The sequence below is a fragment of the Pedobacter sp. GW460-11-11-14-TSB4 genome (assembly GCF_059423705.1).
In genome coordinates this window covers 332,912-448,254 of record NZ_JBWKYI010000001.1, presented here as the reverse complement: position 1 = coordinate 448,254, position 115,343 = coordinate 332,912, and the positions used below count along the sequence as shown (strand labels likewise).

Below are 115,343 nucleotides of genomic sequence, written 5' to 3'. Positions count from 1 at the left end.
GTGGCGATATGGTAATTAAAGGAAATCAGCCCGAAGCTATTGAAATAGCCAATCCTAAAGCTGATGCCGAAAACGATGTAGCGCTAACGACGATTAAAGTATCAAACAAGGCTGTGGCTACCAGCGGTAATTACCGCAGAGGTTTTAATGTAAATGGAAAATGGTATTCGCATATTGTTGATCCACGTACCGGAAATCCTGTTTCTGAAATAATCAGCGCAACGGTTATCGCCTCAGATGCCAGCGAAGCCGGTGCTTTAGCGACTTCTTTTAATGTACTTTCTCTTGCCGAGATTAAAGCAATGACTGCGACCAGAAATGATATCGCATACCTGTTGATTACTAAAGAAGGTAAAGAAATTAAAAGCAAAGAGTGGGCTAACTACGAGTTTGCTTTAAATAAGCCTGCTGCTGTTTTAGAAAAAGTAAATAAAGCTGATAAACTTTGGAATACTAAATATGAGTTAGTGGTAAACTTAGAAATTGCCAATATAGAATCTACAGATGGTAAACGTGTTCGTCGTCCCTTTGTGGCTGTATGGATTGAAGATGCGGCTAAAACACCTGTACGTAATCTTGCCATTTGGTATAATAAACCACGTTGGCTGCCAGATTTAAAATCATGGAACCGTGCCAATGGCGAAGAGTTTAAAAAAGGAGCAGAGGGGAAACTGAGTTCAACGAGCTCGGCTACACGTGGCCCAGGTAAGTATAGCTTATCATGGGATGGAAAAGACGATAACGGTAAGTTGGTAAAAGCAGGTACTTACACCGTTTTTATTGAAGTGGCCCGTGAACATGGAACTTACCAGGTAATTGCGCAAGAAATGAAATTTACCGGCACTGCAAAAAAAATAGAATTAACGCCAAATACAGAACTAACATCAGCATCCCTTGACTACAGAAAAATCGGAACCGCAAAAAAATAAGATCACGGTTGCACCTAGCGGCCTGGGGAAAAAGCAGGTTAAAAAAGATAGCGGGAAGGGCAAGGGTAAAAAACGTTTAGCTGGTTTATCACGCTGGCTGCATATTTACTTATCGATGGTGAGTTTTACGATCCTGTTGTTCTTCGCTGTATCGGGCCTGACTTTGAACCATGCAGATTGGTTTACTTCAGGCAAGGAAGTGGTTAAAAAGGATTCCGGATCAGTAAACTTAAAATGGGTAAACCAACCTGATACCAATAAAATTAACAAGTTACAGATTGTTGAGTTTTTTAGGAATAAACATGCGGTGAAAGGCGCATTAAGTGATTTTAGGATGGATGACAGAGAACTGAGCCTTACCTTTAATGGCCCGGGTTACCTGGCTGATTCCTTTATCGACCGCGAAACCGGTAAATACGAATTAACTACAACCAGGTTTGGCGCTGTGGCCGTGATTAATGATTTGCACAAAGGCAGGGATTCGGGTAAAGCCTGGTCGTGGATTATCGATATTTCGGCAGTACTGATGACCCTGGTGTCTATCTCCGGAATTATCTTAATCTGTTTCATCAAAAAGAAACGACTAAGCGGTTTTATCATCGCAGCAGTAGGTACGATTATTTGCTATTTAATTTACAAGTTATTTGTACCATAGCTTAATCACAAAGACACTGAGGGCATTCAGATTATTTCTATATGTCCCTGGTGTCTTTGTATATGATATTTAATGCGCTATAACTGCCGAATCAGATGATGCATCCACTTCAGTGGTGATGAACCTTCTGCCGATTAACAAGCAGCATAAAGCGATAAATGCAGCTGCTGTCATTACCAATGGCATAGGCACAACCGAGTGTTCGCTAAATAAGCTTACCATTACCGAGGCCAGAGCGCCTAATCCCATTTGCAAGGCACCCATTAAAGCCGATGCACTACCCGCATTTTTGGTGAATGGCGCGAGCGACAAAGCAGCAGCATTTGGATTAATTAAACCTAAGCAAGCCAGAAATAAAGCAATAAAACCGATTGTTGAGTATAAATTTAACCAGTTATTTAAAGCAAATACCAAAAATATTAAACTGAAAATACATTGTGCAATAAGTGCATAGGTGACAATGTTTTTGCTGCTAAACCATTTCAATATCAGGCTGTTTACCTGGCTCGAACCAATAAACGATACCGATAACAGGGCAAATATCCATCCATAACCAGTTTTACTCACTTCATATATTTTCATAAATACCTGAGGCGACGAAGATACATAGGCGAATAATCCCGAAAAGGTTATTGAACTAATTAAAGCATAGGTATAAAATTGAGGCTCTTTTAAAACCGTGAAGAAATTGGTTAAAATTGGCTTTGGTTTTAAAGAGTAATTCGGATCTGGCTTATAACTCTCCGGCAGTTTGAAAATTGTAGCGAGAAGCATTAAAACGGCCATCAAGCCTAAAAATACAAACACGTATTTCCAGCCTAAGGCCGAAATTAAGTAACCACCTGCAGTTGGGGCAAGCATCGGTGAAACCGCGATTACCAGCATTAGGGAGGCAAATACTTTCGGGCTTTCTTCTACAGAAAACAGATCACGAACCATAGCAACCGAGGCTACAGCCGTAGCACAACTTCCAATGGCTTGTACAAAACGTAAAACAATTAACTGGTTCACATCAGTTACGGCCAAACAAAGAAAAGAGGAAAGGATATAAAGTGCCAAACCAAAATATAGCGGTTTTTTTCTCCCAAATTTATCCAATAGCGGACCATACAATAACTGGCCGGCAGAAATCCCGATAAAAAAACTCGATAATGATAGGGCTACAGTAGATTCATTACTGCTTAAATCCTTTGCAATATCAACAAAACCAGGCAGGTACATGTCGATAGAGAAGGGGCCAAGAGCAGCCAATGAACCTAAAATGAGGATGAGGTAGAAATGTTGTTTTTTAGCCATGAAGATAACCAGATTTTGATGGCGCAAAGATTGGGAGATTTAAGTTGTTAACCTATTTTTACGGTCGAACGATTGTAAAAATTATATTTTTATTGCCCATCATTTAAAGCTACCCGTAAAAACCTGCCTGCGTAATCTTTGTGTTATCTATGTTAAAAATATGATGATCGCTATGCTAAATCTGCTATTTATTTATAGATTTATAGTCTATGACTTTTAAGACCAAAGAAAGCCGTTTACTACTCATTCTGGGTAGCTTTTTTGTAGCCAACGCTATATTATCAGAGTTTATCGGAGTTAAATTATTCAGTGTTGAAGAAACGCTGGGCTTTAAAAAGTTCGATATCAATTTACTCGGTGTGCCGCATTTATCCTTTGTAATGTCGGCAGGAGTATTAACCTGGCCAATTATTTTCATCATGACGGATATCATCAATGAATATTTTGGTGTTAAACAAGTTCGGTTTTTATCCATTCTTACGGCCATATTAATTTCATTTGCCTTTATTGTCGTGTGGGGATCCATGCATTTAACTGCCGCCGATTTTTGGGTGCATCAAAACATAAATGGAGAAGACCTCAATATGAATAACGCATTTGCCGGCATATTCGGGCAAGGGATGTGGATCATTGTAGGATCGATTACGGCCTTCATCATCGGACAAATGGTGGATGTGTTGATATTCCATAAAATTAAAAGAATAACAGGGGAGCGGGCACTTTGGTTGCGTGCCACGGGCTCTACTTTAGTCTCTCAGTTTATTGACAGTTTTGTGGTTATATTTATTGCATTTTATATCAACCCGCAGTATCATTACAGCTGGCAACAGGTATTTGCTATTGGCCTGGTAGGCTATACATATAAATTTGTTGTGGCCATTTTAATGACGCCTATTTTATATATCGTACATGCGATTATAGATGGTTACTTAGGAAAAGACCTCGCTCATAAGCTGATTAAAATGGCTGGTAGGGGATAAATATTTAAAACAATAACCAATATACATCCGATTTATGAGAAACATTTTAATGCTACTGGCAGTAGTTGGACTATTGTCCTGTTCTACTAAAAATGAAAAGAAGAAAGATTCAGCTCTTGATATTCAGGGTACCTGGCAGCTATTATCGGCTACAACCATCGAAAACGGAACCAGCCAGACAACAGATTATTCGGGCAAGCTGAAAATGATCAAAATGTTTAACAACACTCATTTTGCATTTTTAAAACATAGCCTTAATCCTAAAGATACAAGCAGTTTTGATGCCGGTGGTGGAAGTTTTGTATTAGACAAAGACGATTATACCGAGCATTTGGAATATTACAAAAACAAAGATTGGGAAGGCAAGACTTTTAAATTTAAACTTGCCATTAATAAAGATACTTTGATTCAGAAAGGTGTTGAAAAGGTAGAGAAAGCTGGCGTCGACCGGGTAATTATCGAAAAATATATTAAGGTAAAGTAATGAAACGCAAAAGGTCGGACTCGCTCCGACCTTTGTACTTAACAACAAAACAAATAAAAAAATTAACCTTAAAAATAAATTATAGGCTTGCCAATTCCTGGGCAAAAACATTTTCACTCAATTGCTCTTGTTTGTAAATCTGTCTGCCGGTGTAGGCAACAAAAACAGATTCATCTAAAAGCAAGTCGCGGTTTTTAATTAAACTTTCCAGCTTAACCGTTCCAACCACATATTTATAACTGCTTGCAGCATAACGTTCGCTGATATTGTCAAATTCCAATAGGGTAATCAGATCCTCATCAGCATAACGCAGGTAGATTTCTAACAGAATATCCTCCGTATGTTTTACGCCGTTTTCTGAGTGGTATTTTTTATACTCGTAACGGTAATCGTAACGCAAGGCGGCAATATCAGATAGTACAGCAGCACCAGTAGGGTGGCCGCCCGCACCTTTACCATAGAAAAACTGTTTATCAGCAAAAGCCGCCTGAACAGCAACTGCATTGTATTCGTTTTCTACGTTGTAAAGGAAATCATCCTTAGCTACCAGTTTAGGTAGTACATAAGTCACAATGTCTTTTGTATTCACTTTACGTGCAGTAGGAACCAGCTTAATTTTAAAGTTTTTCTCACGCGCATATTTAATGTCGTGGTTAGAAAGGTTCTGTATACCAATGTTTAAAATGGCATCAGGATTTACAAACAAACCATAGGCATGTGCTGTAGCAATGGCCAGTTTATATTTTGGATCATAACCGCCCACATCTAAAATCGGATCGGTTTCTGCGAACCCTAAATCCTGTGCTTCCTTTAAAGCCGAATCGTAACTTTGGTTTTCGTTAAATATTTTCGATAAGATGTAATTAGATGAGCCATTGAAAATCCCACTCAAAGCATGGAATAATTCATTATCATAGTATTCTTCTAAATTTCGAATGATTGGAATACTACCACAAACAGCGCCTTCATACAGTAATGAAGTACCAAGCTCTTGTTGTAAATCTACCAGCTCTTTCAAATGCGTGGCGATCATTTTTTTATTGGCAGATACTACATTTTTACCATTTTTTAATGCGGTAGTTACGATTTCATAAGCCGCATCTGCATCATTAATTAATTCTACAATCGTATTGATCTCTGTATTATTCAGTATTTCGTTGCGATCAGTGGTAAACAGATCCTTATTAAGGGTACGCTTCTTTCTTGGGTCTTTTATCGCGATTTTAATGATCTCCAGGTTCAGGTTCTGGCTTTGGATGATATCCAATAAACCTTGCCCTACAACGCCGAAACCAAATAAACCGATTTTTAAATTCTTACTCATTATTTTAGACTTGATTATACAGATAGCGGGAATACACCGATTAACTGCATGTTATATTATTTTTTGTTTTTTATTGCGCAAATTTTAGCGGCTCTCGTTGTTTTCGCCCTAAACCCTAAACCCTAAACCCTAAACCTTCTACCTCCCTAAGCCGTATGCTGTAATTTGATAATTTTTTTATTCCTGCTTTCCTTAATAAAGTTTCCGATGACGTTAGTCAGGGCATCTGTTTCGATCAAAAATCCATCATGACCATAATCCGAATGCAAGGCACTAAACTCTGCTCCAGGGATATGATCGGCCAGGTATTTTTGCTCTGACAGTGGAAATAACACATCGTTTTCAATACCAATGACTAATGTATTTGCCGTAATTAGTTTTAATGCATCGGCGATACTTTTACGGTTGCGGCCCACATTATGACTATCCATTGCTTTGGTTAAATAATAATAACTATAAGCATTAAAGCGGTTGATCAGTTTTTCTCCCTGATAATTCTGGTAAGAAGACGACCTGAAATTATCTGTCTTATCGTTTACACTTTCTACCTGTGTACTGCCATAAGCACTGTATGTTCTATAACTTAAAAGTGCAATGCTACGGGCAGTTTTTAAACCCTTGCTGCCACCGTTAGGTTGGTTGGCATAAAAAGTTCTGTCGGTAGTAATGGCTAAACGCTGACTTTCGTTAAAAGCAATTCCCCACGGAGAATGTGCTGCATTGGTGGCAATCAAAATCAGGTTTTCGATTTTATTCGGTTCGGAAATACTCCACTCCACAGCTTGCTGACCACCTAACGAACCACCGATTAATAATTTAATATAATCAATACCTAAATGCGATGCCAATAACTGGTGTGCCGATACTAAATCGCGGATGGTAAACTGAGGAAATGAAAGGTAATACGGTAAGCCCGTTACCGGATTGGTACTTAATGGGTTCGAGCTACCATAATGCGAACCTAAAACATTGGCACAAACGATATAATGCTCTTCCGGATTGAACAATGAGTTTTGACCGAATAAACCTTCCCACCATTCAAAAACATCAGCATTGGCGGTAAGTGCATGGCAAACCCAAATCACATTATCTTTATTTGCATTTAATTTGCCATAAGTTTGATAAGCAATCTGCAGGTTACGGATTTTTTTTCCGCTCTCTAATTTGAACTGTTTATTATAGTGATATGTTGATGTTGTACTCATTGTTTTGTTGTATTCGGAATATTAACGGTTAGGCTTGTAAATGCGCTGTTGGAGCGGTAGCTTTAATGGTGGCAAACGCTTGTTCGAAATCGGCTTTAATATCATCAATATGCTCAATGCCGACTGAAACCCTTAAGGCATTTGGTTTAACACCCGCTGCCAATTGTTCTGTTTCGCTTAATTGCTGGTGTGTTGTGGCTGAAGGCTGAATGATCAGTGTTTTTGCATCACCTACATTGGCCAGATGCGATACCAGTTTTAAGTTATCAACTACCTGTGTTGCGTTTTCTTTGCTTCCAGTCAACTCGAACGATAATACTGCACCAAAACCATTGCTTAAATATTTTTTAGCCAGGTTGTTGTATTTGCTGCTGGCCAAACCAGGATATTGAACTTCTTTAACCAATGGATGGTTTTCTAACCAGGTGGCTAATTCTAATGCATTATCTACATGGCGCTGAACGCGGAGCGATAAAGTTTCTAATCCTTGTAATAAAAGAAAAGAATTGAAAGGGGATAAGGCCGGTCCAAGATCTCTTAATCCTTCTACACGGGCCCGGATAATAAACTGGATATTGCCAAATGGTCCGCCGATGCCAAAAACATCGCTAAAAACCAAGCCATGATAACCTTCCGAAGGCTCAGAGAATTGCGGGAATTTTCCATTGCCCCAGTTGTAATTTCCACCATCAACGATTACACCGCCAATACTGGTTCCGTGGCCACCAATCCATTTCGTTGCCGATTCGACCACGATATTGGCGCCATGCTCTAAGGGTTTAAACAAATAACCACCTGCGCCGAAAGTATTATCGACCACTAATGGCAGATCATATTTTTTTGCAATGGCCGCAATTTTTTCGAAATCAGGAACACTAAATGCCGGATTGCCAATGGTTTCTAAAAAGATTGCTTTGGTTTTATCGGTGATTTTGTTTTCAAATTCTTCAGGCACATCAGGATTAGCAAAATCGACATGTATACCCAAACGTTTAAAAGCAACTTTAAACTGATTATAAGTTCCACCGTAAATGTGAGATGAAGAAACGATACTGTCGCCAGCTTCTAATATGTTGTTTAAGGCTATAAATTGAGCGGCTTGTCCTGAGGCCACGGCCAAAGCAGCTACACCACCTTCTAAAGCTGCAATACGTTTTTCGAAAACATCGTTGGTTGGATTCATGATCCGGGTATAGATATTTCCAAACTCTTTTAAAGCAAATAAATTAGCCCCATGTTCGGCATTTTTAAAGCCATAAGAAGTGGTTTGATAAATAGGAACCGCTCTTGATCCAGTTGTAGGATCTATTTCCTGACCAGCGTGTAATTGTAAAGTTTCAAATTTATATGATGTTGACATAATTTCTATTTTTTTTTTGGTGTGATTAGATAGGTGGAAATTAGGGTAATCCTAAAACCTAACAGGGCGTATCCCGATTTCGCGGGACCTTCCAATTTGAAAGAAACAAAAAAGGAAGATTTTTAAATTACTGTATGCAACAGCACATACAAGTAATCGCACGCATCTCGCAACAAATAAAAGAAATAGAAGTCCGTTCTACCTTTTTAAGGTTAGCACTGGGTTCGCTTAGCGATTGAAGATTTAATGTTTTCATCAGTTCTAATTTATATCTCCAAATAACACCATGTTATCCGGTCAGGAATTGGCACCTTCTCTTTCTGAGGGTTGCCAGTGGGTCATCGAGCCAGTCTCTCGCCACTTCTTTATAAATCAACCTGTGAAGATTGACTTTTATTTAGCTTTCTGCCAAATAATATTCCAAATGTCTGAATTTAATTTTAATCCACAAAATAAAATTTCGAAATTACATTAACGCACTGAAAATGAATGGTGTATTTTTATGGTGTGATGACAATGCGAAACTTTTAATAAGAAATTAACGCTTAAAATTCTAAGTTTGTGTTACCTATCTAAATTTAATCATGATGAAAAATACAAAAGCCCTATGTTTAGGCCTGCTCTTTACTGTAATAGGTTTAAGCAGCGCAAACGCCCAATTCGGAGGTTTAAAAGACAAACTGTTAAAAGTAGGCACTGCTCAGGGTGCCAAAGCCTTAGGGGTAGATAAGTTTTTAAAACAGCCCGCTGCCATTACCACCAGCTTTGAAGATGTAAACAGAGAAGGCGAAAAGCTACCTGATTTTATTAATTCATTAAATTTAAAAGCCCAGCCATTATATTTATTGCCTAAAAACCCAGACGGTGGTTTTGTACTTTGCGAAGGTTTATACGAAATGAACAATAAAAGTTATTGTTTAAAAGCCGGAACTTTTGCACCATCAAAAGGCGATGGTTATATGTTTGCACCAGTTTTAGGTCCGAAGGAAGAAATTGTGGTTTCCATACTGAAAAGCGCAGAAAAACATCCTGATGTAGACCAACATGATATTCAGGCTTTACTCTGGACGATCATTGCCAGAACAAAATTTGCCGATTTTAATGGACAGGTTAAGGTAACTGCCATTAAATTATTAACACCAAAACAACTTACCCAATTAGAAGGTGGTGCATTAGGCATTTTACCTTTCGATGTAATGGAAAAAGCCAAAGATCAATTGCCAGCAGGTGTGAGGGCCGTTTTTGAAGCAGAAAATAATATCCGCCAGCTAGTTGCTTCTGGAAATTATACCTATGCAGACATGGAAAAATATGCCATTATAGCGGGGATGGCGCCACCAAGAAGCGATGTACCAAGTGGTATCTGGACCAAACACCCAGACGGTTATTATGTGCGTTATTTCCCTTCGGGTTATTCGATTACCAGGGTGCAGGTTTACGTACCAAAAGAATTACTGGCTGGCGGAACAAAATTGATATATGATGCTGCCGGTGATATTGCCTGCCCGGCCAATACAGGATCGCAACGTTTGGCACAGACTAATGAGCCATTGGAAGCAAATTATTCGTTGAAACTAAGCACAATTTGTAACCCTAAATAAGATATATAAATCCTATAAGGTCTTAAAGACCTTATAGGATTATATTTTAACCCAGCGCCTGTGCTAAATCAGCGATAATATCATCTGCATGTTCTAAACCTACAGAAATACGGAGTAGGTTTTTAGGCGTTTTACTATCAGGGCCTTCTACGGAATAACGGTGCTCGATTAAACTTTCAACACCTCCTAAACTGGTCGCCTGCGCAAATAACTGAACTTTGTTGACCACTTTATGGGCAGCCTCAACATCTCCTTTAACCAGGAACGACATCATCCCACCAAAATCTTTCATTTGTTTCTTTGCAATATCGTGCTGTGGGTGACTTTCTAATCCAGGATAAAAAACAGCTTCAACATTTGGATGTGCGTTTAAATAGTCAGCGATAATCTTTCCATTTTCACAGTGTCCTTTCATGCGGTAAGCCAGTGTTTTAATACTTCTGGTTAATAGAAAACAATCGAAAGGAGAAGGCACCGCACCACCCGTTTGCTGGATGTTTTTGATTTTCTCCCAAAGCTCATCTTTTTTGGCCGTTACCAAAATTCCGCCGAGTACATCGCTGTGTCCGCCCAGGTATTTGGTGCTGCTGTGCATCACAATATCCGCACCCAGTAAAATTGGGTTTTGTAAAATTGGAGAAGCAAAAGTGCTATCGCAGGCCAATGTAATGTTTTTCGCCTTCGCGATCTTAGCAATTTCTTCGATATCGGTAACTTTTAATAAAGGATTGGATGGCGTTTCAATCCAGATCAGTTTGGTGTTGGATCTGATGCTCGCTTGTATCAGATCTAAATCGGTCTGGTCAATAAAGTCAAATTCCAAACTATCGTTAAAAATAGTAAGCAATTGTTTTTTAATTCCCCAATACATATCATCTGGCGCAATAATGTGGCTGCCGGGTTTTAAGGCCTGGAATAAAACCAGACCACAGGTGTTCCCCGAAGAAAAAGCCGCTGCATCCTCACCATATTCTAATTTGGCCACAGTGTTTTCTAAAGCAGACCGGTTTGGATTGCTTACCCTGCTATACATGTGTCCGCCCGGATAGCCGCCTTCTGCATCGCGAAAAAAAGTTGTCGACAGATTAAGAGGAGGAGTGACATCGCCTGTAATGCTTTTTACAAGATTAGAAGCGTGAATAGCAAGGGTTTCGGGTTTCATGGTCATTATTTTGATCGAAGTAATATCGGGATGTAATTTAATAATTTGGCGCTAATTTAAGGTTCGTAATGGTTTTGGCAAGATTTATGTAACAAGTTTGACGAAATTTAAATTAAACAAAAATGAAAAGATTATTTATAGCTATCGCAATAGCATGTTCTACTTTAGTAATGTTACAAAGTTGTAATACTGCAAAAAGAGTAACAGCAGGTGTAACAGGTAGCAGAGGTACAGTGGTTCGCGAATGGGTGGTGAGTAATGTAGCTTTAGAAGGATTGCCTGATGGCGCTGTGCAAGGTTTGTTTGGAGAGAAATCTTACAAATGTTTTCAGGGAAGTACATGGAATTTAACCAATAGCGGAAATGGTTCTTATACTTTGCCAGCATCAAGCGCTTGTGGTTCGGTAATGCAAACTATTTTCTGGTCGGCAGCACCTAAAGATCAAACCTTCCAGTTTAAGAAAATATTTGAAGGTGATAAAGCTAAAAATGTAACAGAAGGTTACCGTTTAGTATTAACTGATCTTTCTAGCACACAAATGATCTTAAAATCGCCAATCGAATTTGGTGGCAAAACTGCAAACATCGTTTTAACGTTTGTACCTGCAGCAAGATAATTAAATTTACCTACGAAAAACATATAGTGAAAGCACTTCTGAAAAGAAGTGCTTTTTTTGTTTACCGTCTTTTAGGATTGCCACGGAAACACGGATTTACATGGAGTCTCTTGGACTGTTTTATAGTAGGTTTTTAACCACAGATTAACACAGATATAAATTAGAATCAGGTTTTGTCTTACATATCTGGCCGTCAAGCGGGGAAACATCAATTTATACTGGAGTTTGACAGTTATTTTTCTGTGCCTTCCGTGTTTCCGTGGCTGATATTATTAAGCTTAAATGAGTTTTTAACTGGATACCCAATCAAAATCTGTGTTTATCTGTCCTGATCTGTGGTTAATTACAGCGATTGCTATCTTAAAATCGCGGTTTGTTACAAGAAAATGATTTTCAAATCGCCTCATTATTGTATTTTTGTTCAAAATAAATCAGGAATGAATACAACTGAGCAAGTTGAAAAAATATTAGCTGATACCAATTTATCAACTGAATTACAAAACATAGCACACAAAGTTCTTCACGGAGAACGCATTACCTTTGACGAAGGCGTTTACCTCTACGAACATGCCGAACTGGGCTACCTGGGGGTTCTGGCGAATTTTATCAGGGAGCAAAAACACGGTGATAAAACCTATTTCAACCGGAATTTCCATTTAGAACCGACCAATCTTTGTGTTTACGATTGCAAATTTTGCTCGTATTCCCGTTTAATCAAGCAAAAAGAAGAAGGATGGGCTTTAACGATGGAGCAAATGCTCGATATCGTTAAAAAATATGATGGAGAACCGGTAACCGAAGTACATATTGTAGGTGGCGTACTTCCTCAATATGATGTGGCCTTTTATGCTGCCTTATTTACAGCAATTAAACAGCATCGCCCCGATTTACATGTGAAAGCATTAACTCCTGTGGAGTATCATTATATTTTTAAGAAAGCCAAAATTGATTACGCAACAGGTATGCGTTTGATGAAAGAGGCTGGATTAGAATCGATACCAGGTGGTGGAGCCGAAATTTTTCACCCTGAGATCAGGGAACAGATTGCTAAAGACAAATGTACAGGCCAGCAATGGTTGGATATACACGAGGAATGGCATAAACTGGGTATGCGCAGTAATGCCACCATGCTTTATGGCCATATCGAAAAATACTGGCATCGCGTCGATCATATGGAAAAACTACGTGAATTACAGGATCGCACAGGTGGTTTCCAGACTTTTATCCCTTTAAAATTCAGAAATCAGCATAACCAGATGAGCAACGTGCCAGAATCTTCAGTGATTGAAGATTTAAGGAATTATGCCATCGCCCGTATCTACATGGATAATTTCGATCATATTAAAGCCTATTGGGCCATGATCAGTCGCGAAACTGCGCAGTTATCCTTAAATTATGGTGTTGACGATATTGACGGTACTTTAGATGATACCACCAAAATATACTCGATGGCTGGTGCTGAAGAGCAAACACCTGCAATGAGCACCAAAGAACTGGTGAATTTGATTAAACAGGTGGGCAGAAAGGCAATAGAACGCGATACTTTATACAATGTGGTGACCGATTTCGAGCATGTAGTTTTCGAAGAAGAAAAGAAACCGCAGTATTATAAGCTGCCGGTAGTGAATTAGGATTGTTATGATGATAGGATTTAACAACTTTTCGCAAAATCCAAAAATCAATAAATAAAAACGTTAATCCTGCAATCTTATAACCCTAAAAATCCCATTTTAATGGTCAAAGAAATATACATCATACGCCACGGCGAAACGGAACTTAACAGACAAGGCATAGTACAGGGCAGAGGTATAAATTCTGACTTAAATGATTTGGGCCGGGCACAGGCTGAAGCCTTTTACCAAACGTATAAAGACATCCCTTTTGATAAGATTTATACTTCCGAATTAAAACGTACCTGGCAAACCGTTCAAAAATTTATAGATGCTAAATTACCCTGGGAAAAACTTTCAGGCTTAGACGAGCTTGCCTGGGGCATTTGGGAAGGACAACCCAATACGGAACTTGCACGCGATGCTTTCCGTGAGATGTTACAAAGCTGGCAGGACGGAGATTATACGGCTCATTTCGAAGGTGGCGAAAGCGTTCAGGATGTTTACGAACGTTTAAAACAACCGATGGAAGTTTTAATGACCAGACCTGAAGAAAAAACAGTTTTACTGTGTATGCACGGCAGGGCAATGCGCGTTTTCTTATGTTTGTTACTAGGTAAACCATTAAGCGAAATGACTGAATTTCCACATCAGAATACCGTGCTTTATAAAATGGGTTTTGAGGATGGAAAATTTACTGTTCTTGAATTTAACAGTGCCATTCATTTAGACGGTTTAATAATTGAATAACTTTCTCAGTTCGTCATCCTGAACTTGTTTCAGGATCTTTTAGGACAGATGCTGAAATAAATTCAGCATGACGGCAACAATTAAAAGTAAATAACACCTTGAATAAGATTAAAATATCGGCAGTTGCCTATACCAATACCAAAGCTTTTATATACGGATTAACACATTCGGACATTATAAATAAAATTGATTTAAGTTTAGATATCCCTTCAGATTGTGCAGCCAAAGTGATTAACGGTCAGGTTGATATCGGTTTGATGCCAGTAGCGGCTATCCCTTTAGTTCCCAATGCCAATATTGTGGCCGATTATTGTATCGGAAGTGATGGAGGGGTGAACTCTGTATTCATTTTTAGTGAAGTTCCGGCCCGTGAAATTAAAACGGTCAGATTAGATAGCCACTCGCGTACATCAAATAATTTGGCTAAAGTATTGCTTAAGTTCCACTGGAAAAAGGAAGTGGAATTTACGACAGATCCGACTGCAAAAACGGATGCTTTTGTTTTAATAGGTGACCGAACTTTTGGTAAAAAAGACGATTTCGCTTATGCCTACGACATGGGTGAGGAATGGAAAAATTTTACCGGATTGCCTTTTATGTATGCGGCCTGGGTAGCCAATAAAGAAATCTCGCAAGAGTTTAAAGCCGAATTTAACGCGGCTTTAAAATTTGGACTGAAGCATAGAAAAGACGTTTTAAAGGAACTACCTGAAGTGCAAAATTTCGATCTGGAAGATTATTTATATCACCGGCTTCAATTTGATGTTACCGACGACAGAAGGAAAGCTTTAAAATTGTTTTTGGGATATATTGAGGAATTAGAAAAAGTAAGTACATAATAAAATCGTCATCTCGACTGTAGCTTAGTCCCGAACTTTCGGGAGAGAGATCTATAACAGATTTCTCGACTTCGTTGCACTCCGCTCGAAATGACGATTAATTATATTGAGTTATCACAAATCAATTTATTAGAAAAGTTATTTTTTGAAGTTTAATTAAACTAGTGACTTTTCATTTTTCCAGCCACTTTTTCCAATGTACTTTTTAACTTCGTTAAAGCGCCTGTAATGGCTAAATCGTAAGTATTACCCATATTGGTAACTGCAATAGGATCTTTTCCGGTAATTCTGGCTTCTAACAAACATCTTTTATCATCTAAGCCATCTTTACTGCCATTTTCATCTGATAAATGGACCTCCAGACGTGTAATTAAATCGCTATATCTGCTCAAACCTTCATTTAACTGCGTTTGAATTTTTTCATCGTATTCCTGGTGGATAGTTAAACTTTTGTCGGTATTCAGTTGGATCGTCATAATTAAAATATTAGTTGTAAATTATATAAGATTAACACACAACTTCCGGAAACGTTTTGAATTAGGGTTAATTGTTGATAATATGGTTAACTGTTTAAACTGTAAAAAGGGTTAATTGTTGAAGCAAGAAAATTATTATGCAACCGGGTAACAGACCATTGTATCTAAACCTGATAGGAGCGGGCACGAGTGTAACGAAGTAAAGCGGATAGCAGGACTACAAGATCCGAAATGCACAGCACCCTTCATTTTCTAGACCTAGTTAACTGTTTAAACTGTAAAAAGGGTTAACTGTTGAAGCAAGAAAATTATTATGCAACTGGGTAACAGACCATTATACCTAAACCTGATGGGAGCGAACACGAGTGTAACGAAGTAAAGCGGATAGCAGGACTACACACCCCGAAATGCACAGCACCTTTCATTTCTAATCCTGGTTAGTTATTTAAATTGATGAACAACTATGCCTACCAATAACCGATTCGATGCATTACTCGTTTAAGCAAAACGACCAAGCTTGCTAACAATCTTTTAACTTTTCAACAAAACAGCTGTAAAATGCTTATTCGTGTTATCTTTATGGCTTTTGTAAATTAATTTCAGTTTTGGCTAAAGACACGAATAAAGAAACCCCGTTAATGCAGCAATACAACGCGATTAAAGCGAAGTATCCGGGCGCACTTTTACTATTTAGGGTTGGCGATTTTTATGAAACGTTTGGCGAAGATGCCATTAAAACGGCACAGATTTTAGGCATCGTATTAACCAGAAGAGGTACCGGCCCTAATGGCGGTGCTTTAGAACTGGCTGGCTTTCCACATCATTCTTTGGATAACTACTTATCTAAACTGGTGAGGGCAGGACAACGCGTGGCCATTTGCGATCAGCTCGAAGATCCTAAAACTACAAAAACTATTGTTAAACGTGGTGTAACAGAATTGGTTACGCCCGGAGTAGCTTACGGTGATAACATAGTCAATCAGAAATCGAACAATTTCCTTGCCTGTGTTTTCTTTGATAAAACACAACTGGGGGTTTCATTTTTAGATATATCAACAGGTGAATTTCTAATTGCACAAGGTAACAGCGATTATATTGATAAACTTTTGCAGGGTTTTAAGCCAACAGAGGTTATTTTTCAGAAATCGAAACGCCAGGCCTTTACCGAGAACTTCGGCGATCGTTTTTACACCTTTGGTTTAGACGAATGGCCTTTTACAAGCGATTTCGGAAACGAAACGCTGATGAAACACTTCGAGGTTTCTTCGTTAAAAGGTTTTGGTGTAGAACGTTTGCAGAGCGGAATTGTAGCTGCAGGTGTAATTTTACACTATCTGGGCGAAACCGAGCACCGTAATCTGCAGCATATCAGTTCAATAGGTCGTATTGAAGAAGACCGCTACATGTGGTTAGATCGCTTTACGATCCGTAACCTGGAGCTGGTAAATTCGCCGAACGACAACGCCGTAACCTTGTTCGATATTCTGGATCATACCTGTACGCCAATGGGTGCACGTTTGTTGCAGAAGTGGATTATTATGCCATTAAAAGAGTTGAAGCCTATTCAGGAACGTCTTGGTATGGTGGAGTATTTTGTAAAACATGAAGAGCTACAAGGGGAATTTTTAAGTAACATTAAACAGATTGGCGATTTAGAACGACTGATTTCTAAAGTTGGTCTGCAACGTGTTGGTCCGAGAGAATTAGTCGCATTAAAACGTGCACTTTACCATATTGAAGCCGTTAAAAAACTGGCTGCCGATTCTAAAAATCCTTTCCTGATTAAAATAGCGGATCAGTTGAATCCATGTTTGGCCATTAGGGAAAGAATTGAAAGGGAATTGCAGCCTGATCCACCGGCATTGCTGATTAAAGGAAATGTAATTGCCGACGGCATTGATGAAGATTTAGACCGTTTGCGTAAAATTGCCTTTGGTGGTAAGGATTACCTGGTGCAGATACAGAAACGTGAAGCAGAAGCAACCGGAATCCCATCTTTAAAAATTGCCTTCAACAATGTTTTTGGTTACTATTTAGAGGTTACACATACCCACAAAGATAAAGTGCCGGCAGGCTGGATCCGTAAACAAACGCTGGTAAATGCCGAGCGTTACATTACACCGGAGCTTAAAGAATACGAAGATCAAATTTTAGGTGCAGAGGAAAAGATACAAGCCATTGAAATCCGCCTGTATAATGAACTGATGTACGAAACAGCCAGTTACATTAAACCGATCCAGCTCGATTCGTTTTTAATTGCACAGCTTGATTGTTTATTGTGTTTTGCACAATTGGCGGCTAAGAATCATTATAACAAACCTAAGGTTACCGAAAATAAGGTGCTTGACATTAAAGGTGGCCGTCACCCGGTAATTGAAAAACAATTGCCTGTAGGGCAGGAGTACATCACTAATGATGTGTATCTGGATACCGATAGTCAGCAAATTATTATGATTACCGGACCCAACATGGCGGGTAAGTCGGCCATTTTAAGACAAACCGCGCTGATTGTATTGATGGCACAAATGGGCTCTTTCGTTCCGGCTAAAGATGCTGAAGTAGGTATTGTAGACAAGATATTTACCCGCGTAGGGGCATCTGATAATATTTCTTCAGGAGAAAGTACATTCATGGTCGAAATGAATGAGACTGCCAGTATTTTGAATAATATTTCGGATGATAGTTTGATTTTACTCGATGAAATTGGTCGCGGAACCAGTACCTATGATGGTATTTCAATCGCCTGGGCCATTGCCGAATTTTTACACCAGCACCCAACCGCGCGACCAAAAACATTGTTCGCCACGCACTACCATGAGCTAAACGAACTGGCCAATACCATGCCGCGCATCAAAAACTTTAATGTATCGGTAAAAGAAATGACCAATAAGGTAATCTTTTTACGGAAGCTGGTTCCAGGTGGCAGTGAACATAGTTTTGGTATACACGTAGCGAAAATGGCGGGGATGCCAACAAAATTAATTGGTCGTGCGAATGAGATCCTGAAAAAACTGGAAATAGACAGAACCGAGGGACAAAGCATTAAAGACAGTATTAAAAAAGTGCAGAACCAGGCTTATCAGTTACAGATGTTTGCCATCGATGATCCTGTTCTAGTGAAAATCCGTGATACGCTGAATAATTTGGATGTAAATGCGTTAACTCCTGTTGAAGCTTTGCTTAAATTGGACGAAATACAGCGATTGATTAAGAATTAGGAAAGGTTAGAGGTTTAGGGTGTAAGGCTGAAGTTAGGTGTAAGGTTTGAGGCTTAAGTATCTCAAGACCAAAAATATTGATGCCTTTGAAATAATATTAAAATCTAAGCCTTACACTGAAAAATAAGCTTAATATAAGAATAACAATTTAGTGACCATAAAATTGACACGATGGAAATAACCTTAAACCTTCCACCTTATGCCTTACGCCTCAAAAATATTTTTTACTTAATAACACTCATAGTTTTTCTTTCGTCTTGCGGTAGCCGGAAATACACCGTTAAAAGTGATACGAAAGCTTCAAAGGCGGCAGATGCGATGGCAAATTTACAAAGCAAACCACTTTATCGTTTCATTACCGACTGGACAGGTGTTAAATACCGTTTTGGTGGTTTAGATAAAGGCGGAATTGACTGTTCTGGTTTTGCTTTTTTATTGGAGAAAGAAATTTATGGGGTTACACTTCCGCGCATTTCACGCGAGCAGGCCAATGTGGTGAGACGTAAAAGTATCGATAATTTAAAGGAAGGAGATTTGGTGTTTTTCTCTTTTGGTGGCAATGATGTAGATCATGTAGGCGTATACCTCAACAATGGTTTTTTTGTGCATGCCAGCACGACCAGAGGTGTAATTGTTGATGATTTAACTTTACCTGCCTACCAAAGGGTATTGGTAAAATCGGGATCGGTGAATTAGTTAATTCCTATACTTGTCGTCATGCTGAACTTGTTTCAGCATCTTATTAGTGAAAATGAATTACGATGAGTATTATTCTTTAAAGACCCTGAAACAAGTTCAGGGTGACGGACATTAAAAATAAAACAATCTTCACCAAATTTCGTTATTCATCTATGCGTATATTTTTCATAATCTGCTTATCTTTAATTACTTATTCTGTTAGTGCGCAGGTTAAATTGCTCAAACTGGATGATCTGGATAAACGTATGGCCAATGGAAAAGATACAACCTATGTAATCAATTTCTGGGCAACCTGGTGCGGGCCATGTGTGGCAGAGTTGCCGAATTTCGAGAAATTGCGTTTAGCCAATTTAAAAAAGCCGGTTAAAGTGCTTTTGGTGAGTTTGGATTTTAAATCAAAATTGCAAAAGGAAGTGATTCCATTTGTGTTGAACAATAAAATTAATGCGGAGGTATTTCTTTTAAATGAACCGGATCAGCAACAGTATATTGAACGGGTTGACAAAAAATGGTCTGGTGCTATTCCGGCTACACTGTTTGTGAACAAAAAAAGCAGGCATTTTTACGAAAAGGAATTTACAGAGACTGAACTGAAAAATACTTTGTTAAACTTAAAATAGATCGTAATGAAAAGATTAATTTTAATGGCTTTTATGCTGATCTCAGGATTCGCATTTGCACAGACTGAAGGTTATAAAGTGGGTGATGTAGTTAAAGATTTCTCGCTTAAAAACGTAAACAACAAAATGGTTGCCCTGGCCGATTATAAGGATGCAAAGGGTTATATTGTTGTTTTTACCTGTAATACTTGCCCCGTGGCAAAAGCTTATCAAGACCGTATCTCGGCCTTAAATGCAACTTACGCCGCAAAGGGTTATCCGGTGGTGGCCATTAATCCAAACGATGCTGGAGCTGTTCCTGATGAAAGCTTCCAGAAAATGCAGGCATTGGCTTCAGAAAAGAAATTAAATTTCCCTTATCTGTTAGATCCCGATCACGTCGTAACCAAACAGTTTGGCGCAACCAGAACGCCACATGTTTTTGTGCTGAACAAAACCGACAAAGGAAATGTAGTGGAATACATTGGCGCTATCGATAATGATCCGGAAGAAGCAAACAGCACCAAAGTGGAGTATGTTAAAAATGCAGTAAACGAATTATCAATTGGTAAAAAACCTGCAATTGTATCAACTAAAGCTGTTGGCTGTGGTATAAAATGGAAAAAAGGTTAAACAAAAACATGACAGCGTCTGGGTGAAATCGCCTTTAGTATGCATACTCTTGTTTTAAATATAGCTTAACCACCATTGCCGGTGTTTTTCTTTATATTGTTTAAACCATCTGCATGGAAGATACAGAGAGGCTACCACACAAATCCATATCAAATAAACTATTGGTAAACTAAAGCCAAATGCTGCTGGTCTAAATAAAAACGGAACCTGTATGATTTCTTTGGTGTGATGCCCTGTGGCAAAAAACACCACGATTAACAGGGTATGCAACAGATAAAAATGCAGTACATAGTAAAAGAAAGGCACGGCTCCGTACACAGAAGTTATCCTGGTGAACCGGTTTCTTAGGTTTTCGGTGAAAGCCAAAAACAGCATCGCCGGACCTAAAGTCATGGCCGTATATTGTAAGGAAGGTGGATATTTGGTTACATTAAAAAAGGCGAGTAGATTCTTAAAAAAGTCGTGATATTCTTTTCGCGGCGCGGGATCGCCATAGATATTGATCAACCTTAGGGAGATAAATACAAATATAGTGAGCAAACCTATAATTAATAAATTGCGCTGTCTGCGCTCAGCAACGTAACCTTTTTTATACCAGGCACCAATTCCATAGCCTACAAACATTACACCCGTCCACGGAAGGATGGCATAAAATACCCCAACCAAATGATTGGCAGAAAGCGGTACCACAGTGCCTGTCGCGGTGAAAAATACTTTTAAGATCAAACCACCATTTTGGTCTGTTGGCGCAGGGAATAAATTAAAAAGATTATGTCCGAAAACCAATACCAGGCCGGTTATGAGCACGGTCTTATACGACATGCGACTGGCCAATGCCAGAAATACCATAATGCTTCCAATTGCCCAGATGACCTGAAGAATAATGAAATTGTAAGATGGATTAAAGGTCAATCCAAATGTGATCACCACAATTTCGATCAATATTAGCCATAAACCCCGTTTTAATAAAAAAGAACTTGCCTGCGCCGGTGTTTTGCGCTGTGCCGATAAATAAGCTGATAAGCCTGATAAGAAAACAAAGGTTGGTGCACAAAAATGCGTAATCCAACGGGTGAAAAATAACATGCCTGTGGTGATATCGGGATTTAGCGGATCACTGGTCATGGCACCGATATGAAAGAAATCTCTCGTATGATCCAGCGCCATAATAATCATTACTAACCCGCGTAGTATATCGATAGATAAAATGCGTTTAGATAAAGTTACGGTATCAGCATTCATAACAATAGGTTTGGTTATTTAAATATACTCATTCAAAATTATTTTTACTGACTTAATTATTACCTTTAGCTTCATCAGCATCCTATCCGAGTCTGTTTCTGTGTGTTGTAGAGGAAAATCGATTTAGGAATGGTTTAATTGACTATAATGATTTTGATGTTCGAAAAATTATAATAATATTTGTTAAGCGCTAACCGAATAATATCTTACCACAACTATTATCATCATCGATAATGGATAGATTTCGTTTAGTAGAAATTAAACCAAAATATCATAAACCATCATAATGAAAAGAAGAACATTTATACAAAACACAGGTTTGTTAGGCGCTGGAGTTGTCGCATCGAAATTTTCTTTTGCCGCTAATCTTGCACCAGAATTTCCTGTGGTACGTGTAGCTGCCGCAAAACGACACTTTCAAAGTAAAGCCGTAGATGCTGCCATTAAAACTTTCCAGGCAAACGTTAAAAATCCCGAATTGGCCTGGCTGTTCGAAAACTGTTTTCCCAATACTTTAGATACTACGGTTTACAATTCAGAAAAAGATGGCCGACCAGATACTTATGTCATTACCGGTGATATTGATGCCATGTGGTTACGCGATAGTTCGGCGCAGGTTTGGCCATATCTTCAGTTTGTAAATGAAGATGAACCGCTTAAAAAATTAATAGCCGGCGTAATTATCCATCAAACTAAATGTATTTTAAAAGATCCTTATGCAAATGCTTTTTATGGCGACCCCACCAAAGTAGGTGAGTGGAAAACAGATAAAACGGCCATGCAGCCCGGAGTGCACGAACGCAAATGGGAAATAGATTCTTTATGTTATCCTATCCGCCTGGCTTACCACTACTGGAAAAAAACAGGCGATAAAACACCTTTTGATGCCAGTTGGAAAAAAGGAATTGAAGCCACTTTAAAAACATTCAAAGAACAACAGCGAAAAGCGGATAAAGGACCCTATCATTTTCAGCGGGAAACGACTCAACCTACAGATTCACTACCCATGGCCGGTTACGGTTTTCCGGTAAATCCGGTGGGCTTAATCTGCTCAGCATTTCGTCCGAGTGATGATGCCACCATTTTCCCTTTCCTGGTTCCATCTAACTTTTTTGCGGTATCGAGCTTAAAACAGGCCGCAGAAATGATTAAAGCCTTACAGAATGATCAGGCTTTGGAAAGTAGTTTGTTAAACATGGCTGATGAAGTGAGCGCTGCGCTACAGAAACATGCTATCGTTAATCATCCGAAATATGGTAAAATTTACGCCTTTGAGGTAGATGGTTTTGGAAGTTCGTATCTGATGGACGATTCTAATGTACCAAGCTTGCTGGGTTTACCTTATTTAGGTGCGATGAAAATTGAAGATCCTATTTATCAAAATACACGGAAATTTGCCCTTTCTAAAGATAATCCATATTTCTTTAAAGGTACAGCTGCAGAGGGAATTGGTGGACCGCACGCTGGTCAGGATATGATCTGGCCAATGAGTATCACCATGCGTGCCTTAACCTCGAAAGATGATGCTGAGATTAAATCTTGTATCGATATGTTACGTAAAACACATGCTGGCAAAGGTTTTATGCACGAATCTTTTCATAAAGATAACCCTGCGAACTTTACAAGGGCTTGGTTCGCCTGGTCGAACACCTTATTTGGTGAGTTACTTTGGAGAACCTACCACGAAAAACCAGCTTTGCTAAAAGCCTAATACAAGCGACCGTATTGATTGGGGTTTGTAATTGATTTTGATATTCAGTTCAACGCCTGATCAATACGGTTTTGTTTTGTCTTCCCTTATCTCCAGGATAAGGTGCACAGCGACTGTACAACGCACTACCTGTTTACATGATGTTGTACAATTTGACGGTAATTACAGGGGATTTATACGCCATTCGGGAATAAATTGATCAATGTGTGTAAAAGCTATGTTATAACGCTAAATTCTATCCTTTGCCTGTAATAAATATTTGTAAATTGCTACAAATTATTCCGTTTAGCATTGCAAAATTTTAGTAAAACCATCCTGGAAGATATTGAATTTATAAATCAGATTCCTGCTGTTGCACATATCTTAGAAATTGTTTGTAGAACCACAGGTATGGGGTTTTCGGCAGTGGCTAGGGTAACATCAGATAGCTGGGTAGCCTGTGCCGTTCATGATGAAATAAACTTCGGATTAAGCGTGGGTAGCGAACTCAAACTGGAAACAACCATTTGTAACGAGATCAGGCAGCATAAAAATGCTGTTATCATTGATCACGTGGATGAAGATCCTGATTTTGCACAGCACCATACACCATTAATGTATGGCTTTCAGAGCTACATCTCGGTGCCTATTACGTTAAAAAATGGTGAGTTTTTCGGTACGCTTTGCGCCATTGATCCTAAACCGGCCAAGCTGAAAAATCCGACCGTAACTGGTATGTTTACCATGTTTGCCGATTTAATAGCCTTTCATTTAGATGCACTGGAAGAACTGGCTAACAAGGAGCGGGAGTTAAAAAAAGAACAGGAAATAGCTGTTTTAAGAGATCAGTTTATTGCTATTCTGGGTCATGATTTACGAAATCCGTTAAATGCCATTTCGAACAGTGCACAACTTTTATCACGTTTGAATTTAGATGAACGCAGTGGGCGTATCACTAAAATTATTAAAGATTCGTCTTTCAGAATGAATGGTTTGATTGAGAATATGCTCGATTTTGCCAGTGGACGTTTAGGCGAGGGAATTACCATCAGCAAAACACCTGACGAAGATTTGGAGAAATTACTGCTCCAGGTGGTAGAAGAGTTGCAGGCCATTTGGCCATCGAGGGATATCAAGCTAAATTTTGATCTTGCTTATCCTGTTCATGCAGACGGAAAGCGACTGGCACAGCTTTTTTCTAATTTATTAGGCAATGCTTTAAATTATTCTCCATCAGATTCTACAGTCGAAATCAGTGCTTTCAGTACCGAAACAGAATTTAATCTTTGCGTAACCAATGAGGGTAAACAAATTCCGGCTGTTGCCATGGACAGGTTGTTTCAGCCTTTTTCCAGGGGTGAAGTAGAACCCAATCAAAAAGGCCTTGGTCTGGGTTTATATATTGCATCAGAAATTGCCAATGCCCATAATGGAACGCTTAAGGTATCTTCTACGCCTCAAAACACCTGTTTTACCTTGCACTTACCTTCTAGTGATGATAACAATAAACGATAACCTGCCTACCTCTACACTTTTAGAACTGAAAGTAGGCGATGAGATTACAGACGGGAATACTCAATCTGGTACCATAAAAAATATCGAGATTAGTGAAACGGATGAATTTTTAATGTTTATTTTTCAGTTGGAAAAACAGCACCTTACCGTGAAGAAACTCAAACAGGTTTGCTAATTATAAAATAGGCCTCGGATCGAATATAACCTGAAACGACTTAATTTTTTCGTTGGCTAACTGGTACCAGCCACAGGCATATATCGTGCTTTTACCCATGTTAATATCATACCATAAACAAACATCCTCCTGATCTAAAAACACTTTTTTAACATCGTATTTAAATTTCATTTTTTTCATGTCGTCGATATAAATATCAGCGCCGTTTCTTTCGCCCATAACGCCTTTAAAAGTCATATCATCATGTAGTTGTGCCCTGGCCACCTCAAAGTTTTCGGTGTTTAAGGCATTAATAAAATCAAGTACAACAACCTTTGCATTATGCTCGGTTAATAGTTTATCGGATGTGCTCATAACAAAATCTATTTACCATTAAACGAAAGTCAGAACCAAAATGTTTGGAAGGAAGTGACTTGATGAGCAACAAATGAAAGGTTTAAATAATAAGAGTCGTCATTGCTGAAAAAGCTTTCACGCAACGACGACTATGCTATCCTTCAAAACTATATACTTTTCCAGGCTGTGTTTTAAAACTGTATTTAAAGTCCTTTCCTGATTTTTCTTCTTCGATAGCCTTAAGCTTACGCTTTAACGCATTTGGAGATCTCACGATACAATCTTCGCCTGATAATGATTTTATCGACAGCTTTGTAATTTTACCATCTTTCCATTGCAGATCTGTAATTTCGAAGTTACCCCTGGCTCTTAAACCCTGAATACTTCCTGTTGACCATTGATCAGGTAGGGCCGGTAAAAATTGCAGCTCACCTGCCTGGCTTTGCAATAACATTTCTGAAACGCCTGCTGTGTAGCCAAAATTCCCATCAATCTGAAAGGGAGGATGAGCACAGAAAAGATTGGCGTAAATGCCTCCGCCTTTATTATAATCGGTGCCCGAGCCACCCACTGGCGTAATAAAGTTCTGCAATATTTTATAGGCATGATTACCATCCTGCAGCCTGGCCCAAAAATTAATTTTCCAGGCCATAGACCATCCTGTTGATTCATCGCCACGGGCTGTTAAAGTTACTTTAGCGGCTTTGGCAAGCTCAGGTGTATTAATGGTGCTGATTTCTCTGCCAGGATGCAGGCCAAAAAGATGCGAAATGTGTCTGTGTTGATCCTTAGGATCATCGCGGTCGGTTTCCCATTCCTGTAATTGTCCCCATTTACCAATTTTTGGTTTTAATAAATGTGCTTTAAGATCTGCAATGTGTTTTTTATAATCACTATCGATGCCTAAAATTTCAGCTGCTTCTATATAATTTGTAAATAGATCGTAAACAATCTGCTGATCGTGTGTTACGCCATCTTCAGTCGGGCCATGTTCTGGCGACCAGCCCAATGGCGATACCAAAGTGCCGTCTGCTCTTCTCTTTAAGTGGTCATCCCAAAACTCTGATATCTCTTTGATAATGGGGTAGGCGAAATTTTTTAAATAATCTTTATCCCTGGTAAAAGAATAGTGCTCCCACAGCGCCTGTGCATACCAGGCACTTCCAGGTGTATTCCATAAAAAACTCATTCCGCCGAAAATATTGTTTTCTGTTTTTACGGTCCAACCACGGGTGTTTGGATATTTCTGGCGTGTAGTGATGGCACTTACCTCACGCATGCTGTTTATATAATCCAGATATGGGATATGACATTCTGAAAGGTTAGTTGGCTCTGCCAGCCAATAATTCATCTGGATATTGATGTTAGAGTGGTAATCGCTGCCCCATGGTGGCGTATTGCTCTCATTCCATAGCCCTTGGAGATTCGCAGGTAAACCTCCCTTTCTAGAGGAGCTGATCAAAAGGTATCTGCCGTATTGAAAAATTAGAGCTTCTAAGGCAGGGTCAGGCGTCTTTTTATAATTGATTAACCTTTGGTAAGTTGGCAAACTGTTGTTTTTTATATCATTCTGACCTAAATTAATAGCTAAGCGGTTGAATAATTGCTTGTAGTCATCAACGTGTGCTTTTAATAGATTTGAATAGGATTTTGTAGCGCTTTGTTTCAGTATACGATCGATTTTTGACGCAGGTTCTTCTCCTTTCCAGTTTTCACTGCGTTTATTACTGTAATTGGTAGCAGCGGTGAAAAGGACAGTTATGGCATCGGCATTATCGATTTTTAATTTTTCACCATCATCATCTTTAACCGCATGGCTGCTACCATTCTCAATTTTAACCAAAGCAGTCGCCTGATAAGGCATCCCATTAGATAATTTGCCTGTAAATTGGATCGTATTCCCGTTAACGGTGAGATTGCCCTGATGTGCATTTTTTAATCTTAGGGTGGCAGAATACGACTTTTTTTGATTAGCAGTGAACCTTAAAACCATTACTTTGTCCGGAAAACTGCAAAAGTATTCACGTTTATAGCTGGTCCCATTTTGTGTATAATTGATGGAATGGATGGCATCAGCAAGATTTAATTGACGTGTATAGTTACTGAATTTTTGTTCTTTATTGTCGAAGTCAATCCATATATCTCCAAAAGCCTGGTACATACCCCGGTCATTTTCATCTCCTGTCCAGAGGGTATTGTCATTAAACTGAATATGCTCCTGATTAACACCGCCGAAAATCATACCGCCAATCCGGCCATTTCCAATAGGGTAGGCTTCAGTCATCCATTTGCTTGCTGGTTTGTTGTCCCAAAGCAATAGAGGCGTGGTTTCTTTGTTTTGAGCGAAAATAGGTGTGGAAAAGCTAAAGGCTAAAAAGAAGATTAGCGTGCAGCGAATAGCTTGCTTGCAGTTAAAAAACATGTCGGTTATTTGATTAGTGTGTAGTCAAATATATAGATAATCAACGGATTGTGCTATGGACAAAGCAGGCGAATGCTTATCGATTATTGGCATACTATTCAGTTATTTAAGCATGTGATGAGGTGTACCAGCATATTTTTTTTGGTAACTATTGTGATAGCTTAGATTGGATTTTAACAGATTTTATATATTTGATATCACACACTAAAACGTTTTATGTAAAATGAAATCGCTAACCAAATTTTTATTCCTAATCCTTTTTTTGAACCTAACGGACATTCATAATGTTCAAAGTCAGACGAAAGGCTCTTTTACGAAATATGTAAATACTTTTATCGGGACTGCTCCCTTAACTGACCCTAAAATTTTAGGTTATGAGCTGCCGCAGGGTTGGCGATCGTGGGCAGGTTTAACTTTTCCAGGCAGCTCGTTGCCTAACGCGATGGTGCAGTTGAGTCCGATTACCGAATTTGGATCTGGTGCCGGATACGAATATGAAGATGATACCATTTATGGCTTTGCGCACACCAATAAAGGGCATTGGAATTTATGTAATATTCCCGTTTTGCCATTATCCAATGCCACTGGTAAGTTCGGATCGAAGTTTTCGCACAAAAATGAAAGTTCAGCACCAGGTTTTTATCAGGTTTATCTTGATGACTATCAGGTAAATGTAAAGCTGACTTCGACTTTAAGATGTGGATTCCATCAATATGAATATAAAAATCCCAATAATAGACAGATTCTTTTCGACATGGGAAAGGCCAACAGCAGGGTTTCAACCTGGAATATCGAGCAAGTGGGTGCTTCTGCCATACAAGGCTTTCAGGGAGGGGAGAATATTTACTTCTACGCCACGGTAAACGCCAGGATTGAAAAACTGGATCAGACGGATGTAGGTAAACGCTCAGGTTATGCAATCATCCATTTGGCCGATGGCGGGGCGGCACCTGTAGAACTTAAAATCGGTTTATCGTTTGTGAGTGTGGCCAATGCCAAAGAAAACCTGGAACAAGAAATCGGCAATAAAAGCTTTACACAGATTCGTAATGAAGCTACTACAAAATGGGAAGCTCTTTTATCGACCATACAGGTAAAAGGAGGTACTGATAAGCAGAAACAAATGTTATATTCTTGTTTGTACCGCTCTTTTTTATGGCCAGCTTTACGCAGTGATGTAAACGGCGAATTTAAAGATGCAAAGCACAACGTAATGAAGGGCAATTTTAATTATTATACCGAACCTTCACTTTGGGATACCTATCGCAATAAAGATGTGCTGTTGGGCTTAATTACGCCAAAGGTTACATTAGATGTAATTAAATCGATGAAAGATGTAGGCGATAAAACTGGTTTCATCCCGACGTTTTTTCATGGTGACCATGGCGCCTCTTCTATTGCAGGCGCTTATTTGAGGGGGATAAATGATTTTGATATTAAAGGCACTTACCAGATTTTATTGCGTAATGCCAATGTAGATGGTGGTGCCCGTCCCTTTGTGAAAGAATATATCGAAAAGGGTTATATTTCTGATCCTGATGTCAAAAATCCACATGTTGAAACCAAAGCCAAAGCGGGCGTTTCTAAAACACTCGAATATGCTTATGATGACTATTCGCTGGCGCAAATTGCTAAAAAACTAGGCGACAGCAGTAATTATCGGATTTTAATGGCCCGATCAAAGAACTATAAAAATATGTTCGACCCCACTACGCGATTTATGAGGGGCAGATTAGAGAACGGCGACTGGATCAAACCTTTTAATCCGCAATACCCTTATTACGAATATATGTACAGAGAAGCCAATGCCTGGCAGGTTTCATTTTATGCCCCTCATGATATGAAAGGTTTGATTGAACTATATGGCGGTGCAAAGGGATTTGAATCCAAGTTAGATTCTTTGTTTACTTTACCCTGGAATCCAAAATATATCGCCAGGAATGTAGAAACCATGATTGGTCAGTATTGCCAGGGAAACCAGCCCGATCATGAAGCACCATTTGCCTATACTTTCATCGGAAAACCAGAAAAATCACAAAAAATCATCGATAAAATCCTGAATGAACTATACGGCATAGGCAACGATGGTTTGGCACTTTCGGGAATGGATGATGCGGGTGAAATGTCTGCCTGGTATGTATTCAGTTCTTTAGGTTTGTATCCATTTTCTGCAACTGATGCTGAATATTTGGTTACCGCTCCGCTGTTTGATGAAGTTAAATGGAATACCAGTACAGGGAAATTATTAACGATAACTAAACCTGGTAAGGGAAGGGGCATTTGCAATATTAAAGTGGACGGAAAAACAAATAATGGATATTTTATTTCTCACGATTTATTTAAGAACGGCGGTAAGGTAGAGATCGTTACGCGATAAGCTCACCTTATTTAGATTATACTCATTTATTTAATAAAATGTCATTTAAAAGCGACTTTCTAATAGGAAGTCGCTTTATTTATTTAAAATAATGACATCGTTTATTGAATAGGTTCTAATTTAGTAGGGTATAGATTTGAATAGTATTGAATATTACGCTCTTTTTGATTGTGGAAAAAAATGATGCCACCGGCATTGTTGTTATCGTAAATCAGGTGTATAAATTTATTGGTGAAAAATTTTCCTATATATTTTACGGAAGTTGATCGATATAGGATGTTTTTATTTTCTAGGTTTAAGATTATCAATTCATTTTGATTAGTATCAAAATTCTTTATAATTGCTACATTTTTTCCATCATCGCTAAGTGCTATTATATTTTCCAAATTGTAGGAAAGCGAGAAAATAAGATCAGAGTTTTTACTTACGGCTTCGCTATAGATTATTGTTGAAGTATTAATGTCTATTACTTTAAGCACTCCGTTTTTGTTTAGGTACATGCCCCTAGATCCATCATTTGAAAAAACATAGTTAAAATTTTCTGAAGTTTTTAATGTATTCTGACTCTTGACTCCATCGCAGAGGAAATGCGATGAAACATCAGCCAGATCTATAACAAACACTATACCTTTGCGGTTTCGGAAGCTAAATTTATTCGTGTTCCCTATCCACCTCACTATATCATTTAGCCGGATTGTTTTTTCACCCTCCCAAAACCGTCTTAGCAGTTTTTTGCTTTCTATCCTGCTTTTATGAACAAGATCATATACAAACAGGTCTTTGTTGCCCCTTAAAATTAATGCCTTGCTGCCATCTGGAGATACAATAATATCCGTCACATCAGAAAGTATTGTTTCGTAATTTTTGCCCTGATATGACATAATGGCCAGTGTTTTGTTTTTAAAACGGATAAGCAGCTTGTTTCTGTCGGCTATAGAAAACACATTTTCCACGCTTCCGAAAGTGGCTGATTTTACTGGTCTTTTAAAACCATTAAGCTGGTATAATTTTAATGTATCATTTGCTGGTCGTTTGAGCGCCATCATCTTATTATCACCCGATACCATGCAGATTTTTTTTAAATCCCTGGAACTAAATGTCTCTTTGCGTTTAATGATTTCTAATGGTAATGTTTTATGAAGGGCTAGATCGAATAAAGAGAGGTTCCCATCTGAATTAATAAAGGAAATAAACCTGGTATTCGATAGGAAGTCCATCTTAAAGTCTGTTATATTTGATAGTTTTTTATTTCCCTGTTTTACCACAAAATCGATCTGTGATCCGTTAATTTTACTAATATCTTTATTCGTTTTATCGTAAACATATATTATACTATCTTTAATATTGCGAAAGGCGATATACCTTTTGTCTGGAGAAACAAGTGTATTGGCGGCGGCCTGAGGATTGCCTTTTTTATCTTCAAATTTAAAGGCCTTTAGTTTTGAAAAAGATGGATCAAACTCCCATACAAAAAAAGATCCTGAAGACTGATGAACCAGAAAGCTATTTTGTTGAAATTGTTGAATGTTATCTCCACCCGAAATGTCGAAAAAGAATTTATCCGAAAGCAATGTCTCTATACTGTCTTTACGATTAACCAGGTAACGGTTATTTAGGTATTTTTCCCAATTCTGAAATGCATTATAATGGTTATTCTGTGCATAATCGTTTTCTGCCTGAGTAAGAAGTTCTTTATTCACCTTTTTATAGAGCTTAATAAGGCTATAAAGCGAAAATGCAAATAAGGCTATGCAGATTAATAAAAGCGTGTTTGCAATAATCCTCCTTTTCTCTGCTTTTATTTTTGCAACGATTGCCAGCTGTTCTGATCTTTGTGCAAGTTCAGTAGCCGCTTCCGCACGTTTCCGTTCCTCAATAGCAATAAGCCTTTGATTTTCGGCTTTATCTTTTAGCGCACTTGTGATTTTAAGAAGCTCTTTCTGTCTTGCAATTTCATTCTCTCTTTCATTAGCTTCTTTGGCAAGCAAGTCATCCCGTTCTTTGGTTTCCTGATCAAGCTGCTCTTTCTGTAATCTGATTTTTTTTGAAGTTTCAATCGGTTCAACGAGCTTGTCATGACTGAGTTCAAAGGTTACACCCCTGGGCGTATTTTCTGAACGGATAATACGTGCAGACAATAATCGGTCAATTAGACTTCTATCTCCGCCAAGTTTATTGATTAACTGACTTTCGAGCAGACTGGCTCTTTTTCCATCACTGATTAAATCATCCTCAATAACCCGGCGTGCCATTTCCTGCTTGCGAATATTTCCAATTTTAGAGAGTTGATCTATATAAAATTGATCGAGTATATTGGCAATATTTATTTCATGCAAAAATTCACTTTCGCTAAAAAAAAAGGGAATGTGCAGGTTTTTTATATTTAATGATTTAACTTTCTGTTCAATGTAATAACATACGATTTGCAGAAAAGAAGCATGGATCTCGTCGAATTTATTGGTTAACTCACTAATGATCAATTCAGTAATCTTTTGTGATATGATGATCGGTGGACTATAAAATGAATTAAAATATAGTTCAGATTGAGGAAGAGTGTAATTTTGTTGCCAATTTAAATCCAAAATGTTTTTTGAAATTTCTGCCTCATCAAGTAGGAGTAATTCATTTTTGTAAGGTAATAATGCAGGCCCATTTATAGCAAGTTTAGCATTTTTCGAATCAAAAAAGTTAATCTGGAATCGGTTACTCAAAATATTTGGGATGCTGCTATCCATTCTATCCATGAGAGAGAGCTTGTCGGATCTTATTGCAAAAAGTATCCTTATTGATGGCTGCTTATACCACTCTATTACAGGAATCCGATCTGTATCGCTAAGGTTTCCGATCCAGTCTAGTATACGCTTTGGTGAGAGTTCATGGGTAATTTCGGCCAGCTGATTAATGAAATCTGTCTCAACGTCATTACTATAACTAAAGAATTCTTCAAACTGGTCAAATATCAGTACAATATCGCAATTGGGGTTCTTTTCCTTAAGTTTACACTCGGCGAGTTTGATGTATTCCCAAATTTTAGGCTGATCACCATCGTAAATGATATCTTCTTTACGATAAATGATATCCAATTGCTTCAATTTAACTTCTATGCTTTTATAAAGCGTTTCGGCAGGATTAAGAAGTTCCTCTTCCTCATTCTCAACATCATCCTGGTTTAGATAATTTTGGTTTAATCTTATCCTGATAGGCAGAAAATGTGATAATTCTCTTTCTTTAATAAAAACGGTATTGAGCAGGGAACTTTTTCCCACGCCTGATGGGCCAAATAAAACATTAACCCGATTTACCATAATGAGTTTGGCAAGTTGATTGATTTCGGCATCCCTGCCAAAAAAAATCGCGGCATCTTCTTGCTCAAAAGAACGCAGCCCTGGAAATCTATCTCTTTTCATTTAATATTTTTATTGAAGGGCCACTAGTAAACGATAAACATCATTTTTAACGAATGACATGTTGTACTGGCGACGGTAATATTCCATATTTCTTTCAAGTAACGCCGATTTCATTTCTGTAAAAGCATAATTGCCTGGTTTGTTCCGCAGGTCAAGCACATTAAAAAGGATCTTCAGGTGCCATTCCTTAAAATCAAATCCTATAAAAATCCCATATCTATTTCTAATGATTTCCCTGATAAACTCAGGTATTGGTGGATTTTTCTGGTATATATTTTTAGTAAAATCTACTGCTTCTTTCTCTGTAAAAATGATCGAAGCAGGATTTTCAAAGGATCCAAAAATATTGTAAACAAAGGGTTTACCATTATCAACCGGGGGTGGGCTTTGGCTGTTAGACATATCATAAAACCCAGTTGAGTAATAAGCGGGAAATAGGTTTTCTAAGGTTGTATCCGGATTTGTATTGATAATGAGCGGGAAGTTAAGCTGCCTAATCCGATTAAAGGTGCCACTATTCAGGTCATTTTCTTCACTGATTTTTTTAGCTTTCCTTTCCGTATCGCCCGAAACGAATAAATCTCTTGTTTCAAAACGATCAATAAGATAGCTGAGATTATCCGTTTCGGTTTTGTCATATGAAATATCATATTTTTCCAAACTCTCAATTAGTTCATTCATGAAGAGATCGGAAAAAGGAATATTTTCGTTTCCGACGCTATACTTTAAAAAATGAGGTCCCAGAAAGAGTACACAATGCCCATTTCTGATTTCGGTTTTTAAGTGTTCTACTTGAGCTGTAAATGAGGCTCCTGCTAAATCAGCTTTAATTTCTTTGAGATGATCATTATTAGGTATTTTAATAACCATTACTTCAAGAAGCTTCATAAGCTGATTCAAACTATCCGCCCTTTTAATTATGTTAAACCACATGGTTGAGGCGGGACCTGTAAGGTCAATTTTAGATGCATCAATTTCAGCCTGGTCTAAAATGGGTAAAATCGGTTGCAGGAAAGGCCATTGTCTAGAAGAAAAAGCTACTAGCTGGTAAAATTGTTTATTGTTGAGCGCCATTCATTTATATTTTTAACCCTGAAATAACCTTTGATATGGCAATGCCTTCATTTCTTAACATTTTTTGAGGCACACCGGGTTCCACAAGAATTCCACCACTATGATGTAAACCAACCACTTCCCATTGCGAATTGAATACTGGTGCGCCTGAAGATCCAGGCTCTGTGTCAGTTAAATATTGTATAATATTTTCATCAGCATAGGTTACGATATTATTGTAAAGTGCAATTTGTTTATAACGGCCGCCAGGATGCTGAATGATGTTGACAAAATCTCCTTTTACACTCATGCCGTTTTTAAGTTTAAGCTTTCCAAATTGGGTATTTGCATCACCATCAATCCCGATCACCGTCCAGTCATCTTCTTTAGAAGTTTTGAAATAATCATCTGGGTTAAGCTTAAATAATTTGGCCTCCATGGCATTGCCATTTAAGGTTTCCTCATAGTTGAATGCTACATTAGCCAATCTTGCAGTGTCCTTATCCGCAATTACATGATGATTGGTTACCAAGAGATTATTGTCAATAAGAAATCCTGATCCAAGTTCGCTATGCGTTGTATAAGAAATCTCAATCCGCGCAACAGCTTTCGCAGCTATTAGTCCCTGCTCAAGAAATTTGATAGGAAGAAGAGAGCTTGTAGCACCCATAATTTTTTCGAGAACGTTTTCATCAAGCTTTTTCTTCCATGGTATACTATTGATATCAGGCCCCGTATTATAGTCTTGAAATCGCTCCTCTTTATAAGCCAGCAGGTATGGGTTTTCTGGAAAACTTTGTAAAACTGTATCAACCAATTGATCTACCTGGTTATTACTGTGTGCATAACGGAGTGCGCTATTCCATATTGCAAGCGATCCACCCATAAAATCAATCATACTGTAATCGATTTCTGCCCGGTCTAAAAACGTGATGATATTATTTGGTAGCGGTATTAGCAGTGCAAGTGCATCATTTAGCTGATTAAGTTTTTTGTCGCGGTACATAGTTATTAAATAATGTTTTGGTTCGCAATCCAATCGTAATTTTTCCCGATCTCAATGGGTAAAATTCATTTCGATTAAGCCCAATTGGTTATATGGCGTATTGTGATAGATTTTTTAATGTAACTGACCTTTCTTCTGGACCTTCAAGCATTTTAATAATTTGTTGTGTATCACTTTCAACCTGTTGATACAATTTGGTGCCATTTCTAAAAAGTAAATCCGGACTGGTAAGTACGGTTCGCTTAAAGAACAAAAGGGCGTCATTAACAACTTTTACATCACCTTTTTGGGTTTCTTCACGCAGCTTATTATAAGCCGTAGATACTTCAGGTATGTTGTACCAGTCATCTCTGTTTTTACTGGAAATAATCTCAATAACGATATAGGGGAAATTTTTAATTGCTTTCCCAGCTTTGTCGACTAACTTAAAATCATGCTCATCTATCCTGATATCGCCAATCTTAATATCATCCTTATCTGTTCCTATAACAACGAAATAGCCTGTTGAAGGATTTCTATACTGGATGTTAAGCCCTATTTCCAGGGTAGAATCTTTATCACTTCCTGTTAATAGTTTAACACCTGTTTCTAAGGGTTTGATATAGGGTAAGGCTGCACTCAGAAAGGAAACACCTCCAAGTACTGAAATATCGGTAAGCAAATTGATAAAGGGACCTGCAAGTTCTGCTTCTTTAATCGAAAATAATCCAACTTCGAGTTTTAATCCATCTCCACGGTAAGGTACAGGGCCAAGTAGTCTTTGATTAAGGTTAATAACCCGATCAATGTTAGCTGCATCAAGGCTTTTAAGCATACCAGGCGTGGTAAGTACATTGAAACTTGCTGTTTTTCCAGAAATGTTCGAAAGTTCGACATGACTATGAACTGTTGCATAGAACTTCGAAAGCCCCTTTCTTACATTAACAATGCGCATCGACTTAAGGTAAATCTCAATGTAATCATCATTCGGTACAAGTTCTATTGATTCTATATCACCAGGCGTTTGTTCCTTTGGCATACTGGAGTAGAACCAGTCTTTACTCTGCTTTTCAAAAATATCAGATAACCATCCCATAAATGTGTTGTTTAGATAATTTATATTAATTACTCTTATATGTGAAAAGTCATAAAGCATCTGGCGTTCCGGGACGAACAACGAACAATAATAAATTATGAAGCTAGGCTTTTCTTTATAAACCTAATGAGTTATAGGAGCTGAAACAATACTAATTGATGAGTATTTTTCAGTATACATATTTTATGAAAAGCGTGTAATAATGAATAGGAGTTAAGGCAAATTGGTGACATTTATGCTTTATCCTATTGATATAAATGACTCAAAGCCATTTGAGAAATAGAATCGCTTTTGCAGAATAATACAAAAGAATACTTGAATTATTTATAAAGAATAGAGGTAAGCTACCAATGAATAGGGAAAAGATCGGTTAAAGCTGTTATGGAGTGTTTGGTGGTTAACAGATTTTCTGTAATATCTCACTCGATCTGTTAAAAAAGGTAAGGTAGAGATTGGCACTAAATAGGATTAACCATGACCAAATATTAATCAATGTTAATCCTGCAATGGGGGAATTGCTGCGTCTGATTATCAGTTATTCAATAAAACCTGAATGTACATGTTAAATGAACATTCAGGTTTCAACAAGGTGATGGAGTAGCAATTAACTTTACAACGGTAATATTTATCGTTTATTAGCACCTATTGAAAATTCTGATCAACAATAGCTGTATATGAATTAATAAAGCAATTCGATTTTACTTTTAGTTAAATCTATGGTTTTGCCTACGGAGTAATCGACTGCTAACTTTGCAGAGAATGTTTTACCCGCCTGAACATCGGCTACATAACTATTTTCATCATAACCAGATCCATCAGTTGCTACAACTGTCAGTTTGAGTTTAACGGGATTAAGTGCATATTTTTCAACCGTATAATCAGTACCCGAAGTGTTCTTGATGTCAAAGTCAATTAAGACGGCCGATTGCGAAGTAAGGTTTTCCTGTTTGGTAATTTTAGCAGTGAAATTTGTCAGGGGGAACTTGTCATTTGACGGCGCATCATCCTTTTTTTTGCAGGATGCCAATAAAGTAACAACGAATAAGAAGGTAAATGCACTTGTTAACTGGGTTTTGAATAATTTTTTCATTGCGTAAATAATTTTTTATAGGTGAAATATTAATTACTCAAAGCTACAGGCACAAAATCGTAGCAGCAATGACTGGAAAAAGTCAATTTTTAACTAGCTGTTTTCAGCTATTTTTTAGATTTATTTTTATATGTAAGATTTTATCTTAAATATTGCGGCAAACCGGTTTGGTCATTCGCTATGAAAATAAAAATAGGCATCGTTTGCTTTTTGTTCGCTTTTAAGCTTTACGCACAAAGTCCTGCAAATAAGTTAAATTATGCAGATAGTATTACGCAGGTATTAAAAAAGCAGTTGCCCCCCAGCAGCAAGCGCTTCTCTGATAGTTTAGTGAACCTTACCAAACGCACCAAATCTGATAGCTTGAGGGCCCGTGTGTTTTTTAAACTGAGCTTCTATTGGCGCGATCTAAATCGTACTGTATCTGAGAAATATTTAACTGCCGGCTATAAGTATGGTGCTAAATTTCCCTACGTAAAAGCCGTTTATTACCATTACCTCGGGGCTTTTTATTATCCGGTTGACGCAGCAAAAAGTGAACTTAATTATATTGAAGCAGATAAACAGTTATCAAAATTTAATACAGAAGAGGCTTATTTTTTAAGGGCAAAAGGCTGGGGGAATTATGCCAATTTGCAGCAACAAAAAGGTGATGAACTGCTTATGGCAGAAATCCTGTTAAATAAATGCATCCCTTTAATAAAAAAAGCAGGAGTAAATGAGTTTCTGGCTAAGTATTATGAAGATCTGGCAACCGTATTTATGGATCAAAAGCAGTATGATAAGGCAGAAAAATATTTTCTCCTGGCTATTGCTACTTTCGAAAAAATAGAGTTATGGGATGTGGTTCATTTATACGATGCTTACATTGGTACGACAGAAAACTATTTGTTTAACAACAAAATAACGGAAGCCAAAAGAACTTTAGAAAAAGCTAAAAATCTGATGTCGAAATGTAACGACACTTTAAGCCATACGGAATATTATTTAGCAGAATGCATATTTTATAGAAAAACCAAAGCTTATGATCAGTCACTTCTAAGTGCAAATACCGGGCTTAAAATGGCAGTTAAAATAAACGACGATTACCAGGTAGAAGTGCTGAATATACAAAAATACAAAACGCTCATTGCGCAGGGCCATTACCAAAAAGCGGCTGTTCTCATCGAAGATATCGTTCGGAAAAACAGTTCAAAATCGCCAACAAATATCTTAGCCTGCTTTTTTGACCTGTCGGAAGTATATGATAAAATGGGAAATCCTAATACCGCCTATTTCTGGCTCAAAAAATATAGTGTTTTAAATGATAGCTTAAATAAGCAAGAGGTTTTGAGAAAAATTAATGCTTTAGAAATAAAGTTTAAAACAGCGGAAAATGAAAAGACAATTATGAACCTCAACGCTGAAAATGAGAAAACAAAACTCATTACAAAAAACAGCAGGTTAGTAAACTGGCTTTTAGTTTTAACCTGTGTGTTTTTATCCATTCTGGCAATTGTGGGTTGGTTCTTCTTTCGCAACAGTAAAAAACTGGCTTTGCAAAAAGATTTAAATCATCAGCAAGATCTTAAAGATATTTATAGTCAGCAACACATTCAATTGGTAGAGGTCATGTTAAATGCAAAAGAAGATGAACAAAACAGAGTAGCTAGAGATTTGCATGATGGCGTTGGTGGTATGCTGGCGGTTTCAAAAATGAACCTCGCACACTACATTAATGAAAGTAAAAATAACGATTCAGACCTCTACAATGTGACGGTTCACCTGGAAAACACAATGAAAGAACTCAGGCGTGTAGCGCATAACATGATGCCCGAAATGCTGATCAGACTGGGCCTGGAGGCTTCGCTAAGGGATCTGTGCGAATCAATAGCTTCGGATCGTTTAAAGGTTGATTTTCAATGCCTGGGCATTAGCGATCACCTAAAATCACGCGAGCAAATCAATATCTACCGCATTGTGCAGGAAGCCATGGCCAATGTGGCAAAACATTCCCATGCTAAAAACCTGTTGCTGCAATGTTCTCAAAATAAAAACATATTTTTCATTACCATTGAAGATGATGGGAAAGGTTTTGATACCCGTCATATCGACACTGCTGATGGGATAGGGGTTCGGAATATAAAAAGCCGGGTTGAGTACCTAAAAGGAAAAATTGAAATTTTATCGCAGGAAAATAAAACCGGCACATCCATTAATATAGAATTGTATGTTACAGCCTAAAACCACCATAGCCATAGTAGACGATCACCCGATCATAATAGAAGGGTTGGTTAAGTTGTTGCATAAAACATCCTCTTTTGAAATTGTTGGTGGTTTTACCAGTGGACAAGCGTTTATTGATGCTTTAAAAATAACGCCCATAAAAATTGTTTTATTGGATATTATACTGCCTGATATTAGCGGGATAGAGATATGCAAGGAAATCAAAGCCATTTCTCCCGGTACTGTGGTTTTGGCTTTTAGCAATCATCAGGAAAGGAGTGCCATTATGAAAATGTTAGCCAATGGTGCCAATGGATACATCCTTAAAGATGCACCTATTGATGAAATTGTGAATTGTATTAACATGGCTTTAAACGGGCATATTGCTTTTAGCAAAGCGATAAGTGAAATTATTTCGCGACCACCTTTAGACGGGCATCAGGGTATCGCCAACCTGACTGTACGTGAAAAAGAAATTCTAAAGCTGATTGCCACAGGTTTAAATACAAATGGCATAGCAGAACGATTGTTTTTAAGCAAGTTCACCGTAGAAAACCATAGGAAAAATCTATTGCAAAAAATGAAAGCCAAAAATGTAGCCGATTTAATGCGGATAGCCACCCAGGGCGGTTTACTTTAATTATCCCGCTAATATATTTACCTTTTTTACTTAATCCTTCAGCATTTATCTGTAATGATTAAATACCGCCCGGCCACTGCTGCAGACTTTGAACTCACTTTACAGCTGAAGGCTCATTCCATAAAGCCTTATATCTCTGAAATTTGGGGCTGGGATGATGCTGTGCAGCTTGAATACCATAAGCATGATTTTGTGGCGGAGCACATGCAAATTATACTGGATCGGCACGATCAGGAAATAGGATTGATCGATAAGGTAGAGACCAGAAAATTAATTTTTATTAAAAGCATATTGATTGATCATTCAGTTCAGCGAAGTGGTATTGGAACTAAGGTGATGAACGATATTATACAACACGCGCTTTTAGCTGATAAACCTATCGAACTTCAGGTTTTTAAAATTAATATTATCGCAAAGAAGTTTTATCAAAAACTGGGCTTTATAATTAAAGGGCATACAGCGCTACATTATCAAATGATTTATAAAAACGGAGAAATTGTATAATGTTGCAATATCTGATGATTTATAAGGATAGATTTAAAACAAAAAAGCCTTACATCTCTGTAAGGCTTTCTGTGATCCCGCTGGGATTCGAACCCAGGACCACTACATTAAAAGTGTAATGCTCTACCAGCTGAGCTACGGAATCATTTCCTTTTGTTTAAGGAGGTGCAAATATAGGGATTTATCTTTTTCTTGCAAACATTTTTTGAAAATGTTTTTGATGTTTTTTCCGTTGTTTAAAACGGGTTGTTCTAACTGCTTGATTTTAAATTTTCTATGCTTAAAAATAAGCTTAAAATTTATTTTAACCCATCAGCAATCATCACTATTTACTTGCTTTAGGAATAAAATTAAGGAAAGACTGGAACTGTGCTTTGTGTTTATTCCTATCCAGTTTAAAATAAAAAGCTCCTCGGCGTGAACTTGATTTATCCTTATCCGTCTGTTTAATCAATAATCCACTGGCAGTAATCTTGCGGATAAAGTTCCGGTTATCTATTGGCGAATCGTAAACCTGCTCATATAAAGCCTGTAATTGCGGTATCGTAAATCGTTTTGGTAAAAGCTCAAATAAAATAGGATGGAGGGCGGCCTGATAACGGATTTTATCCATTGCAGCCTTAACCATCATATCGTGGTCAAAAATTAATTCCGGAACTTCTTTTAACTTAAACCATTCGGCATGGTACTGATCATTGATCTGTTTACTGTATTTATTAATATCGATCAGTGCGAAATAGACTACCGAAACCGTACGTTCGATCGGATCCCGATCCGGACTACCATAAGCATGAAGTTGTTCCAGGTAAACGTCATGTAATCCCGTTAACTCTAATAAAATCCTTTTGGCAGCGCCATCAAGATCTTCTCGCTCACCAATAAAACCACCCATTAAACTCCATTGATCTTTTACAGGCTCTATTGCCCTTTTTATCACCAGAAGTTTTAGCTGATCGCCGTCATAACCAAAAATAATGCAGTCGACTGCAACAAGAACAGGTTTTTGATTTAAATATTTTCCCATGTTAAAATAGCCTATTTAATTTAGCATCGTTATAATCTGTAATATAACCTAAGATATTCGGATAACCTTCAAATTCTTCGATTGTATGTGTGGTGTTTAATACCATGCAGGGCATGCCTGCATTTAATGCCGATTCTACACCTTTGGGTGCATCTTCGAAAACCAGACAATTGGCTGGTGCAATATTTAATGCTGCCGCGGCCTTTAAAAAAGTTTCAGGATCTGGTTTGCTTGTTTTTACATCATCTGCACTCACTATGGCATCCAGATAATGACGGATATTTAAGCCATCGATTACAAAATCTATATTAAAAGGTATTGCAGCAGATCCGATCGCCATGGGAATGTGAGCTTGTTTTGTGCGCTCCAAAAAGACATCCAGTCCTTCAATCAGCGCCAAATGCGGCAGGTAACCTTCCTGATAACGCTTTTCTTTATCAATAGAAAGGCGTTCTATTTCTTCGGCGTTAAATTTATCTTTTCCGAAAACGCGTTCTAAAACTTCGTGGTTTTTACCATACATTTCTTTTTTTACGCTTTCGTAATCAAGTTTAGCACCTAAATCTTCCGTCATGATGCTATACCAGGCTAACGTATGGTATTCCATATCATTAATCATCGTACCGTTCAAATCAAAAAGAAAAGCCTTTGGCTTGAAATTTAAGTTATGCATATGGCTGCTAAATTATGTGATTTTTTTTACTGTTGGGAATCCTCGCCGATATTATGAAAAATAATAAGTATAATCGTTACTTTAACGTTAATAATTTTTTCCTACATTAGCCTTAACCAAAAATAAATCAATATGAAGCCCTGTCTGCTTTTTGTATGCAATTGGAGATCCGTTTTCACCAATTTTAATCCATGAAACCGAGCTTGTGGGTTCTTGAACTCATAAAGGGAATAAAACACCAGTGAAAAATCATGACAGCTTCATCACACACGAAAACAAAATTTTAAACAGATGAAAAAAAAAATCTTTAAGGCATTGCCCTTCGCTACGCTATGCTTAGCCATTTCTTTTACTTCTTGTAATCCTAAATCGGATAAAGGGGCGGCAACAACCGAACAAAGTGATTCATCAAAATACACCAGCACCATTGATGGGAAAAGTGTTAACCTGTATACTTTGAAAAACAAACAAGGTGCTTCGGTTTCTATTAGCAATTATGGCGGGAGGGTAGTTTCGCTTTTGGTGCCTGATAAAAATAATAAGTTAACCGATGTGGTTTTAGGCTACGATAGCGTAGGTGCCTACCGCAAAAAAGGTGAACCATTTTTTGGTGCCTTAATTGGCAGATACGGAAACCGTATTGGTAAGGGTAAATTTAACCTGGAAGGAAAAGAATATACTTTACAACTTAACGATGGTGTGAATACTTTGCATGGCGGTACAGATGGTTTTTTCGCTAAAGTTTGGGAGGCTAAACAATTAGATGGACAAAAACTGGAGCTGAGTTATGTTTCAAATGATGGTGAAGCAGGTTATCCCGGAAAACTGGATGTTAAAGTAACTTACACTTTAACGGATGATAATGCCTTACAAATTGATTATTTAGCCACTACTGATAAAACGACTGTGGTGAATTTAACCAATCATGCTTATTTTAACTTAAACGGTGAGGGTAATGAAACGATTTTAGATCACGAATTGACAATTGATGCCAACGCCTATACACCGGTAGATTCTACCCTTATTCCAACAGGTAAATTACAACCTGTAGTTGGAACCGCTTTCGATTTCAATAAAGCCAAAACAATCGGGAAATCGATTGAGGAAAATGATCAGCAGTTAAAATTCGGAAAAGGTTACGACCATAATTTTGTATTGACCCACCATGATGGCAAAACACCTGTAGCAATTGTAAAAAGTCCGGTTACAGGAATCATAATGGAAGTTTACACGGTTGAACCAGGATTACAGTTTTATAGCGGAAACTTTTTAACGGGCGCTGATAAAGACGGTAAAGGTGGAAAATCATATCCTCACCGTTCCGCTTTCTGTTTAGAAACACAACATTTTCCTGATGCACCAAATCATGCAAATTTTGCATCGACAGTGCTTAAACCAGGTGAAACTTATAAAACGAGTACTACTTACAAGTTTTTGAAATAACCATACTTAAAAAAATCGACTAAGATCATTATCGAATTTGAAACAAAAAAAGCAAGACCTGAAGTCTTGCTTTTTTTGTTTATGTTACCTGCAAATTCGGCTTTAAGGGTTTAATAACCGATCAGGAAATTGTGTAATTTTCTCAATGGTTAATTGTTGCATAATCTGGTATAAATGAGTTTTGAACATATTGATAGTATGATCGCCTCCTTCATTACCTAAAGCACCAACTCCATACATAAAAGGCCGACCCATAAAGTTGAATTCAGACCCAACGGCATGCGCTCTGGCTAAATCAACGCCTGAACGAATACCACCATCCAACATGATCTTCAATTTTGATTTGTATATTGGATTATTCGTCATTTTGATCAGCGAATTGATTGAAGATTCGCCTGCATCAATTTGTCTGCCACCATGATTGGAAACAATTACACCATCAGCACCGATCTGGATAGCAGCCTGCATATCTTCATCAGTGGTGATTCCCTTCAATATTAAAGGTCCTTTCCACAGATCACGAATGGCAGAAACCTTTTCAATATCAACCTTACCGGTAAAGGTTCGGTTCATGAATTGGCCCAGCTGCGACATGTCCATTCCTTTTTCCATATAAGGCTTTAAGGTAGCAAATGATGGAATGCCATGTTGAAGCGTTTTAATTCCCCATAGCGGACGGGCAAAAGCCTGCAAAATATTATTGATCGACATTTTTGGTGGAATAGATAAACCACTCTTAATTTCTTTATATCGTAAACCAAATGCAGGCACATCTACCAGAACAACCAATACCGGACATTCAACAGCTTTTAAACGATTTAAGATATCATCTCTCAATCTATCCTCCGTAGGGTGGTACAGTTGAAACCAGGCTTTTCCTTCAGATACTTCGGCTATTCGTTCGATACTACTGGTGGATACGGTACTTAATGTATAAGGAATATCGGCTTTAGCAGCAGCCCTGGCTAAAATTTCAGGTGCATTAGGCCACATCAAACCCTGCAAGCCAATCGGAGATATCCCAAATGGTGCACTGTAACGACGGCCAAATAATTCAACGGACATGTCGATATCTCCACCAACACGTAAGTAATTCGGTTTAAGGTAAATATTGTCGAAGTCGCTCTCGTTTCTCGATAAATTAAGTCCCTCATTACAACCACCCTCCAGGTAGTCAAAAGCAAATTTAGGAATCCTTGATTTCGCCTTTTTTCTTAAGTCGGCTACAGAAGGGAATTGAGGATTGTAAGGGAATATAATCTTTTTACTCATTTTTAAATATTGTATTGGTCAGATCTGTTTTAACATGCGAAAACTAATACTTTATATTATATTTTCCATCCTGCTCTATCTGCTATTTTGTAATTATCGTTTCTGCCTGCGCTCTTTTCCAGGCAAGCGCACAAATATTTCTTTTGATATTGTCCTGCTGTCTCGAATGTTCAGGATCAGCATATTTCATGTTTGTTCTGTTTACTAATTTAATGGATCCTGAAACAAGCTCAGGATGACGGGCGTTTAAAAATTAGACTAAACTCCATAAAAAGCCTTAGCATTATCGCTAAAGATTAGTTTCTTTTCAGCTGCAGAGAATTGCCCGGTGTACTTCGTAACTAAATTAAACCAATCCTGATAAGGTCTGCTGAGCAACACAACCGGCCAATCGCTGCCATACATGATCCTTTCAGTACCAAAATGTTCAAATACGACATCAAAACAATTAAAAAGCTCTTTTTCGGTCCATTTTTTCCAGTCTGCTTCAGTAAGTAAACCCGATACTTTACAAAGCACATTTGGATTTGCTGCCAGTATTTTGATATTTTCAGACCAGGATTTTATCTCCTGACTTTTCACATCCGGCTTGCCGCAATGGTCTAATACAAATGGCTGATCAGGAATTTGATCAACCATTTTGATGATATCAGCTAATTGATCGTGATAGCACAATAAATCGTAAGTGTAATGGTATTTTTTCAGGAGATTAACGCCGGCGATAAACTTTTTGTTCAGGATAAAATCGGCGTTTTCGGCTTGCAAGATATGTCGCCAGCCCTTAATCTTTTTAAAATTGCTCCAGTAAGTTAAACGTTCGTCTAAATTAGGATCGAGTAAATCCACCCAGCCCACAATACCTTTAACCATTTCATTTTCTTCAGCCAGCGATAACAGAAAACGGTTTTCTTCTTCCGACTGGCTGGCCTGCACGGCAATACATCCTGTAATTTGAAGATCGTGATATACCGCCGTAAGATCTTTTGGAGAAAAATCATGACGGATAGCCGGCATCTCTTCATTTATCCAGCTATCTCTAACCGGATCGAAATTCCAAAAATGTACGTGTGTATCAATCATAAAAAGCGTTTTAAAGTTTAAATATCTGATCCATTAACATCCATTTTTCACCTGGTTTTGAACCTGGCAGTGCCTGCTGGAATTTCCACATTAAATTTTCCCATTCCTGTACTTTTGGATTGGTTAAATCAGCTTTTCCTTTTTCTTCAAAAGAAAAATCCGCATTCACTTCCATAATCATGAACAACCGGTTCCCTAATAAATAGATTTCCATGTCCTCAATGCCAGAAGAAGTAATACTTTCTTTAATTTCGGGCCAAACTGATTGATGATACTGCTTATATTCTTCGATAAGCTTTTCATCATTGACAAGATCGAGCGTTAAGCAGTATCTTTTCATATTAATTTCCGCTGTAAGCCTTAGCTGTTTGTTTGCTTGTACCTAAGCCATCAATACCTAATTCTACCACATCACCAGCTTTTAAATACCATGGTTCAGGTTTTTGACCTAAGCCTACACCGGCAGGTGTTCCGGTTGTAATTACATCGCCTGGCAAAAGCGTCATAAACTGGCTGATGTAAGCAATCATGAACGGAACATTAAAAATCAGGTTTGAGGTATTACCATCCTGCATGGTTTTTCCGTTTACAGTTAACCAAAGGCGAAGATTGTGCACATCGGCAATTTCGTCCTGGGTAGCAATAAATGGCCCAATCGGTGCGAAGGTATCGCAGCTTTTTCCTTTTACCCACTGTCCGTTTCTTTCGATCTGGAACTCACGCTCACTATAATCGTTATGCAAAACATAACCGGCAATGTGGTCTAATGCGTTTTCTTCAGTAACATAGCTTGCCTTTTTGCCAATCACAATAGCCAGTTCTACTTCCCAGTCGGTTTTTTTACTGTTTTTTGGAATGATTAGATCATCATTAGGCCCAACAATCGCTGAAGTAGCTTTGAAGAACAAAATGGGCTCTGATGGGATAGGGGCATTGGTTTCTGCCGCATGGTCTTTATAGTTTAAGCCTACACAGATTATTTTTGAAGGACGGGCTAATGCCGGGCCAAGACGCACACCTTTATCTACCTGAGGTAAATCAGCAGATTGAACAGCGGTCTTTAATTTCTCCAGGCCATCGCCGCCAAAAAATTCTTCGTTATAATCTTTAACCAATGCTGAAACATCGAAATAATTATCGTTTATAATTACGCCTGGTTTTTCAGCTCCGGCTTCGCCAAATCGTATTAATTTCATTATAAAATTCTTTATGGTATTTGAAAATATTTATTAATTATTTAAGGTAGTAAATCCACCATCAATCGGATAATCACAGCCAGTAATAAAAGATGCTTCGTCGCTACACAGGTATAAAGCAAGCGCACCCACTTCTTCTGGTTTGGCCATTCTGCCTATAGGTTGTGTTTTAGAAAGTTTTTCGAACATTTCAGGGATATTATCCGGATAGTTCTTCTGTAAGAAACCATCTACAAATGGCGTATGAACCCTCGCCGGTGAAATAGAGTTACACCTGATGTTTTCGCCAATATAATCTTTCGCTACACTCATGGTGATTGCTTTTACAGCGCCTTTTGCAGCGCTATAAACAAAACGATCGGGAAGGCCGATTAATGCGGCAATTGAAGCCATATTGATAATAACACCTCCACCTGATAAACGGATCTGCGGAATAGCCGCGTGTAAGCAGTTATAAACCCCTTTTACGTTTACCCGCATCACGCGGTCAAAATCAGCTTCATCAGTTGTGTCGGCTTTTCCGATATGCGCAATACCTGCGTTATTAATCAGGATATTGATATTTCCGATTTCGTTAAAAACTGCTGCAACCGCCTGGTGATCTGAAACATCACAACCATAGCTGAAAGCCACTCCACCATTTGTCTTAATTTCATCTAAGGTATCCTGCGCGTGTTCTGTTCCTAATTCGATGATGTGAACCTCAGCACCTTGTTTGGCTAAAATAGTCGCAATAGCTTTTCCAATGCCGCTTCCTCCGCCTGTAACTACGGCTTTTTTGTTTTTTAGTGAAAACATGTATATGATTGGTTATAAATTATAATTGATTAGAATACAAATAAAATAAATATTCTTGATTAAAAATTTTATCTTCTTGTCTAAATATTAACAGATATTGTCATACGCCGTAACGAATGTTCAAATGGCCTTACCTTGCATAAATTTTACAAAGACAATCAGTATTATTACTTATATTTGAATATTATCTTTATATTTAAATATAATATTAACCAAATATTACATAAAAACCTAGCAATAGTTTTTGTTATTAGAGCCTGTTGAATGAGAAATTTTCTGATTTTTATTTCCTGTTATTTTTTATCCATATCATTTTCAAATGCCAGTGTTCGGGCACCGAAAACAATTGTAATTTCCAGCGAAGATCACGTGCGTGTGCGTTTTGGAGCCGAAAAGCTCTCAAAAGCTTTAGCCAAGTTGAATTATTCAACCAAAATCGAACTAAAGGATAAACTTACAACTACGAACAATATCATTGCCGTTGGTGTATTTTCAGATAAACTTTTTGCCAATAATCTTCCGGCAGAAATTAAAAATAAAATCTCCCTTACCCAAAAAGAAGGTTTTCATATCTATAGTGGAAAAAATGGGGTGCTTTATATTATAGGTAACGATGCATCCGGTGCATTATATGGTTGTGTCGAACTGGCCGATCAGATCAACAGCACAGGTAAATTGCCCACGCAGTTAACCTTTTCCGATCAGCCTGAAATGGTGTTAAGAGGTACCTGCATTGGTTTGCAAAAACCTGATTACTTACCCGGACATGATGTTTACGAATATCCCTACACACCGGAAACTTTCCCCTGGCTTTACGATAAAGCTTTGTGGATTAAGTATCTCGACATGATGGTTGAAAACCGCTACAATTCGCTTTATTTATGGAACGGACATCCTTTTTCGTCGCTGTTGCGCTTAAAAGATTATCCCTATGCCGTGGAGGTAGACGATGCTACTTTAAAAAAGAATGAAGAAATTTTTCAGTTTTTAACCAAAGAAGCTGATAAACGCGGCATATGGGTAATCCAGATGTTTTACAATATCATTATTCCAAAACCTTTTGCAGATAAACATGGCTTAAAAACACAAGATAGAAACCGGCCCATTATTCCTTTAATTGCCGATTATACCCGTAAATCGATTGCTTCATTTGTAGAGAAATATCCGAATGTAGGTTTAATGGTGGCCTTAGGTGAAGCGATGGAAGGTGTCGGTCAGGATGATATTGATTGGTTTACCAAAACGATTATCCCAGGGGTAAAAGATGGATTAAAAGCGGCTGGCATTAAAGAAGAACCTCCGATTGTATTGCGGGCACACGATACCGATGCACCAAGTGTAATGAAAGCGGCGTTACCTTTTTACAAAAACCTGTATACTGAAAATAAGTTTAATGGCGAGGCCTTAACCACTTATACGCCACGTGGCGCCTGGGCCGATTTAAACCGGAAGTTAGCAGCTATTGGTACGGTTAATATTTCCAACGTACATATTTTAGCGAATCTAGAACCATTTCGGTATGGTTCGGCCGATTTTATCCAGAAATCAGTTCAGGCGATGAACAAAATTTATGGCGCAAAAGGTTTGCATTTATATCCTCAGGCCAGTTACTGGGATTGGCCTTATTCGGCCGATGAAGTAAAAGGCAGGTTGTTGGAAGTAGACCGCGATTGGATCTGGTACAAAGAGTGGGCAAGATATTCGTGGAACTCACAAAGAAACCGCAGTCAGGAAATAGATTATTGGGGCAAAGAACTGGCTAGCAAATACGGAGCTAATTTAACTAGTGGTAAAGCCATTCTGAATGCCTACGAAGAATCAGGCGAAATATCACCTAAACTGTTGCGCAGATATGGTATTACCGATGGCAACAGGCAAACATTAACCTTAGGCATGTTGATGACGCAGCTGATTAACCCGTTCCGTTATGGATTGTTTACTTTGATGTATGAATCAGAAGCTCCTGAAGGAGAGATGATTATCGAGTATGCCGAAAAAGAATGGAAGAAACAGGGGCATATTGGCGAAACACCCGTTCAGGTGTCGCGCGAAGTGGTAGAGCATGGTAAAAAAGCCATCCAATCGATTAATGAGGCTGCACCGAATGTAAGCAAAGATACTGCAGAATTTAAGCGACTTAAAAACGATATCTATTGTTATGATGAAATGGCTAATTTTTACGCTGAAAAAGTGAAAGCAGCCCTTTGGATATTGAGGTATAAATATTCAAATCAGGTAGCTGATTTGGAGCAGGCATTACCTTTTCTTCAAAAAAGTGTAGATCATTATGCTAAACTCGTTAAACGCACAGAACACAGTTACCTGTACGCCAATAGCATGCAAACCAAACAACGAAAAATCCCGATGCGTGGTGTAGATAAAACTTTTATCCACTGGAAAGAGATGTTACCTGTTTTTACCAAAGAACTTAATCATTTCAAACGCAGTATCGATTCTCTAAAATCAATAAAACAGGGAACAGTTGCAGCCATTGTGCCTTATAAAGCTGCTGAGGTTAAAGTTTTAAACGAAACAGAAAGTTATGTGATTGCTAAAGATGCACAGCTTTTCGCAGATACTGCGGTTAAAATTAAAGAAGTTGCCGCACAATTGTTAGGTTTAAAGGGGATCAAACTTGCGAAAGAAAAACAAATTAAAACCGGTACAGAAATTAAATTCAGTACCAAAACACCTGTAAAATTGCTGATAGGCTTTTTTAATCAGAAAGATCCTCAATATCTTGCTCCTCCACAGTTGGAAACAGATGCCAGTGCCAATAATTATGGTCAATCTGAAATCAAGATATCGAACGCATTAGTACCTTATGGCTTTCCTCCGGTAAATGTTCATGCTTATTCTTTCCCGGCAGGTACACACACATTAAACCTGGGTAAAGGAGCCTGCCTGGTTTTAGGTTTTATTGATGATAAACAGGAACTGCGCATTTTTAATGCGGGTTTAGATGGTAGAGGAAAAGATATAGATTGGTTATTTGAATAATGAAACATACAAGAAATTTTATAACAACAGTTGTATTGTCGCTAATGGCAATCACAGGTTTTGCGCAGCAGAAATCAATTCTGGGGACTGAGAAACTGAAGAAATATGTCACCTATTTCAATTCTATAGACACAGAAGCGGTTAAAAACTATATACCCAATGCAGATGCCTTTTCCTGGTTAGCGGAACAGGCACCATTATTCGAATGCCCTGATTCGGTTTTAGAGCAAAACTATTACTACCGCTGGTGGACTTATCGCAAACACCTGGTTAAAACACCTGAAGGTTTTATCTTCACCGAGTTTATCGAACCCGTTAAGCATGCCGGAAAATATAATTCCATCAGCTGTGCCTTAGGTCACCATATTTACGAAGGCAGATGGTTAAAGGACAATGCTTATCTAAAAGATTATATCAAATTCTGGCTTTACCATGCCGATGTGGGTCAAACCAAACAACGTTTTCATCAATTTAGCAGCTGGGTAGATGATGCCGTTTATCAGAATTATTTGGTGCAACCGGATCAGGGATTTTTGAAGGAGATTTTGCCTGCATTAGATAAAGATTACAGCAAATGGGAATCGGAAAGACAGCTTAAAAACGGCCTTTTCTGGCAGCATGATGTTAAGGATGGCATGGAAGAATCGATCAGCGGATCACGAAAAGACCAGAACCAACGGCCAACCATAAACAGTTATATGTATGGCAATGCGATGGCTCTGGATAAAATTGCCACGCTTTTAGGTGATGGAATGCTTGCTGGTAAGTATAAAAATAAAGCAGTAGTCTTGAAAAAATTAGTACAGGACAGTTTATGGAATGTTTCTTCTTCGTTTTTTGAAACCAGAAAAGCCAAAGGCGGTTCAGCTGATGTGAGGGAAGCCATCGGTTTTACACCATGGGAATTTAACCTGCCGGATGATCAGTCAAAATATGCAAAAGCCTGGGACCAGCTGCTCGATACTGCCGGATTTAAAGCACCCTGGGGATTAACCACCGCCGAAAGAAGAAACCCAACATTTAGAACCAGGGGTACAGGACATAGCTGTGAATGGGATGGTGCACTTTGGCCTTTTGCCAGCTCGCAAACTTTAAAAGGATTGGCCAATCTGTTGACCAACTATAAAAAACACGGTAAAATGAATGCCGAAGTTTTTTACAAGGAACTGCATCAGTACGCGGCTTCTCACGTTAAAAATGGCAAACCTTATCTGGGTGAATACCAGGATGAGAAAACAGGAGAGTGGTTAAAGGGCGATAATCCGAGAAGCAGTTTTTATAATCACTCCACTTTTAATGATTTAATTATCAATGATTTGGTTGGTATAAAGCCACGTCAGGATAATGTGCTTGAAATTTCTCCATTAATCCCTAAAAATCAGTGGGATTGGTTTATGTTAGATCAAGTTTCATATCACCATAAAACACTGACTATATTGTGGGATAAAACCGGAAAAAAATACAATAGAGGTAAAGGATTATTGGTGTTTGTGGATGGCAAAGAGATTTACAAAGGCAAAGATTTGAAACCTTTAAAGGTGCAGATGAATTAGTGAAATACCTTGGTCTGTGTCCTCACAGACCAAAGTAAAAATTGATTAATGGGCGATGAAATCGCCGTTCTCACGCATCCTCGTTACAAACGAGGACGATGTGGAGATGAATTAGTAATCCGTCATTGCGAACCGAAGCGCTTGGATGAGGGTGGTGTGAAGCAATCTATTTTGCTTCATAGTTAGAAAGATTGCTTTCCCGAAATTTCGGGACTGGCTATGCCTCGCAAGGACGGTAAAATAATAAAGTATAACCAAATGAAATACATGCTCAAAACCTTAATTTTTGTACTTGCAATTTGTAGTGGAATAACCGCTAAAGCCCAGTCTTATTACAACGTAATTAAATATGGTGCAAAAAACGATAGCAGCAAACTGGCTACTACCGCTATCAAAAATGCGATAGAAGCTGCATCCAAAGCTGGGGGTGGGACAGTTTATTTCCCTGCCGGAAAATACCTAACGGGAGCCATACATTTAAAAAGCAACATCACCATCTTAATTGATGCCGGAGCTGAATTACATTTCAGCGATAATTTTGATGATTATTTGCCGATGGTAAAAAGTCGTTACGAAGGGGTTGATGTAACCAGTTTTTCACCCTTGTTTTATGCCTATAAAGTAGAAAATATCTCGATTATCGGCAGGGGAATGATCGATGGTCATGGTAAAAAATGGTGGGATTTTGTAGAAGGTTATAAAGAGGGACAAGCCCGATCGAAATGGCAAACTATTTTTGACGGTTTAAATAAGGATATTCTTTTGCCTGACGATCCCAAACAAATGAAACGAGGTTTTCTTCGTCCGCCGTTTATACAACCCATGTTCTGTAAAAATGTGTTGATTGATGGAATCACGATCCGTAATTCACCATTCTGGACGGTAAATCCTGAATTCTGCGAAAATGTTAAGGTTCATGCGGTTACCATCAACAACCCGCACTCGCCAAATACGGATGGCATCAACCCGGAGTCTTGCAAAAATGTACACATTTCAGATTGCCACATCAGCGTGGGCGACGATTGCATCACCATTAAATCAGGCAAAGACGCGCCAGGAAGAAAAATGGCTGTTCCAGCAGAAAATTATGTCATTACCAATTGTACCATGTTATCAGGTCATGGCGGTGTGGTGATTGGTAGCGAAATGTCGGGTGATGTACGCAAAATTGCCATTTCCAATTGTATTTTCGATGGAACAGAGCGAGGCATCCGCATTAAAACCGCACGCGGCAGGGGCGGTGTGGTAGAAGATATCAGGGTGAGTAACATCATCATGAAAAATATTACCGATCAGGCTATTGTATTGGATATGCAATATGCAAAAACCAATGTCGAAGCCGTTTCAGCGCGTACACCGATTTTTAGAAATATTCATTTTAGCAATATTACAGGACAGGTTAACCAGGCAGCTTATTTAAATGGTTTAGAAGAAATGCCTATCGATAATATTACCTTCAACGACATTAATATGGATGCTAAAACTGGCTTTTCTATCCAAAATTCCAGTAATATTGAGTTTCATAATGTAACGGTAAATACAGAACTAGGAGCCTCATTAAAGGCTTTAAAAGTGAATAATTTAATTGTTGATGGTTTAAAAAGTAATAAACCTCATGCTAATGCAGCAATAGTCGATCTTACAAATGTATCAGACTTGTTTCTGTATAATGCTTTTCCGACGAAAGAAACGGTTACTTATTTGAAATTAAACGGAGCCGAAACTAAAAATATATTCCTGGGAAACAATAATTTTAGGCGGGTGAAGGAGGCGGTTAAAAAAGAGAAGGAAGTGAGTAGTAACATCGAAATTATTTCGGGAGATAAAGGACAATAATATGAAGTTTAAACTTTTATTAAGTACATCATTTTTATTATTAACTGCTCATTTTAGCAGTATTGCACAAGAAAACAACCATACTTTATGGTATACTAAAGCTGCCCAAAAGTGGACTGATGCCTTGCCCATCGGAAATGGCAGACTGGGCGCTATGATTTTTGCAGGAACAGCTGTTGATCATATCCAATTTAACGAGGAAACTTTATGGACAGGCAAGCCAAGGGATTATAACCGGAAAGACGCCTATCAATATCTTCCAGAGATCAGAAAGTTACTTTTTGAAGGAAAACAGGCCGCCGCTGAAGCCCTGGCTCAAGAACATTTTATGGGCTTGCAAAGCAGTTCAGGTGACAGAAAAGTTTGGGTAAATACAATGAAAACCGGAAAAGGTATCCAGGGAAATCCAGCACTTGCAAGCTTTGACGATAAAAGCTGGAAAACCATAAAAGTACCTGCTTACGAAGGATGGGAAACTGTAGGTTTAGCCAATTTAGACGGTGCCGTTTGGTTCAGAACTACTTTCGATGCACCCGAAAACTGGGCAGGAAAAGATCTAGTTCTCGATCTTAACCGCATCCGTGATCAGGATTTTACTTATATAAATGGTGAATTGGTTGGCAATACCGATAATACGGAGCCAAGAAAGTACACCATACCTGCAAAACTGATTAAAAAAGGTAAAAATGTAATTGCCATACAGGTACTTAATTATTTTGATAAAGGTGGATTAGCAGGCTATAAAGACACCTCAAAAAAGATCGGGATTTACCCTGTGGGCACGACTATAAATGAGGGTGTTTCGCTTGTTAAAGAATGGAAATATAAAATTCAGGATGAAAACCCACCAGCCGTTCCGCAATACCAGGCAAGTTATCAGCCATTTGGCGATTTGAACTTATATTTCAAGCAAACCAAATCGATTGTTACCAATTACAAACGGTCTTTGGATATCAGTACGGCGATTGCTAAAACCACTTATACTTTAAATGGTGTAAATTATCAGCGTGAGTATTTTGCAAGTCAACCGAATCAGGCTGTAGTAATCCATTTAACGGCTGATCGAAAAGCTTCTATAAGCTTCGATGCCGAACTTTCCAGTCCACACCGAAAATCATCGGTAAAAGCTTTAGGCAACAACATAATTGCATTAACGGTTCAGGTTAAAGATGGCGCATTGAAGGGCGAGAACCGGTTAACCGCGCTTGTCAAAAATGGCTCATTAAAGATTCTGAATGGTAAAATCAGCATCAGTCAGGCCGATGAAGTAACACTTTATTTAACAGGTGGAACCAATTTTATCAATGCACAAGATGTGTCCGGAAATCCGGCAACCGCAAATATTAAGGCGCTAAGTGGTTTGAAAGGTAAACCGTATGCCGAAATCAGGCAGCAGCACATTAAAGAATATCAAAGCTATTACAACACTTTTAGTGTCAATTTTGGCCGCTCAGAGAATGAAAACCTTCCTACAGACGAAAGGTTAGCAAAATTTGCAACCGCTAACGATCCTGCTTTTGCAGCCTTATACATGCAATATGGACGGTATTTGTTGATTTCAAGTTCTCGCCCGGGTACACAACCGGCTAACCTGCAGGGAATCTGGAACGATTTGTTAACTCCGCCATGGGGAAGCAAGTACACGACCAATATTAACCTCGAAATGAATTATTGGCCGACAGAAATTCTCAATTTATCGGCATTAAACGAACCACTATTTAGCAAAATCAAAGGATTATCTAAAACCGGTGCTGAAACGGCAAAAGCATATTACAACGCCCGTGGCTGGGTTTTACACCACAACACCGATTTATGGAATGGAACAGCGCCCATCAATGCTTCTAATCATGGGATTTGGATGAGTGGCGGCGCCTGGTTAAGTCAGCACTTATGGGAGCATTACCAATTTAGTAAAGATCGTAAGTTTCTCGAAACCGAAGCCTATCCTTTAATGAAACAGGCAGCCTTGTTTTTCGAAGATTTTCTGGTGAAAGACCCAAAAACAGGCTGGTTAATCAGTACGCCATCCAATTCACCGGAAAATGGTGGTTTGGTAGCTGGTCCGACAATGGATCACCAGATCATTAGGTCGCTGTTTAAAAATTGTATAACTGCATCAGAAGTACTTAATATCGATGCAGATTTTAGAAAATCGCTAACGGAGAAAGTCAAACAGCTGGCACCAAATCAGGTAGGTAAATATGGTCAGTTGCAAGAATGGCTGGAGGATAAAGACGATACGACCAACAAACACCGCCATGTTTCGCATCTATGGGGTGTTTACCCTGGAAACGACATTACCTGGGATAGCAATGAAAAAATAATGCAGGCCGCGAAACAGTCTTTATTGTATCGCGGAGATGATGCTACCGGCTGGAGTCTGGCCTGGAAGATCAATTTCTGGGCACGATTTAAAGATGGCGACCACGCGATGAAATTGGTGAAAATGCTGATGAAGCCGGCTAATAATGGCGCAGGTTCTTATGTAAACCTTTTTGATGCGCATCCACCTTTCCAGATTGATGGAAACTTTGGCGGCGCAGCCGGAATTGCGGAAATGATCGTGCAAAGTCACCAGGGTTATTTAGATATTTTACCGGCATTACCAACGGCTATTCCTCATGGTGAAATGAAGGGACTCCTTGCCAGAGGTGGTTTTGAACTGGATTTAAACTGGGATAAGGGATTACTAACCTCATTAACCATAAAATCTAAAGTGGGTGGGGCTTGTAAAATCCGTTACAAAAACCATAACATCAATATCGAAACAAAAGCAGGCGAAAGCTATAATTTAAATGGAGCCCTGAAATCGCAATAAAATATGAACAACAAAATCGTCATTGCGAGAAGGAACGACAGCCTGCCCCGACTTTTCGGGGAAGCAATCTCCCTTAGAAGAGACTTGTTAAAAGTTAATTTTTTTAATGTTTTTTGCTGCATGGGCCTTGGTTCGTGTCGCCACGAACCAAAAAGAATTCAATTTAAACAGTTGCTTTTACTACTGTTATGCATCATCAATTTTTATGGAGTGAGTTCGCTTTATGCACAAAACCAAACCAGGAAAGACATTTTATTAAATTCAAACTGGCTCAGTATCGCCAACGAAAAAAACAGCGATGCTTTTGAGGGCTTTCAATTAGCCAGCTATAAAACCCTTGACTGGAAAAAAGTAAATGTTCCGCATAACTGGGATCAGTACGAAGGTTACCAACGGAAATTCCATGGCAATAAACATGGTTATGCCTGGTACCGCAAAACATTTAAAACCAATGAAAGTAAACAAGGAAAACGGTTTTTTCTATACTTTGAAGGTGTTGGTTCTTACGCAACGGTTTGGTTAAACGGTAAAAAAGTTGGTTATCATGCGGGCGGCAGAACAACTTTTACATTGGATGTAACTGCTGCAATTAAACTGAATAACCAAGAAAATACATTAGCTGTTCGGGCCGATCACCCTGCAAATATCCAGGATTTACCCTGGGTTGATGGCGGTTGTTCAACTGAACGAGGTTTTTCAGAAGGTTCGCAACCGATGGGTATTTTCCGTCCGGTTCATTTAATGGTAACCAACGAGCTTCATGTTGAACCCTTTGGTGTGCACATTTGGAACGATAATAAAATTTCAGAAAAGGCTGCGATTTTGAATCTGAGTACCACAGTTAAAAATTATAGCTTAAGGTCTAAAAATGTTTCCATAATCAACAGATTACTAGATCAAAGTGGGAAGCCGGTTAAAGAATTAAAGAAAACAACAACTGTTCCTGCTGGTAAAGAAATTCAGATCGATCAGCAGACTGATAAAATCGCTAATCCTAAACTTTGGTCATTAGAAAATCCATATCTCTATACTTTACAAACTACGGTAGTGGAGAACGGGAAAATTGTCGATGAACTGAAAACACCTTATGGTATCCGCTGGATTAGCTGGCCTATTGGTGATCAGGTTGCTCAGAAACAGTTTCTTTTAAATGGAAAACCTGTTTTCATTAACGGGATTGCAGAATATGAGCATTTAATTGGTCAGAGCCACGCTTTTAGTAACGAGCAGATCAGCTCGAGGGTTCGACAAATTAAAGCAGCAGGTTTTAATGCCTTCCGGGATGCACATCAACCACACAATTTATTGTATTCTGATTATTGGGATAAGGAAGGGATTTTATGCTGGACGCAGATGGCCGCACATATCTGGTACGATACGCCGGAATTCCGGAAGAATTTTAAATCACTTCTAACAGACTGGGTAAAAGAACGCAGGAACAGTCCGGCGGTAGTATTATGGGGTTTAGAAAACGAAAGTACTTTACCCGAAGATTTCGCGAAGGAATGTACCGAGTTGATTCGGAAATTAGATCCTACAGCTTCATCACAAAGAAAAGTAACCACCTGTAACGGCGGAAAAGGCACGGATTGGGATGTTCCCCAAAACTGGACCGGTACCTATGGCGGTAATCCTTTAACTTATGGCGAAGATTTACAACGTCAGGTTTTGGTTGGTGAATATGGTGCGTGGAGAACCATCGATCTTCATCACACAGATGCGAATGGTAAAGGTTACACGGAGAACAAAATGACCGATTTAATGGAAACTAAGGTGCGCCTGGCCGAATCGGTAAAGGATAAAACCGCAGGTCACTTTTTCTGGCTATACAGTTCACATGATAATCCGGGAAGGGTGCAGGGAGGAGAAGGATTGAGAGATCTCGATCGGGTAGGCCCTGTAAATTACAAAGGCATGTTTACGCCCTGGGAAGAACCTACAGATGTATTTTATATGTTCAGGGCAAATTATGCACCGAAACAAACTGAACCTATGGTGTACATTGTTTCGCATACCTGGCCAAACCGCTGGACGAAACCCGGCATTAAAGACAGTGTGGTGGTGTATTCCAATTGTGATGAAGTAGAGCTTTTTAACGATGTAAACGGTCAATCTTTAGGCCGAAGGAAACGTGATGTTATAGGCACACATTTCCAGTGGAACAAACCAGATATCCAATATAATATATTGTATGCCGTGGGTTATGTAAATGGGAAAGCTGTGGCCAAAGATCAAGTGGTATTACAGAATCTGCCTGAAAGTCCAAATTTTAATGTTTTAATTAAGGATAAACAATTAACAACTCCCGCTCAGGGCTATAATGATGTGTATCGCGTAAACTGTGGTGGTGGCGATTATACAGATGCCAACGGGCGTAAATGGTCGGCTGATAGGAATTTAACTTCACAGCATAATTTTGGCTCTACCTCATGGACAACAGATTTTAAGGATATTCCTGCTTTTTTTGCCAGTCAACGCCGCACCTTTCAACCCATTGCCGGTACCAAAGACTGGAAGCTTTTACAGACTTTCAGATATGGCAGAGATCAGTTGAAATATCATTTCCCGCTGCCTGACGGAGAATACCTGGTCGAACTTTATTTTATCGAGCCCTGGCTGGGTATAGGCGGAGGTTTTGATGCCAAAGCCATGCGCTTATTTGATGTGGCCTTTAACGGTAAAACTGTAATTAAAGATTTAGACATCTGGAAGGAAGCCGGAAGCAACTCTCTGTTGAAGAAAACAATCAAAACGACGGTTAAAGGTGGCTTTCTGGATATTAATTTCCCCGAAGTAAAAGCTGGTCAGGCGGTGATTTCAGCTATTGCCATTGCCAGTTTAAATCCAAATATTCATGCTGCACCGCCTAGTCAATCGCTTTTAACCAAAATCAAAAATGCGGAACTAAACAGCTGGCTGGATATTGGGGATGAACAGTTTAAAAATGAAAATTCGACCTTTACCGATCTGCCTTCTAATTTATATGGTGCAGAATGGTTAAAAGCATCACGGGCGCAGGAAAGTATCGAATTCACCGCTACGGATAGTGTCGACGCATTTATTGCTTTGACGATAAACAGCAGCATTCCCCAGGGATTCGAAGACACCAGGACCTCAATAAAAAACAGTAGGGATGAAAGCTTTAATCTCTATCGGAAAAGACTCCTTCCTAACGAAAGGATTATCTTCGATAATAGAACAGCCACTGTTTTTGTATTACCTGTTACGCATTTACAACCCGCATACGATTTAAAAACGACGACTTCCTATAAAGCGACAGATGGTATTTTGGCCGGTAAAGAAGTAATAAAAGCCATATTGATGGATAAACAGCGTGTTGTTTTTAATGCTGCTAATCAAGGTAGTTTAAGCTGGAAAATTTCAGTGGGCGTGGCCGATACCTATTCGTTAACCATCAAATACCATAATCCATCGGAGCAGCTTTTAAAAGGAAAACTGGAATTCTCCTCAGCTGACGGAACAGTGATGAAAACAGAAAGTGTTGAATTTGCACCAACCAAAGCGGGTAAATGGAACTACCTGAGCACCAATACCGGAAGCATGATTAATGCCGGAACTTATCAACTCAGATTGATTGCTACTGATGCTAAAGGCCTTGCAGTTGATGCTTTAGATGTTCAATAAGATAAGATGGTACAATATGTGGCCAAAATCTTATATTAATGTTGATATTTAGTCATGCATATTTGTTTTAACCAAATTAATAAACGAGCCAACAAAGAATGAAAGGACTTCCTGTAGTCGATCTTGCAATAATCTTCATTTATCTTGTTGGAATGATATTAGTTGGGGTTTATTTTTCGAGGAAAAATAAAAATTCCGAGCAATTTACAAAAGCTTCGGGCCTGATTCCCGGATGGGCGATAGGTTTATCTATTTATGCAACCTTTTTAAGCAGTAATACTTTTTTAGGCGTGCCGGGCAAGGCTTTCGGGAGCAATTGGAATGCATTTGTATTCAGCATTTCGATGCCTTTGGCAGCCTGGATCGCTTCGAAATACTTTGTTCCTTTTTACCGGAATACAGGCGAAATATCGGCCTATACCCATTTAGAAAAACGTTTTGGTGCATGGGCAAGGGTATATGCAGTAGTATGTTTCCTGTTAACACAGCTGGCCAGGATGGGATCGATATTTTTTGGAATTGCCCTGAGTTTGCAAGCACTTACCGGCTATTCGATGCAGATGATTATGATCGTAATGGGCATATGTATCATCGTTTATACCGTTTTAGGAGGAATTGAAGCGGTAATATGGACGGAAGTGGTACAGGCTGTCGTAAAAACTTTTGGCGCATTGCTTATTCTGTATTTAATTATTTCGAATATGCCGGGAGGGGTTTCGAAAATTGTGGAGATCGGGCAATCGGCCAATAAATTTAGTTTAGGTAGTTTTAAGCTGGATTTTGTTGGATCATCTTTTTGGGTGGTCTTGCTCTATGGATTTTTCATCAACCTGAACAATTTTGGGATGGACCAGAATTATATCCAGCGTTACCATACGGCATCCTCAAGTAAGGCAGCTTCAAAATCAATCTGGTTGTGCGTGTGGTTATATATTCCGGCATCATTGCTCTTTTTTATTATAGGATCTTGCTTGTATGCTTATTACGAAATTAATCCGGACCTGGTGCAGTCGATCAAACATCAGGTAGCGCTGGAGCGTTTGCCCTTACATGCCTCAGCTGCAGAAATATTAAAAGTGCAAAATGCCTTACAGCCGGCAGATTATGGGGATAAAATTATGCCGCACTTTATGGTCACTAAAATTCCAATTGGTTTGGTGGGGTTAATTGTATCGGCTATTTTATCGGCGGCCATGAGTACCATCAGTTCGGGAATGAATGCCTCAGCAACAGTGTTTTCGGTGGATATTTATAAACGGTATTTCAAACCGGGCATAACCGAAAAACAAAATTTATCACTGTTACATTTAGCCACCGTTGGCTTTGGTTTACTGGGTATGATTGCTGGCATAGCCATGATTGGCGTAAAAAGTATTTTAGATGTTTGGTGGGAATTATCAGGGATTTTTGCAGCAGGAATGCTGGGTTTATTTCTTCTGGGTATCATCAGTAGGCAAACTAAAAACCACGAAGCCATCACCGCAACAATAATCGGCATTGCCGTAATCATATGGATGACATTTTCTTCGCTTCTTCCTCCAGAATATGAAGTTTTTAGAAATCCATTGCATAAAAATATGATTATTGTGATCGGCACTTTAACTATTTTTTTAGCAGGACTTTTCCTGACGAAAATTAAAAACAAAAAGACTAAAACAGCCAATTAAACCCTTCTGGTTTTTCAGGCACTATAAAGAACAATTTACCATATCAGATTATAATGGAAAACTCACAAAAAGGGTTCATCCCGGTTATGCTTACGCCTTTTTTAAGCAACGGAAATATAGATTATCCCGCTCTTACTCAGCTTACTGAAATTTATTTACAGGCAGGATCATCGGGTTTATTTGCCAATTGTTTGTCGAGCGAAATGTTCGAATTGAGTGGTAAAGAGCGGATTCAGGCCATTAAACATGTGATAAAAGTGGTAGATGGGGCAGTGCCGGTAGTGGCTACCGGAACATTTGGCGGGGAAATAAGTAAACAGGCCGATTTTGTAAAAGAAGTAAGCGATGCAGGGGTAGAGGCTGTGATTGCCATTACCAGTTTGTTAGCTGATGAAAGTGAATCGGATGAGGTTTTTAATGATCGTGTTTTTGATCTGCTTCATCAAACGGATAAAATTCCCCTTGGATTTTATGAATGTCCGGTTCCCTATAAAAGAGTATTAAAACCGCAACAATTAGCCGATTTTGTGGCTACTGATCGCGTAATTTACCACAAAGATACCTGCCTTGACCTCGGGCAGATTAAAGAAAAACTTAAACTGACAGCAGGCAAGACTTTTGGGCTTTACGATGCCTATATCGTACATGCAGTAGAATCGTTAAAAGCGGGAGCTTCAGGTTTATCCTGCATTCAGGGGAATTATTTTCCGGAACTGATTGTCTGGCTTTGCGACCATTATAATGATGAAACTTTTAAAGATGAAGTGCAGGTGGTACAGCAGTTTTTAATCGACAATATGGATGTGATGCATAATGTGTATCCGGTAGTATCGAAATATTTCCTGCAAAAACGTGGTCTTAATATTTCGACCTTTACGCGCCGAAATGTAGGTTCCTTTACGCCAAGTGTAGTTAAAGAAGTAGAAACTTTGTTTGATGATTATACTTCGCTGCGCAATAATTTAAATATTAAGGTATTTATATAGTGGCGTAATCGTCATTTCGACCGAAGTGGAGAAATCTTTGTAAATAGATCTCTCCATTTCGCTGCGCTACAGTCGAGATGACGATAAATTATGTTCATTTCGTCACCTGAACTTGTTTAAGGATCTATTTTGCCAGACCTTATAGGTTTCAAGAACCTATAAGGTCTTGAAACCTAATTCAAATACTTTCTTTTATAATCCAAAGGTGTCATCCCTGTAACTTTTTTAAAGTGCCGGTAGAAATTAGATACGTTATTAAAACCACAATCAAAACAGATCATTTCGGTAGGCAGCTTGTTTTCAATTAAAAAACGACAAGCATGACTTACCCGAATCTCAATCAGAAAATCATAAAAGGTTTTCTTCGTCATCAGTTTAAAATACCTGCAGAAAGAAGTCACGCTTAAATTACTCAGCGATGCCACTTCTTCCAGTGTGATATCCTTTTTATAATTACTCAAGGTATAATTACAGATTTTATTAATGCGCAGTGTTTCAGACTCGTTGCTTTGGTAAAATGTATTTTTACTGGTTACAATAGTCGAATATTCATCTGTTTCGGCTAATGTTTTTAAAATAGAAAGCAGAATAATAATCCTGTCCAGATTTGTAGCATCAACCGCTGCCCGCATTAAATCAACCAGTTTATCTTTAGCTTTTCCCTTAATTACCATCCCGCTTTTAGCCTTTTCAAATAATTTAGGTATTAAATAAGCTTCGGGTAAAGTAAGCATATATTTCCCCAGGCAATCAGGCAGGAAATGAATCACCATGGCTTCGGTGGTAAGATCAGGGTTGTTTTGAAAATATTCATCTTTACAGCGCCAGGTATGTGGTAAGTTCTCTCCTAAAAGTACCATCTCATCTGGTACAAAATTACTGATGTTATCACCGATAAAACGAACACCTTCACCCTTGATTACATAATGCAATTCCAGCTCGGGATGGTAATGCCAGATATTCCCAAAATCAGGTTTAATATCATGACGGATACTAAAGGAACTTTGTAAAGTAATCGGAACTTTATGAAAATGAGGTTTCATGTTACTGATAAATATTTGGTTAGGACTGTGTTATCATATTTTGTAAATGGTACCACAGCGTGCTAAAGTTAACGAGTTTAATGATAACATCCTATATTAATTTGATAAAAACCATCAGAAAATAGTGTTTTTCATTGTTGAGTTTTGTATATAGCCGTAAAGGCATAACCCAAATATAAGCTAACAAATTATTTTTATATAAATTATTTGTTTATTAATAAATTATGAGACAAGGCAAACAAGGAGAAATTCTACTGGTTTCGAGCGGCGATTTACGGCTTTCGGCGAATCAAAACTGCTGGGCTGCCCAAGTTGAAATGGAGCGAAAATTAACTTTGGCTATCGAACAATTTGGCTGTAAAGTTAAACGTGCTCATCCTTATCATTCAACAAAAAAACATGGCTTTATCGATTCGCAAAGAATGGGAATGGATATCTTTAGAAATATTAATCCCGACCAGCCTTTAATTGTTGCAGAAAGTGTTTGGCAATACTCTCATCACGTATTAGCAGGGCTTAGCACGCATCGCGGACCGATATTAACAGTAGCCAACTGGAGCGGTCAATGGCCGGGTTTGGTAGGTATGTTAAATCTAAATGGTTGTTTAACCAAAGCGTCTATTCCTTACAGCACTTTATGGAGCGAAGATTTTACGGATGATTTTTTTACAGAGGGACTGCAACAGTGGTTATCAACGGGTAAAATCAGTTACGATCAGGGTCATGTAAAGAGTTTTGCACTCAGTAAAATTCCATTGAGCGATGATAAGATAGGAAGAACTTTTGCGAAAAGTTTAAAAGAGCGAAAAGTGATCATGGGCGTGTTTGATGAGGGCTGCATGGGTATGTACAATGCTATCATTCCCGACGAACTCTTGCACAAAACCGGTTTTTTTAAAGAACGATTGAGTCAGTCGGCATTATATGCTGATATGCTAGAGGTTAAGCAAGCCGAAGCTGAAGCCGTTTTAGACTGGCTTTTACAAAAAGGAATGACTTTCAACTGGGGAACTGATGAAGAAACCCAGCTAACAAAAAGGCAAACACTTGAACAATGCAAAATGTATATTGCGGCCTTAAGGATAGCTGATGATTTTAGCTGCGATACCATTGGGATTCAATATCAGCAGGGATTAAAAGATTTAACTGTCGCCAGCGATTTAGTAGAGGGTTTATTAAATAATGAAGACCGCCCGCCTGTATTTTCTGTTGACGGTAAAGAACTTTATGCCAAACGGGCTTTACCGCATTTTAACGAGGTAGACGAATGTGCCGGTTTAGATGCTTTGGTAACCTATAATCTTTGGAAAGAACTGGGAATGACCGGAGAAAACACACTTCACGATATCCGTTGGGGCGAATATTACAAAAATGAAGAGGTAGATGGTTTTGTTTGGTTATTTTTAATCTCCGGAGCAGCACCACCTGCACATTTTATTGATGGTTATACCGGAGCAAGCAGCGACAGACAGCCGGCCATGTATTTCCGTTTAGGCGGGGGATCGTTAAAAGGCGTTAGTAAACCAGGCTTTATTGTATGGAGCCGTGTATATATAATAAATAATGAAATACATTGCGATTTAGGTGTTGGAGAAGTAGTAGCTTTACCTGAAGCCGAAACCAAAAGGAGGTGGGAGGGCACCACTCCGGAATGGCCAATTATGCATGCCATTTTAAAAGGAGTTAGCCGCGATCAGTTAATGGCCAGGCATAAAGCCAACCACATTCAGGTGGTTTATACCAACTACGAAGCAGGAGCACACGAAGCTTGCCGGATTAAAGCCGCTGCCTTAGATGAGCTCGGTTTAAAAGTACATTTCTGTGGAGATGTAAACCTGACAAAAAAAAGAAATTCAATTTAAAATAATAAAAACATGAAATCATCAATTTTAGCTTTGCTGTTAACCTGCTTAAGTGTTACCGCAATTTTTGCCCAGAACAATGCAGTTGCCGATAAGGAAACTTATACTAAAATGATTACGGAGCGCTCAGCTAAAATTGTGGCCAATCTGGGCATTAGCGATGCGAAGAAAACAGAAAAGACAACGGTCATCATCAGGGATCAGTACAGCAATTTAAATGATATCTATGCTGCACGCGATGCCCGTGTTAAAGCCATCAAAGAGAAAAATAAAGACAATAAAGTAGTGCGCGATTCGGCACTTGCTAAAGATGCCCGCCTTGTAGAAACTTCGCTGGCTAAACTCCATAAAAAATACATTAGCAAACTTTCTGCACAACTGACTAATGAGCAGGTTGATTTAGTGAAAAACGGCATGACCTACAATGTACTGCCGATTACTTATAAAGCCTATCAGGAACAGATTTTAACTTTAACGGAAGACCAGAAAAAACAAATCCTAATCTGGTTAACCGAAGCAAGGGAACATGCCATGGATGCAGAATCATCAGATAAAAAACATGCCTGGTTTGGTAAATATAAAGGCAGAATAAACAATTACCTGTCGGCTGCCGGATACGATTTAAAGCAGGAAGGAATAGAGTGGGAGAAGCGCAGAAAAGCAAAAGCACAAGCAAATTAGTGATGCTGATGGAGCGTGTTTAAACGCTCCATTATTTTTTTTATTTTTTTATTCAAGAATATTTCATTTATATATGAATTTATACTTATATTGTAGTATGAATAAAATTACTAAATAGCTTATACCGAGATGGTTATTTTTGTCCTGGTAAGATGATACAATAACTGTTTGAATTTAGCTCGAAAAATGGATTTTATTTCACTATTACAAAGTTAAAATATACTTTCTAACCAATAATTTTTAATCAAAAAAAGAGAAATATGAGTCGCCACAAAGACAATTAAGGTGAGATAGATTTTTAAGTTAACGCTATCTAATTCTTTTGCCTAACTAGCAAGCTGTAAAAAGCAAACAAAAAACAAACCCATCCTTAACCGGAAACACTATTGATAAACTGTAGAAAGCAATTGCGATTACAGCTTATATATGCTAAATGAAATTAATCGTGCACGAGGCCTGGTTAATTTCAGATTAGATGTATTAGTAAAAAACTAACCAAATAACGAATATGAACTCAAAATTTTTACGAAAAACCTCATGGGTTTTAGTGCTCATGCTAATCACATGTACCGCTGTTTTTGCCCAACAAAAGCAGATCACCGGTAAAGTGGTCGACAAAAAAGACGGGCAGCCCCTTCCCGGTGTAACTGTTGGGATACGTGGTAAAACCAATAATGTAAGCACCAACGATAAAGGGGAGTTTGCATTGATCGCTGATCCTTCAACTGATGTACTGGTTTTTTCCTTCATTGGCTATATCAGACAGACCATTCCTTTAGCAGGAAAAACTAACATCACTGTAAACTTTGCAGAAGATAACACCGCATTAGATGATGTGGTGGTGATTGGTTACGGAACCAAGAAAAAATCAGAAATCCTGGGTGCGGTAGCAACCATTAGTGGTGCTGAAATTCAAGATGTTCCTGCACCTAACTTAGCAGGTGCATTACGAAATAGAATTGCGGGTGTTGGTGTGAGTCAATCGTCAGGTCGACCAGGTTCGCCAATTACTTTAAACATTAGAAATTCTACCACCACAACTGCCGCGGCGGGTACCACAGATGAGCCACTTTATGTTGTAGATAATATTACCGTAACAAGAGAAGCTTTCGATAATATAGATGCTTCTATGATTGAGAATTTAACCTTCTTAAAGGATGCTTCTGCTGCAATTTATGGTGCTGCCGGTGCTAAAGGGGTTATTTTGGTTACGACAAAAAAAGGCAGAATTGGCAAGCCAAGCATCACTTACAATGGTTATCTGGGCATTTCAGATGCGATCAAGGTGCCAAAAATGTTATCTGGATATGAGCATGCCTTATTATTAAATGATACATTTCGTTCTCAGGGTGCTGCAGCATCCGATTACTTCGCTCCGGAAGATTTAGAGTATATCAAAACGCTGGATTATAAAAGCTGGTATGATGAAGTATGGCAGGCGGCTACCACACAAAGACATAATATTGGTATTTCTGGTGGCAGTGATAAAATCACCTTTTTCGCAGGTGGAAGTTACCAGGGTGAAAATGGAAATTATGCTGGAATGAAGTTCAATAAATATTCATTCAGAAGTGGTGTAGTAGCAACTGTTGCAAACGGTTTAAAAGCGGATGTGAATTTTAACGTTGATTATGGCACGAAAGAACTACACCATAATGCCCAGGATAATGATGCTGCCTTTTTTGAAAGACTGATAACAGTTCCAAGATGGGTTCCAATTAGCATCGATGGAAAATTTGTTAATTACAATGTTAACGGAGTAAATTCTGCTAATATAAATCCATTAGCCATTTCTGAATCTGGTTATTACAATAATGGTTCAAATAAATCATACCGCATTAACGCCTCGTTAACTTACGAACCAACCTTTCTAAAAGGACTTGTCATTCGCGGGCAGGTTTCGCAATCAAGTGGATCTTCGAAGAATACCCAATATGTACCACCTTTCACGCTGTACAATTTTGTAAAAAGGGGGAATAACCAGGAATTGTTCACCAATCAGTTACCTACTGCTACTTCACCTACTTTTCAGCCAACCAGTGCAGCAAATTCTACTTTCACACCTGGTTTGACGGATAACAATAGCTATCAGTTTTTTCTAACACTGCAATACAATAAAACCATTGCGAAACACACTTTTAGTGTTTTAGCTGGTGCCGAGCAAAGTGAGGGTAATACACAAAATTCAGCTGTTCGTTATACCAATCAGTTAATACCGGGTGTAGATCAATTTTTTGCTTATGATATCAATACTTTAGTCGCATCAAACTTGGATCAAACAGCGGTTTCCAAACGCTCTGGTTTTGCCCGCTTTAGTTATGATTTTGATAAGAGATACCTGATTGAGGGTATTGCCCGTATTGATGCGTCATCTAACTTCGCTTTAGGGAATCGTTGGGGTGTATCGCCAAATATTGGAATTGGATGGGTGGTGAGTCAGGAAAAGTTCTTTAAAAACAGTAGTGCCCTTAGCTTCATTAATTTTCTGAAATTAAAAGCAAATGTTGGTATTACGGGAGACGACAGGGTTGGCGTTCGTTTATGGCAGGATAGATTCCAGATTGATGTAACCAATGGATATATTTATGGAACTTCGAATGGGAATAGTTTGAACCGTTCCCGTCTGGCTAATCCTGAAATCACCTGGGAGAAAAAAAGAACCATTAATGTGGGTTTAGAAACTTCAATGTTTAACAATAAATTAGATATTAGTATCGAAGCCTTCCAAAACTATACTTATGATGGTTTCGAACTGGGTGCAAATAATCAATATCCACTATATTTCGGTACACAGGCACAGGTATTAAACTACAGACAGCTTTATAACTGGGGTTCTGAATTTAGCATTGGCTATAAAGCAAAACTTGCAACAGACTGGAATCTTAGTGCAAGCATGAATTTCTCTTATGGTAACTCCGTTACAGACAGGATCTTGTATACACCAGGATTTTTGATTAACAATACCCTTCCTAACTTACAATTGTTCGGTACAGACCCACGCAAGTACAATAGTGGCAATTATGGTTTAACCAACCTGGGCATGTTCAGAACGCAGGGCGAAGTTGATGCCTGGATGGCGAAATATCCTAACTATAGGATTTATGATAGAATTCCACAACCTGGGTGGTTGTATTATGAAGATACCAATGCTGATGGTGTAATCTCTGACAGCGATTTATCGCCTTTGTATAACAATACGAATGCGTTCTTTTCTTCTGGTATTTCATTAAACCTGACTTACAAAAACTTCAGTTTAAACACGAATATCAATGCAAGATTTGGTGGTAAAATTTTCTACGATAGCAGGGCAAGAACAGCACCATCAAAAACCAGAAATACCTTGTCTATCTGGACAGATCGCTGGACATTAGAAAATCCAATGGAAGGTAAATATCCTAGGTTTGATGATCCTTCGTTAGGAATAAACTCTGATTTCTGGGCAGTTGACGGAACGATGATCCGGATCAATACCATGACTTTGAGTTATAAAGCACCTACTGCTTTTGCAAATAAATTAGGGATCGGCGGAGCCCGTATCCTACTAACCGGAAATAATCTTTGGACCATTGTAAATCCGCTGCCTTATAAAGATCCATACACTTCAAGTGCATGGGATTATCCAATGTTGAGGACGATATCTTTAGGATTAAGTGTTAACCTATAATTTTTTGAGCAATGATTAGTCAAATAAAAAACAATATAAAAAAAGCAGTAGCTATTTTAACTTTAGCTGCACTTTTGCCCGCTTGTGTAAATAAAGATGAGTTTTTCTTATTGCCAGATACAGGCGGTATCGATCAGACCATATGGGATAATGAAGGTTCTGTACAGCTACACCTTAACAGGGTATATGATGTAGCTATGTATCAATTTCCCTTACAACTCACTCCTGATCGTTATGGTGTTCACTATGCCAGTGATGAAAATTATTTTCCTGATGGAGATGCTAATGCAAAAATGGCACTTGGTCTACAGGGTATTCTGGGCAATAACGATGTGAGGTATACCGGCAATACTTATGGCGGTAACCCTGGCCAGAATAAGTACTGGGATATTGCGAGATGTAATGATGCCATTACCAATCTTCCAAACAGTACCATGTTAACCCAAAAGAAAAATGAATTGCTCGGACAGTATTATGCGCTAAGAGCGATAACTTATTTCGAATTGGTTAAAGTTTATGGTGGTGTTCCACTTCCATTAACACCGCAGGGAGCTGACACTATTTATGATGAAGGTAGAAGGCCGGCTAGAGAGTGTTTTGCGGCAATATTGAGCGATTTAAATAACGCCATTGTCTTGTTAGATGGTTTTGCGCCAGGCGACGCTGACGGCAGAGGTAAGATCACTAAACTGATTGCCACCTGTTTAAAAGCAAAAGTGTTATTCTATTGGGCTAGTCCACAATTTAATCCGCTAAATGATGCAAAACATCCTTATCAGGCATCAAGATGGACTGATGCTTTAGCTGCTAACAAAGAAGCTTATGATATGTGCGTTTCAGCAGGAAAAAAATTAATGCCAAATTATCTAGATATTTTCCGTGTAGAAAGTGGGAATACTGAAGCGATTTTAGTTAGGACCTATTCAAATACAGTACCTAACAGAGGGAATGGAACTGAACAGCGGGTTAGACCAACTTCAGAAGGTGGAAGTACCGGCTTTCCAAATACATACTTTATGCCAACTACAAAAATGTTGGATGCCTACCCAATGAAAGATGGAAAACCATTAAATACCTCAACAGCTTTTCCTTATGATGCAACCATGTTCTGGCAAAATAGAGACCCGAGATTTGAAGCTACTTTTGCTACAAACGGATCGGCATATCCTTTAAGCGGGAACGCGAATAGAAAACAGTGGACTTACAACCTGGCCGTTGGGGAAAGCAGTGGAGTTGCGGTATATGTAAAGCGCTTCTCTACACCAGCTTTAACCGCAAGTGCTTCTGCTTACAATAGCTCTGTTGGTGGCGGAAGTGGTATGGATTGGATTGAATTGAGATTTGCAGAGGTAATGTTAAATTATGCCGATTGTTTGAATGAAACCGGAAATATTGCAGGTGCAAAAGATTTAGTGAGACAAATTCGTATAAGAGCTGGAGTAGTGGCAGGTGATGCAGATTACGGACTCGCTTTGGCTGGAAGCACGCCACAGTTGCGTAACTTAATTCTTAACGAAAGACAAATTGAATTCGCTTTCGAGAACAAACGTAATTCAGATTTGAGAAGATCCCGCACCATGCATTTGTTAACCGGGAACATGTCTAAATTGGAAGTCCAGTTAGTAAACCCTCCGGTAGGATCAGACCAAAAAGATAAAAAAGTGTTAGAAGATCCAACAGTTCCTGGCGGTACAACCGCATTTAGAGAAACTTTAAATATTAATGATAAAGCAGTTTATACCAAGTATTTTAAAAATGTTGTCATAACAAACACAACGTATTTACCATATAATATTCCTGAATTTCATTACTTCTACACCTTCCATAATGATTTTGTGAGTTTTGGTAATAAAATTCTTCCAACCATTGGATGGGCTGGTGGTTCGTTTGACCCACTAGATTAGTACTTAAAGCATAAATGTTTCAGTTGATCTGACTAAAAATTAAAATAATGAAAACTAGATATATAAATAAGTTACTCATCGGGTTATGCTTGATTCTTTTCGCTTCTTGCAAAAAAGAATCGGCGAACATTTTTAACATGTTCGATGATGTTACCGTAACTTTCAACAATAGCGATCCTCGTTGCGTAACCGATTACAAAGTAATTAACGACAAAGAAGAGGTATGGATTGATTTCACTATAAACTCGGCTAACGAGGATATGTATTCGTATGTATTTGAGGTTTCTTCAGGTACGGTTCAGGCTACACGTTATACAATAGCCATTACCGATCCTACTAAACGCAGAAGTTTTTCAGCCGTGATTAAACTTCCAAATAACACGCTTTTTCCTGCAGCTGCACTTCGTGATGGCAAACAAAGCTTTCGTATTTGTGCGTTAAATGAAAAGGGTGTGTACATTGGCGACGGATACAAAAAAGTAACAGTTGAGGTAAATCCGAGTTTTATGATTTACGCCAACAGGGATATTTATTTACCAGATACGGTTGCGAAATCTCTACCAAGCTTTTTATCACTTACTGATGCTACAGGTTTTAGTTATACAAATGCATCAGCCAATGCCGGAAAGATAGATTTTGGTATATATAGAAAGCCAGGATCAAATTCTACAGTTCAGACGCCAACCTGGGTAGTTAATTTATATTCCCTAAGCGTAGCTACTAATCCATTAACCGTTTACGATATTAGCGGCTTTAGTCCTAAAAGAGCGACTAAATTTAGTCAGCCTGTTACCGGACAAGCCAATGCATTTCTCACTACGGCAATTTCTGGCTCATCTATAGAAACTTTAGCTAAAGCAAGGGCAATTACTTTTAATGAAACTACTCAAGTTCTTCCGGCTAATGGTTTAGCGCCAGGTAATGCGGTGTTTTTCCTTACTCCGGAGGGTAAATATGGGATGTTATATGTTAATGTAGTTACTGCCGACTTGCAGAAAAGGCCTTACATTAATGTGAGCATCAAAGTTCAGCGATAAAGTGTTTTGTTCGGCGGTTGGTACCGCCATATATTTGGTTTGAAGAAAAAGGGAGCAGCGATTGCTTCCTTTTCTATTTAAGCCCATCACATTAATGAGCAGGTAATGCCATGCAGATTGCTGTTCTACCCTTGAGAAAAAAGAATTGTTAATAGCTCATCAAATAACACTTATGTTCTGGTGTTGGAGGCAATCTAAAGTAATAAACAGCACCATTTTTATGATCAAATTCAAAGGGACACCACTTATGTCCCTTTTTCTTTTGTAAATATTTTTTTACCAAAGCTTTAAAATAAGCGTCTAAACAACGTTTTTAACTTAAAAATCAGCTAAAATACTCTATACAAATACTTTTTATTTAAATATTAAATTTATATATGAATTTAATATTTACCTTGTATATCAGTTATCGTAATCAATTTAATTTGTTACAAGGATTTTTGCCGAATGATAATATACTACAATAGCTGGAGAAAATTATACATAAAATAGTGATATTTTGCGTGCAATTTTGAATTATAATATACTTTCTAACCAAAATAATTATCGAGATCAAAATAAAAAATGAGCCAAATCACCGCATATTATTTTCATTTTTTTTCCGGAAAGGCTGTAAGACCTGCTTTAATTTATAGTTCCGGAGGAAATAGAATTTAATAGAAAAAAATCCAACTCATTAACCCTCTCCATTTATAAAGTTTAAAATTTAGCGCAATAAAACCTTTGATTAAGGACGTATAAATCCTCAACCATTGAATTAAAAACTAACCAAATAATAAGATGAACTTAAAATTTTTACGCAAAATTTCTTTGTCCTTGCTCATGATCTTACTGGCAAGTACAATACTTTTTGCTCAAGACCGAAAGATTACAGGTAAGGTTGTAGATCAGGCCGATGGACAGGGAATTCCTGGAGTAAACGTAAGTCTGAAAGGTGTTCCAAGTAATGTGAGCACCAACTCTGATGGGGTTTATACCATACAGGTAAAATCAAATAGCGATGTACTGGTGTTTTCATACATCGGCTACGCCCGGCAAACCATCCCGGTAGGTACACAAACAACCATCAATGTAAAACTGGTTTCTGATAATCAAAATTTAGAAGAAGTAGTGGTTGTAGGTTATGGTACACAAAAGAAAGTTACCTTAACAGGTTCTGTATCAACAGCCGATATCAAGAAGGTAGAAGATGTACCGGCGTTAACTTTAAGTGCTGCCTTAAGAGGAACAGCACCCAACCTGAACATTTCTGGAGGTACACAAAGACCGGGGCAGGGAACAACCATTACCATCCGTAATCCGGTTGCGTTTGCCAAAGATGGTGGTCAGGGTACCAATCCGATTTTCGTAATTGATGATGTCATCAGAACGCAGGCAGATTTCGACCTGTTAGACCAAAACGTGGTAGAAAGTGTTTCTGTACTAAAAGATGCCGAAGCTGCAATTTTTGGGGTTTCAGGTGCAAACGGAGTAATTATTGTTCGCACGAAAAGAGGTAAAACGGGTGCGCCAAAAATTAATTTCAGTTCATCGGTAGGTTTTTCTGACGCCACTAAACTGCCAGATATGATGAGTGGTTTACAACTTGGTAATTTTGTGAATGATTATCTGGATGCAAGCGTTTATCAGCAAGTTACAGCTGGGGTAGTAAGGCAAAATACTTATATCAACCCGGCAGACGGATTTAAGGTTGTGGATGGCGTGACGACCACTAAAGAACCATTGTGGTATACGCCTGATGAGTTGGAATATTTTGGCAACCACAATAATAACTGGTTAAAAAATGCATTTCAAACTTCGAATATGTATCGTCAGGCCTTAAACATCAGTGGTGGTACCGATAAGGTGACTTATTTTGTGGGTGGCGATTACATTACCCAAAATTCAAATTTTAAAGGTGTTAATTCAAGTAAATATGGCTTAAGAGCAAGTATCGATGCTAAATTAGGTAAGGGATTAACGGTTTCGGCATCAATCAGTACTGATGTTAACCAGTCGAAAAGTTACTTCTACAAACTGAACAGCACCAGTGAGAGTTTAGACAATGACGTAGCAACCCTACAAAATGTTAATCCCTGGTCTGAATATTTTATTGATGGCAACCCTGTATTATTGGGCGCCAACGCGGGTGGTGGTTTAGAGAATGTGAACTTCTTCTTAATCCAAAATACCGACAATTTTACAAGCAGCAAAGCCTACGTAATGAACATGTTAGGTAAAATAACCTATCAAATACCAGGTGTAAAAGGTTTGACAGCTACATTTACTGCAAATAAAAACATCAACGCCAGCAATGGAAAGCAGTTTGGTACTACATTTAACTATTACAAATATGCTGGTTTAGGTTTAAACAGCCATATTCCAGGTGGTGCTTTATTGTCGGTGTCTTCGATCAAAAATGGCGATAGGATTCGTTTGAATCCGGTATTTAGCGAATCATATCAATTAAATGGTGGTTTTACTTACGACCGTACTTTTGGCAAACACAGCATATCTGCCACAGCTTTGCTAGAGCAGAGAGAATCGAATCAGGAAGGGGTATCAGCAATGGTTGAAGGTTTGGTTACCGGTGCATTACCTTATCAAACATTTGCAGTGGGTACACAAAGTTCAAATCAGGTAGGTTTGGTGAATCAGTTTGGTTTCCAATCCATTATTTCGCGTATTAACTACGATTACGACAATAAATACCTGTTACAATTGGTTTACCGTAGAGATGGTAGTTCGAGGTTTGCTCCAGGGCGTAACTGGGGTGGTTTCCCGGCTGCTTCTGCCGGATGGGTGGCATCGCAGGAAAAATTCTTTAAAGACCATGTTAAATTTATGGACCTCTTAAAGTTTAGGGTTTCAGTTGGTTTAACAGGTACAGATAATACTAAACCTTATCAATACCTGGCATCGTACAATGTGGGTACCGGGAATAATGGTGGTGCTGTGTTTAATAATGGCGACAGAACCATCGGTGTGAAAACAAATATTGCCATTCCTAACGAAATGGTTGTTTGGGATCATTCATTAAAAACCAATTATGGTGTGGATATGGCTTTCTTAAACAACAGATTAACGGCTACGGCAGAGTATTTCTGGAGCCATAATTATGATATGTTAACCACATTATCTTCTTCTGTACCGGCCGTTATTGGTGCAGCTGTTCCGACAGAAAACTTTGGTATTGTAAATACTTTTGGTTACGAACTAAGTTTAACCTGGAAAGATAAAATTGGCGAAAATTTTAGCTATAGTTTCTCTCCGTTTTACACCTGGAATGATAATAAATACATCAGGTATGATTTGGCATCAGGAAAGATTGGTACGCTTGAAGACCTAACTGGTCAATCAAATGATCCGGGTTATTTCGGATACAAATCTTTAGGTATCATCAGAACACAGGATGAGGCTAATGCTATTATTGCACAGCGTATTAATGGATCGGCTGTTGGAAATGACGCTAAAAAAGTTAAAATATTAGATAATGTTTTACAACCGGGAATGATCAATTATGAAGATGTAAACGGCGATGGCGTGATCAGCGTTGCGGATAAGCAATATATTACCAACCGCCAAACCAACCATAATTACTTGGGCCTAAATTTTAACGTAGGTTATAAAGGCCTTAGTCTTAACGTTGTTGGAGGTTTATCATGGGGTGGTTATACCAGTATTGGTGGTTTAAAACCTAGCGGAACAAGTCCTTCTATTTATGGAAACAGGGCCTCATACTGGGCAGATCACTGGACCAAAACAAATACCAATGCCGCTTATCCTAACCCTTATTTTACCAGCGCATTCGAAGAAAGTGATTTTTGGTTGGTATCGGCCACGCAATTGGGGATTACCAATGCCAATTTGAGTTATTCAATACCGGCTACTTTAACCCAAAAAGTAGGTATAAACAGCATTAGGGTATTTGCACAGGCAACCAATCCGGTTCAGTTTATTAATCCATTTCCAGATAACTATAGAGATTTTCTTTCTCCGGTGGGTACCTATCCAACACTAAGAACAATTTCTTTTGGTATAAATGTTGGCTTATAATTACAAGAAATATCATGAAAAAATTAATCATATTAATCGCAATTTCTGCCTCACTTACTATGCTCTTCAGCAACTGTAAAAAGGTATTGGAAAAACAAGATTTGGGCAACTTTGTTGCGGAACAAATTTATAATGATTCGGTTACTGCAACTTTAAGCATGAACTATATTTACGGACAAAATCAGCCCTCATGGTTTGGTAATGTAGGTGGCTTAAGCGGCTCGGTAAATTCATTGTCTGATGAGCAATACGGAGATAACGTTTTTGTAAAAGGTACAGCAACCATCGAGTCGGTTACCGATTTAGGAAATTTGAATACTGCCGGTAACTATGTAAAAATCAGGTCTATTAATATGTTCATCAGAGACATAAACAATGGCACCTTGTCGGCTGGAACTAAAAGACGATTTAATGCACAGGCTACATTCTGGCGGGCGTTTAGGTACTTCGAACTGGTTAAACTCTATGGAGGGGTGCCCATTGTGCTTACCCCACTGGATGCGGTAGGCGATGAGGCGAAAAAAGCTGCATTATTACCTAGAAATACAACTTCTGAAACTTTTGCTCAAATTATTAGAGATTTAGATACCTGCATTAAGTATTTACCAACCAAATGGACGAGCAATGCAGATTATGGCCGTATTACCAAAGGTGCAGCATTGGCTTATAAAGGTAAAGTATTGATGTATTGGGCAAGCCCGGAATTTAATCCTACGAATGATCAGACAAGGTGGAAAGCTGCTTACGATGCCAATGTGCTGGCCGTAGAAAATCTTTCAACCAACGGATTTGGTTTATATTCAAAATTTGATGTCACCATGTGGACAACCGAAGGAAGTAAATCAGGCAGTACCCCACAAAACCCGGAAGCGGTGTTAACCACTCAATATAATATGGCTACAACTGATTTGGCTCAAAACAATAATACGTATCCAAATGCAACGGTGCCAAAATATATCGGAACTACTGGTGGGTCTAATTTGCCGACTTACGACATGGCTTTGGCTTTCCCGATGAAAGATGGTAAAGATGCAGGTACTTCGACCAAATACCCTTACACTTTAGCCACTTTTTACAAAGACCGCGATCCGAGGTTCGATCAGACAATTGCTTATAATGGTGCAAATTGGCCATTAAATGCCAATCCGAATTATCGTTTATGGACTTATAATTACACTAAAGGCTCTACAACGCTTAGTACAGAATCACAGGCAACTGCCAGCGGTTTTTACTTAAGAAAAGGTATCGATCCGGCATTAACAACCAGTAATTTTATTTATGCCGGTACCGATTGGATCGAAATGCGTTATGCGGAAGTATTGTTGAATTTAGCAGAATGTGCGGCTGAGATTGGTAATGTAGGTCAGAGTCAGGAAGCTTATGCGAACCTGATCGCGATCAGAAAACGTGCAGGTATTGAGGCCGGAACAGACGGACTTTATGGCTTAACTGCCGGAATGAGCGGTGCTCAACTGGTAACGGCCATTATGCGCGAAAGAAGAATTGAGCTGGCTTTTGAGGGGAAACGTTTCTGGGATTTAAGAAGAAGAAAATTACTGGAAACAACATTGAATGGAAAAAGAAGGTTGGCCATTAATATTGCACTGAAAAACACGGGCACAGGAACGGATTATATCCTGAGCACCAGAGATGCAGCTGCAGCCACAAACCTGGATGCTTTTTATGCCACCAACTTTACAGTGACAACAAAGGCACTGGATACCTATGATATTGCTTACCAGGCTGGCGTATACTTTTTTGGCATTCCAACCGCGTCTATTCAAAACAATGTAAACCTCCAGCAAAACAATACCTGGGGTGGCGCGTTCGATCCATTTAAATAATTGAGCTAAGATCTTTGGGGTGGTTTGCTCACTGCCCCGGTTTTTTTTATTTGGTTTTTGAAAAAAGGGAACATTAATTTGTTTCCTTTTTTTTTATTTAAGAATGTTACATTTATATATGAATTTTATTCCTATCTTGTAACATGGCTGCGAGAATGAATTTAATTTGTTACAGGCATTTTTGCCAATTGATAAGATGGTACAATAGCTAGCCAAAATTATACATTAAATAGCCGCTTTTTGCGTGCAAATTTGAAAGATAATATACTTTCTAACCAAAATTATTTACAAGGATAGACAAAGAAATGAGCCACGATTTTAAATATTATAGATTAGATTTTTTCTGCTGATCAAAAATATTCCGTAACTTCTTTCTCTTCCCAACGAGCAAACACAAATGAAAAAGAACTTTTTAAATCTGTTGTGTACAACGGCATTAATTTTCTCCGCAAATTATACATTTGCCCAATACCCGAATATTCCGGCCGACATCAAAAAATCTTCTGATTCGATGATGAAAGAAGCTTATCACCAGTCGGATATAGCCTGGGAAAAAGCCAAGCCTATTATGGCCAAAGAAGCTGCTGAAGGTAAGCCGTATATTCCATGGGCTGGCCGGCCAACTGACCTCCCTCAGTCTAAACTCCTGGCATTTCCAGGTGCTGAAGGTGGAGGTGCATACAGCTTTGGTGGTCATGGCGGTAGGGTAATTGTCGTTAAAAATTTAAACGATAGGGGTCCGGGCTCTTTGCGTGATGCCTGCGAACAAGGTGGAGCAAGAATTGTTGTTTTCAATGTTGCCGGTATCATCAGACTGAAAACGCCATTGATCATCCGTGCCCCATACATTACCATTGCTGGTCAAACCGCACCGGGTGACGGTGTGTGTGTAGCTGGCGAATCGGTTTGGTTAAATACCCACGATGTTATTGTTCGCTTCATGCGTTTTAGAAGAGGTGAAACTTTTGTGGGCCGTCGCGATGATGCCATTGGTGGAAATCCGGTTGGAAACATCATGATTGATCACGTTTCGGCAAGTTGGGGTTTGGATGAAAATATGTCGATGTACCGCCACATGTACAATGATAGCACAGGTAAAACCGAAGAAAAACTGGGAACAGTTAATATCACCATACAAAACTCTATTTTCTCGGAAGCCTTAGATTACTGGAACCATGCTTTTGGCAGTACTTTAGGTGGCGAAAATTGTGCTTTTGTACGTAACCTTTGGGCTGATAACGGCGCCCGTAACCCATCAATCGGCTGGAATGGTATATTTAACTTCGCCAATAACGTGGTGTTCAACTGGAATAACCGCTCTACCGATGGTGGCGATTATACGGCACAATATAACATCATCAACAACTATTATAAACCAGGACCGGTTACCGAATTAAAAGATCCGATCAGTTACCGGATTTTGAAACCAGAATCAGGCCGTAGTAAATTACCTTACGTGGTGTTCGGCCGTGCCTATGTTGCCGGAAATATTATTGATGGTAATGAGCGGGTAACCAAAAATAACTGGGATGGAGGCGTACAGATGGAAGATAAAAAAGGAAATTTAATGTCTTTGGAAACAGCTGGTAAATACTTTCCTGCAATGAAAGCCAAAGATCCGTTCCCAATGCCTAAAATCAGTATCATACCAACTTTACAGGCTAAAGAATATGTATTGGCAAATGCCGGCGCAACCTTACCAAAAAGAGATCCGGTTGATACACGTGTCGTGAAACAAGTGGCTACCGGAAAAATTGAAGTTTATCCGAACGCTAAACCATCTGCTTTCCAGTTCGAACACCGCAGGTTACCAGGCGATTCTTATAAACAAGGTATCATTACAGAGGTTTCACAAGTTGGAGGTTATCCGGAATACAAAGGAACGCCTTACAAAGATTCAGACGATGATGGTATGCCAGACGCGTATGAACTTAAAAACGGCTTGAATCCTAAGGATGCATCTGATGCTGCGAAAATTACCAAAAGCGGTTATTCAAACATCGAAGTATATTTAAATAGTGTTGTTCCTGTTTCAATTGTAAAACCTAATTAATATGCGTACCTGGAATTCAATTTTTAGCATAATTGCTTTATGCGGTATAGGAAATGTAGCTTTTTCGCAATATCCGGTTATCCCTGAAGCAATGGAAAAGAAAGCCGATTCACTTTTGAAAAGTATCGAAGAAAAATCAGAACTTCAGTTTTTAAAAGTTAAACATATTGTTGATGAAGAGGCAAAACATGGTAAACCTTATATTCCATGGGCGGCTAAACCAGGCGATTTGCCACAAGCGAAAACCGTAGCCTTTCCTGGTGCTGAAGGTGGTGGCGCATACTCGTTCGGAGGCAGAGGAGGAAAAGTTTATGTGGTCACCAGTCTGGAAGATTCAGGCAAGGGAACACTGCGTGAAGCCTGCGAACAAGGCGGAGCGAGAATTATTGTTTTCAACGTTTCGGGCATCATCAGATTAAAAACACCACTGATTATTCGGGCACCTTATATTACCATTGCCGGTCAAAGTGCACCAGGCGATGGTGTGTGTGTGGCTGGCGAATCGGTATGGATTAATACACATGATGTGGTGATCCGTTATATGCGTTTCCGCCGTGGCCAGACAGATGTAACACGAAGAGATGATGCCATTGGTGGTAATCCCGTTGGTAATATCATCATCGACCATGTTTCGGCGAGCTGGGGATTGGACGAAAACATGTCTATTTATCGTCATGTTTATGATAAAGAAGACGGTTCTAAGCCAGAGAAATTACCTACAGTAAACGTTACCATTCAAAATTCAATTTTTTCTGAAGCCTTAGATACCTATAACCATGCTTTCGGAAGTACCATTGGAGGTTTAAATTCAACTTTCATGCGTAATCTTTGGGCCTCAAATATCAGTCGCAACCCATCCGTAGGTATGTACGGCGATTTTGGTTTTGCCAATAACGTGATTTTTAACTGGTGGAACAGAAGTGCCGATGGTGGCGATAATGCTTCTTTATACAGTTTCATTAATAATTATTACAAACCAGGACCCATTACGCCTGCAGGAGAACCGATTTCTTATCGTATCTTGAAGCCAGAATCGGGTAGGGATAAAAAGTTTTCGAATGAATTTGGCCGCGCTTATGTAACCGGAAATATTATTGAAGGAAATGAAAAAGTAACCAAAAACAACTGGGATGGCGGCGTTCAGCCTGAAAGCAAAAGAGATAAACAAAAACTACTGGATTCGATGAAAGTAGATAAACCATTACCTATGGCCAAAATTTCAATCATCGACACCAAAAAAGCTTACGATTATGTGCTGGCTAATGCAGGTGCATCTTTACCGGTTCGCGATGCGGTAGATCAACGTATCATCAAACAGGTTACCACCGGTAAGATTGAGCATGTAGAAGACGGAAAACTTCCTGCTAAACAAAGTTATGTAAAACGTCGTTTACCTGCCGATTCTTATAAACAAGGCATTATTTCAGATATCGCACAAGTTGGCGGTTACCCTGAATATAAAGGAAAACCCTATCTGGATAGTGATCATGATGGTATTCCAGATGCCTGGGAAATCAAAAACGGACTTAATCCTAAAGATGCCAAGGATGCTACAAAGCTATCGAAATCAGGTGATGCCAATATCGAAGTGTACTTGAATAGTTTGGTTGATATTAATAAAGTGAGACCGTAGAAAATTCTTGTATATGCTGTCATTCTGAACGCAGTGAAGAATCTGCAAGCGATGAAACGTAGCTTTTAAATATAATATGGACCATAATTACTTTGTCTACATCTTAACAAACAAGAACAGAACTGTTTTGTACACAGGCGTAACAAATGACTTAGAGGTTAGACTTAAACAACACGTAGAGAATAGAGAAAATAAATTTGCTTTTACTTTTAAGTACAATTGCCACTATTTAATTTTTTTTGAAAGATATCAGTTCGTTGAGCAGACAATTGAAAGAGAAAAAGAAATTAAGGGCTGGACTAGGAAAAAGAAAAATGAGTTGATTGAATTTTTTAATCCAAAGTGGAGATTTTTGAATGAAGAGATAATTGAAAGATAAAAACCTAATCAAATAGCATTGTGACTCTGAATGTAGTGAAGAATATGCATGCTGTGAAAACAAAACGTTAATAAAACTACTGCCAAGGCTGGAGGAGAATAGGCAAGGACAGTAGACCATAGGTTGCAGATGCTTCGTGCCTCAGCATGACAAATAAAAAACATTAATGCCAAAAACTAACCACATATTAAAAGTTTTACAACTAAAAACCTTACCGTTTTTGGTAATGGCGCTTTTGGCGGCTAACTTTTCTTTCGCACAAAAGACAAAACCTGTTGAGCCACCAAAGCCAATTTTTAAAGGAAAAGATGGCAAAATGGCGTATACGCCCGATGCAGAAGGAAACCGCATTCCCGATTTTTCATATGCAGGTTACATGGCTGGTGAAATAGCCATTCCTAATGCCACAATAAAAGTTGTGGTTCCTGTTTCAAAAGGCGATGCCACCCTAAGGATTCAATCAGCCATTAATTACGTGGCTAAATTACCGATCGGAAAAGATGGTTTACGTGGTGCGGTTTTACTGGAAAAAGGGACTTACGAAGTCGCTGGAACATTACGGTTATCAGCTTCCGGCGTAGTTCTTCGTGGAAGTGGAATGGGCGAAAACGGCACAAAAATTTTCGCTACAGGCTTAGATCGTATTGGTGTGATCAGAATTTTGGGTCAAAAGAATAAGGTGGAGGAACAAGCGATAGCCCTTACTGATACTTATGTGCCTGTAAATGCAAATAAAATTACCTTAGCGAATACAAATGGATTAAAAATTGGCGATCAGATCCTCATTCATCGCCCATCAACCAAAGAATGGATCGAAACCCTTAAAACTGTCGAGTTTGGCGGTGGTGAAAGTGCTTTAGGCTGGAAACCAGGAACAAGGGATATTCATTGGGATAGAAAAATCACTGCCATAAACGGCAATACAATCACTTTCGATGCGCCAATTACAACAGCCTTAGATTCCAGGTTTGGTGGTGCAACCCTTTCAAAATACAAATGGGCGGGCAGAATTGCGCAATCGGGTGTTGAAAATTTAAAAATCGAATCCGATTACCATAAAGAAAATACTAAAGACGAGTACCACCGCTGGACAGCCATTTGTTTAGAGAATGTGCAGGATGCCTGGGTTCGTCAGGTTGTTTTTGAACATTTTGCAGGTTCTGCTGTAAATGTTTTGGAGACTTCAAAAAGGATTACTGTTGAAGATTGTAAATCATTGGCCCCAATTTCTGAAATTGGTGGTGAACGCCGGTTTACATTTTTAACCACAGGATCACAGACCCTTTTCCAAAGGTTATATTCAGAATATGGCTACCATGATTTTGCGGTAGGCTTTTGTGCACCCGGACCAAATGCTTTTGTGCAATGCCAGTCGTATTTGCCTTTTAGTTTTAGTGGTGCAATTGATAGCTGGGCATCAGGTGTGTTGTTCGATATCGTAAATATTGATGGACAGGCCTTAAGTTATTTAAACCGCGGACAAGATGGCCAGGGGGCAGGGTGGAGCGCTGCAAACAGTGTATTCTGGCAGTGTAGTGCAGCCAGGGTTGATAATTTTCAACCCCCGACAGCTCAAAACTGGGCTTTTGGAACCTGGTCGCAATTTGCCGGGAATGGTTATTGGGATATGTCTAACGAACAAATTCAACCGAGAAGTTTATATTACGCGCAGTTAAAAGATAGATTAGGTAATGAAGCCGATAAAAGGAATTTCGTTCTTCCGGTAGAAACCGAAGCATCAAGTAGCCCACCTGTTGATGTAGCGCTAAAACTAACCAAGCTGGCCTATAAACCTGCATTAACCGTTTCAGAATATATTGATGCTGCATCTGAAAGAAATAAAATTCCAACGGATGCTGGTTCAGAAAAAAGTATCGATAAAATCGGCTTGGATAAAGTTATTCAACCAACACTTGCCAGCGCCATGACCATCAAAAAAGGTTGGTTGGTTCGCGGCAATGAACTTGTGGTGGGGAATCGCCAGGATGTGCCCTGGTGGAATGGAAGTGCGCGTCCTTACGGTTTAAAAAACACAAAATTTCATATTACGCGTTTTGTACCCGGACGTTCAGGAAATGGCTTAACAGACGATTTGGATTCGATTACGGATGCCATGAAAAGCGGTTCGGTAAAAGTACTCGATCACAATTATGGCCTTTGGTACGACAGAAGAAGAGATGATCACGAACGTATCCGCCGTATGGATGGCGAAGTTTGGGCACCATTTTACGAATTGCCATTTGCCCGAAGCGGACAGGATAAAGCCTGGGATGGTTTAAGCAAATACGACATCACGAAGTATAATCTTTGGTATTGGGATAGGTTAAAACAATTTGCCAATCTGGCCGACCAGAAAGGCCTGGTTTTAATCCATGAAAATTATTTTCAGCACAATATTATCGAAGCTGGTGCACATTATGCTGATTTTCCCTGGCGTACGGCAAACAACATCAACAATACAGGTTTCCCCGAACCAGTTCCATATGCCGGTGATAAACGTATTTTTATGGCCGAGCAGTTTTACGATATCACAAACGAGCACCGTAAGGCAATCCATAAGGCTTACATCAGAAAATGCCTGGAGAATTTCAATGGAAATACAGGTGTTATTCAGTTAATTGGTGCAGAGTTTACCGGTCCCTTACATTTTGTACAATTCTGGATCGACACCATAAAAGAGTGGGAAAAAGAAACAGGCAAACATCCCATCATCGGTTTAAGTGTAACCAAAGATGTTCAGGATGCCATTTTAGCTGATCCTAATCGTGCCAATGTTGTCGATTTAATCGATATCAGGTACTGGCATTACCAGGCCGATGGAACAGCTTATGCACCACAAGGTGGCTTAAGTTTAGCCCCCCGTCAGCATGCACGTTTGTTAAAACCTAAGAAAACATCTTTCGAAGAAGTTTACCATGCCGTTTCCGAATATAAAAACAAATTCCCTGAAAAGGCTGTGATTTATTCGGGCGATAGCTTTGATAGCTTCGGATGGGCGATTTTAATGGCAGGCGGTTCACTATCAAATATCAATGAAATAGATCAGTCGGTTCTAAATGCCGCTTCTTCAATGAAAGCATTTCTTCCGGCAGGTAAATCAGCTAAACAATACGGACTGGAAAATGCAGGCAAAGCTTACATTTTATACAATGCTTCAGCAGATGCGATTAATCTTGATTTAAGTAAGATCACAGGAAAATTCAATGTAAAAGTGCTGAACACCCGAACCGGTAAAATGCTTAAAGAAGAAAAAATTAATGCTGGCGCCATTGTAAAGTTGAATAAAGTAGCTTCAGGCGACGAGGTACTCATCATCAATAAAATTTAACATGAACATTAAATCTAAAATATTTCTGCTTGTTATGGTTTCTTGCCTCGCTTTGGCTTGCAAGAAGAAACCTCATTTTGGGGATAAAAGCCTTCTGATTTCTGAAAATGGAAGATATTTAACCACTGGCGATGGCAAACCATTCTTTTGGCTCGGCGATACAGGCTGGTTGTTATTTGGCAGATTGACAAGAGAAGAGGCAAATACTTACCTGGAAGACCGTAAACAAAAGGGATTCAATGTAATCCAGGTGATGCTATTGCACGATGTGCCATCGAGAAATATCTATTTGGATTCATCGCTTGTGCATGCAGACGTTTCAAAACCGATGCTTACACCAGGCAATAACCCGAAAGATTCTTTGGCTTATGATTATTGGGATCATGTAGATTATATCGTTGATAAAGCAGCTGAAAAAGGGCTTTACATGGCCCTGGTTCCGGTTTGGGGTACCAATGTTAAAAATGGAAAAGTTAAAAAAGATCAGGCAAAGGTTTATTCCGAATTTTTGGCTAAACGTTATAAAGAAAAATGGAATATTATCTGGCTCAATGGTGGTGATATTAAAGGTAGCGACAAAAAAGAAGTTTGGAATACCATTGGTGAAACGCTAAGGGCGAATGACCCGAATCATTTAATTACTTTCCATCCAAGGGGGCGTACGGCTTCTTCGCAATGGTTCCAGCAAGCTAAATGGTGCGATTTCGACATGGTACAGTCAGGTCATCGCCGTTACGATCAGGATACATCTAAAAACGAGAAATTACATTATGGAGAAGATAACTGGAAATACATTGAAGCCGATTATAAACTGAAACCAACCAAACCGACTATTGATGGCGAACCTTCATACGAAGACATTCCACAAGGTTTGCACGATACCAGCCAGCCACGCTGGACAGATAGCGATGTAAGAAGATATGGTTACTGGTCGGTTTTTGCAGGTGCTTTCGGTTACACCTATGGCCATAATTCGGTGATGCAGATGTACAAAAAAACAGATCTAAAACCTGCTTATGGTCCAAAAGATCAATGGATAACGGCAATAAATGCTCCCGGAGCAAAACAAATGCAATACCTGAAAGATTTAATGCTTTCGCATTCCTATTTCGACCGTGTACCTGATCAGACTTTAATAGCTGGAAAGAACGGCGAAAAATACGAGCGGGTTATCGCCACAAGAGGTGAAGAATTTGCACTGCTTTATACTTATACCGGAAAAAATTTCAGCGTTCAGTTAGGTAAAACCGATGGCGATGATGTAAAGGCATCGTGGTTTGACCCAAGAACAGGAAAAACTACCGCAATAGGAGAATTTGAAAATAAAGGAATAAAAGAATTTAACCCACCAGGCGAACCTGCAAATGGTAATGATTGGGTTTTGATGTTGGAGAAGATATAGGAGAAGCGTGTAGCGGAAGGCGTATGGCGTTAGGCCAAAGCAAGATCAATAAAGAATAAAAATAACTAAAGAAAAGAGTGTTTAAAACAAAGTCCATATCATTTTTTCGCTTAGCTATAATGGGCTGGCTGTTTTGTGGATTAACATCCTGTACAAAACAAGCTTACCTGTTTACGTCTTTTCATGAGCCGGCAAACGAAGGATTAAGGCTTTTATACAGCTACGATGCTTACCATTGGACAGATTTAAATAAAACATTTTTAAAACCTGAAGTTGGAACGCAAAAAGTTTTACGCGATCCCTCCATCGTACAAGGGCCAGACGGTACTTTTCATTTGGTTTGGACCTGTAGCTGGAAAGGTGATAAAGGTTTTGGTTATGCCAGTTCAAAAGATCTGATCAACTGGAGCGAGCAGAAGTTCCTTCCAGTAATGGAAAGCGAACCCAAGACGGTAAATGTTTGGGCACCTGAAATTTTTTATGATAATGAAAAAGGAGAATATGTAATCATCTGGGCTTCAACCATACCATTCCGCTTTGCTAAAGGAATAGAAGAGGAAGAAAACAATCACCGGATGTACAGCATTACCACAAAAGATTTTATAAGCTTCTCGAAACCGAAATTATTTCTTGATCCTGGTTTTAGTGTTATTGATGCGGTTATTCTAAAACGCGCTAGCAAAGATTATGTGTTGGTTTTGAAAGATAATACACGCCCGAACAGAAATTTAAAAGTGGCTTTTGCAAAAGATGCTTTAGGACCTTACGAAAACGTTTCAGAAACTTTTAGTCCGAAATTAACCGAAGGACCAACGGTAGTCAAAGTTGGGAAGGATTGGCTGATTTATTTTGATGCTTACGGGCAGAAAATTTACTCGGCTTATAAAACGGCCGATTTTAAAACTTTTAAGGATGTGACATCGGAGGTTTCGATTCCCGAAGGACACAAACATGGAACGATTATAAAAGTAAAAAGGAAAGTGATTGAGAATTTATTGAAGTAATAAACGAGCCGTCATGGCGAACTGAAGCAAGGGAACGAGCGAGCGCGTGAAGCAATCTATTGAGCAAAAAAGATTGTTTCGTTCCGATAAAGGATCGGAAACTCGCAATGACGACTTAGCGAATAAAAGACTTTAATTCTTAGTGCCTTTGTGGTAAAAAACATAACATGAATACATTTAAAATACTTTGTTTAACCCTGCCATTTACACTTGCGCTATTAACTTCGCAGGCACAGGATACCGTACGTTACACGGGTAAAACTTTGGTTAATGCAGATTATCACCATGGCCAACTTTCGCCGGTAATGGGTGTGCACAGCATTCAAACTTTCCGTGCAAACAGAGAACATCCGGAACTGGCTGAAAACTTCGGCTGGACCTACAACCACGCGCCAATGCTGGCTTATTGGAACAACAAATTTTACATCGAATATTTAAGTGATAAAGTTGGCGAGAGCATTCCGCCAGGACAAACATTAGTGCAATCATCAAAAGATGGCTACACCTGGACCAAACCTGATGTCGTATTTCCAATTTACCGAATCCCGGATGGAACAACAAAGGAGGGAAGAACGGATGTGGCAAAAGATTTAGATGCCGTGATGCATCAGCGCATGGGCTTTTATGTTTCCACTAAAAATGTGTTTTTGGTTTTGGGTTTTTACGCCATCAGTTTCGATGCTAAAGACGATCCCAACGATGGTCATGGAATTGGCAGGGCCGTAAGAGAAATTCAAGCCGATGGAAAATACGGTCCGATTTATTTCATTCATTACAATCCCGGATATTCAGAGAAAAATACGAAGTATCCATTATACACTAAGAGTAAAAGTAAAGCTTTTGTTGAAGCTTGTAATGAGTTATTGGCAAATAAGTTAATGACACAGCAATGGAATGAGGAAGCAGATCGGAACGATCCTTTAATCACTTTGCAAAAACAATATAAAGCATTCAGTTACTATCATCTACCCGACGGAAGAGTGGTGGGTTTATGGAAAAATGCCTTAACAGCAATTAGCAATGATAATGGCAAAAGCTGGCCGGAAAATGCATCGCGTGCTCCAGGCTTTGTGAACAGTAATGCCAAAATCTGGGGGCAAAAAACTTCAGACGGAAATTATGCAACGGTTTATAATCCATCAGAATACCGGTGGCCTTTAGCCATTTCGACCAGTAAAAATGGTTTAGATTATACGAATCTTTTATTGGTAAATGGCGAGATCACACCCATGCGTTATGGCGGTAATTACAAATCTTATGGTCCGCAATATGTACGCGGTATCGAAGAAGGTAACGGGAAACCTGCTGATGGTAAATTATGGGTAACCTACAGTATGAACAAGGAAGATATCTGGGTTTCTTCAGTTCCTGTGCCCGTGAATGATCAAGCTACGCAGCACGTAAATGATGATTTTGAAAAGCTACCTAAAGGAAAAGCACTCGAAATGTGGAATATTTACAGTCCGCTTTGGGCGCCAGTTAAAGTTGAAGATGGAACTTTGGTTTTAAAGGATAAAGACCCCTTTGACTATGCAAAAGCAGAACGGATATTCCCGGCATCTAAAAAAATCATGACCTTGTTTTCGGTTACACCAAAGCAAAATAATTTCGGTTTACTCGAAATCGAATTGCAAGATGCTAAAGGAATGGCTACAGTTCGCCTGACTTTTGATACTGCTGGTGTATTAAGTGCAAAGGCTGGTGCCCGTTATAAAAACTTCATGAAATATGAGGCTGGAAAAAGCTATGATATCAAATTGAAACTCGATGCACATACCCGGTTTTACACCATTACCGTAAATGGAAAAGAGGTTTTAACGAGTCTGGCTTTTCAGCCGGTAACCGGTGTTTCGCGAATTGTTTTCCGTACAGGAGATGTTCGCCGTTTTCCAGATGTAGATACCCCGGCTGATCAAGCTTACGATTTGAAAAATGCAGGAGAATCTGAGAAAAACGAGGCTGTATATTCAATTAAATATTTAAAAACGGAGGGATTTTAGGATGGTTGAATTTTTAAGATATATCGTCATTGCGAGCTTTCGATTTTTCATCGAAGCGAAGCAATCTTTTCAAAAGGCTGGAAAGGTTGCCTCGTCGTTCCTCCTCGCAATGACGGCAATAACTATATTATTTTCTCTTTTCTGCCCCTCTGCCAACGCAAAAATCCTCCTGCCGCAAATCTTATCGAGTAATATGGTTCTGCAACGTGATAAAGCCATTAATATCTGGGGCTTTGCTGCGCCGGGTGAAAAAGTAGAAGTGACCTTTGCAGGTCAGAAAAAAGAAACGATTACCGATAAAAACGGGAATTGGTTTGTTGTTTTATCTCCGCTCAAAACTTCGGCGAAAGCACAAACGATGATCATTTTAGGTACAAACAAAATTGAATTAACCAATATTGTGGTCGGCGAAGTTTGGCTGTGTTCAGGGCAATCGAACATGGAATATCAAATGCGTAAGCTGGCTAAAATTCCTAAGCCTAAGAATGAGAAATTGGGTTTTCCATCTGATGCTGTAGAAAAAGCTAAAAACGCGGAAATCAGGATTTTTCTGGTCAACCGCAAGCAATTGAATAAACCAGATTCGATTCATAAAAGCTGGGCAATGGCACAAGATTCAGCATTACGGGCTTTCTCGGCCGTGGGCTATTTCTTCGCTAAAGAAGTGCAGGAGAAATTGGGTATTCCTGTTGGCATAATTTCTTCATCGGTTTCGGGGAGCGCCATAGAGCCATGGATTTCTCCGGAAGCTTTTGCTCAGGAAACATATTTTAAAAGCCAAAAAGTGAGTAATGATCCCGGAAAATTTTATACGCCGATGATTGAGCCACTTGCGAAATTCAAAATCCGAGGTTTCCTTTGGTATCAGGGCGAAACCAACTGTTTTTTGAATGAAAATATCAGTTACGCTTACAAATTAAAAACTTTGGTAAATCTTTGGCGTAAAGTCTGGGGCGAGCAATTGCCATTTTATTACGTGCAAATTGCACCCTACGATTACAGTAAGCAAAAAAGTGATAAAGTGGTATTAACGGCTGACACAGAACCTAACTTTTGGGAAGCTCAGCAGCAGGTTTTACGCTTGCCAAATACCGGAATGATTTCTACTTCAGATCTAAACGATAACGGCGGAGATTTGCACCCAACCTATAAATGGGAGGTAGGCAGGCGATTGGCGCTTTTTGCTTTAGGTAAAACCTACCATCTAAAAATAGATTTTTCTGGGCCCATTTACAAAAGTATAAACTTTTCAAATGGCAAAGCTTTGTTGGATTTCGATTATTTGAAAGCAACTTCAGCTATTCCATTAACCGGATTTACAATTGCCGGAAAAGATGGTAAATTCATTAATGCAGAAGCTATTGTTAAAAATGGAAAAGTTGTTGTTTCGGCAAAAGAGATTGCAAGCCCCGTGGCAGTACGTTACAACTGGACAGAAAATCCCTCAGGAAATTTTTATAGTAACGGTTTACCGGCCTTACCTTTCAGAACCGATAATCCTTTAACCAATCAATTTAAAACCAATTAATGAGAACCAGATTAATACTTTTCCTTTGTTTGATGATGATGTTTGGCGCTGTAAAAGCACAACAAACAGAGAAATTATATCTATCAGGAACTGGAAACGATAATACCATTAATTGGGATTTCTTCTGTACAGCAGGTGCAAATTCTGGCAAGTGGACAACTATTCCCGTTCCATCCAATTGGGAACTGCAAGGTTTTGGAAAATATAATTACGGTTTCAATAAAGAAGAAAATAAAGGGAAGGAACAAGGGCTTTATAAATACATTTTTAAAGTTCCTGCGGCCTGGAAAAACCAAAAAATTAATATTGTTTTCGAAGGTTCGATGACCGATACTGAGGTTAAAATCAACGGAAAACTTGCCGGAGAAATACATCAGGGATCGTTTTATGTTTTCAGGTACGATATCACTAAGCTGATTAAACTCGGTAGCGATAATTTACTAGAGGTAAAGGTGTCTAAACATTCTGCCAATCAATCGGTTAATGAAGCCGAACGAAAAGCAGATTTCTGGATTTTTGGGGGTATTTTCAGACCGGTTTATCTTGAATCATTACCACAAATACATATCAATCGAATCCAGATTGACGCAAAAGCTGACGGGCATTTAAAAACTCAATTGAGTTTTTCGGGAGATGCTGACAAAGTTGAAGTAACACTTTTTGGAAAAGACGGGAAGAAGTTCGGTGATAGATTTACAACTCCATTAGAAAAGGGAAAAAATGTACAGTTGAACCATCAGTTTTCCAATCCGGCATTATGGTCTTCAGAGTTTCCAAACTTGTACACCGCAAACTTTACTTTGATCAAAAATGGTAAAGCGATCCATCAGGTTTCGAAAAAGATTGGCTTTAGAACCATTGAAGTAAAAGAACGCGATGGTGTATATGTAAATGGCGTGAAAATGAAATTCAAAGGTGTAAACCGTCATTCATTTTATCCCTCATCAGGCAGAACAACGAGTAAAAAAATCAGCATTGCAGATGTCTTGTTAATGAAAGAAATGAACATGAATGCTGTTCGCATGTCGCATTACCCACCAGATGGACATTTCCTGGATGTTTGCGATTCACTGGGCTTATTTGTAATAGATGAATTAGCAGGCTGGCATGGTACTTACAATACGCCAACCGGAACCAAATTGATGAAAGAAATGATGTTGAATGATGAAAATCATCCATCGATTATATTTTGGGACAATGGAAATGAGGGCGGGCATAACCGCGAACTCGACTATCTGTTCGCTGAAGAAGATCTGCAAAAAAGACCGTTAATTCATCCCTGGGAAGTTTTTGGAGGATTTGAAACCACACATTACCGCGAATTTAATTATGGAATAGGCAATTATGATCACGGACATAACATCTTAATGCCAACTGAATTTCTTCACGGCATGTGGGATGGCGGTCATGGTGCAGGCATTGAAGATTACTGGAATGCCATGTGGAACAATCCGCTTTCTGCCGGTGGTTTCCTTTGGGATTTTGCCGATCAGGCTGTGGTGCGCACCGATAAAAACGGAGAACTAGATACCGATGGAAACCATGGCCCTGACGGGATTGTGGGTCCATACCACGAAAAAGAAGGCAGTTTTTTTACCATTAAAGAAGTATGGAGCCCTGTTTTTGTTGAGAAAAGAGAAATGACAGCTGGTTTTGATGGTTCGTTTATATTAGAAAACCGTTATGCATTTACCAACCTTAATCAATGCACTTTCGAATGGAAATTAAAGAAGTTAAAGGCTGGCGATGATGCAGCATTCAAATCTGGTAAAGCTGATGCACCGGATATCAAACCTTTCGAAAAAGGGAAACTACAAATCAATCTTCCAACGGATTGGAGAAATTTCGATGCCCTTTATTTAACGGCTAACGGACCAGACGGCAAGGAATTATTTACCTGGAGTTTCCCGGTTGTACTTCCTAAAGATGATGCAGCGAAAATGGTGGTAAAAACAGGTTCTTCGAAAGTGAATTTAAAAGAAGATGCAAAAGTTTATCAGGTTTCTGCAAACGGTATTGAGCTGACTTTCGATAAAACAACAGGTTTATTGCAGCAGGCGAAAAATGCCAAAGGGCTGATTCCATTTTCAAATGGTCCGGTTTTGCAGGAGGGGGTTAATAATTTCAAAAAATTCACAACTAAAATGGATGGAGATAATTTAGTTATTTCTTCCACATTTGATAAGAAAGAAAGTTACAACACCTTGCAATGGACCATTTATCCATCAGGTTGGCTAAAAATGGAAGTGAAATACTTCCCATCAGCTTACTTTACCACTTTCGTGGGATTAAACTTTTCTTATCCTGAAACCGAGATCAAATCAGTTGAATATAAAGGAAACGGGCCGTACCGGGTTTGGAAAAACAGAATGAAAGGCACCCAATTTGGCATCTGGAAAAAGGATTACAACAATGCTGCAACAGGCGAAGCACCTTGGCAATATCCTGAATTTAAGGGGTATTATTCGAACATGTATTGGTGTGAATTTATCGGAAAACAACAATCGTTTAAAGTGGTAACGGATAAAGAAGATATTTTCTTGAGGTTATTTACCCCTAAGAAATCGAAAGATACTGAATACGATAACATGAGTCCGACATTCCCGAATGGTGATATTTCTTTTATGAATGGTATTTCGGCAATTGGCACCAAAACGCAAAAACCAGAAACAACAGGACCTATGGGAATGAAGAATATTTATTACGATTTTGATAAAGATCCGGGCAGGGCATTGGATATGACCTTGTATTTTGATTTTTCTACAGACGCGTCATCATTGCAAGGAGACACGACGAAGCAATCTCATTAGGGAGATTAAAAGAATGTTAATAGTTTAATAAAAAAGATTGCTTCAGTTCGCGCAAGTCCAGCTTCGCAAAGACGAATTAATCTTTAAAGAAAATAGAATAGCCCGCAGATAACGCGGATTTACGCGGACAGAATTATTGGTCTGCGTTAATCTTTGAAATCAGCGGGAGCAAATAAATAATAACTGAATCAGTGCAATTAATAAATCTGTGTAATCAAGCGTAAATGAACATTAAAATCTATATAGCTATCATTGGCATTTGGTTTCTATCCTTTTCAAAAGTGATGGCGCAAGTTTCGTTGCAAAATACCACCTGCGAGATGCGTGAAAATCCATTAGGAATTGATGTTTTAAAACCTCGTTTGGCCTGGCACATGATTTCAAAAGAAAGAAATGTAATGCAAACGGCTTATCAGGTTTTGGTTGCTTCATCAGCAGAAAAGTTAAAAGCCAATGAGGGAGATTTGTGGGATTCGGGGAAAGTAAATTCTGCTGAATCTATTCATGTAGCTTACGACGGAAAAAGATTAGCCAGTCGCATGAAAGCGTATTGGAAAGTAAAGGTTTGGACAAGCGTTGGTCAAAGCGAGTGGTCATCTGACAGCTATTTTTCAATGGGTTTGTTGTATTACAAAGATTGGCCGAAAGGCTGGATAGGTTTCGATAACCCTTTCCCATGGGACAACATCAAAACCGATTCTCGTTTATCAGCAAGGTATTTCAGGAAGGAATTTCAGAGTTTAAAAACGGTAAAATCAGCAACCGCATCGATCATTGGTTTAGGTTTATACGAGCTTTTTATCAATGGAAAGAAGGTTGGCGAAGATGTATTGTCTCCATCGCCTACAGATTACACCAAAAATGTTAAATACAACACTTACGATGTAACCAGTTACATTCAGAATGGAAAAAATGCGGTAGGCACAATTCTGGGCAATGGCCGTTTCTTTGCCATGCGCCAGAACGAGAAACCTTATAAAATTAAAACTTTTGGTTTTCCAAAAATGCTGATGAACATCAACATCGTTTATACGGATGGAACAACCGCTAACATAGATACAGATGATAGCTGGAAAGGCACAACCGATGGACCAATCAGAACCAATAACGAATATGATGGAGAAGAATATGATGCGACGAAAGAAGCAACGGGTTGGAATAAGGTTGGCTTTGATGATCGTAAATGGACAAAAGCAGCATTTGTTCAGGAACCAGGTGGCGTGATTGAAGCCCAGATGAATGAAAACATGAAAGTGATGAATACGCTTAAACCTGTCTCCATCACTAAAATTTCTGGCGACCGGTACATTTTAGATATGGGGCAAAACATGGTAGGTTGGTTGCAGATCAAGGTAAAAGGTTTAAAAGGAAAGCAAATCAAAATGCGTTTTGCTGAGTCGTTACAAGATAATGGAGAACTCTTTACGGCTAATCTTCGCAATGCTAAATGCACGGATTTATATACTTTAAAAGGAGGAGCGCCAGAAACCTGGGAGCCTACTTTTGCTTACCGGGGATTTAGATACGTAGAGCTTTCGGGATATACTTACCAGCCATTAGTGAATGATTTTGTTGGGAAAATGATTTACGATAATATTAAAACCGTCGGAACATTCGAAACTTCAGATGCGCTTACCAATCAGCTCTTCAAAAATGCCTGGTGGGGAATTGCCGGCAATTATAAAGGTATCCCGCTCGATTGTCCTCAGCGTAACGAACGCATGCCATGGTTAGGCGATCGCGGTGCCGTAGCTTATGGAGAAAGTTTTCTTTTTGATAATGGTCGGTTTTATGCCAAATGGTTGCAGGACATCAGGAATTCGCAGAAAGAGGATGGCGCCATTCCGGACGTTGCTCCAGCTTTCTGGCGTTACTATAGCGACAACATGACCTGGCCTGGAGCGATGCTTTTGGTTACCGAAATGTTATATAAACAAACGGGTGATGTTTCAGCTGTACGTGATAACTATCCGGCAATGAAAAAATGGCTGGCTTACATGCTGGATCGTTACATGAAAGATTACATCCTGACTAAAGACAGTTATGGCGATTGGTGTATGCCACCCATTACTATCGAATTTGGCAGAGGCAAGAGTGCCGATAAAAAATATCCTTCTGAACTGATTTCGACCGCTTATTATTACCATTTCACGCAGTTGATGATTCAGTTTGGTAAAGCAATTGGTAATGAAGAGGATGTGAAAGCGTATGAGCTTCTGGGGAATAAAATAAAGGAAGCTTTCAACCAGAAATACTATAACGACAAAGGTCATTATGCCTCAAATGCATTAACCGACAATATTATTCCGCTTTATTTTGGAATGGTTCCGCAGAATAAAGTAGATCAGGTATTTAAGAATATCACCTACACAGTTGAAGTAACCAATAAAGGCCATTTAAGTAATGGTTTGGTAGGTATCCAATGGTTAATGCGTTGCTTAAACGACTACGGGCGACCAGATTTAGCTTATACGGTGGCCACACAGAAAACTTATCCGAGCTGGGGTTATATGGTTGATAATGGCGCCACAACCATTTGGGAATTGTGGAATGGCAACACGGCCGATCCGAAAATGAACTCACAGAACCATGTGATGATGCTCGGTGATTTGCTCATCTGGTATTATGAAAACCTGGCCGGTATAAAATCAGAAAGCGCTGCTTTTAAAAAGATCATCATGAAACCAGAAATGATTAGTGGTTTAAACGCAGTTAATGCCAGTTACCATTCGGTTTACGGACAAATCAAAAGCAGTTATAGCAAAACGGCTAATCAATTTAACTGGAACATTACCATCCCAGCAAATACAACGGCGTTGGTTTACATTCCTGCAAATAATAAAAATGAAGTTTCAGAAAAAAATAAGTCTATAAAGGATTTAAAATTTGTAAAAATGGATAATAACAGGGCAGTTTATGAGCTTGGCTCTGGCGATTATGCTTTTGTAGTGGAGCGGAAATAAAATCATGGTCCGTGGAGACACGAACCATGGCGAGAAAGGATTAATGTATATAAGCCTCGGTTTGTGTCTTCACGAACCGAAACAATAATTAAAATACAATTATGAGAAAGTTTTTTAAACCATTTATGCTGATAACCTTACTGATCACTTCAGTAAATGCATTCGGTCAAACCAAAGATATTGTTGTACCAGAAGAAATCCTGACAAAGGCCAAAGAATGGGTTGCCTCATTAAACCTAGCCGATGCAGCGAAAAAAAACGCTGTGGAAACTACCATTGCCGTTCATTTAACTACCATCAGAGATTGGCACAACGATCATCCCTCATCAACAGTTCCTGATGGGATAAACCCGGTTACAGGCAATAAATTAAGTGATTTAGACAAACAGATCATTGCCGATTCTGCCATGCCATCAACGGTTCATCAGTCGCTTATGGATGGATTAAGAAAAAACTTAACCCCAGAACAAGTGGAGACCATTTTAGATAAATATACCATCGGAAAGGTCGATTTCACGATGAAAGGTTATAAAGCTATTGTTCCTGATTTAACGGCAGATGAAGAAGCAAAGATTTTAGCTTTTTTGAAACAAGCCAGAGAACAAGCTGTCGATTATAAAAACATGAAACAGATTTCGGCCATTTTTGAAATTTACAAAACGAAATCAGAACAAATGCTGAATAACAATGGCCGCAGTTGGAGAGCGCTTTACAGTGCTTATACAAAAAAGATAAAAGAAGAAAAGGCGGCTAAGGCAAAACAATAAATAGTTCCTTAGCACTGCCGTCATTTCCGCGCAGGCGGGAATCTTAAAGCAAAATAAAAGTATAGCGAAAGCATTAGGATTCCCAGTCGAGCTGGGAATGGCGTGGTGGAAATAGGAGCACGATTAAGAGAAATATGATGTTAAAAAGAAAAATATACTTCACAATAGGACTTGTTTTCGCGGTAGCAATTACTGCTCAGGCCCAGGTCGAAAAATGGCAAAAAGGCGTAATCAAACAAGAGTTTCTGTATGATAAAGCACCATTCCCATCGTGTCATTCTGCTACCATAGCCGAAACGCCAACGGGTTTAGTAGCTTCATTTTTTGGCGGAACAAAAGAGCGGAATCCGGATGTGGAAATCTATATCAGCCGATTCGTAGATGGTAAATGGTTAGCACCAGTTTCAGTTGCTAATGGTATCCAGCCTGATGGTAAGAGATTACCTACATGGAATCCGGTTTTATATCAGGTTCCTGGCAGTGACTTATTACTGTTTTACAAAATCGGACCAAAACCATCTGAGTGGTGGGGAATGATGAGAACTTCAAAAGATGGTGGGATAAGCTGGTCTGATGCCACTAAATTACCTGATGGTTATATCGGCCCTGTAAAAAATAAACCTGTTTTGTTAAGCAATGGGAATCTGTTTGCGCCATCGAGTAAAGAAGGTGACGGCTGGAAGATTCACTTCGAAGTGACCAAAGATAATGGTAAAACGTGGAGAACAGTTGGCCCACTACCCGAAAATGGAATCAAAGCCATCCAGCCAAGTATCCTGCAACATGGAAATGGAAAATTGCAGATTTTGGCCAGAACCGCCAACCGTGCCATTGTAGAATCCTGGTCTGAAGATAACGGCGAAACCTGGTCGGCATTAACCAAAACCTCTTTACCAAATAATAATTCAGGAACGGATGCCGTAACGATGAAAGACGGTCGGCATGTACTGGTCTACAACCATGTTTTGCCTCCGGGCGAGCTCGCCAAAGGACCTCGTACACCATTAAATGTATCCATCTCAAAAGATGGAAAAGAATGGTTTGCAGCATTGATTTTAGAAGATTCCCCCATCAGTCAATATTCTTATCCTGCAGTGATTCAAACTGCCGATGGTATGTTACATTTCATCTACACCTGGAGGAGAGAGAAAATCAAACATGTGGTTGTCGATCCTTCAAAGTTGAAATTGAAAAAGATTGTAAATGGCGTTTGGCCAAAAATGAAAGGTTATACCGCTCCGGTGATTACAGAAACTAAAAGTGAGGAACCATGAGATTAAGTAAATCGTCAATTAGCAGAACCATCATTTCGACTGTAGTGGAGCACCACAAAGTGCTCAACGAAGCTAAATCTTTTATCCACAGTTATTTTTGCATTCGTCATGCTGAATTTATTTCAGCATCTTTCATGCTAGACGGCTTTACAATTAAGACCCTGAAACCAGTTCAGGGTGACGACCGTTCATATATGGTTTCTGATTCATTGAATATTGCTATTAATAGGAAAGTGATTATAAAACCGACAGAAAAAGTTAAGTTTTTTATCTTGGTCTTCCTTTTATTCGCTTTTACAAACCTCTTCGCCCAAACCCAAAACACCGATAATCTTTACAAAAAGCCATTAGTTGATGTTTTAAAAGAAATTCAAACGCGGTTTAAGGTGCAGATTAAATATTCAGAGCCACAGGTAAAAGACAAATGGGTAAACTATGCCGAATGGCGTTTCCGTGCAGATATTGATCAAACCCTTGCCAATGTGCTTACACCTTTGGATATGAAAGTAAACAAAGAAAAACCCGGTGTTTACAAACTAAAAGAATACGAATATTATCGTTGGGAAGTTCAGGATGGCTGGGCATATTTAGATGGTTTGGCAACAAAATATCACGATCAGATCAGTTGGGAAAAGCGTAAGGCAGAAATTAAACCCGAACTCTACAAAGCTTTACTGTTATCACCACTGCCTGCAAAACCCAATTCAAAACCCATTATTACGGCAAAAAGAATTTTCGATGGTTATTCGGTAGAGAATATTGCACTGGAAATTTTACCTGGTGTGTGGGTTAATGGTTCACTGTACAAACCTTCAAATGTAAAAGGCAAAATCCCGGTAATTTTATCTCCGGATGGACATTGGGAAAAACAACGTTTCAGACCCGATTGCCAGATCCGATGTGCCATGATTGCCAGGATGGGCGCCATGGCCTTTAGTTACGATTTATTTGCCTGGGGCGAATCGATGCTCCAGTTTAAATACGAAGACCACCGCAAGAGCTTAGCACAAACCATTCAGACTTTAGGGGGTATCAGGATTTTAGATTATTTCTCGTCTTTAAAAGAAACAGATACCAACAGAATCGGGATCAGTGGTGGTTCAGGTGCCGGAAGTCATTCTATTTTAATGACAGCGATGGATGACCGGATTAAATTAAGTGCGCCGGTAGTTGCCATGTCATCTTACTTTTATGGCGGCTGCCCATGCGAAAGCGGAATGCCCATCCATCAGTGTGGTGGTGGAACCGATAATGTAGAATTAGCTGCAATGGCTGCGCCTCGTCCGCAGTTACTGGTATCTGATGGCAGCGATTGGACCGCGCATACACCTGAACACGATTTTCCTTACCTGCAGAAAATGTACAGTTATTATGGCGTGAAAGATAAAGTGGAAAACGTTCACCTTCCTGAGGAAAAGCACGATTTCGGCATCAATAAACGCATTGCCTTGTACGATTTCCTAATCAAAAATTTTAAGCTGAATGATACTGCTGTTAAAGATAAAACCGGAAAATACGATGAAACTAAAGTAAGCATCGAAAAAGAAAATGCCTTATATGTTTTTGGTGATAAAGGTGAAAAACTACCCAAAAATGCAGTAATGCGCTTCGAAAACCTGGAAAAACTTTTCCCTTTAAGTACGGGCAAATAATTAGATATGCAACATCAAAACAGAAGATCTTTTATTGGTAACATGGCCTTGTTAACGGGCATTTTAATGCTTCCCGATCAGTTGCTTTTTGCAGCGGAAAAGAAAAACAGGTATAAGGTTGCGGTAATTGATTTAATGATCCTGAAACGACAGAAAATCAGTGCTTTGCCGCTCGCCAAAGAAATCGGCGCCGATGGACTGGAGATTGATATGGGCGGACTGGGCGATAGAGAAACTTTCGATAATAAACTTGCCGACCCAAAAGTTCGTCAGGAATATTTAGATAAAGCAAAGGAATTAAATCTCGAGATTTGCTCATTAGCCATGACGGGATTTTATGCACAATCTTTCGCCAAACGACCGACTTATCAGAAAATGATCCAAGATTGTTTAGATACCGCAAAAGCGATGAATATTAAAGTGGTATTTCTGCCTTTAGGCATTCAGGGCGATTTGGTTAAAAACCCTGAATTACGTGAGCCCATTATTGAAAGGTTAAAAGTGGCCGGAAAAATGGCAGCCAAAGCCGGAGTTACCATTGGAATTGAATCGGCCTTAGATGCAAAAGGCGAATTACAATTATTAAGCGATGTTGATTGCAAACATGTTAAAAGTTATTTCAATTTCTCAAACGCCATCAAGAATGGGAGAGATTTGCATGAAGAGTTGAGGATTTTAGGTAAGAAAAACATTATTCAAATCCATGCAACTAATGAAGACGGTGTTTGGTTGCAAAATGATCCAAAAATTGATCTCAATAAGGTAAAAGAAATACTTGATGATATGGGCTGGAAAGGTTGGCTTGTGGTGGAGAGAAGCCGCGATGCCACACAACCTACAAATGTAAAATATAACTTCAGCGCCAATACAAGTTATTTAAAATCAGTTTTTCAAAACCATGCGTCGTCATTGCGAGGCACAGCAAGTCCCGACAGTTCGGGAAAGCAATCTTATTAGGGGAATTATGAAAATGGCGATAACGAAACATGTGCAAAGCATAGATATCATAAAATACCAGATCCCTAGGTTTGTGTCTCCGCAAACCAAACCATTTAATCCATTTTTGATTCTGGTAACTCTTTTGTCGTTATTTTACTTCAATGCTGGCGCAGTGGATATCTATGTCGCTGTAAACGGTGCTGATACTAATGTGGGCTCTAAAGAAAAGCCCCTGGCCACACTTCATTCTGCCATCAGGAAAGCAAGGGAATTGCGTCGTTTAAATGATGCTTCCATTAAAGGCGGCATCCGGATTATTATGTGCAGAGGTTCTTATCAATTGCATGAACCTGTAGTCATCCGCCCGGAAGATTCCGGCACAAAAGATAGTCCTACTGAAGTTATAGTAGCAGCTAATGAAAAGGTAGTTTTGAGTGGTGGCATTCAGCTAAAGGGCTGGCAAAAACTTAATAAAAACCTTCCTGGTCTGCCGAAAGAAGCTGTCGGTAAAGTTTGGGTTACCGATATTCCAAATTTTGATGGCAGCGATCTGCAATTCAGGCAGCTTTGGGTAAATGGTCACAAAGCCATACGGGCAAAAAACTATAATGGTGAAGAAATGGGCAGGATTTTATCGTGGAATAGCGAAAAACAAACCTGTATCATCCCGTTACAAAAAAACATCAGCCTGACTAATGTTAAAGGCATGGAAATGTTGATCCATCAATGGTGGGCGATTGCGAATCTCCGTGTTAAATCAGTTAAGGTGATTGGTCAAACAGCCGAGCTTGCTTTCATGCAGCCAGAAAGCAGGATTCAATCAGAACATCCCTGGCCAGCGCCATGGATCTCAGAGAAAACCGGAAATTCTGCCTTTTATCTGAGCAATGCACTCCAGTTTTTAAATGAACCTGGCGAATGGTACGAAGACCTGCAAAACCACAAGCTATATTATTGGCCAAAGGCGACAGAAAACATGAAAAATGTCGAAGTTATCGCCCCGGCTTTAGAAAACCTATTAAAAATTGAAGGAACAATCGATAATCCTGTTGCTTATGTAAATTTTAAAGGAATTTCTTTTGAGCATTGTACCTGGTTGAGGCCGTCTAAACAAGGTCATGTGCCACACCAGGCCGGCATGTACATGCTCGATGCCTATAAACTCGATAAAGCAGGAACACCGGATAAACCGACACTTGAAAACCAGGCCTGGGTAGGCCGGCCAGCATCGGCAGTTGAAGTAAATTATGCAAACCATACTTCTTTTGAATCTTGCCGTTTTGTACATCTCGCCTCTACAGGTCTGGATTATAAAAAAGGAACTTCAGATAATGAAATCAAAGGCAATTTATTCAAAGACATTGGCGGATCTGGCATTTTAATCGGAACTTTTTCTGATGAAGCTGTTGAAGTGCATCTACCATATAATCCATCAGACAAAAGGGAAATTTCAGCCGATAATACCATCAAAAATAACTTAATTACAGATGTAACCAATGAAGATTGGGGCGCTGTGGGCATAGGTGCAGGTTATGTTCGTGGGATAAAAATTCTACACAACGAAATCAGTGATGTTTCTTATTCAGGCATCAGCGTAGGCTGGGGATGGACGAAAACACCAAATGTGATGGAGCAAAACACCATTAGTGGCAATAAAATCCATCATTATGGAAAACATATGTACGATGTTGCCGGCATTTATACCTTATCTGCCCAACCTGGGTCGTTTATTACCGAAAATGTTGTCGATAGTATTTACAAAGCACCATATTCGCATTTGCCAGACCATTGGTTTTATCTTTATACCGATGAAGGTTCGGCTGGTATCACCATCAAAAACAACTGGACCCCAACCGAAAAGTACCTTCAAAATGCCAACGGACCAGCTAATTTATGGGAAAGCAATGGACCTCAAGTTGCCGCTAATATTAAACAAAATGCTGGTTTAGAGAAAGCCTTTCAATATCTATTAAGGGAAAAATCGGGTAATCTCAAAAGACAAATCAATCAGGCTGTTGATCATTCAGTTGTATTCGAACTGGTTTTCAAAGCAGATAAGCTGCCGGGTAACAACACTTTAAAAACTTTTGCAAATGAAAATAACCTGCTGGCAAGTTCAATTTATAAATGGAGCAACCGATTGGTTATTTATACTTCCAGTTTAAAGGTGGAGAGCTTAAAGCAAACCTTAAAACGTCTGGATGCTACTGAAATCAAGTTGTATGATAACTTGTTTTACGATTTCAACCGGGAAAATAACTGCGGCGACAAAGCCGTTGCAGAATGGGATAACATGATTTTATCGGCCAATCTGGTTAAGGATGAAAAAATGCAGAAGGAATACCTGGCTTATCACAAAACGCAGTTCGAAAAATGGCCGGAGATTTCAAAAGGATTCTGTAATGCAGAATTTCAACGTTTGGCTATTTTTAAAAACGATCGGCAATTAATGTTGATCATCAGCATCCCAAAAGGAAAAAAATTAGATGATCTGAATCCAAAAACTACGGAGAATAACCCGAAAGTAGACGAATGGAACGCGATCATGAAAAAATACCAGGAAGGAATTGAAGGTACAAAACCCGATGAGGTTTGGGTATTCTTTAAACCGATAGAATAAATTATTAAATCGTCATTGCGAGGAGGTACGACGAAGCAATCTTACAACTATCGCTATCTGCGAGTGCATTAGGATTGCTTCGTGCCTCGCAATGACGAAACTGAAACAATAACGCTTAAAAAAATAATATCATGTTAAGATTAGGGATTTTAGGTTTAGGAGAGGGCAGAAGTACAATTTCTGCATCGTTGTCAAGTAGAAAGTTTAAGCTCATCCAGATTTGCGATGCCAATAAAAAACTTTGCGAAGAACGCGCTTTGGAGTTCGATTTTAAGAACTGGACAACCCGTTACGAGGATATGTTAACCAGCGATAAAATCGATATGATTGCAATTTATACGCCAGATCATCTGCATTTCGAACACATTAAACTCGCACTCGAACACGGAAAACATGTGGTTTGCACCAAACCATTTATTGATGACCTCGCCCAGGCCAATGAATTGTTAGAATTAGCCAAAAAATCGAGAAAAAAGATTTTTGTAGGGCAAAGTTCACGTTTTTTCGAGCCAGCAAAACGTCAAAGGAAAGATTTTGATGAAGGATTGATTGGAGAATTAATCACCATTGAAAGCCATTATCATGCCGATCACCGCTGGTTTTTAGAAAAAGGCTGGTCGTTAAAACAATCGTTTAAATGGCTGTATGGTGGTTTAAGTCATCCGGTAGATTTCATCAGGTGGTATATGCCTGATATTGAAGAAGTAATGGGTTATGGCATGTTGAGCAGTAACGGTTTAAAAGCCGGACTGAAAAACCAGGATACGATGCACTTTATTTTCAAGGCAAAAGATGGCCGGATTGCCAGGGTGAGTGGCGCTTATACAGGGCCAACACAGCCTGCAAACCGCGATAGTGGCATGAGCTGTATTCTCCGCGGAACCGAAGGCGCCAGTCAGGCCGATTACCACGAACTGCGTTATTCGGTCACCACAAATACCGGGGAAGAAAAGATTATTACCTGGGGCGATTCGACCTTAAAACATTATTTCCGCTTCGAAGGACAAAGCCACCATGCCGGAGAATACCAGAACTACCTGGATTATTTTGCAGATAGCATCAACAATAATTTTACCGCTTATCCTGATTTAAAAGAGGGGATTGGTACCGTGGCATTGTTACAAGCGATGGATCAATCTTTAGAAACAGGTTTGCCCGTGAAGGTTGATGAAATTTTAAAAGCAAATCATATTACGCGGGAATCGATAGGATTGTAATGGTTTGCGAAGGAACCTGAAACGGCCATGGTTCGTGTCTCCACGAACCATTATAATTTGGTACGTGGAGACACGTACCATGGCGAAGAATAATAACATTAACCATAGAAAAGGAGGATGAACACAAATATTAAATCACTCTGTGTTTATCCGTGTCCATCTGTAATTAATAAAAGAAATAGCACAACACTAACCAAACAAACCAAATGGGAAACATTGTAGAACGTTTAACCAGTTTAGATTATTTCATTGTAATCGCGTACCTCATTGTGCTGATGATCATTGGGTATCGGGCCAGTTTTTCCAAAAAGAAAAACGATGATGAAACCTTATTTCTGGCCAATAAATCTTTAAACTGGAGCAGCATCGGCTTCAATATGTGGGGAACAAATGTAGGCCCGTCCATGTTGCTGGCCTTTGCAAGCATTGGTTATAGCACCGGGATAGTGGCGGTCAACTTCGATTGGTATGCTTTTATATTTTTATTCTTACTCGCCATTGTTTTTGCGCCAAAATACCTTGCTGCCAAAGTAAGTACCATGCCTGAGTTTATGGGTAACCGTTATGGCGATTCGACCCAAAATATCCTGGCCTGGTATGCATTAGTTAAGATTTTAATTTCATGGTTATCGCTGGGCTTATTTGCAGGGGGCTTTTTGGTTCGCCAGATTTTAGGTATCCCGATGTGGCAATCGGTTACGGTGTTGGTGGCCTTTGCCGGACTGTTCACCTTTTTCGGCGGATTAAAAGCCATTGCCAAAGTGAATGTTTTTCAGATGATTTTACTCATTGCCGTTTCGCTTTCATTAATGCTTTTAGGCTTAAATAAAGTTGGAGGAATTTCTGCTTTATATGAAAAAACGCCACATCATTTCTGGAATCTGGTACAACCCGCCAGCGACCCGAAATACCCGTGGTATGCCATATTATTGGGTTATCCTGTTGCAGCTGTAGCCTTTTTCTGTACCGACCAGTCGATGGTGCAATCCGTTTTAGGCGCTAAGGATTTAAAACAGGGACAATTGGGCGTGAGTTTTATTGGCTGGCTAAAAATCCTTTCCCTACCGCTGTTTATTGGTACCGGGATACTTTGTTATGTGCTTTTTCCTGGTTTAAAGGATCCGAACGAAGCTTACATGACTATGGTAACCAATTTATTTCCTCCGGGTATGAATGGTTTGGTCATTGTGGTATTGATTGCTGTTTTGGTGGGCACCATCGGATCTTCTTTAAACTCCCTCAGCACCGTTTTTACCATGGATATTTATGTCAAAAAAATCAACCCACAGGCCAGTAACAAGCAGATTATCCGCATTGGCCGCTGGGCAGTTGTGGCAGGTTGTATCTTTGCCGTGATAGTGGTTTTGGCCATCGATAGTATTAAAGGGTTAAACCTGTTCGACGTTTTTCAATCAGTTTTGGGCTTTATAGCGCCACCGCTATCTGTTGTATTCTTACTAACCGTTTTCTGGAAAAGAACCACTAGAAAAGCGGTCAATTTTACACTATCAATCGGTTCCATACTCAGTTTAGGCGTTGGGGTAACATACCTCTGGATTTTACCTTCAGATCAATATACCTTTTGGCCGCACTACCTGATGCTCTCGTTTTTCATTTTTGCCGGACTGCTGATCATCGCGATTTTGATTTCTTTATTGGACAGATCGCCAAGCATTTATACGGTTAATGAGGAGCATCAGGCCAATATCGAAAAACCCGATAGAACAGTATGGATTTCGTGGATTGCACTAGCCGTCGTAATGATCGCACTTTATATTTTCTTTAATGGGCATTAAAAATAGAAATTCGTCATTTCGACTGAAGCATCGTGGAACGGAGAAATCTATGAAATTATAATTACTAATAGATTTCTCCACTACGGTCGAAATGACGTTAATTGAAGAACTAAACAATATGAAAAACTTAAAAAAAATAATTCTACTGGTAATTTTCACTTGTTTGATAGCACCAGCTTTTGCTCAAAAAGCCTCCTGGATCTGGTATCCTGGTGATTTCGATATCTACATGAGCAACGTAATGCAAAACCGCAGAACCGAAAGAGGCTCTTTCTTTCCGGTGTTCTGGAAAATGGATAGCCATTATGTTTTGGTCGATTTTCATAAAGAATTTAATCTTACAGAAGCAGAAAATGTAAAGCTATTTGTAGAAGGAACTTACAATGTTAAAATCGATGGTCAGGCCATTGCTGGCTTTCCAAAAAGCATACAAATCCCTGCCGGAAAGCATAAACTGAGCTTAAAAGTTTACAACCAGGCTAATGTTCCGGCCATTTTTGTTCAAGGCAAAACGGTCGTTTCGGATGAAACCTGGCTAACGACTTTTGAAGATAAAGAATGGATTGACGCCAGCGGAAAAACCTCCGATAAGTCGGGAACGACCTTTGTTTCGGCGGGTTCATGGAATTTAAGCGACCCAAGCAAATTGCCATCAGCTTTTAAATTGCCAACGGTAGCGCATTTAGCGGTTAAAAAAGAAAAAATAAATAATGGTTATGTTGCTGATTTTGGAAAGGAAACTTTCGGTTTTATCAAAGTTCATGGCTTAAAAGGAAAGGGGAGATTAAGTTTATATTATGGTGAATCAAAAGAAGAAGCTTTATCGGCCGATAAATGCGAAACCTTAGATTATCTGGATATTGATTTAGTCCGGAAAAAAGATTCCATTATGCCACTTTCTAAAGCATTCAGATATGTGAATTTTCAACCTGAAAATGGTGTTTCGGCAGATTCTATCTCCATGTTATATGAATACGCACCGGTAACAGTGCGTGGAAGTTTTAAATCTTCGGATAACGAACTCAACAAAATCTACGATGTAGCCAAATATACTTTTCACTTAAATACCCGTGAGTTTTTTATCGATGGAATAAAACGCGATCGGTGGGTGTGGAGTGGCGATGCCTATCAAAGTTATTTAATGAACTATTATTCCTTTTTTGATGCGCCAACTGTAAAACGCACTTTACTGGCTCAGCGTGGCAAAGATCCGGTAACGGCACACATCAATACCATTATGGATTATTCTTTCTATTGGTTTTTAGGAATTTACGATTATTACAAATTTACAGGCGACCAAAAATTTGTGCAGGATATTTATCCAAGAATGCAATCATTAATGACTTACATCGATGGTAGAAAGAATAAAAACGGCTTATTAGAATGGATGCCGGGTGACTGGATTTTTATCGATTGGGCAGATAAACTGAGCAAAGATGGCGAAGTGAGTTTCGAACAGCTTTTATACGCACGAAGTTTGGAAACGATGGCTTTATGTGCCAAACTGGCCAATGATACCGAAGGTATTGCAAAATACGATAAGCAGGCAAAAGAACTGAAAAACAAGATTTTCGAGCTTTACTGGAACCAGAACAAAAGCGCTTTGGTGCATAGCCGCGTTGACGATAAACAAACAGAAAATGTAACCCGATATGCCAATATGTTCGGCATTTTCTTCGATTATTTTACGCCTGAACAAAAACTGGCTGTTAAAAAGAATGTATTGCTTAACGATCAGATCGCTAAAATCACCACGCCTTATATGCGTTTTTACGAGCTGGAAGCATTATGTGCCATGGGTGAGCAACCTTACGTGTTAAAAGAAATGAAAAATTATTGGGGTGGCATGTTAAAATTAGGTGCAACTTCTTTTTGGGAAGAATACAACCCTGATAAAAAGGGAGCAGAACATTTAGCGATGTACGGCAGACCCTTTGGAAAAAGCCTTTGCCATGCCTGGGGTGCCAGTCCGATTTATTTGCTTGGAAAATATTATTTAGGGGTACAACCTACCAGTCCGGGTTACGAAAACTACACGATCGAACCCAATTTAGGTGGTTTGGAGTGGATGGAAGGTAAAGTACCCACAGCAAATGGTGATATTTCAGTGTACTGTAATAAGAAAGAAATCAGGGTGAGTTCTGCAACAGGTACAGGAAAACTGAGAATCAAAAGTAAAAGCAAACCAGTTGTAAAAGATGCAGAAGTTAGAGAGTTGTCGAAAGGCTTATACGAAGTTACGATAGAAAAGGGAAAAGATTATAGTGTTAAGTATTCGGGGTAGTCTCATCATTTCCGCTAACGCTCGTTTCAAACGAGCGTTGCGCAGCTCATATTTTCAAAACGATACAATCATCGTAAAGCTATTTATGCAGTAGGTTCGCGTTAAGGATTGTAAGGGTTCAGTACCGATCTTTATCGGTACCGCAGCGAAGCGGAGCCCTGCAAAGCCTGACCCTTTCCCGTATTTCACGGGATTGGGGAATGCCCAAATCAGTTGGCAATTGCAGTTGGCAGTTATATTAACTATTAGAAAGTCAAAGCCCACTCTAGGGGGTTGGGGGTTAAACCCCAATCCTTTGCTCTATCTTTTTAACACACTTGTAAGCTTCGGCGAGGATGACATCATTTGCAATCGTCTGATCTACATTTAGCGCATTTAACATCGAAATGGTTAAACAGGCAATAATACCATTATTGCCTTCGATACCAATGGGCACTGAAATATCAGTTACACCAGAAACCGAATCACTATTTTTAAAATAAGAGCCCGTTTGCTGGATATCGGTTAAAGAACTTAAGAAATCTTCCTGTTGAGGTTTGGCATATTTCTTAAAAATGGCATTATTTTTTAAGGTAGTGTTACGCTCGGCCTCGGGCATATAAGCCAGTAAAACCTTACCTGATGCGGTTAATGGCAAAGGAAATAAGTTTCCTTCTTCGATAGAAAGCGCAATTGGTCCTGGACTTTTGGCATGGATAATCACCATTACCTGATTCATGTATAAAATACTCAAATGGCACGACTGGCGGATGCTATTGGCCAACTCTTCCAGTGGAAACTGCGCAGCCTTACGTAACTCATCAATAGGTGAGTGCCGGTGTGAAAGGTAAAAAAGCTTTAGCGACAGCCTGTATTTACCCGAAACCTCATCGCGTAAAATATAACCGCGACTTTCCAAACTCATCAACATCCTGTAAATTTCGTTTGGGGTTTTCTCAATACCTATGGCAATTTCAGTCTGAGACAATGGGATCGATTGCGCTGATAAATACTCCAATATATCTAGTCCTTTATCCAATGCAGGGGCCTGGTACTTCGATTCTTTTTCGTTCATACGGGTTTAAATTTGGCTGTAGCGTATTTTTTACAATTTCAAACATACAAAATGCTTTCTTATTTATACAAGAGAAGATTTTGTATAATTTAAATACGAATATATGTTTTCATATTTAAAAAAAACATTTATATTTGAATTAGAGATAGCAATTTAAAGTTAAGGAATTTAAAAGGCTTAATTCAAAAGAATTGAGAATTTATTTCTGAAGAAATTATATCGCTGATAACCATTTATAAACCTAAGCAAACACCGAAATGGTGTACAACAATTGATGAGTAAACTCGTAATCTTTTCTTGGCTTTATCTGTTAAGTATTCCGCTTTTTGCGCAGGATATTAAGGTTGCTCAATTGGATTGCGAATACCGGAATAATCCGATTGGAATTGATGTGTTATCACCAGGTTTAAGCTGGAAACTGCAGTCATCAAAACACAATGTGATGCAGGTAGCCTATCAGATTTTGGTTTCGGGCAGTCAAAGCAATTTAGATAAAAACATTGGCGAGGTTTGGGATAGTAAAAAGGTGATTTCAAGTCAATCCATTCAGGTAGCTTATAAGGGAATTAAGCTGTTATCAACCAAAACTTATTATTGGAAAGTCCGTGTGTGGGATAATTCAGGAAAGCCGTCTGCCTGGAGCACCTCAGCATTTTGGCAAATGGGATTACTTTATTCCGATGACTGGAAAGGGGCAAAATGGATTGCTTATGAAAAGCTGGCCGATTCGAATGTAAACAGCTTGCCAACGGATGATAAAAAAGACAAATACAATGAGAATAACGTCTTACCGATGTTCCGCAAGGGTTTTAAGGTAACGAAGACTGTTAAGAAAGCCACGGCTTTTATTTCTGGTTTAGGCCATTTTGAAATGAGTTTAAACGGATCGAAGGTTGGAGACGATTTTCTGGCGCCCGGCTGGACAAAATACGATAAAGAGGCTTTATACCTTACCTATGATTTAACCAGACAACTTAAAAAAGGTGAAAATGCCATTGGTGTGATGCTGGGTAACGGTTTCTATTATATTCCGCCGGTTAAAGAACGCTATAGAAAATTAAAAGTAGCTTATGGTTATCCGAAAATGATCTGCAGGTTACTGATCGAATACAACGATGGTACTTCAGCCAATATCATCAGTAACCAGGACTGGAAAACTGCACCATCACCAATTACTTTTTCGAGTATTTATGGTGGTGAAGATTATAATGCCAATCTCGAGCAAAAAGGCTGGAATTTAGCTGGTTTTGACGATACAAAATGGAAATCTGCCTTATGGGTTGATGGACCGAAACTAAATGCACAGAAAGAAGAACCCATCAAGGTTTTTGAAAATTTTACTGCGCAAAATGTTACTTCGGTAGCCAATAACGAGTGGGTTTACGATATGGGGCAAAATTCATCGGCGATTATCGAATTAAAAGTCCGCGGTAAAAAAGGCGATACCATTCGCATTAGCCCAGCTGAGTTATTAAAAACAGATGGTACGGTAACGCAAAAAAATATCGGAGGTCCATCTTATTTTACTTACATATTAAAAGGAGCGGGTTTAGAAATCTGGCGACCGAAATTCTTTTATACCGGATTTCGTTATTTGCAGGTTAAAGGTGGCGTTCCAGTGGGTAAAGAAAATGCATCGGGTAAAGCCGTAATCGAAGATTTAAAAGCCTTACACATTAGGAATGCAGCAGCGCAAGTGGGGAAATTCACTTCTTCAAATGAATTGTTTAATAAAACCTTCAATCTGATCGATTGGGCCATTAAAAGCAATATGGTAAGTGTTTTTACCGATTGTCCGCACCGCGAAAAATTGGGTTGGCTGGAAGAATTACACTTAATGGGAAGTTCTGTACGGTACAATTACAAGGCTGCGCCCTTGTTTAAAAAAGCTTTGCAGGATATGAAAAACTCACAATTGGCCAATGGTTTGATCCCTGAAATTTCACCAGAATATGTAAAATTCGAATGGGGCGGCGATATGTTCCGCGATTCGCCAGAATGGGGAAGTAGTGGGATTTTGATGCCTTGGTATTTATATCAATGGTATGGCGATAAGCAGGCAATGATTGATTATTACCCGATGATGCAGCGGTACATAAATTATCTTGGCACTAAGGCTAATGGTCACATCCTGTCGCAGGGTTTAGGCGATTGGTACGATTTAGGCCCGAAACCGCCAGGTGTTTCTCAATTAACCCCGATGGGCGTTACCGCAACGGCAATTTATTACTACGATTTAAATATCCTCGAAAAAATGGCCGCGCTTTTAGGTAAAAAAGCAGATGCAATGGCCTATGCAAAACTTGCTGCTGAAGTCAGAAGTGCTTTCAATAGTAAATTTTTCGATGCCAAAACAAAGCAATATGCAACGGGTTCACAAGCAGCGAATGCAATGGCCGTATATA

The 115,343-nt window shown here is 39.0% G+C and carries 77 protein-coding genes, 1 tRNA gene and 1 riboswitch (2 of these 79 running past the window's edge); of the genes, 54 read left to right on the top strand and 24 right to left on the bottom strand.

Annotated elements, in window-relative coordinates; genetic code table 11:
- Positions 1–929, top strand: partial view of a DUF2271 domain-containing protein gene (locus tag AC07YT_RS01925; protein WP_086546052.1) — the 3' portion only. The gene continues 604 nt to the left of window position 1, outside the view; only the last 929 of its 1,533 coding nucleotides appear in the window; its start codon lies off the left edge, out of view; its stop codon occupies positions 927–929.
- Positions 895–1,584 (top strand): PepSY-associated TM helix domain-containing protein, encoded by a 690-nt coding sequence (locus AC07YT_RS01920; RefSeq protein ID WP_494945139.1) that lies wholly within the window; start codon positions 895–897, stop codon positions 1,582–1,584. Before AC07YT_RS01925 ends, AC07YT_RS01920 begins: the two co-directional genes overlap by 35 nt.
- Positions 1,585–1,653: 69 nt before the next feature.
- Here AC07YT_RS01920 and AC07YT_RS01915 read toward each other — a convergent pair whose 3' ends face one another.
- Positions 1,654–2,880: a multidrug effflux MFS transporter gene (locus AC07YT_RS01915; RefSeq protein ID WP_086546053.1), complete on the bottom strand. Its 1,227-nt coding sequence runs from the start codon at positions 2,878–2,880 to the stop codon at positions 1,654–1,656.
- 209 nt (positions 2,881–3,089) lie between these two features.
- Here AC07YT_RS01915 and AC07YT_RS01910 point away from each other — a divergent pair, with 209 nt between their 5' ends.
- Positions 3,090–3,860 (top strand): queuosine precursor transporter, encoded by a 771-nt coding sequence (locus tag AC07YT_RS01910; protein WP_086546054.1) that lies wholly within the window; start codon positions 3,090–3,092, stop codon positions 3,858–3,860.
- A 34-nt stretch (positions 3,861–3,894) separates the two neighbouring features.
- The gene (locus AC07YT_RS01905; protein ID WP_086546055.1) at positions 3,895–4,344 is read left to right on the top strand and encodes a DUF4488 domain-containing protein; all 450 of its coding nucleotides are present in this window, start codon (positions 3,895–3,897) and stop codon (positions 4,342–4,344) included.
- A gap of 79 nt (positions 4,345–4,423) precedes the next feature.
- Here the strand turns inward: AC07YT_RS01905 and AC07YT_RS01900 are convergent, their stop codons facing one another.
- From AC07YT_RS01900 to AC07YT_RS01890, 3 genes are all read right to left on the bottom strand, one after another.
- A complete protein-coding gene (locus AC07YT_RS01900) occupies positions 4,424–5,668 on the bottom strand; it encodes a homoserine dehydrogenase (protein ID WP_086546056.1) in 1,245 nt (414 codons plus the stop codon).
- 146 nt (positions 5,669–5,814) lie between these two features.
- Entirely contained in the window at positions 5,815–6,873 is a 1,059-nt protein-coding gene (locus AC07YT_RS01895; RefSeq protein WP_086546057.1) for a homoserine O-acetyltransferase family protein, read from the bottom strand.
- 28 nt (positions 6,874–6,901) lie between these two features.
- Positions 6,902–8,233: an O-acetylhomoserine aminocarboxypropyltransferase/cysteine synthase family protein gene (locus AC07YT_RS01890; RefSeq protein WP_086546058.1), complete on the bottom strand. Its 1,332-nt coding sequence runs from the start codon at positions 8,231–8,233 to the stop codon at positions 6,902–6,904.
- A 263-nt stretch (positions 8,234–8,496) separates the two neighbouring features.
- A riboswitch (SAM riboswitch) is annotated at positions 8,497–8,607 on the bottom strand.
- A gap of 210 nt (positions 8,608–8,817) precedes the next feature.
- On the opposite strand from AC07YT_RS01890, the gene AC07YT_RS01885 reads away from it, so the two are divergent.
- A complete protein-coding gene (locus tag AC07YT_RS01885; RefSeq protein WP_145954234.1) occupies positions 8,818–9,834 on the top strand; it encodes a hypothetical protein in 1,017 nt (338 codons plus the stop codon).
- Between the two features lie 46 nt (positions 9,835–9,880).
- Here the strand turns inward: AC07YT_RS01885 and AC07YT_RS01880 are convergent, their stop codons facing one another.
- The gene (locus tag AC07YT_RS01880; RefSeq protein WP_086549311.1) at positions 9,881–10,996 is read right to left on the bottom strand and encodes a trans-sulfuration enzyme family protein; all 1,116 of its coding nucleotides are present in this window, start codon (positions 10,994–10,996) and stop codon (positions 9,881–9,883) included.
- A gap of 122 nt (positions 10,997–11,118) precedes the next feature.
- Here AC07YT_RS01880 and AC07YT_RS01875 point away from each other — a divergent pair, with 122 nt between their 5' ends.
- The 4 genes from AC07YT_RS01875 (at position 11,119) to AC07YT_RS01860 (ending at position 14,812) form a co-directional block, all read left to right on the top strand.
- Positions 11,119–11,613: a hypothetical protein gene (locus AC07YT_RS01875; RefSeq protein ID WP_055907819.1), complete on the top strand. Its 495-nt coding sequence runs from the start codon at positions 11,119–11,121 to the stop codon at positions 11,611–11,613.
- 437 nt (positions 11,614–12,050) lie between these two features.
- A complete protein-coding gene (gene mqnE, locus AC07YT_RS01870; RefSeq protein WP_086546060.1) occupies positions 12,051–13,244 on the top strand; it encodes an aminofutalosine synthase MqnE in 1,194 nt (397 codons plus the stop codon).
- Positions 13,245–13,346: 102 nt separating this feature from the next.
- Positions 13,347–13,973, top strand: a complete 627-nt coding sequence (locus AC07YT_RS01865; protein WP_086546061.1) for a histidine phosphatase family protein — start codon at positions 13,347–13,349, stop codon at positions 13,971–13,973.
- Positions 13,974–14,071: 98 nt separating this feature from the next.
- Positions 14,072–14,812 carry a menaquinone biosynthetic enzyme MqnA/MqnD family protein gene (locus AC07YT_RS01860; RefSeq protein ID WP_086546062.1) on the top strand — a complete coding sequence of 247 codons (741 nt, stop codon included), beginning with the start codon at positions 14,072–14,074 and terminating at the stop codon, positions 14,810–14,812.
- Between the two features lie 161 nt (positions 14,813–14,973).
- Here the strand turns inward: AC07YT_RS01860 and AC07YT_RS01855 are convergent, their stop codons facing one another.
- Positions 14,974–15,288: an HPF/RaiA family ribosome-associated protein gene (locus AC07YT_RS01855; protein WP_086546063.1), complete on the bottom strand. Its 315-nt coding sequence runs from the start codon at positions 15,286–15,288 to the stop codon at positions 14,974–14,976.
- 605 nt (positions 15,289–15,893) lie between these two features.
- On the opposite strand from AC07YT_RS01855, the gene mutS reads away from it, so the two are divergent.
- The 4 genes from mutS to AC07YT_RS01835 all read left to right on the top strand — a co-directional run bounded on the left by mutS (position 15,894) and on the right by AC07YT_RS01835 (position 20,437).
- Complete coding sequence (gene mutS, locus AC07YT_RS01850) at positions 15,894–18,506, top strand: DNA mismatch repair protein MutS (RefSeq protein ID WP_086546064.1); 2,613 nt, start codon at positions 15,894–15,896, stop codon at positions 18,504–18,506.
- Between the two features lie 171 nt (positions 18,507–18,677).
- Positions 18,678–19,202, top strand: coding sequence for a C40 family peptidase (locus AC07YT_RS01845; protein WP_086546065.1), 525 nt, complete (start codon positions 18,678–18,680; stop codon positions 19,200–19,202).
- 155 nt (positions 19,203–19,357) lie between these two features.
- A complete protein-coding gene (locus AC07YT_RS01840) occupies positions 19,358–19,825 on the top strand; it encodes a TlpA disulfide reductase family protein (protein ID WP_086546066.1) in 468 nt (155 codons plus the stop codon).
- Between the two features lie 6 nt (positions 19,826–19,831).
- Complete coding sequence (locus AC07YT_RS01835; protein WP_086546067.1) at positions 19,832–20,437, top strand: thioredoxin family protein; 606 nt, start codon at positions 19,832–19,834, stop codon at positions 20,435–20,437.
- A 54-nt stretch (positions 20,438–20,491) separates the two neighbouring features.
- Here the strand turns inward: AC07YT_RS01835 and AC07YT_RS01830 are convergent, their stop codons facing one another.
- Positions 20,492–21,679, bottom strand: a complete 1,188-nt coding sequence (locus AC07YT_RS01830; protein WP_086546068.1) for an acetyltransferase domain-containing protein — start codon at positions 21,677–21,679, stop codon at positions 20,492–20,494.
- Between the two features lie 286 nt (positions 21,680–21,965).
- On the opposite strand from AC07YT_RS01830, the gene AC07YT_RS01825 reads away from it, so the two are divergent.
- The 3 genes from AC07YT_RS01825 to AC07YT_RS01815 all read left to right on the top strand — a co-directional run bounded on the left by AC07YT_RS01825 (position 21,966) and on the right by AC07YT_RS01815 (position 25,059).
- The gene (locus tag AC07YT_RS01825; RefSeq protein WP_086546069.1) at positions 21,966–23,390 is read left to right on the top strand and encodes a glycoside hydrolase family 125 protein; all 1,425 of its coding nucleotides are present in this window, start codon (positions 21,966–21,968) and stop codon (positions 23,388–23,390) included.
- A 291-nt stretch (positions 23,391–23,681) separates the two neighbouring features.
- Positions 23,682–24,884 carry a GAF domain-containing sensor histidine kinase gene (locus AC07YT_RS01820; protein ID WP_086546070.1) on the top strand — a complete coding sequence of 401 codons (1,203 nt, stop codon included), beginning with the start codon at positions 23,682–23,684 and terminating at the stop codon, positions 24,882–24,884.
- Complete coding sequence (locus AC07YT_RS01815; protein WP_086546071.1) at positions 24,865–25,059, top strand: hypothetical protein; 195 nt, start codon at positions 24,865–24,867, stop codon at positions 25,057–25,059. Before AC07YT_RS01820 ends, AC07YT_RS01815 begins: the two co-directional genes overlap by 20 nt.
- On the opposite strand, the gene AC07YT_RS01810 is transcribed toward AC07YT_RS01815, so the two are convergent.
- Together AC07YT_RS01810 and AC07YT_RS01805 are read right to left on the bottom strand one after the other, a co-directional pair.
- Complete coding sequence (locus tag AC07YT_RS01810; RefSeq protein ID WP_086546072.1) at positions 25,060–25,413, bottom strand: nuclear transport factor 2 family protein; 354 nt, start codon at positions 25,411–25,413, stop codon at positions 25,060–25,062.
- Positions 25,414–25,549: 136 nt separating this feature from the next.
- Positions 25,550–27,817: a glycoside hydrolase family 95 protein gene (locus AC07YT_RS01805; protein WP_086546073.1), complete on the bottom strand. Its 2,268-nt coding sequence runs from the start codon at positions 27,815–27,817 to the stop codon at positions 25,550–25,552.
- Positions 27,818–28,040: 223 nt separating this feature from the next.
- On the opposite strand from AC07YT_RS01805, the gene AC07YT_RS01800 reads away from it, so the two are divergent.
- Complete coding sequence (locus AC07YT_RS01800) at positions 28,041–30,194, top strand: GH92 family glycosyl hydrolase (RefSeq protein ID WP_086546074.1); 2,154 nt, start codon at positions 28,041–28,043, stop codon at positions 30,192–30,194.
- Positions 30,195–30,295: 101 nt separating this feature from the next.
- On the opposite strand, the gene AC07YT_RS01795 is transcribed toward AC07YT_RS01800, so the two are convergent.
- The 5 genes from AC07YT_RS01795 to AC07YT_RS01775 all read right to left on the bottom strand — a co-directional run bounded on the left by AC07YT_RS01795 (position 30,296) and on the right by AC07YT_RS01775 (position 37,825).
- The gene (locus AC07YT_RS01795) at positions 30,296–33,601 is read right to left on the bottom strand and encodes an NACHT and WD repeat domain-containing protein (RefSeq protein WP_086546075.1); all 3,306 of its coding nucleotides are present in this window, start codon (positions 33,599–33,601) and stop codon (positions 30,296–30,298) included.
- A gap of 9 nt (positions 33,602–33,610) precedes the next feature.
- Entirely contained in the window at positions 33,611–34,534 is a 924-nt protein-coding gene (locus tag AC07YT_RS01790; protein ID WP_494945138.1) for an SIR2 family protein, read from the bottom strand.
- A 145-nt stretch (positions 34,535–34,679) separates the two neighbouring features.
- Entirely contained in the window at positions 34,680–35,660 is a 981-nt protein-coding gene (locus AC07YT_RS01785; RefSeq protein WP_086546077.1) for a trypsin-like peptidase domain-containing protein, read from the bottom strand.
- An 88-nt stretch (positions 35,661–35,748) separates the two neighbouring features.
- Positions 35,749–36,735 (bottom strand): hypothetical protein, encoded by a 987-nt coding sequence (locus AC07YT_RS01780; RefSeq protein WP_086546078.1) that lies wholly within the window; start codon positions 36,733–36,735, stop codon positions 35,749–35,751.
- 679 nt (positions 36,736–37,414) lie between these two features.
- Positions 37,415–37,825: a hypothetical protein gene (locus AC07YT_RS01775; RefSeq protein WP_086546079.1), complete on the bottom strand. Its 411-nt coding sequence runs from the start codon at positions 37,823–37,825 to the stop codon at positions 37,415–37,417.
- Between the two features lie 180 nt (positions 37,826–38,005).
- Between AC07YT_RS01775 and AC07YT_RS01770 the strand changes: the two genes are divergently transcribed.
- From AC07YT_RS01770 to AC07YT_RS01760, 3 genes are read left to right on the top strand one after another with little or no spacing between them, the layout of a single operon-like run.
- Complete coding sequence (locus tag AC07YT_RS01770; RefSeq protein ID WP_086546080.1) at positions 38,006–40,048, top strand: tetratricopeptide repeat-containing sensor histidine kinase; 2,043 nt, start codon at positions 38,006–38,008, stop codon at positions 40,046–40,048.
- Positions 40,035–40,670: a response regulator gene (locus AC07YT_RS01765; protein WP_086546081.1), complete on the top strand. Its 636-nt coding sequence runs from the start codon at positions 40,035–40,037 to the stop codon at positions 40,668–40,670. The genes AC07YT_RS01770 and AC07YT_RS01765 overlap by 14 nt, the downstream gene beginning before the upstream one ends.
- 54 nt (positions 40,671–40,724) lie before the next feature.
- Complete coding sequence (locus AC07YT_RS01760; RefSeq protein WP_086546082.1) at positions 40,725–41,174, top strand: GNAT family N-acetyltransferase; 450 nt, start codon at positions 40,725–40,727, stop codon at positions 41,172–41,174.
- A gap of 72 nt (positions 41,175–41,246) precedes the next feature.
- Here AC07YT_RS01760 and AC07YT_RS01755 read toward each other — a convergent pair.
- From AC07YT_RS01755 to AC07YT_RS01745, 3 genes are all read right to left on the bottom strand, one after another.
- Positions 41,247–41,319 (bottom strand) — tRNA-Lys (locus AC07YT_RS01755).
- 180 nt (positions 41,320–41,499) lie between these two features.
- Positions 41,500–42,198 (bottom strand): NUDIX hydrolase, encoded by a 699-nt coding sequence (locus tag AC07YT_RS01750; protein WP_086546083.1) that lies wholly within the window; start codon positions 42,196–42,198, stop codon positions 41,500–41,502.
- Between the two features lies 1 nt (position 42,199).
- Positions 42,200–42,871, bottom strand: coding sequence for an HAD family hydrolase (locus AC07YT_RS01745; RefSeq protein ID WP_086546084.1), 672 nt, complete (start codon positions 42,869–42,871; stop codon positions 42,200–42,202).
- Positions 42,872–43,162: 291 nt separating this feature from the next.
- Here AC07YT_RS01745 and AC07YT_RS01740 point away from each other — a divergent pair, with 291 nt between their 5' ends.
- The gene (locus tag AC07YT_RS01740; protein ID WP_086546085.1) at positions 43,163–44,314 is read left to right on the top strand and encodes an aldose epimerase family protein; all 1,152 of its coding nucleotides are present in this window, start codon (positions 43,163–43,165) and stop codon (positions 44,312–44,314) included.
- A 102-nt stretch (positions 44,315–44,416) separates the two neighbouring features.
- Here AC07YT_RS01740 and AC07YT_RS01735 read toward each other — a convergent pair whose 3' ends face one another.
- From AC07YT_RS01735 to AC07YT_RS01715, 5 genes are all read right to left on the bottom strand, one after another.
- Positions 44,417–45,586: an alpha-hydroxy acid oxidase gene (locus AC07YT_RS01735; RefSeq protein WP_086546086.1), complete on the bottom strand. Its 1,170-nt coding sequence runs from the start codon at positions 45,584–45,586 to the stop codon at positions 44,417–44,419.
- Positions 45,587–45,844: 258 nt separating this feature from the next.
- The gene (locus AC07YT_RS01730; protein ID WP_086546087.1) at positions 45,845–46,666 is read right to left on the bottom strand and encodes an amidohydrolase family protein; all 822 of its coding nucleotides are present in this window, start codon (positions 46,664–46,666) and stop codon (positions 45,845–45,847) included.
- Between the two features lie 10 nt (positions 46,667–46,676).
- Entirely contained in the window at positions 46,677–47,006 is a 330-nt protein-coding gene (locus tag AC07YT_RS01725) for an L-rhamnose mutarotase (RefSeq protein WP_086546088.1), read from the bottom strand.
- Position 47,007: 1 nt separating this feature from the next.
- Positions 47,008–47,862 (bottom strand): fumarylacetoacetate hydrolase family protein, encoded by an 855-nt coding sequence (locus AC07YT_RS01720; RefSeq protein ID WP_086546089.1) that lies wholly within the window; start codon positions 47,860–47,862, stop codon positions 47,008–47,010.
- A 33-nt stretch (positions 47,863–47,895) separates the two neighbouring features.
- Complete coding sequence (locus AC07YT_RS01715) at positions 47,896–48,660, bottom strand: SDR family NAD(P)-dependent oxidoreductase (protein ID WP_086546091.1); 765 nt, start codon at positions 48,658–48,660, stop codon at positions 47,896–47,898.
- 264 nt (positions 48,661–48,924) lie between these two features.
- Here AC07YT_RS01715 and AC07YT_RS01710 point away from each other — a divergent pair, with 264 nt between their 5' ends.
- The 7 genes from AC07YT_RS01710 to AC07YT_RS01680 all read left to right on the top strand — a co-directional run bounded on the left by AC07YT_RS01710 (position 48,925) and on the right by AC07YT_RS01680 (position 64,165).
- Entirely contained in the window at positions 48,925–51,660 is a 2,736-nt protein-coding gene (locus tag AC07YT_RS01710; RefSeq protein WP_086546093.1) for an alpha-d-galacturonidase, read from the top strand.
- The gene (locus AC07YT_RS01705) at positions 51,660–53,213 is read left to right on the top strand and encodes an MGH1-like glycoside hydrolase domain-containing protein (protein WP_086546095.1); all 1,554 of its coding nucleotides are present in this window, start codon (positions 51,660–51,662) and stop codon (positions 53,211–53,213) included. Before AC07YT_RS01710 ends, AC07YT_RS01705 begins: the two co-directional genes overlap by 1 nt.
- A 258-nt stretch (positions 53,214–53,471) precedes the next feature.
- Entirely contained in the window at positions 53,472–55,049 is a 1,578-nt protein-coding gene (locus AC07YT_RS01700) for a glycoside hydrolase family 28 protein (RefSeq protein WP_086546097.1), read from the top strand.
- A gap of 1 nt (position 55,050) precedes the next feature.
- Complete coding sequence (locus AC07YT_RS01695; protein ID WP_086546099.1) at positions 55,051–57,867, top strand: glycoside hydrolase family 95 protein; 2,817 nt, start codon at positions 55,051–55,053, stop codon at positions 57,865–57,867.
- Between the two features lie 171 nt (positions 57,868–58,038).
- On the top strand, positions 58,039–61,512 hold the full coding sequence (locus tag AC07YT_RS01690; RefSeq protein ID WP_494945137.1) for a malectin domain-containing carbohydrate-binding protein: 3,474 nt from the start codon (positions 58,039–58,041) through the stop codon (positions 61,510–61,512).
- 98 nt (positions 61,513–61,610) lie between these two features.
- Positions 61,611–63,179, top strand: coding sequence for a sodium:solute symporter family protein (locus AC07YT_RS01685; RefSeq protein ID WP_086546103.1), 1,569 nt, complete (start codon positions 61,611–61,613; stop codon positions 63,177–63,179).
- A gap of 53 nt (positions 63,180–63,232) precedes the next feature.
- Positions 63,233–64,165 carry a dihydrodipicolinate synthase family protein gene (locus tag AC07YT_RS01680; RefSeq protein ID WP_086546105.1) on the top strand — a complete coding sequence of 311 codons (933 nt, stop codon included), beginning with the start codon at positions 63,233–63,235 and terminating at the stop codon, positions 64,163–64,165.
- Between the two features lie 173 nt (positions 64,166–64,338).
- Here the strand turns inward: AC07YT_RS01680 and AC07YT_RS01675 are convergent, their stop codons facing one another.
- Positions 64,339–65,208 (bottom strand): AraC family transcriptional regulator, encoded by an 870-nt coding sequence (locus AC07YT_RS01675; RefSeq protein WP_025143623.1) that lies wholly within the window; start codon positions 65,206–65,208, stop codon positions 64,339–64,341.
- A 224-nt stretch (positions 65,209–65,432) separates the two neighbouring features.
- On the opposite strand from AC07YT_RS01675, the gene AC07YT_RS01670 reads away from it, so the two are divergent.
- The 25 genes from AC07YT_RS01670 to AC07YT_RS01550 all read left to right on the top strand — a co-directional run bounded on the left by AC07YT_RS01670 (position 65,433) and on the right by AC07YT_RS01550 (position 111,884).
- A complete protein-coding gene (locus tag AC07YT_RS01670; protein WP_086546106.1) occupies positions 65,433–67,070 on the top strand; it encodes a fucose isomerase in 1,638 nt (545 codons plus the stop codon).
- A 12-nt stretch (positions 67,071–67,082) separates the two neighbouring features.
- Entirely contained in the window at positions 67,083–67,751 is a 669-nt protein-coding gene (locus tag AC07YT_RS01665) for a DUF3826 domain-containing protein (protein WP_086546108.1), read from the top strand.
- Between the two features lie 508 nt (positions 67,752–68,259).
- Entirely contained in the window at positions 68,260–71,415 is a 3,156-nt protein-coding gene (locus tag AC07YT_RS01660) for a SusC/RagA family TonB-linked outer membrane protein (protein WP_086546110.1), read from the top strand.
- Positions 71,416–71,426: 11 nt separating this feature from the next.
- Positions 71,427–73,319, top strand: a complete 1,893-nt coding sequence (locus tag AC07YT_RS01655; protein ID WP_086546112.1) for a RagB/SusD family nutrient uptake outer membrane protein — start codon at positions 71,427–71,429, stop codon at positions 73,317–73,319.
- Between the two features lie 47 nt (positions 73,320–73,366).
- Positions 73,367–74,356: a hypothetical protein gene (locus tag AC07YT_RS01650; RefSeq protein ID WP_145954235.1), complete on the top strand. Its 990-nt coding sequence runs from the start codon at positions 73,367–73,369 to the stop codon at positions 74,354–74,356.
- A 780-nt stretch (positions 74,357–75,136) separates the two neighbouring features.
- Positions 75,137–78,391 carry a SusC/RagA family TonB-linked outer membrane protein gene (locus AC07YT_RS01645; RefSeq protein ID WP_086546116.1) on the top strand — a complete coding sequence of 1,085 codons (3,255 nt, stop codon included), beginning with the start codon at positions 75,137–75,139 and terminating at the stop codon, positions 78,389–78,391.
- A 14-nt stretch (positions 78,392–78,405) separates the two neighbouring features.
- Entirely contained in the window at positions 78,406–80,235 is a 1,830-nt protein-coding gene (locus tag AC07YT_RS01640) for a RagB/SusD family nutrient uptake outer membrane protein (RefSeq protein ID WP_086546118.1), read from the top strand.
- A gap of 397 nt (positions 80,236–80,632) precedes the next feature.
- Complete coding sequence (locus AC07YT_RS01635) at positions 80,633–82,288, top strand: pectate lyase family protein (protein WP_086546120.1); 1,656 nt, start codon at positions 80,633–80,635, stop codon at positions 82,286–82,288.
- A gap of 1 nt (position 82,289) precedes the next feature.
- The gene (locus AC07YT_RS01630; RefSeq protein WP_086546122.1) at positions 82,290–83,921 is read left to right on the top strand and encodes a pectate lyase family protein; all 1,632 of its coding nucleotides are present in this window, start codon (positions 82,290–82,292) and stop codon (positions 83,919–83,921) included.
- 76 nt (positions 83,922–83,997) lie between these two features.
- A complete protein-coding gene (locus AC07YT_RS01625; RefSeq protein WP_086546124.1) occupies positions 83,998–84,300 on the top strand; it encodes a GIY-YIG nuclease family protein in 303 nt (100 codons plus the stop codon).
- Between the two features lie 166 nt (positions 84,301–84,466).
- On the top strand, positions 84,467–87,628 hold the full coding sequence (locus AC07YT_RS01620) for a DUF6298 domain-containing protein (RefSeq protein ID WP_086546125.1): 3,162 nt from the start codon (positions 84,467–84,469) through the stop codon (positions 87,626–87,628).
- A gap of 1 nt (position 87,629) precedes the next feature.
- The gene (locus tag AC07YT_RS01615; RefSeq protein ID WP_086546127.1) at positions 87,630–89,030 is read left to right on the top strand and encodes a glycoside hydrolase family 140 protein; all 1,401 of its coding nucleotides are present in this window, start codon (positions 87,630–87,632) and stop codon (positions 89,028–89,030) included.
- Positions 89,031–89,149: 119 nt separating this feature from the next.
- Complete coding sequence (locus AC07YT_RS01610; protein ID WP_086546129.1) at positions 89,150–90,034, top strand: glycoside hydrolase family 43 protein; 885 nt, start codon at positions 89,150–89,152, stop codon at positions 90,032–90,034.
- 167 nt (positions 90,035–90,201) lie between these two features.
- On the top strand, positions 90,202–92,034 hold the full coding sequence (locus AC07YT_RS01605; protein WP_086546131.1) for a sialidase/neuraminidase family protein: 1,833 nt from the start codon (positions 90,202–90,204) through the stop codon (positions 92,032–92,034).
- 193 nt (positions 92,035–92,227) lie between these two features.
- Positions 92,228–93,562: a sialate O-acetylesterase gene (locus AC07YT_RS01600; protein ID WP_086549312.1), complete on the top strand. Its 1,335-nt coding sequence runs from the start codon at positions 92,228–92,230 to the stop codon at positions 93,560–93,562.
- Positions 93,562–96,372, top strand: coding sequence for a glycoside hydrolase family 2 protein (locus AC07YT_RS01595; RefSeq protein ID WP_086546132.1), 2,811 nt, complete (start codon positions 93,562–93,564; stop codon positions 96,370–96,372). The genes AC07YT_RS01600 and AC07YT_RS01595 overlap by 1 nt, the downstream gene beginning before the upstream one ends.
- Positions 96,373–96,596: 224 nt before the next feature.
- On the top strand, positions 96,597–99,335 hold the full coding sequence (locus tag AC07YT_RS01590; RefSeq protein WP_494945136.1) for an alpha-L-rhamnosidase: 2,739 nt from the start codon (positions 96,597–96,599) through the stop codon (positions 99,333–99,335).
- Between the two features lie 101 nt (positions 99,336–99,436).
- Positions 99,437–100,102: a DUF3826 domain-containing protein gene (locus AC07YT_RS01585; protein ID WP_494945135.1), complete on the top strand. Its 666-nt coding sequence runs from the start codon at positions 99,437–99,439 to the stop codon at positions 100,100–100,102.
- Between the two features lie 134 nt (positions 100,103–100,236).
- Positions 100,237–101,376: a sialidase family protein gene (locus AC07YT_RS01580; protein WP_494945134.1), complete on the top strand. Its 1,140-nt coding sequence runs from the start codon at positions 100,237–100,239 to the stop codon at positions 101,374–101,376.
- Entirely contained in the window at positions 101,373–103,028 is a 1,656-nt protein-coding gene (locus AC07YT_RS01575; protein ID WP_494945133.1) for an acetylxylan esterase, read from the top strand. Before AC07YT_RS01580 ends, AC07YT_RS01575 begins: the two co-directional genes overlap by 4 nt.
- Before the next feature lie 6 nt (positions 103,029–103,034).
- Positions 103,035–103,985 (top strand): sugar phosphate isomerase/epimerase family protein, encoded by a 951-nt coding sequence (locus AC07YT_RS01570; protein ID WP_086546136.1) that lies wholly within the window; start codon positions 103,035–103,037, stop codon positions 103,983–103,985.
- Positions 103,986–103,998: 13 nt separating this feature from the next.
- Positions 103,999–106,587, top strand: a complete 2,589-nt coding sequence (locus AC07YT_RS01565) for an L-rhamnose mutarotase (RefSeq protein WP_086549316.1) — start codon at positions 103,999–104,001, stop codon at positions 106,585–106,587.
- 131 nt (positions 106,588–106,718) lie between these two features.
- Positions 106,719–107,804: a Gfo/Idh/MocA family protein gene (locus tag AC07YT_RS01560; RefSeq protein ID WP_086546138.1), complete on the top strand. Its 1,086-nt coding sequence runs from the start codon at positions 106,719–106,721 to the stop codon at positions 107,802–107,804.
- A 206-nt stretch (positions 107,805–108,010) separates the two neighbouring features.
- Positions 108,011–109,600 carry a sodium:solute symporter family transporter gene (locus tag AC07YT_RS01555; protein ID WP_086546140.1) on the top strand — a complete coding sequence of 530 codons (1,590 nt, stop codon included), beginning with the start codon at positions 108,011–108,013 and terminating at the stop codon, positions 109,598–109,600.
- Between the two features lie 118 nt (positions 109,601–109,718).
- Positions 109,719–111,884: an alpha-L-rhamnosidase-related protein gene (locus AC07YT_RS01550; protein WP_086549317.1), complete on the top strand. Its 2,166-nt coding sequence runs from the start codon at positions 109,719–109,721 to the stop codon at positions 111,882–111,884.
- A 280-nt stretch (positions 111,885–112,164) separates the two neighbouring features.
- Here AC07YT_RS01550 and AC07YT_RS01545 read toward each other — a convergent pair whose 3' ends face one another.
- Positions 112,165–112,938, bottom strand: a complete 774-nt coding sequence (locus AC07YT_RS01545) for an IclR family transcriptional regulator (RefSeq protein ID WP_086546142.1) — start codon at positions 112,936–112,938, stop codon at positions 112,165–112,167.
- A 274-nt stretch (positions 112,939–113,212) separates the two neighbouring features.
- Here AC07YT_RS01545 and AC07YT_RS01540 point away from each other — a divergent pair, with 274 nt between their 5' ends.
- Positions 113,213–115,343, top strand: the 5' portion of a protein-coding gene (locus AC07YT_RS01540; protein ID WP_086546144.1) for a family 78 glycoside hydrolase catalytic domain. 629 nt of this gene lie beyond the right edge of the window; 2,131 of the gene's 2,760 nt are visible here — the first part of the coding sequence; it begins with the start codon at positions 113,213–113,215; the stop codon falls past the right edge of the window.

Bases quoted from the DNA above. Each gene is read 5' to 3' on its own strand.
- AC07YT_RS01720 (WP_086546089.1), bottom strand. From the start codon at position 47,862: ATGAAATTAATACGATTTGGCGAAGCCGGAGCTGAAAAACCAGGCGTA.
- AC07YT_RS01625 (WP_086546124.1), top strand. From the start codon at position 83,998: ATGGACCATAATTACTTTGTCTACATCTTAACAAACAAGAACAGAACT.
- AC07YT_RS01815 (WP_086546071.1), top strand. From the start codon at position 24,865: ATGATAACAATAAACGATAACCTGCCTACCTCTACACTTTTAGAACTG.
- mqnE (WP_086546060.1), top strand. From the start codon at position 12,051: ATGAATACAACTGAGCAAGTTGAAAAAATATTAGCTGATACCAATTTA.
- AC07YT_RS01580 (WP_494945134.1), top strand. From the start codon at position 100,237: ATGATGTTAAAAAGAAAAATATACTTCACAATAGGACTTGTTTTCGCG.
- AC07YT_RS01735 (WP_086546086.1), bottom strand. From the start codon at position 45,586: ATGAGTAAAAAGATTATATTCCCTTACAATCCTCAATTCCCTTCTGTA.
- AC07YT_RS01805 (WP_086546073.1), bottom strand. From the start codon at position 27,817: ATGTTTTTTAACTGCAAGCAAGCTATTCGCTGCACGCTAATCTTCTTT.
- AC07YT_RS01660 (WP_086546110.1), top strand. From the start codon at position 68,260: ATGAACTCAAAATTTTTACGAAAAACCTCATGGGTTTTAGTGCTCATG.
- AC07YT_RS01855 (WP_086546063.1), bottom strand. From the start codon at position 15,288: ATGACGATCCAACTGAATACCGACAAAAGTTTAACTATCCACCAGGAA.
- AC07YT_RS01550 (WP_086549317.1), top strand. From the start codon at position 109,719: ATGAAAAACTTAAAAAAAATAATTCTACTGGTAATTTTCACTTGTTTG.
- AC07YT_RS01710 (WP_086546093.1), top strand. From the start codon at position 48,925: ATGAGAAATTTTCTGATTTTTATTTCCTGTTATTTTTTATCCATATCA.
- AC07YT_RS01700 (WP_086546097.1), top strand. From the start codon at position 53,472: ATGAAATACATGCTCAAAACCTTAATTTTTGTACTTGCAATTTGTAGT.
- AC07YT_RS01890 (WP_086546058.1), bottom strand. From the start codon at position 8,233: ATGTCAACATCATATAAATTTGAAACTTTACAATTACACGCTGGTCAG.
- AC07YT_RS01715 (WP_086546091.1), bottom strand. From the start codon at position 48,660: ATGTTTTCACTAAAAAACAAAAAAGCCGTAGTTACAGGCGGAGGAAGC.
- AC07YT_RS01650 (WP_145954235.1), top strand. From the start codon at position 73,367: ATGAAAACTAGATATATAAATAAGTTACTCATCGGGTTATGCTTGATT.
- AC07YT_RS01835 (WP_086546067.1), top strand. From the start codon at position 19,832: ATGAAAAGATTAATTTTAATGGCTTTTATGCTGATCTCAGGATTCGCA.
- AC07YT_RS01825 (WP_086546069.1), top strand. From the start codon at position 21,966: ATGAAAAGAAGAACATTTATACAAAACACAGGTTTGTTAGGCGCTGGA.
- AC07YT_RS01685 (WP_086546103.1), top strand. From the start codon at position 61,611: ATGAAAGGACTTCCTGTAGTCGATCTTGCAATAATCTTCATTTATCTT.
- AC07YT_RS01565 (WP_086549316.1), top strand. From the start codon at position 103,999: ATGGCGATAACGAAACATGTGCAAAGCATAGATATCATAAAATACCAG.
- AC07YT_RS01865 (WP_086546061.1), top strand. From the start codon at position 13,347: ATGGTCAAAGAAATATACATCATACGCCACGGCGAAACGGAACTTAAC.
- AC07YT_RS01895 (WP_086546057.1), bottom strand. From the start codon at position 6,873: ATGAGTACAACATCAACATATCACTATAATAAACAGTTCAAATTAGAG.
- AC07YT_RS01780 (WP_086546078.1), bottom strand. From the start codon at position 36,735: ATGGGATGGTTATCTGATATTTTTGAAAAGCAGAGTAAAGACTGGTTC.
- AC07YT_RS01840 (WP_086546066.1), top strand. From the start codon at position 19,358: ATGCGTATATTTTTCATAATCTGCTTATCTTTAATTACTTATTCTGTT.
- AC07YT_RS01795 (WP_086546075.1), bottom strand. From the start codon at position 33,601: ATGAAAAGAGATAGATTTCCAGGGCTGCGTTCTTTTGAGCAAGAAGAT.
- AC07YT_RS01655 (WP_086546112.1), top strand. From the start codon at position 71,427: ATGATTAGTCAAATAAAAAACAATATAAAAAAAGCAGTAGCTATTTTA.
- AC07YT_RS01745 (WP_086546084.1), bottom strand. From the start codon at position 42,871: ATGCATAACTTAAATTTCAAGCCAAAGGCTTTTCTTTTTGATTTGAAC.
- AC07YT_RS01615 (WP_086546127.1), top strand. From the start codon at position 87,630: ATGAACATTAAATCTAAAATATTTCTGCTTGTTATGGTTTCTTGCCTC.
- AC07YT_RS01570 (WP_086546136.1), top strand. From the start codon at position 103,035: ATGCAACATCAAAACAGAAGATCTTTTATTGGTAACATGGCCTTGTTA.
- AC07YT_RS01830 (WP_086546068.1), bottom strand. From the start codon at position 21,679: ATGAATGCTGATACCGTAACTTTATCTAAACGCATTTTATCTATCGAT.
- AC07YT_RS01670 (WP_086546106.1), top strand. From the start codon at position 65,433: ATGAGACAAGGCAAACAAGGAGAAATTCTACTGGTTTCGAGCGGCGAT.
- AC07YT_RS01680 (WP_086546105.1), top strand. From the start codon at position 63,233: ATGGAAAACTCACAAAAAGGGTTCATCCCGGTTATGCTTACGCCTTTT.
- AC07YT_RS01915 (WP_086546053.1), bottom strand. From the start codon at position 2,880: ATGGCTAAAAAACAACATTTCTACCTCATCCTCATTTTAGGTTCATTG.
- AC07YT_RS01885 (WP_145954234.1), top strand. From the start codon at position 8,818: ATGATGAAAAATACAAAAGCCCTATGTTTAGGCCTGCTCTTTACTGTA.
- AC07YT_RS01610 (WP_086546129.1), top strand. From the start codon at position 89,150: ATGGGCTGGCTGTTTTGTGGATTAACATCCTGTACAAAACAAGCTTAC.
- AC07YT_RS01875 (WP_055907819.1), top strand. From the start codon at position 11,119: ATGAAAAGATTATTTATAGCTATCGCAATAGCATGTTCTACTTTAGTA.
- AC07YT_RS01640 (WP_086546118.1), top strand. From the start codon at position 78,406: ATGAAAAAATTAATCATATTAATCGCAATTTCTGCCTCACTTACTATG.
- AC07YT_RS01705 (WP_086546095.1), top strand. From the start codon at position 51,660: ATGAAACATACAAGAAATTTTATAACAACAGTTGTATTGTCGCTAATG.
- AC07YT_RS01900 (WP_086546056.1), bottom strand. From the start codon at position 5,668: ATGAGTAAGAATTTAAAAATCGGTTTATTTGGTTTCGGCGTTGTAGGG.
- AC07YT_RS01730 (WP_086546087.1), bottom strand. From the start codon at position 46,666: ATGATTGATACACACGTACATTTTTGGAATTTCGATCCGGTTAGAGAT.
- AC07YT_RS01800 (WP_086546074.1), top strand. From the start codon at position 28,041: ATGAAATCGCTAACCAAATTTTTATTCCTAATCCTTTTTTTGAACCTA.
- AC07YT_RS01675 (WP_025143623.1), bottom strand. From the start codon at position 65,208: ATGAAACCTCATTTTCATAAAGTTCCGATTACTTTACAAAGTTCCTTT.
- AC07YT_RS01560 (WP_086546138.1), top strand. From the start codon at position 106,719: ATGTTAAGATTAGGGATTTTAGGTTTAGGAGAGGGCAGAAGTACAATT.
- AC07YT_RS01585 (WP_494945135.1), top strand. From the start codon at position 99,437: ATGAGAAAGTTTTTTAAACCATTTATGCTGATAACCTTACTGATCACT.
- AC07YT_RS01725 (WP_086546088.1), bottom strand. From the start codon at position 47,006: ATGAAAAGATACTGCTTAACGCTCGATCTTGTCAATGATGAAAAGCTT.
- AC07YT_RS01845 (WP_086546065.1), top strand. From the start codon at position 18,678: ATGGAAATAACCTTAAACCTTCCACCTTATGCCTTACGCCTCAAAAAT.
- AC07YT_RS01620 (WP_086546125.1), top strand. From the start codon at position 84,467: ATGCCAAAAACTAACCACATATTAAAAGTTTTACAACTAAAAACCTTA.
- AC07YT_RS01785 (WP_086546077.1), bottom strand. From the start codon at position 35,660: ATGTACCGCGACAAAAAACTTAATCAGCTAAATGATGCACTTGCACTG.
- AC07YT_RS01695 (WP_086546099.1), top strand. From the start codon at position 55,051: ATGAAGTTTAAACTTTTATTAAGTACATCATTTTTATTATTAACTGCT.
- AC07YT_RS01665 (WP_086546108.1), top strand. From the start codon at position 67,083: ATGAAATCATCAATTTTAGCTTTGCTGTTAACCTGCTTAAGTGTTACC.
- AC07YT_RS01645 (WP_086546116.1), top strand. From the start codon at position 75,137: ATGAACTTAAAATTTTTACGCAAAATTTCTTTGTCCTTGCTCATGATC.
- AC07YT_RS01770 (WP_086546080.1), top strand. From the start codon at position 38,006: ATGAAAATAAAAATAGGCATCGTTTGCTTTTTGTTCGCTTTTAAGCTT.
- AC07YT_RS01760 (WP_086546082.1), top strand. From the start codon at position 40,725: ATGATTAAATACCGCCCGGCCACTGCTGCAGACTTTGAACTCACTTTA.
- AC07YT_RS01740 (WP_086546085.1), top strand. From the start codon at position 43,163: ATGAAAAAAAAAATCTTTAAGGCATTGCCCTTCGCTACGCTATGCTTA.
- AC07YT_RS01905 (WP_086546055.1), top strand. From the start codon at position 3,895: ATGAGAAACATTTTAATGCTACTGGCAGTAGTTGGACTATTGTCCTGT.
- AC07YT_RS01775 (WP_086546079.1), bottom strand. From the start codon at position 37,825: ATGAAAAAATTATTCAAAACCCAGTTAACAAGTGCATTTACCTTCTTA.
- AC07YT_RS01635 (WP_086546120.1), top strand. From the start codon at position 80,633: ATGAAAAAGAACTTTTTAAATCTGTTGTGTACAACGGCATTAATTTTC.
- AC07YT_RS01590 (WP_494945136.1), top strand. From the start codon at position 96,597: ATGAACATTAAAATCTATATAGCTATCATTGGCATTTGGTTTCTATCC.
- AC07YT_RS01880 (WP_086549311.1), bottom strand. From the start codon at position 10,996: ATGAAACCCGAAACCCTTGCTATTCACGCTTCTAATCTTGTAAAAAGC.
- AC07YT_RS01910 (WP_086546054.1), top strand. From the start codon at position 3,090: ATGACTTTTAAGACCAAAGAAAGCCGTTTACTACTCATTCTGGGTAGC.
- AC07YT_RS01810 (WP_086546072.1), bottom strand. From the start codon at position 25,413: ATGAGCACATCCGATAAACTATTAACCGAGCATAATGCAAAGGTTGTT.
- AC07YT_RS01630 (WP_086546122.1), top strand. From the start codon at position 82,290: ATGCGTACCTGGAATTCAATTTTTAGCATAATTGCTTTATGCGGTATA.
- AC07YT_RS01595 (WP_086546132.1), top strand. From the start codon at position 93,562: ATGAGAACCAGATTAATACTTTTCCTTTGTTTGATGATGATGTTTGGC.
- AC07YT_RS01555 (WP_086546140.1), top strand. From the start codon at position 108,011: ATGGGAAACATTGTAGAACGTTTAACCAGTTTAGATTATTTCATTGTA.
- AC07YT_RS01605 (WP_086546131.1), top strand. From the start codon at position 90,202: ATGAATACATTTAAAATACTTTGTTTAACCCTGCCATTTACACTTGCG.
- AC07YT_RS01600 (WP_086549312.1), top strand. From the start codon at position 92,228: ATGGTTCTGCAACGTGATAAAGCCATTAATATCTGGGGCTTTGCTGCG.
- AC07YT_RS01765 (WP_086546081.1), top strand. From the start codon at position 40,035: ATGTTACAGCCTAAAACCACCATAGCCATAGTAGACGATCACCCGATC.
- AC07YT_RS01545 (WP_086546142.1), bottom strand. From the start codon at position 112,938: ATGAACGAAAAAGAATCGAAGTACCAGGCCCCTGCATTGGATAAAGGA.
- AC07YT_RS01790 (WP_494945138.1), bottom strand. From the start codon at position 34,534: ATGTGGTTTAACATAATTAAAAGGGCGGATAGTTTGAATCAGCTTATG.
- AC07YT_RS01575 (WP_494945133.1), top strand. From the start codon at position 101,373: ATGAGATTAAGTAAATCGTCAATTAGCAGAACCATCATTTCGACTGTA.
- AC07YT_RS01750 (WP_086546083.1), bottom strand. From the start codon at position 42,198: ATGGGAAAATATTTAAATCAAAAACCTGTTCTTGTTGCAGTCGACTGC.